114 protein-coding genes and 2 pseudogenes (1 of these 116 cut by a window edge) are annotated in these 110,809 nt (G+C 62.6%); 70 read left to right on the plus strand and 46 right to left on the minus strand.

The features are described from left to right. Together carB and ACODR6_RS15325 are read left to right on the plus strand one after the other, a co-directional pair. Positions 1 to 3,212: the 3' portion of a carbamoyl-phosphate synthase large subunit gene (gene carB, locus ACODR6_RS15320; RefSeq protein WP_489022836.1), read on the plus strand. It extends 277 nt beyond the left edge of the window; 3,212 of the gene's 3,489 nt are visible here — the last part of the coding sequence; its start codon lies off the left edge, out of view; it ends in the stop codon at positions 3,210 to 3,212. A gap of 75 nt (positions 3,213 to 3,287) precedes the next feature. After that, positions 3,288 to 4,298, plus strand: a complete 1,011-nt coding sequence (locus ACODR6_RS15325; protein WP_489022837.1) for an alpha/beta fold hydrolase — start codon at positions 3,288 to 3,290, stop codon at positions 4,296 to 4,298. 12 nt (positions 4,299 to 4,310) lie between these two features. On the opposite strand, the gene ACODR6_RS15330 is transcribed toward ACODR6_RS15325, so the two are convergent. The 3 genes from ACODR6_RS15330 to ACODR6_RS15340 form a co-directional block, all read right to left on the minus strand. Further along, the gene (locus ACODR6_RS15330) at positions 4,311 to 4,748 is read right to left on the minus strand and encodes a VOC family protein (protein ID WP_203428472.1); all 438 of its coding nucleotides are present in this window, start codon (positions 4,746 to 4,748) and stop codon (positions 4,311 to 4,313) included. A gap of 134 nt (positions 4,749 to 4,882) precedes the next feature. Beyond that, complete coding sequence (locus tag ACODR6_RS15335) at positions 4,883 to 6,358, minus strand: UdgX family uracil-DNA binding protein (protein WP_489022838.1); 1,476 nt, start codon at positions 6,356 to 6,358, stop codon at positions 4,883 to 4,885. Continuing rightward, the gene (locus ACODR6_RS15340; protein WP_203428470.1) at positions 6,358 to 7,590 is read right to left on the minus strand and encodes a putative DNA modification/repair radical SAM protein; all 1,233 of its coding nucleotides are present in this window, start codon (positions 7,588 to 7,590) and stop codon (positions 6,358 to 6,360) included. The genes ACODR6_RS15335 and ACODR6_RS15340 overlap by 1 nt, the downstream gene beginning before the upstream one ends. A gap of 243 nt (positions 7,591 to 7,833) precedes the next feature. Here ACODR6_RS15340 and greA point away from each other — a divergent pair, with 243 nt between their 5' ends. The 4 genes from greA (at position 7,834) to ACODR6_RS15360 (ending at position 11,566) form a co-directional block, all read left to right on the plus strand. After that, entirely contained in the window at positions 7,834 to 8,310 is a 477-nt protein-coding gene (gene greA / locus ACODR6_RS15345) for a transcription elongation factor GreA (protein WP_112715701.1), read from the plus strand. Positions 8,311 to 8,316: 6 nt separating this feature from the next. Beyond that, positions 8,317 to 9,402: a glycosyltransferase family 4 protein gene (locus ACODR6_RS15350; RefSeq protein WP_489022839.1), complete on the plus strand. Its 1,086-nt coding sequence runs from the start codon at positions 8,317 to 8,319 to the stop codon at positions 9,400 to 9,402. A 113-nt stretch (positions 9,403 to 9,515) separates the two neighbouring features. Then, complete coding sequence (locus tag ACODR6_RS15355) at positions 9,516 to 10,496, plus strand: glycosyltransferase family 2 protein (RefSeq protein WP_489022840.1); 981 nt, start codon at positions 9,516 to 9,518, stop codon at positions 10,494 to 10,496. Positions 10,497 to 10,576: 80 nt separating this feature from the next. Next, positions 10,577 to 11,566: a glycosyltransferase gene (locus tag ACODR6_RS15360; RefSeq protein WP_489022841.1), complete on the plus strand. Its 990-nt coding sequence runs from the start codon at positions 10,577 to 10,579 to the stop codon at positions 11,564 to 11,566. Between the two features lie 121 nt (positions 11,567 to 11,687). Here ACODR6_RS15360 and ACODR6_RS15365 read toward each other — a convergent pair whose 3' ends face one another. After that, on the minus strand, positions 11,688 to 12,155 hold the full coding sequence (locus tag ACODR6_RS15365) for an Lrp/AsnC family transcriptional regulator (protein ID WP_112715709.1): 468 nt from the start codon (positions 12,153 to 12,155) through the stop codon (positions 11,688 to 11,690). A 235-nt stretch (positions 12,156 to 12,390) separates the two neighbouring features. Here ACODR6_RS15365 and trxB point away from each other — a divergent pair, with 235 nt between their 5' ends. The 6 genes and pseudogenes from trxB (at position 12,391) to ACODR6_RS15395 (ending at position 18,470) form a co-directional block, all read left to right on the plus strand. Further along, complete coding sequence (gene trxB / locus ACODR6_RS15370; RefSeq protein ID WP_489022842.1) at positions 12,391 to 13,365, plus strand: thioredoxin-disulfide reductase; 975 nt, start codon at positions 12,391 to 12,393, stop codon at positions 13,363 to 13,365. A 23-nt stretch (positions 13,366 to 13,388) separates the two neighbouring features. After that, on the plus strand, positions 13,389 to 14,285 hold the full coding sequence (locus ACODR6_RS15375) for a LysR family transcriptional regulator VtlR (protein WP_112386304.1): 897 nt from the start codon (positions 13,389 to 13,391) through the stop codon (positions 14,283 to 14,285). 561 nt (positions 14,286 to 14,846) lie between these two features. Further along, positions 14,847 to 15,140, plus strand: a complete 294-nt coding sequence (locus tag ACODR6_RS15380) for an ArsR/SmtB family transcription factor (protein ID WP_112715713.1) — start codon at positions 14,847 to 14,849, stop codon at positions 15,138 to 15,140. A gap of 1 nt (position 15,141) precedes the next feature. Next, positions 15,142 to 16,306: pseudogene (locus ACODR6_RS15385) on the plus strand (MFS transporter). A 24-nt stretch (positions 16,307 to 16,330) separates the two neighbouring features. Continuing rightward, on the plus strand, positions 16,331 to 17,455 hold the full coding sequence (locus ACODR6_RS15390; protein WP_413709889.1) for an alkene reductase: 1,125 nt from the start codon (positions 16,331 to 16,333) through the stop codon (positions 17,453 to 17,455). A gap of 217 nt (positions 17,456 to 17,672) precedes the next feature. Continuing rightward, entirely contained in the window at positions 17,673 to 18,470 is a 798-nt protein-coding gene (locus ACODR6_RS15395) for an aminoglycoside phosphotransferase family protein (RefSeq protein WP_489022843.1), read from the plus strand. On the opposite strand, the gene ACODR6_RS15400 is transcribed toward ACODR6_RS15395, so the two are convergent. Next, positions 18,467 to 19,468 (minus strand): SDR family NAD(P)-dependent oxidoreductase, encoded by a 1,002-nt coding sequence (locus ACODR6_RS15400; RefSeq protein WP_489022844.1) that lies wholly within the window; start codon positions 19,466 to 19,468, stop codon positions 18,467 to 18,469. The genes ACODR6_RS15395 and ACODR6_RS15400 overlap by 4 nt on opposite strands. An 88-nt stretch (positions 19,469 to 19,556) precedes the next feature. Between ACODR6_RS15400 and ACODR6_RS15405 the strand changes: the two genes are divergently transcribed. After that, positions 19,557 to 20,468, plus strand: coding sequence for a LysR family transcriptional regulator (locus tag ACODR6_RS15405; protein ID WP_489022845.1), 912 nt, complete (start codon positions 19,557 to 19,559; stop codon positions 20,466 to 20,468). A 30-nt stretch (positions 20,469 to 20,498) separates the two neighbouring features. Here ACODR6_RS15405 and ACODR6_RS15410 read toward each other — a convergent pair whose 3' ends face one another. Continuing rightward, positions 20,499 to 20,783, minus strand: coding sequence for a DUF2188 domain-containing protein (locus tag ACODR6_RS15410; RefSeq protein WP_112719298.1), 285 nt, complete (start codon positions 20,781 to 20,783; stop codon positions 20,499 to 20,501). A 233-nt stretch (positions 20,784 to 21,016) separates the two neighbouring features. Here ACODR6_RS15410 and ACODR6_RS15415 point away from each other — a divergent pair, with 233 nt between their 5' ends. Further along, entirely contained in the window at positions 21,017 to 22,114 is a 1,098-nt protein-coding gene (locus ACODR6_RS15415) for a calcium:cation antiporter (RefSeq protein WP_489022846.1), read from the plus strand. A gap of 2 nt (positions 22,115 to 22,116) precedes the next feature. On the opposite strand, the gene ACODR6_RS15420 is transcribed toward ACODR6_RS15415, so the two are convergent. The 3 genes from ACODR6_RS15420 to ACODR6_RS15430 all read right to left on the minus strand — a co-directional run bounded on the left by ACODR6_RS15420 (position 22,117) and on the right by ACODR6_RS15430 (position 24,064). After that, positions 22,117 to 22,461 (minus strand): HepT-like ribonuclease domain-containing protein, encoded by a 345-nt coding sequence (locus ACODR6_RS15420; RefSeq protein ID WP_489022847.1) that lies wholly within the window; start codon positions 22,459 to 22,461, stop codon positions 22,117 to 22,119. Next, positions 22,461 to 22,757, minus strand: a complete 297-nt coding sequence (locus ACODR6_RS15425) for a nucleotidyltransferase family protein (protein WP_489022848.1) — start codon at positions 22,755 to 22,757, stop codon at positions 22,461 to 22,463. The genes ACODR6_RS15420 and ACODR6_RS15425 overlap by 1 nt, the downstream gene beginning before the upstream one ends. A gap of 104 nt (positions 22,758 to 22,861) precedes the next feature. Next, positions 22,862 to 24,064 (minus strand): pyridoxal phosphate-dependent aminotransferase, encoded by a 1,203-nt coding sequence (locus ACODR6_RS15430; RefSeq protein WP_112719302.1) that lies wholly within the window; start codon positions 24,062 to 24,064, stop codon positions 22,862 to 22,864. A 63-nt stretch (positions 24,065 to 24,127) separates the two neighbouring features. Between ACODR6_RS15430 and ACODR6_RS15435 the strand changes: the two genes are divergently transcribed. From ACODR6_RS15435 to ACODR6_RS15465, 7 genes are all read left to right on the plus strand, one after another. Then, complete coding sequence (locus ACODR6_RS15435) at positions 24,128 to 24,379, plus strand: hypothetical protein (RefSeq protein WP_489022849.1); 252 nt, start codon at positions 24,128 to 24,130, stop codon at positions 24,377 to 24,379. 60 nt (positions 24,380 to 24,439) lie between these two features. Beyond that, complete coding sequence (locus tag ACODR6_RS15440) at positions 24,440 to 26,776, plus strand: marine proteobacterial sortase target protein (protein WP_489022850.1); 2,337 nt, start codon at positions 24,440 to 24,442, stop codon at positions 26,774 to 26,776. Then, positions 26,776 to 27,543, plus strand: a complete 768-nt coding sequence (locus ACODR6_RS15445; protein WP_489022851.1) for a class GN sortase — start codon at positions 26,776 to 26,778, stop codon at positions 27,541 to 27,543. Before ACODR6_RS15440 ends, ACODR6_RS15445 begins: the two co-directional genes overlap by 1 nt. Positions 27,544 to 27,611: 68 nt before the next feature. Further along, on the plus strand, positions 27,612 to 28,754 hold the full coding sequence (locus tag ACODR6_RS15450; RefSeq protein WP_489023140.1) for a PQQ-dependent sugar dehydrogenase: 1,143 nt from the start codon (positions 27,612 to 27,614) through the stop codon (positions 28,752 to 28,754). 125 nt (positions 28,755 to 28,879) lie between these two features. Beyond that, positions 28,880 to 29,770: a DMT family transporter gene (locus ACODR6_RS15455; RefSeq protein WP_489022852.1), complete on the plus strand. Its 891-nt coding sequence runs from the start codon at positions 28,880 to 28,882 to the stop codon at positions 29,768 to 29,770. Between the two features lie 481 nt (positions 29,771 to 30,251). After that, complete coding sequence (locus ACODR6_RS15460) at positions 30,252 to 30,467, plus strand: cold-shock protein (RefSeq protein ID WP_007534130.1); 216 nt, start codon at positions 30,252 to 30,254, stop codon at positions 30,465 to 30,467. Between the two features lie 178 nt (positions 30,468 to 30,645). Further along, complete coding sequence (locus tag ACODR6_RS15465; RefSeq protein WP_112719306.1) at positions 30,646 to 31,062, plus strand: BA14K family protein; 417 nt, start codon at positions 30,646 to 30,648, stop codon at positions 31,060 to 31,062. 57 nt (positions 31,063 to 31,119) lie between these two features. On the opposite strand, the gene ACODR6_RS15470 is transcribed toward ACODR6_RS15465, so the two are convergent. Further along, on the minus strand, positions 31,120 to 31,764 hold the full coding sequence (locus tag ACODR6_RS15470; RefSeq protein ID WP_489022853.1) for an MBL fold metallo-hydrolase: 645 nt from the start codon (positions 31,762 to 31,764) through the stop codon (positions 31,120 to 31,122). A gap of 260 nt (positions 31,765 to 32,024) precedes the next feature. Between ACODR6_RS15470 and ACODR6_RS15475 the strand changes: the two genes are divergently transcribed. From ACODR6_RS15475 to ACODR6_RS15495, 5 genes are all read left to right on the plus strand, one after another. Then, complete coding sequence (locus tag ACODR6_RS15475) at positions 32,025 to 32,642, plus strand: DUF1236 domain-containing protein (protein WP_112719308.1); 618 nt, start codon at positions 32,025 to 32,027, stop codon at positions 32,640 to 32,642. 278 nt (positions 32,643 to 32,920) lie between these two features. After that, positions 32,921 to 33,439 (plus strand): MarR family winged helix-turn-helix transcriptional regulator, encoded by a 519-nt coding sequence (locus tag ACODR6_RS15480; protein ID WP_112719309.1) that lies wholly within the window; start codon positions 32,921 to 32,923, stop codon positions 33,437 to 33,439. Further along, positions 33,440 to 34,138 (plus strand): response regulator, encoded by a 699-nt coding sequence (locus ACODR6_RS15485; RefSeq protein ID WP_199627055.1) that lies wholly within the window; start codon positions 33,440 to 33,442, stop codon positions 34,136 to 34,138. Between the two features lie 28 nt (positions 34,139 to 34,166). Then, complete coding sequence (locus tag ACODR6_RS15490; protein ID WP_489022854.1) at positions 34,167 to 35,543, plus strand: ATP-binding protein; 1,377 nt, start codon at positions 34,167 to 34,169, stop codon at positions 35,541 to 35,543. A gap of 7 nt (positions 35,544 to 35,550) precedes the next feature. Further along, positions 35,551 to 36,129 carry a DUF1349 domain-containing protein gene (locus ACODR6_RS15495; RefSeq protein ID WP_489022855.1) on the plus strand — a complete coding sequence of 193 codons (579 nt, stop codon included), beginning with the start codon at positions 35,551 to 35,553 and terminating at the stop codon, positions 36,127 to 36,129. Here ACODR6_RS15495 and ACODR6_RS15500 read toward each other — a convergent pair whose 3' ends face one another. The 4 genes from ACODR6_RS15500 to ACODR6_RS15515 all read right to left on the minus strand — a co-directional run bounded on the left by ACODR6_RS15500 (position 36,130) and on the right by ACODR6_RS15515 (position 38,461). After that, a complete protein-coding gene (locus ACODR6_RS15500; protein ID WP_112537855.1) occupies positions 36,130 to 36,471 on the minus strand; it encodes a tRNA-binding protein in 342 nt (113 codons plus the stop codon). A gap of 8 nt (positions 36,472 to 36,479) precedes the next feature. After that, positions 36,480 to 37,298 carry a pyrroline-5-carboxylate reductase gene (gene proC / locus ACODR6_RS15505; protein ID WP_489022856.1) on the minus strand — a complete coding sequence of 273 codons (819 nt, stop codon included), beginning with the start codon at positions 37,296 to 37,298 and terminating at the stop codon, positions 36,480 to 36,482. A 5-nt stretch (positions 37,299 to 37,303) separates the two neighbouring features. Continuing rightward, on the minus strand, positions 37,304 to 37,804 hold the full coding sequence (locus tag ACODR6_RS15510; protein WP_112719315.1) for a type III secretion system chaperone family protein: 501 nt from the start codon (positions 37,802 to 37,804) through the stop codon (positions 37,304 to 37,306). A 396-nt stretch (positions 37,805 to 38,200) separates the two neighbouring features. Next, positions 38,201 to 38,461: an accessory factor UbiK family protein gene (locus ACODR6_RS15515; protein WP_112719316.1), complete on the minus strand. Its 261-nt coding sequence runs from the start codon at positions 38,459 to 38,461 to the stop codon at positions 38,201 to 38,203. Between the two features lie 192 nt (positions 38,462 to 38,653). On the opposite strand from ACODR6_RS15515, the gene lgt reads away from it, so the two are divergent. The 7 genes from lgt to ACODR6_RS15550 all read left to right on the plus strand — a co-directional run bounded on the left by lgt (position 38,654) and on the right by ACODR6_RS15550 (position 45,278). Next, positions 38,654 to 39,502, plus strand: coding sequence for a prolipoprotein diacylglyceryl transferase (gene lgt / locus ACODR6_RS15520; protein WP_199627063.1), 849 nt, complete (start codon positions 38,654 to 38,656; stop codon positions 39,500 to 39,502). Positions 39,503 to 39,523: 21 nt separating this feature from the next. Next, the gene (locus tag ACODR6_RS15525; protein WP_449098802.1) at positions 39,524 to 40,624 is read left to right on the plus strand and encodes a class I SAM-dependent methyltransferase; all 1,101 of its coding nucleotides are present in this window, start codon (positions 39,524 to 39,526) and stop codon (positions 40,622 to 40,624) included. A gap of 100 nt (positions 40,625 to 40,724) precedes the next feature. Then, on the plus strand, positions 40,725 to 41,519 hold the full coding sequence (pgeF, locus tag ACODR6_RS15530) for a peptidoglycan editing factor PgeF (protein ID WP_489022857.1): 795 nt from the start codon (positions 40,725 to 40,727) through the stop codon (positions 41,517 to 41,519). 4 nt (positions 41,520 to 41,523) lie between these two features. Then, positions 41,524 to 42,675, plus strand: a complete 1,152-nt coding sequence (locus ACODR6_RS15535; RefSeq protein ID WP_489022858.1) for a M24 family metallopeptidase — start codon at positions 41,524 to 41,526, stop codon at positions 42,673 to 42,675. Positions 42,676 to 42,769: 94 nt separating this feature from the next. After that, positions 42,770 to 43,609 carry a hypothetical protein gene (locus ACODR6_RS15540; protein ID WP_489022859.1) on the plus strand — a complete coding sequence of 280 codons (840 nt, stop codon included), beginning with the start codon at positions 42,770 to 42,772 and terminating at the stop codon, positions 43,607 to 43,609. Between the two features lie 105 nt (positions 43,610 to 43,714). Beyond that, positions 43,715 to 44,647 (plus strand): ribose-phosphate pyrophosphokinase, encoded by a 933-nt coding sequence (locus ACODR6_RS15545; protein WP_130277841.1) that lies wholly within the window; start codon positions 43,715 to 43,717, stop codon positions 44,645 to 44,647. A 124-nt stretch (positions 44,648 to 44,771) separates the two neighbouring features. Continuing rightward, a complete protein-coding gene (locus tag ACODR6_RS15550) occupies positions 44,772 to 45,278 on the plus strand; it encodes a Kazal-type serine protease inhibitor family protein (protein WP_354541077.1) in 507 nt (168 codons plus the stop codon). 53 nt (positions 45,279 to 45,331) lie between these two features. Here ACODR6_RS15550 and ACODR6_RS15555 read toward each other — a convergent pair whose 3' ends face one another. Both ACODR6_RS15555 and ACODR6_RS15560 read right to left on the minus strand, forming a co-directional pair. After that, complete coding sequence (locus tag ACODR6_RS15555) at positions 45,332 to 46,927, minus strand: hypothetical protein (protein ID WP_489022860.1); 1,596 nt, start codon at positions 46,925 to 46,927, stop codon at positions 45,332 to 45,334. 95 nt (positions 46,928 to 47,022) lie between these two features. Further along, entirely contained in the window at positions 47,023 to 49,119 is a 2,097-nt protein-coding gene (locus tag ACODR6_RS15560; RefSeq protein WP_489022861.1) for a putative bifunctional diguanylate cyclase/phosphodiesterase, read from the minus strand. A 316-nt stretch (positions 49,120 to 49,435) separates the two neighbouring features. Here ACODR6_RS15560 and ACODR6_RS15565 point away from each other — a divergent pair, with 316 nt between their 5' ends. The 5 genes from ACODR6_RS15565 (at position 49,436) to ACODR6_RS15585 (ending at position 54,596) form a co-directional block, all read left to right on the plus strand. Next, positions 49,436 to 50,044: a 50S ribosomal protein L25/general stress protein Ctc gene (locus tag ACODR6_RS15565; protein ID WP_112719325.1), complete on the plus strand. Its 609-nt coding sequence runs from the start codon at positions 49,436 to 49,438 to the stop codon at positions 50,042 to 50,044. A 192-nt stretch (positions 50,045 to 50,236) separates the two neighbouring features. Then, positions 50,237 to 52,594: an EAL domain-containing protein gene (locus tag ACODR6_RS15570; protein WP_130277838.1), complete on the plus strand. Its 2,358-nt coding sequence runs from the start codon at positions 50,237 to 50,239 to the stop codon at positions 52,592 to 52,594. 21 nt (positions 52,595 to 52,615) lie between these two features. After that, positions 52,616 to 53,329: a substrate-binding periplasmic protein gene (locus tag ACODR6_RS15575; RefSeq protein WP_112719326.1), complete on the plus strand. Its 714-nt coding sequence runs from the start codon at positions 52,616 to 52,618 to the stop codon at positions 53,327 to 53,329. Between the two features lie 84 nt (positions 53,330 to 53,413). Next, positions 53,414 to 54,133: an aminoacyl-tRNA hydrolase gene (gene pth / locus ACODR6_RS15580; protein WP_489022862.1), complete on the plus strand. Its 720-nt coding sequence runs from the start codon at positions 53,414 to 53,416 to the stop codon at positions 54,131 to 54,133. A 4-nt stretch (positions 54,134 to 54,137) separates the two neighbouring features. Further along, the gene (locus ACODR6_RS15585; RefSeq protein ID WP_489022863.1) at positions 54,138 to 54,596 is read left to right on the plus strand and encodes a GNAT family N-acetyltransferase; all 459 of its coding nucleotides are present in this window, start codon (positions 54,138 to 54,140) and stop codon (positions 54,594 to 54,596) included. Between the two features lie 3 nt (positions 54,597 to 54,599). Here the strand turns inward: ACODR6_RS15585 and ACODR6_RS15590 are convergent, their stop codons facing one another. Further along, positions 54,600 to 54,983, minus strand: coding sequence for a hypothetical protein (locus ACODR6_RS15590; protein WP_489022864.1), 384 nt, complete (start codon positions 54,981 to 54,983; stop codon positions 54,600 to 54,602). Positions 54,984 to 55,060: 77 nt separating this feature from the next. Beyond that, positions 55,061 to 55,372 carry an ATP-dependent Clp protease adapter ClpS gene (clpS, locus tag ACODR6_RS15595; protein ID WP_489022865.1) on the minus strand — a complete coding sequence of 104 codons (312 nt, stop codon included), beginning with the start codon at positions 55,370 to 55,372 and terminating at the stop codon, positions 55,061 to 55,063. 181 nt (positions 55,373 to 55,553) lie between these two features. On the opposite strand from clpS, the gene ychF reads away from it, so the two are divergent. The 3 genes from ychF to ACODR6_RS15610 are packed head-to-tail and all read left to right on the plus strand — an operon-like array spanning position 55,554 to position 57,634. Beyond that, complete coding sequence (gene ychF / locus ACODR6_RS15600; RefSeq protein WP_489022867.1) at positions 55,554 to 56,657, plus strand: redox-regulated ATPase YchF; 1,104 nt, start codon at positions 55,554 to 55,556, stop codon at positions 56,655 to 56,657. A gap of 51 nt (positions 56,658 to 56,708) precedes the next feature. Beyond that, on the plus strand, positions 56,709 to 57,170 hold the full coding sequence (locus tag ACODR6_RS15605; protein WP_489022869.1) for a MaoC family dehydratase: 462 nt from the start codon (positions 56,709 to 56,711) through the stop codon (positions 57,168 to 57,170). After that, positions 57,167 to 57,634 (plus strand): MaoC family dehydratase, encoded by a 468-nt coding sequence (locus tag ACODR6_RS15610; RefSeq protein WP_130277832.1) that lies wholly within the window; start codon positions 57,167 to 57,169, stop codon positions 57,632 to 57,634. Before ACODR6_RS15605 ends, ACODR6_RS15610 begins: the two co-directional genes overlap by 4 nt. Positions 57,635 to 57,648: 14 nt before the next feature. Here the strand turns inward: ACODR6_RS15610 and ACODR6_RS15615 are convergent, their stop codons facing one another. The 5 genes from ACODR6_RS15615 to ACODR6_RS15635 form a co-directional block, all read right to left on the minus strand. Beyond that, on the minus strand, positions 57,649 to 58,191 hold the full coding sequence (locus ACODR6_RS15615; protein ID WP_112719336.1) for an adenine phosphoribosyltransferase: 543 nt from the start codon (positions 58,189 to 58,191) through the stop codon (positions 57,649 to 57,651). 116 nt (positions 58,192 to 58,307) lie between these two features. Then, positions 58,308 to 59,192, minus strand: coding sequence for a cytochrome c1 (locus ACODR6_RS15620; protein WP_112719337.1), 885 nt, complete (start codon positions 59,190 to 59,192; stop codon positions 58,308 to 58,310). Positions 59,193 to 59,217: 25 nt separating this feature from the next. After that, on the minus strand, positions 59,218 to 60,483 hold the full coding sequence (locus ACODR6_RS15625; protein WP_112719338.1) for a cytochrome b: 1,266 nt from the start codon (positions 60,481 to 60,483) through the stop codon (positions 59,218 to 59,220). 14 nt (positions 60,484 to 60,497) lie between these two features. Next, entirely contained in the window at positions 60,498 to 61,076 is a 579-nt protein-coding gene (gene petA, locus ACODR6_RS15630) for a ubiquinol-cytochrome c reductase iron-sulfur subunit (RefSeq protein ID WP_112719339.1), read from the minus strand. Between the two features lie 239 nt (positions 61,077 to 61,315). Continuing rightward, on the minus strand, positions 61,316 to 63,217 hold the full coding sequence (locus ACODR6_RS15635) for an ABC transporter ATP-binding protein (RefSeq protein ID WP_489022872.1): 1,902 nt from the start codon (positions 63,215 to 63,217) through the stop codon (positions 61,316 to 61,318). 163 nt (positions 63,218 to 63,380) lie between these two features. Here ACODR6_RS15635 and ACODR6_RS15640 point away from each other — a divergent pair, with 163 nt between their 5' ends. Then, positions 63,381 to 63,611, plus strand: coding sequence for a CopG family transcriptional regulator (locus ACODR6_RS15640; protein ID WP_130277828.1), 231 nt, complete (start codon positions 63,381 to 63,383; stop codon positions 63,609 to 63,611). A gap of 6 nt (positions 63,612 to 63,617) precedes the next feature. On the opposite strand, the gene ACODR6_RS15645 is transcribed toward ACODR6_RS15640, so the two are convergent. From ACODR6_RS15645 to ACODR6_RS15655, 3 genes are all read right to left on the minus strand, one after another. Beyond that, entirely contained in the window at positions 63,618 to 63,932 is a 315-nt protein-coding gene (locus tag ACODR6_RS15645) for a type II toxin-antitoxin system RelE/ParE family toxin (RefSeq protein WP_489022874.1), read from the minus strand. After that, positions 63,929 to 64,198 (minus strand): ribbon-helix-helix domain-containing protein, encoded by a 270-nt coding sequence (locus ACODR6_RS15650; protein ID WP_203428441.1) that lies wholly within the window; start codon positions 64,196 to 64,198, stop codon positions 63,929 to 63,931. The genes ACODR6_RS15645 and ACODR6_RS15650 overlap by 4 nt, the downstream gene beginning before the upstream one ends. Before the next feature lie 100 nt (positions 64,199 to 64,298). Then, a complete protein-coding gene (locus ACODR6_RS15655) occupies positions 64,299 to 66,155 on the minus strand; it encodes an ABC transporter ATP-binding protein (RefSeq protein WP_489022876.1) in 1,857 nt (618 codons plus the stop codon). 376 nt (positions 66,156 to 66,531) lie between these two features. Between ACODR6_RS15655 and ACODR6_RS15660 the strand changes: the two genes are divergently transcribed. Then, the gene (locus tag ACODR6_RS15660) at positions 66,532 to 66,993 is read left to right on the plus strand and encodes a tRNA (cytidine(34)-2'-O)-methyltransferase (RefSeq protein ID WP_489022878.1); all 462 of its coding nucleotides are present in this window, start codon (positions 66,532 to 66,534) and stop codon (positions 66,991 to 66,993) included. A 6-nt stretch (positions 66,994 to 66,999) separates the two neighbouring features. Here ACODR6_RS15660 and ACODR6_RS15665 read toward each other — a convergent pair whose 3' ends face one another. Beyond that, positions 67,000 to 67,902 carry an alpha/beta fold hydrolase gene (locus ACODR6_RS15665; protein ID WP_203428438.1) on the minus strand — a complete coding sequence of 301 codons (903 nt, stop codon included), beginning with the start codon at positions 67,900 to 67,902 and terminating at the stop codon, positions 67,000 to 67,002. Positions 67,903 to 67,975: 73 nt separating this feature from the next. On the opposite strand from ACODR6_RS15665, the gene ACODR6_RS15670 reads away from it, so the two are divergent. The 4 genes from ACODR6_RS15670 (at position 67,976) to ACODR6_RS15685 (ending at position 71,988) form a co-directional block, all read left to right on the plus strand. After that, entirely contained in the window at positions 67,976 to 68,614 is a 639-nt protein-coding gene (locus ACODR6_RS15670) for a TetR/AcrR family transcriptional regulator C-terminal domain-containing protein (protein WP_489022880.1), read from the plus strand. 97 nt (positions 68,615 to 68,711) lie between these two features. After that, positions 68,712 to 69,401, plus strand: coding sequence for a L,D-transpeptidase (locus ACODR6_RS15675; protein ID WP_489022882.1), 690 nt, complete (start codon positions 68,712 to 68,714; stop codon positions 69,399 to 69,401). Positions 69,402 to 69,414: 13 nt separating this feature from the next. Next, a complete protein-coding gene (locus ACODR6_RS15680; protein ID WP_489022884.1) occupies positions 69,415 to 69,957 on the plus strand; it encodes an OmpA family protein in 543 nt (180 codons plus the stop codon). A gap of 99 nt (positions 69,958 to 70,056) precedes the next feature. Then, on the plus strand, positions 70,057 to 71,988 hold the full coding sequence (locus ACODR6_RS15685) for an adenylate/guanylate cyclase domain-containing protein (RefSeq protein ID WP_489022885.1): 1,932 nt from the start codon (positions 70,057 to 70,059) through the stop codon (positions 71,986 to 71,988). Here ACODR6_RS15685 and ACODR6_RS15690 read toward each other — a convergent pair. Next, positions 71,963 to 72,604, minus strand: a complete 642-nt coding sequence (locus ACODR6_RS15690; protein ID WP_489022886.1) for a dihydrofolate reductase family protein — start codon at positions 72,602 to 72,604, stop codon at positions 71,963 to 71,965. The genes ACODR6_RS15685 and ACODR6_RS15690 overlap by 26 nt on opposite strands. 145 nt (positions 72,605 to 72,749) lie before the next feature. Between ACODR6_RS15690 and ACODR6_RS15695 the strand changes: the two genes are divergently transcribed. The 5 genes from ACODR6_RS15695 to ACODR6_RS15715 all read left to right on the plus strand — a co-directional run bounded on the left by ACODR6_RS15695 (position 72,750) and on the right by ACODR6_RS15715 (position 77,292). Continuing rightward, positions 72,750 to 73,103: a metalloregulator ArsR/SmtB family transcription factor gene (locus ACODR6_RS15695; RefSeq protein ID WP_130277819.1), complete on the plus strand. Its 354-nt coding sequence runs from the start codon at positions 72,750 to 72,752 to the stop codon at positions 73,101 to 73,103. Beyond that, positions 73,078 to 73,566, plus strand: coding sequence for an SRPBCC family protein (locus ACODR6_RS15700; protein WP_199627122.1), 489 nt, complete (start codon positions 73,078 to 73,080; stop codon positions 73,564 to 73,566). Before ACODR6_RS15695 ends, ACODR6_RS15700 begins: the two co-directional genes overlap by 26 nt. Before the next feature lie 96 nt (positions 73,567 to 73,662). Then, positions 73,663 to 74,646 (plus strand): phosphotransferase enzyme family protein, encoded by a 984-nt coding sequence (locus ACODR6_RS15705; RefSeq protein ID WP_489023143.1) that lies wholly within the window; start codon positions 73,663 to 73,665, stop codon positions 74,644 to 74,646. Between the two features lie 84 nt (positions 74,647 to 74,730). Next, complete coding sequence (locus ACODR6_RS15710) at positions 74,731 to 75,381, plus strand: glutathione S-transferase family protein (protein WP_489022889.1); 651 nt, start codon at positions 74,731 to 74,733, stop codon at positions 75,379 to 75,381. Between the two features lie 264 nt (positions 75,382 to 75,645). Next, positions 75,646 to 77,292, plus strand: a complete 1,647-nt coding sequence (locus tag ACODR6_RS15715; protein WP_489022891.1) for a Na/Pi cotransporter family protein — start codon at positions 75,646 to 75,648, stop codon at positions 77,290 to 77,292. Positions 77,293 to 77,298: 6 nt separating this feature from the next. Here ACODR6_RS15715 and ACODR6_RS15720 read toward each other — a convergent pair whose 3' ends face one another. Further along, entirely contained in the window at positions 77,299 to 77,562 is a 264-nt protein-coding gene (locus ACODR6_RS15720) for a hypothetical protein (RefSeq protein WP_112719355.1), read from the minus strand. A 165-nt stretch (positions 77,563 to 77,727) separates the two neighbouring features. Between ACODR6_RS15720 and hemF the strand changes: the two genes are divergently transcribed. From hemF to ACODR6_RS15735, 3 genes are all read left to right on the plus strand, one after another. Next, positions 77,728 to 78,642 (plus strand): oxygen-dependent coproporphyrinogen oxidase, encoded by a 915-nt coding sequence (gene hemF, locus ACODR6_RS15725; protein WP_112719356.1) that lies wholly within the window; start codon positions 77,728 to 77,730, stop codon positions 78,640 to 78,642. A gap of 112 nt (positions 78,643 to 78,754) precedes the next feature. Then, positions 78,755 to 79,021: a hypothetical protein gene (locus tag ACODR6_RS15730; protein ID WP_112719357.1), complete on the plus strand. Its 267-nt coding sequence runs from the start codon at positions 78,755 to 78,757 to the stop codon at positions 79,019 to 79,021. Positions 79,022 to 79,139: 118 nt separating this feature from the next. Beyond that, positions 79,140 to 79,325, plus strand: a complete 186-nt coding sequence (locus ACODR6_RS15735; RefSeq protein WP_112386239.1) for a DUF1059 domain-containing protein — start codon at positions 79,140 to 79,142, stop codon at positions 79,323 to 79,325. On the opposite strand, the gene ACODR6_RS15740 is transcribed toward ACODR6_RS15735, so the two are convergent. The 3 genes from ACODR6_RS15740 to ACODR6_RS15750 are packed head-to-tail and all read right to left on the minus strand — an operon-like array spanning position 79,326 to position 81,846. Then, positions 79,326 to 80,579 (minus strand): CCA tRNA nucleotidyltransferase, encoded by a 1,254-nt coding sequence (locus tag ACODR6_RS15740; protein ID WP_489022894.1) that lies wholly within the window; start codon positions 80,577 to 80,579, stop codon positions 79,326 to 79,328. Continuing rightward, positions 80,576 to 81,226 carry a CoA pyrophosphatase gene (locus ACODR6_RS15745; protein WP_199627130.1) on the minus strand — a complete coding sequence of 217 codons (651 nt, stop codon included), beginning with the start codon at positions 81,224 to 81,226 and terminating at the stop codon, positions 80,576 to 80,578. The genes ACODR6_RS15740 and ACODR6_RS15745 overlap by 4 nt, the downstream gene beginning before the upstream one ends. Continuing rightward, on the minus strand, positions 81,223 to 81,846 hold the full coding sequence (locus tag ACODR6_RS15750) for a DUF1285 domain-containing protein (protein ID WP_489022896.1): 624 nt from the start codon (positions 81,844 to 81,846) through the stop codon (positions 81,223 to 81,225). The genes ACODR6_RS15745 and ACODR6_RS15750 overlap by 4 nt, the downstream gene beginning before the upstream one ends. Before the next feature lie 158 nt (positions 81,847 to 82,004). On the opposite strand from ACODR6_RS15750, the gene ACODR6_RS15755 reads away from it, so the two are divergent. The 5 genes from ACODR6_RS15755 to ACODR6_RS15775 all read left to right on the plus strand — a co-directional run bounded on the left by ACODR6_RS15755 (position 82,005) and on the right by ACODR6_RS15775 (position 89,342). Continuing rightward, positions 82,005 to 83,015, plus strand: a complete 1,011-nt coding sequence (locus ACODR6_RS15755) for an AAA family ATPase (RefSeq protein WP_112719361.1) — start codon at positions 82,005 to 82,007, stop codon at positions 83,013 to 83,015. Positions 83,016 to 83,035: 20 nt separating this feature from the next. Beyond that, on the plus strand, positions 83,036 to 83,956 hold the full coding sequence (locus ACODR6_RS15760; protein WP_112719362.1) for a DUF58 domain-containing protein: 921 nt from the start codon (positions 83,036 to 83,038) through the stop codon (positions 83,954 to 83,956). Beyond that, positions 83,953 to 86,766, plus strand: a complete 2,814-nt coding sequence (locus tag ACODR6_RS15765) for a DUF4159 domain-containing protein (RefSeq protein ID WP_489022898.1) — start codon at positions 83,953 to 83,955, stop codon at positions 86,764 to 86,766. Before ACODR6_RS15760 ends, ACODR6_RS15765 begins: the two co-directional genes overlap by 4 nt. Position 86,767: 1 nt before the next feature. Further along, positions 86,768 to 88,837 carry a hypothetical protein gene (locus ACODR6_RS15770; protein ID WP_489022900.1) on the plus strand — a complete coding sequence of 690 codons (2,070 nt, stop codon included), beginning with the start codon at positions 86,768 to 86,770 and terminating at the stop codon, positions 88,835 to 88,837. Between the two features lie 67 nt (positions 88,838 to 88,904). Beyond that, entirely contained in the window at positions 88,905 to 89,342 is a 438-nt protein-coding gene (locus ACODR6_RS15775; protein WP_203428426.1) for a GNAT family N-acetyltransferase, read from the plus strand. Here ACODR6_RS15775 and ACODR6_RS15780 read toward each other — a convergent pair. Together ACODR6_RS15780 and ACODR6_RS15785 are read right to left on the minus strand one after the other, a co-directional pair. Further along, the gene (locus ACODR6_RS15780) at positions 89,324 to 90,637 is read right to left on the minus strand and encodes an MFS transporter (protein WP_489022902.1); all 1,314 of its coding nucleotides are present in this window, start codon (positions 90,635 to 90,637) and stop codon (positions 89,324 to 89,326) included. The genes ACODR6_RS15775 and ACODR6_RS15780 overlap by 19 nt on opposite strands. Positions 90,638 to 90,704: 67 nt before the next feature. After that, on the minus strand, positions 90,705 to 91,205 hold the full coding sequence (locus ACODR6_RS15785; protein ID WP_130277806.1) for a GNAT family N-acetyltransferase: 501 nt from the start codon (positions 91,203 to 91,205) through the stop codon (positions 90,705 to 90,707). 280 nt (positions 91,206 to 91,485) lie between these two features. Between ACODR6_RS15785 and ACODR6_RS15790 the strand changes: the two genes are divergently transcribed. Then, entirely contained in the window at positions 91,486 to 92,475 is a 990-nt protein-coding gene (locus ACODR6_RS15790) for a glutathione S-transferase family protein (RefSeq protein ID WP_489022904.1), read from the plus strand. A gap of 3 nt (positions 92,476 to 92,478) precedes the next feature. On the opposite strand, the gene ACODR6_RS15795 is transcribed toward ACODR6_RS15790, so the two are convergent. Then, positions 92,479 to 92,958, minus strand: a complete 480-nt coding sequence (locus ACODR6_RS15795) for an NUDIX domain-containing protein (protein WP_489022906.1) — start codon at positions 92,956 to 92,958, stop codon at positions 92,479 to 92,481. A 71-nt stretch (positions 92,959 to 93,029) separates the two neighbouring features. On the opposite strand from ACODR6_RS15795, the gene ACODR6_RS15800 reads away from it, so the two are divergent. The 4 genes from ACODR6_RS15800 (at position 93,030) to ACODR6_RS15815 (ending at position 96,157) form a co-directional block, all read left to right on the plus strand. Beyond that, on the plus strand, positions 93,030 to 93,938 hold the full coding sequence (locus ACODR6_RS15800) for a metallophosphoesterase family protein (RefSeq protein ID WP_112719369.1): 909 nt from the start codon (positions 93,030 to 93,032) through the stop codon (positions 93,936 to 93,938). 133 nt (positions 93,939 to 94,071) lie between these two features. Beyond that, complete coding sequence (locus ACODR6_RS15805) at positions 94,072 to 94,632, plus strand: tetratricopeptide repeat protein (protein ID WP_130277803.1); 561 nt, start codon at positions 94,072 to 94,074, stop codon at positions 94,630 to 94,632. Between the two features lie 166 nt (positions 94,633 to 94,798). Continuing rightward, positions 94,799 to 95,308, plus strand: a complete 510-nt coding sequence (locus tag ACODR6_RS15810) for an RNA polymerase sigma factor (RefSeq protein ID WP_112719371.1) — start codon at positions 94,799 to 94,801, stop codon at positions 95,306 to 95,308. A gap of 3 nt (positions 95,309 to 95,311) precedes the next feature. Next, positions 95,312 to 96,157, plus strand: a complete 846-nt coding sequence (locus ACODR6_RS15815; RefSeq protein ID WP_112719372.1) for an anti-sigma factor family protein — start codon at positions 95,312 to 95,314, stop codon at positions 96,155 to 96,157. 63 nt (positions 96,158 to 96,220) lie between these two features. Here ACODR6_RS15815 and leuA read toward each other — a convergent pair whose 3' ends face one another. The 3 genes from leuA to ACODR6_RS15830 all read right to left on the minus strand — a co-directional run bounded on the left by leuA (position 96,221) and on the right by ACODR6_RS15830 (position 100,712). Beyond that, positions 96,221 to 97,936 (minus strand): 2-isopropylmalate synthase, encoded by a 1,716-nt coding sequence (gene leuA / locus ACODR6_RS15820; RefSeq protein ID WP_203428421.1) that lies wholly within the window; start codon positions 97,934 to 97,936, stop codon positions 96,221 to 96,223. Positions 97,937 to 98,276: 340 nt separating this feature from the next. Further along, positions 98,277 to 99,461: a benzoate/H(+) symporter BenE family transporter gene (locus ACODR6_RS15825; RefSeq protein ID WP_203428420.1), complete on the minus strand. Its 1,185-nt coding sequence runs from the start codon at positions 99,459 to 99,461 to the stop codon at positions 98,277 to 98,279. Between the two features lie 93 nt (positions 99,462 to 99,554). Next, positions 99,555 to 100,712 (minus strand): calcium-binding protein, encoded by a 1,158-nt coding sequence (locus ACODR6_RS15830; protein WP_489022909.1) that lies wholly within the window; start codon positions 100,710 to 100,712, stop codon positions 99,555 to 99,557. A gap of 232 nt (positions 100,713 to 100,944) precedes the next feature. Between ACODR6_RS15830 and ACODR6_RS15835 the strand changes: the two genes are divergently transcribed. Further along, positions 100,945 to 101,178 (plus strand): hypothetical protein, encoded by a 234-nt coding sequence (locus ACODR6_RS15835; RefSeq protein ID WP_112719378.1) that lies wholly within the window; start codon positions 100,945 to 100,947, stop codon positions 101,176 to 101,178. Between the two features lie 45 nt (positions 101,179 to 101,223). On the opposite strand, the gene ACODR6_RS15840 is transcribed toward ACODR6_RS15835, so the two are convergent. Next, a complete protein-coding gene (locus tag ACODR6_RS15840; RefSeq protein WP_112719379.1) occupies positions 101,224 to 101,808 on the minus strand; it encodes an ATP-dependent Clp protease proteolytic subunit in 585 nt (194 codons plus the stop codon). Between the two features lie 160 nt (positions 101,809 to 101,968). Between ACODR6_RS15840 and ACODR6_RS15845 the strand changes: the two genes are divergently transcribed. Both ACODR6_RS15845 and ACODR6_RS15850 read left to right on the plus strand, forming a co-directional pair. Beyond that, positions 101,969 to 102,688 carry a hypothetical protein gene (locus ACODR6_RS15845; protein ID WP_489022911.1) on the plus strand — a complete coding sequence of 240 codons (720 nt, stop codon included), beginning with the start codon at positions 101,969 to 101,971 and terminating at the stop codon, positions 102,686 to 102,688. Between the two features lie 99 nt (positions 102,689 to 102,787). Next, on the plus strand, positions 102,788 to 103,573 hold the full coding sequence (locus ACODR6_RS15850; protein ID WP_489022913.1) for a DUF2076 domain-containing protein: 786 nt from the start codon (positions 102,788 to 102,790) through the stop codon (positions 103,571 to 103,573). A 48-nt stretch (positions 103,574 to 103,621) separates the two neighbouring features. On the opposite strand, the gene queF is transcribed toward ACODR6_RS15850, so the two are convergent. Together queF and emfA are read right to left on the minus strand one after the other, a co-directional pair. Further along, positions 103,622 to 104,086, minus strand: a complete 465-nt coding sequence (gene queF, locus ACODR6_RS15855; protein WP_112719382.1) for a preQ(1) synthase — start codon at positions 104,084 to 104,086, stop codon at positions 103,622 to 103,624. Beyond that, positions 104,086 to 105,000, minus strand: a complete 915-nt coding sequence (emfA, locus tag ACODR6_RS15860; protein WP_112719383.1) for a CDF family cation efflux transporter EmfA — start codon at positions 104,998 to 105,000, stop codon at positions 104,086 to 104,088. Before emfA ends, queF begins: the two co-directional genes overlap by 1 nt. Before the next feature lie 202 nt (positions 105,001 to 105,202). Here emfA and ACODR6_RS15865 point away from each other — a divergent pair, with 202 nt between their 5' ends. Both ACODR6_RS15865 and ACODR6_RS15870 read left to right on the plus strand, forming a co-directional pair. Continuing rightward, positions 105,203 to 105,691: a MarR family winged helix-turn-helix transcriptional regulator gene (locus tag ACODR6_RS15865; protein ID WP_489022915.1), complete on the plus strand. Its 489-nt coding sequence runs from the start codon at positions 105,203 to 105,205 to the stop codon at positions 105,689 to 105,691. Further along, complete coding sequence (locus ACODR6_RS15870) at positions 105,691 to 106,371, plus strand: GNAT family N-acetyltransferase (protein ID WP_489022917.1); 681 nt, start codon at positions 105,691 to 105,693, stop codon at positions 106,369 to 106,371. Before ACODR6_RS15865 ends, ACODR6_RS15870 begins: the two co-directional genes overlap by 1 nt. Positions 106,372 to 106,392: 21 nt before the next feature. Here ACODR6_RS15870 and ACODR6_RS15875 read toward each other — a convergent pair whose 3' ends face one another. The 5 genes and pseudogenes from ACODR6_RS15875 to ACODR6_RS15895 form a co-directional block, all read right to left on the minus strand. Next, positions 106,393 to 107,046: an Isoquinoline 1-oxidoreductase subunit gene (locus ACODR6_RS15875; RefSeq protein WP_489022918.1), complete on the minus strand. Its 654-nt coding sequence runs from the start codon at positions 107,044 to 107,046 to the stop codon at positions 106,393 to 106,395. A gap of 11 nt (positions 107,047 to 107,057) precedes the next feature. After that, positions 107,058 to 109,216 (minus strand): annotated as a pseudogene (locus tag ACODR6_RS15880) (xanthine dehydrogenase family protein molybdopterin-binding subunit). Positions 109,217 to 109,219: 3 nt separating this feature from the next. Next, positions 109,220 to 109,678: a (2Fe-2S)-binding protein gene (locus ACODR6_RS15885; RefSeq protein ID WP_112719387.1), complete on the minus strand. Its 459-nt coding sequence runs from the start codon at positions 109,676 to 109,678 to the stop codon at positions 109,220 to 109,222. Positions 109,679 to 109,820: 142 nt separating this feature from the next. After that, on the minus strand, positions 109,821 to 110,516 hold the full coding sequence (locus tag ACODR6_RS15890; RefSeq protein WP_489022920.1) for a DUF2161 domain-containing phosphodiesterase: 696 nt from the start codon (positions 110,514 to 110,516) through the stop codon (positions 109,821 to 109,823). 3 nt (positions 110,517 to 110,519) lie between these two features. Further along, on the minus strand, positions 110,520 to 110,759 hold the full coding sequence (locus ACODR6_RS15895) for a hypothetical protein (protein ID WP_199627201.1): 240 nt from the start codon (positions 110,757 to 110,759) through the stop codon (positions 110,520 to 110,522). Between the last annotated feature and the right edge of the window lie 50 nt (positions 110,760 to 110,809).

Genomic DNA, 110,809 nt, shown 5'->3' on the forward strand with positions numbered 1-110,809 from the left:
AGACGGCGCTCAACACCGCGCTTTCCCTGAAGCGCATGGGCGTTCTCGACCGCTACAATGTCGAGATGATCGGCGCCAAGCCGGCCGCCATCGACAAGGCCGAAGACCGCGCCCTTTTCCGCGAAGCCATGGAGAAGATCGGCCTCGAAACCCCGCGCTCGATGCTGGCAAACGCCACCGACATCAAGGATGCCGACCGCAAGACGCATGAAGCCGAGCGCGCCAAGCTGCGCGAGAGCCTTTCCGGCCCCGATCTCGACAAGGCGCTCGACGAGCTGGAAAACCATTGGAACCTCGGCGAGACCGACCGCAAGCAGCGCTACATCAGCCACGCCATGGCGATTGCCGCCCAGGCGATCGACGTCGTCGGCCTGCCCGCCATCATCCGCCCGTCCTTCACCATGGGCGGCACCGGCGGCGGCATTGCCTATAACCGCTCGGAATTCTTCGAAATCATCGGCGGCGGCCTCGATGCCTCGCCAACCACCGAAGTGCTGATCGAGGAATCGGTTCTCGGCTGGAAGGAATATGAAATGGAAGTCGTCCGCGACAAGGCGGACAACTGCATCATCATCTGCTCGATCGAAAACATCGACCCGATGGGCGTCCACACCGGCGATTCAATCACCGTCGCACCGGCCCTGACGCTGACCGACAAAGAATACCAGATGATGCGCAACGCCTCGATCGCGGTTCTCCGCGAGATCGGCGTCGAAACCGGGGGCTCGAACGTTCAGTTCGCCGTCAACCCGAAGGACGGCCGCCTCGTCGTCATCGAAATGAACCCGCGCGTCTCGCGCTCCTCCGCTCTTGCTTCCAAGGCCACCGGCTTCCCGATCGCCAAGGTCGCCGCCAAGCTCGCCGTCGGCTACACGCTTGACGAACTCGACAACGACATCACCGGCGGCGCGACGCCGGCCTCCTTCGAACCGTCGATCGACTATGTCGTCACCAAGATCCCGCGCTTTGCCTTCGAAAAGTTCCCGGGCGCCTCGCCGATCCTGACGACGGCGATGAAGTCGGTCGGTGAAGTCATGGCGATCGGCCGCACCTTCGCGGAATCGCTGCAGAAGGCGCTGCGTGGCCTCGAGACCGGCCTGACTGGCCTCGACGAGATCGAGATCCCCGGCGTAGAGGAAGGCGAATCGAGCCAGAACGCCGTGCGCGCCGCCATCGGCACGCCGACGCCGGACCGCCTGCGCATGGTCGCCCAGGCGCTGCGCCAGGGCATGAGCCCGGAAGACGTCCACGAAGGCTGCAAGATCGATCCGTGGTTCATCGCTCAGTTCAAGGCGATCGTCGACACCGAAGCCCGCATCCGCGAGCACGGCCTGCCGCAGGATGCCGCAAACCTGCGCAGCCTGAAGGCCATGGGCTTCTCCGATGCCCGCCTCGCAACGCTATCAGGCAAGCGCCCGAAGGAAGTTGCCGAACTGCGCAACAGCCTGAACGTCCGCTCGGTCTTCAAGCGCATCGACACCTGCGCCGCAGAGTTCGCCTCACCGACCGCCTACATGTATTCGAGCTACGAGACGCCCTTCGTCGGCGCCGCGCGCTCCGAAGCCGAAGTCTCCGACCGCAAGAAGGTCGTCATCCTCGGCGGCGGTCCGAACCGTATCGGCCAGGGCATCGAGTTCGACTACTGCTGCTGCCATGCCGCCTTTGCTCTGCGCGACGCCGGCTATGAAGCGATCATGATCAACTGCAACCCGGAAACCGTGTCGACCGACTACGATACCTCCGATCGCCTCTACTTCGAGCCGCTGACGGCCGAAGACGTGATCGAGATCCTGCGCGCAGAACAGGAAAAGGGCGAAGTCGTCGGCGTTATCGTCCAGTTCGGCGGCCAGACCCCGCTGAAACTCGCCGAAGCGCTTGAGAAGAACGGCATTCCGATCCTCGGCACCGCGCCCGATATGATCGACCTCGCCGAAGACCGCGACCGCTTCCAGAAGCTGCTGATGAAGCTCGACCTCAACCAGCCGAACAACGGCATCGCTTACTCCGTCGAGCAGGCCCGCCTGGTCGCCACCGAAATCGGCTTCCCGCTGGTCGTGCGCCCGTCCTACGTTCTCGGCGGCCGCGCGATGCAGATCATCCACGCCGAAAGCCAGCTGCAGACCTACCTGCTGGACACCGTGCCGGAACTGGTCCCTGAAGACATCAAGCAGCGTTACCCGAACGACAAGACCGGCCAGATCAACACCCTGCTCGGCAAGAACCCGCTGCTCTTCGACAGCTATCTGTCGAACGCCATCGAGGTCGACGTCGATTGCCTCTCCGACGGCACCGACGCCTATGTCGCCGGCATCATGGAGCATATCGAGGAAGCCGGCATCCACTCCGGCGACTCTGCCTGCTCGCTGCCGCCGCGCACGCTGTCGGCGGAAATGCTCGACGAGCTCGAGCGTCAGGCAAAGGCGATGGCCAAGGCGCTCAACGTCGTCGGCCTGATGAACGTGCAGTTCGCCATCAAGGACGGCACCGTCTACGTGCTCGAAGTCAACCCGCGCGCCTCGCGCACGGTTCCCTTCGTCGCCAAGACCATCGGCGCGCCAATCGCCAAGATCGCCGCCCGCGCCATGGCCGGTGAAAAGCTCGACGCGACCTTCGCCGCCTACGGCGAAAAGCCGGATCCGCGCAACCTGAAGCACATCGCCGTCAAGGAAGCCGTCTTCCCCTTCGCCCGCTTCCCGGGCGTCGATACGCTTCTCGGCCCGGAAATGCGCTCGACCGGCGAAGTCATCGGCCTCGACACTGATTTCGCGCTGGCCTTCGCCAAGTCGCAGCTCGGCGCCAGTGTCGAACTGCCGCGTGACGGCACGGTCTTCGTCTCGGTGCGCGATGCCGACAAGCAGCGCGTCCTGCCGGCGATCCGCATTCTGGTCGGTGAAGGCTTCAAGGTTCTGGCAACCGGCGGCACCGCCCGCTTCCTCGGCGAAAACGGCATCGAGGCGACGAAGATCAACAAGGTTCTTGAGGGCCGTCCGCATATCGAGGACGCCATCCGCAACCGCCAGGTCCAGCTCGTCATCAACACCACCGACGGCAACAAGGCGATCTCGGACTCGAAGTCGCTCCGCCGCGCCACGCTGATGCAGAAGGTGCCCTACTACACGACGATGGCCGGCGCCGAAGCCGCCGCCCTCGCCATCAAGGCGCTCCGCGCCGGCAACCTCGAAGTCCGCCCGCTGCAGAGCTATTTCGCATAAGCATCACGGCCCGAAATTCTTAACGGGCTGTCTGCTATTCCTCGCCGCATGAAACATTGCGGCGGGGGAGCGCGCATGAGAAGCATAGCCATCCGGATCGTCAAAATCCTCGCCGGCATCGCCGGTGCGCTGATCGGCGTCGCACTTCTCGTGTTTGCCGGTTTCTACGCCGCATCGATCTGGCGCGAGAGCCTGCCGCCGGGCCGCAATGGCGAGCCCGGGCAATATCTTCAGGCCGATGGCCTCGACCTCCACTACAAGCAATGGGGACCACAGAGCGGTCAAGCGATCCTGCTGATCCCCGGCGCCATGGCATGGTCCGAAACCTGGGCGCCGATCGCCGAGCGACTGGGCGCGAATGGTTTTCGCGTCATCGCCCCCGACCTGCCGCCTTTCGGCTATTCCGAGCGCCCCGCTTCCGGCGACTATTCCCGGCAGGCGCAGGCACGCCGTATCCTCGCTTTCGCCGATGCTGCAGGCCTCCAGCAATTCGTGCTGCTCGGCCATTCCTTCGGCGGTGGCGCGACGATGGAGACCGCGCTGATCGCGCCGGATCGCATCGCCGGTCTCGTTCTCCTGGATGTTGCCCTCGGCCTTGGCCGCCCGCCCTCCAAGCCGCCGCTGGCACCGCTCTTTGCCGCCCCCGGACTGCCGGAAGCGATCATGGCCGCGACCTTCACCAATCCGCTGATGATCGGCAAAGGGCTGCGCGATTTCGTGGCCGATGACGATGCTGTCGCGACGCCGGAGCGCATCGAGGTCTACCGCCGCCCGCTCGTCGTCAAAGGCACGAGCCACGCCATTGCCGACTGGTTCGTCACCGGCCTCTTCGGCAACGAGGAAGCCTCCCGCGCCTTCAAGCCGGAAAGCTATCGAAGCTTCCAGAAACCGGCCTTGCTCGTCTGGGGCAAGGGAGACAGCGTCACCCCGCTGGCGCAGGGCGAAGAGATCGCCCGCCTGCTCCCCAATGCGCAACTCTCCGTCCTCGACGGCGTCAATCACATCCCGCAGATCGAGGCACCGGAAAAGACCGCCAGCCTGATTGCCGCCTTCGTCTCCTCGCTACAGGCACCGGGCAGCAACTAAGCGCGCTTCAGCTCAGCCAAGCTCTTCGGCGAGCCCGATCAGCAGGCCTTCCGGTCCTCTGATATAGCAGAGCTTGTAGACGTCCTGATAGCGAACCACCGCGCCCACCAGCTCGACGCCGCACCTGTGCAACCGCGTAAGCGTGTCATCGATATCATCGACGGTGAACATGGCGCGCAGATAGCCGAGCGCATTGACGGGCGCATTCCGGTGATCGGCGATCACCGCGGGCCGGATGAAGCGGGAAAGCTCGAGCCGGCTATGGCCGTCAGGCGTGCGCATCATGGCAATCTCGACATGCTGATCGCCGAGCCCGGTGACGCGCCCCGCCCATTCGCCTTCGATCGTCGCGCGCCCTTCGAGATCGAGCCCGAGTTCGCGAAAGAAATCGATCGCCACATCGAGGTCCTCGACGACGATCCCGATATTGTCCATCCGCTTGAGCACCATGCTTCCCGTCTCCTGATATGGTTCATCGAGAGGATATCCCTCACCGGCCAAAGGACGTTTCAGATGCCCCTTAGCCGACAGCGGCAGCAACTTTTTCGCCACCCATCGATCGGGGCTACCATTGAATCAGAAATTCAAGCAGCAGAATCACTTTGCGAAATCCGGCGCATAAGCGACTGAATCTCCACCATATCCTGCTGGAAAAGCGCCAGCTGCTCAGCCCTATCCCGCTCGTCCGGAAGCCGCAGCAGATAGGACGGATGCACGGTGACGAAGAGCAGCCGTCCATTGGGCATCCGCATCGCCTGCCCCCTGATGTCGGTCAGCCGGTGTTTCGTCTCGGTCAGCGCCGCCAGCGCCGTCGCCCCCATCGCCACCATGATCTTCGGCTTTATGAGATCGAGCTCCAGCTTCAGCCACCAGCGGCAATGCTGGACCTCGCCCATATTCGGGCGCTGATGGATGCGCCGCTTGCCGCGCGGCTCGTATTTGAAATGCTTGACGGCATTGGTGACATAGAGGCTCGAACGGTCGATCCCCGCGGCTTCGATCGCCTGATCGAAAACCTTGCCCGCCGGGCCGACGAACGGGCGTCCTGCCAGATCCTCCTGATCGCCCGGCTGCTCGCCGACGAAGACGATATCGGCATTCTCCGGTCCCTCGCCGAAGACCGTCTGCGTCGCCTTCTCGTGCAGCGGACAGCGGGTGCAGACGGCCGCCTGCTCCCGCAACGCCTCCAGCGTGCCGGCAGGTGCGGGCTCGGGTAGAGGCTGGCTTCTCGCCGCCTGCTGCAGCCGGTCGTGGAAAGGCTGCGGTGTCGTCGCCTGGCGCTTCGCCATCTCGATCACCCGGCTTTCGGCATTGGCGACCAGCCCCGGAATGAGCTCGGCTTCCGGCAGGTTCTTCCAGTATTTCTTCGGCATCTCGGCCTGCATCGCCTTCACCTTCAGCCGCGCCGGGTTGAAGATATTGGCGTAATAGGTCCGCCAGAGCATATCGGCATCATCGGTCAGATCCGGCTTTTCGCAGGGCTCGTGGCTGGTCGTCAGCTTCACCCCGTCCCAGCCGGCAGATCCCTTCGGCGTCAGGATGATCCAGTCCATGTCGTTGAACCGCCGCTGGAAGAACGGCGCCTTGCGCACGACGATATGGTGATCCGGCTCGAACCAGGCGAGGAACTTGCGCCGCCCGTTCATCGAGATGCCGCTGCCGACCTCCTTGAAGCGCACGAAGGCGGTCATTTTGTGTGCGTCGCGGCGCACGCTTTTTTCCATCAGCCGCGCCCGCGAAACATCCTCGTCCGAGACGATATCGAGCAGCTTCCTGTCCGATTGCAGCCGCCACAAGAGCGTATAGAGCAGCGTGAAACGAACGGGATCGGTGTGGCAGATGACGGCAGAGGCAAGGTCGATGAAGGCCTGCGGCACCGTCAACTGTGATTTGCCCGATGGCTGCGGCGGCAGAACATCCTCTTCCCAGAACAGCTGCTTGTCGCCGCCCTTCTCCCGCCACTCGATATCCCCGGGCGCAATACCGGCAGCGGCGAGCGAACGAGCGGCATCGCGCCACTCGGTAAAATCGCCCCTGCCCTGCAGCGCCACCTTCAGCATCAGAGCAACTGCAGCTGTTCGGGCTTCGGTTCGAACATGGCGCGCAGGTCCGGCCGGTCGATCAGCCGCTTCGGCGTCCAGCCCTCCGCCGTCACGAAGGCCTGCACCTTCTTGATCGACACGCCGAGCCGCGACAGGTCCTCGATGCGCAGCTTGCGGAACCGGCGACCGGACAGGATGCCCTTCACCGCCTTGGTTCCGAGGCCGGGCACGCGCAGCAGCAGCTCCTTGGCAGCATTGTTGATATCGACGGGAAACTGGTCGCGATGGCCGAGTGCCCAGGCAAGCTTCGGATCGAGATCGAGATCCAGCATGCCGCCCTCCTGCGTCGCGGTGATCTCGTCGATACCGAAGCCATAGAAACGATAGAGCCAGTCTGCCTGATAAAGCCGGTGCTCGCGCATCAGCGGCGGTTTGATCAGCGGCAGGTTCTTCGACGAATCCGGGATCGGGCTGAAGGCGGAATAATAGACACGCCGCAGCCCGTAGCTGCCGTAGAGCCGCGCGCTGGTACCGAGGATCGTCGCATCATTGGCGCCATCGGCCCCGACGATCATCTGCGTGCTCTGCCCCGCCGGCACGAAGCGCTTGCGCCGCTTGGTCTGCAGCGTCGGCTCGCCGGCCTCCTCGATCTTCAGCCGGAGATCGCCCATCGAGCGGCGAATGCTCGACGGCTTCTTCTCCGGCGCCAGCTGGGTAATGCCGCTGTCGGTCGGCAGCTCGATGTTCAGCGACAACCGGTCGGCATAAAGCCCCGCCTCCTCGATCAGATGCGCAGACGCCTCCGGGATCGATTTCAGATGGATGTAGCCGCGGAAATTATGGGTGACGCGCAGCTCGCGCACCACCCGCACCATCTCCTCCATCGTATGGTCGGAAGAGCGGATGATGCCGGAGGATAAAAACAGCCCCTCGATGTAATTGCGCCGGTAGAATTCCAGCGTCAGCCAGACCACCTCCTCTGGCGTGAAGCGGGCGCGCTCGACATTGCTCGACGAGCGGTTGATGCAGAAAGCACAATCATAGATGCAGAAATTGGTGAGCAGGATCTTCAGCAGAGAGATGCACCGTCCATCCGGCGCATAGGCATGGCAGATGCCGGATCCCTCGGTCGAGCCCAACCCGCCGCTGGCGCCCGAATCGCGCTTCGTCGTACCGCTGGAAGCGCAGGAAGCATCGTATTTCGCGGCATCCGAAAGGATGGCCAATCGTTCATTCAGCGACTTCTTCATAGGTTTGTTCACTATATGTTCTTTTGCTAAAAGTCAATGAAAGCCAGCGGATTTCTGCGCTAGATATCGCAACCATGAGCCGGGTCAGGAGCGCTGATACGAATTTTATGGAAATCGCCGGTAGCGATCTGCTATAAGCGAAGCAACTAGGATTGTTGGCACGGTTCCGAAGTTCTCTTCGGGACCTGTTTTCTTTTGTGTCACTGCCTACCTGTAGCGACACGAAGAATAAAGGACGGGAAAATGGTAGATAAGGTTCCGATGACGCAGGGTGGTTTCGTCAAGCTGCAGGAAGAACTGCGCTGGCGCCAGCAGGAAGAGCGTCCCCGCATCATCGAGGCGATCGCCGAAGCGCGCGCCCATGGCGACCTGTCGGAAAATGCAGAATACCATGCTGCCAAGGAAGCCCAGAGCCTCAACGAAGGCCGCATTGCCGAGCTCGAAGACCTGACGGCGCGCGCTGAAGTCATCGACCTCTCGAAGATGTCCGGCGACAAGATCAAGTTCGGCGCCAAGGTGAAGCTCGTCGACGAGGACACCGAGGAAGAAAAGACCTATCAGATCGTTGGCGACCAGGAAGCCGACGTGAAGGCCGGCCGCATCTCCATCTCTTCCCCGATCGCCCGCGCGCTGATCGGCAAGGAAGTCGGCGAATCCATCGAAGTCAACGCGCCCGGTGGTTCCAAGGCCTACGAAATCCTCCAGATTTCCTGGGGCTGATCATCCGTGGCGCCAGACAGCCGCCCCGCCCGCATCGATATCCGTGACGTCGAGATCATCGCGCCGAATTTCAAGCGGCGCCTCTCCGGCGTGACGTCGACGATCATCCAGCTGATTCCGGTTCAGCGGGCGCTCGGTCAGAAGATCGCAGCGCTCGGCCCCGGCCTGCCGGCAACTCTTCCGCATATCCGCTTCCGCGATCTCATCCATCTCTGGACGCCGCCGGTGGGCAAGAAGCACCGCGTCTGGCATGCGCGGCGCAATGTCGAGATGCTGCCGGCGATCCTCATGCGCGACATCCTGCGCATGAAGCTGAAAATCGTCTTCACCTCGGCCTCGCAGCGCAAGCATACCGGCTGGACCAAGTGGCTGATCTCGAAGATGGACGCCGTCATCGCCACCAGCAGCAAGACAGCCGCCTATCTGGATGTACCGAGCACCGTCATCCTGCACGGCATCGACACCGTCCGCTTCTCGCCGCCTGCAGATAAGGCGGCAGCAAAGGCGGCGGTCGGTCTCGATCCCACGAAGAACATCGCGGGCTGCTTCGGCCGCGTCCGCCATCAGAAGGGTACCGATCTCTTCGTCGACACGATGATCCGCCTCCTCCCGGACCGTCCGGACTGGATCGCCATCATCGCCGGCCGCGCCACCGCCAAGCACATCGATTTCGAAAACGGCCTGAAAGCCCGCGTCACCGCCGCCGGCCTGGCAGACCGCATCCTCTTCGTCGGCGAGCACACCAACATCAACGACTGGTACCGCGCCCTCGACCTCTTCATCGCCCCCCAGCGCTGGGAAGGCTTCGGCCTGACGCCGCTGGAAGCGATGTCAACGGGCGTACCCGTCATCGCGACGGATGTCGGGGCGTTTCCGGAATTGCTGGTGGATGACGGCAATGGCCCGCAGGGCATGATCGCCCGCGACAGTCTGGATGCGATGGCAGAAATGGCCGCCCGCTACATGGACGACACGACCGGCCGCGACACACTCGCCGACGCCGGTCTGGCGCATATCCTGGAAGACTTCCAGATCGACATGGAAGCAAAGCGGATCGCCGCGGTTTACCGCTCATGCAAGCATCCGCGTTGAACTTGTTGTCCAAGTCTGTATAGCAGCGGGATATTGTTTACCGCGCTTCCGAAATCACCTAAAAAGCGTGCATCAAGAACTCATAGTAGTACGCGCAGTTTGAAAGCGGATCGATGTCGAGGACCGAGCAGAATCTGAAGGTATATGTATCGGCGCTGACCCGCCAGCGGCCGGAAATGGTCAACGCCCTGCTCCGCTCCTGGGCCCAGATGCGGTTGCCTGAGCGCTGCGCCGTCACGTTTCTGATCGTCGAGAACGACAGCCGGCCGCTAACCCAAAACGTCGTTGAATCACACCGCCAGCACTTCACGCAAAGCGAACTGCACTACGTGCTTGAAACAGAGCCCGGCATCCCCTTCGGCAGAAACCGCGCCGCCAAGGAAGCGATTGCAGCCGACGCGCACCTTCTCCTCTTCGTCGATGATGACGAAGAAGTTGCCGAAGACTGGCTCGTCAAAATGATCGACGGCTATCGCAAGAGCAATGCCGTTCTGCTCGGCGCCCCACTCCGCGCACGGCCGCCGGCCGGCCATCTGACGTCCCTGCAACAGACGATGTACAAGAACGTCGAAGCGCGCTATGCGACCAAAGAGAGGCGCGCCGCCCGTCTGACGACCCTGAACTCCACCGAACGCGTTACCATTGTCACCAATAACTGGCTGGCGGAGCTTGCCGTTTTCAAGGACCATAATATCTGGTTCGATGAAGCCATGCGCTATACCGGCGGCACGGATTCGAAGCTCTACGCCGACGTGCGCAAGGCAGGCCTGACAACCGGCTGGGTAACAGACGCCTTCGTCTATGAGACGATCCCGCCGGAAAGGCTGAGTTTCTGGTACCAATACCGCCGGGCGCGGGATCAGTCGAATACCCATATCCGCCGCAAGAGCCAGACACTGGGCCGGTCTGCGATATTGGCGCTCGCCCCCGTGCCGATCAAGTCACTGTTTTTGGTGGGGCAGATCGTGGCTATCCCGGTTACCGCCGGGAAAACCATGCTGGATGCCGCGCGGACGATGGGGTGGATTTCCGGACGCATTGGATTCGTCGTTGGAAAAAAATCATCGCTCTATAGTAACGTGACAGGAGGCTGATTCAAAGCAAAGCACGTCAATCTCGTTTAATTACTTAATATTTTAAACCCAATTATTTATATTTCAAAGGGAGTCTGCGGGTGGTAGCTTCTCGCAACCCAAAGCCAATTCTCAGCGTTTTATTGACCAGTCATAACGGCGCCGACAAGTTGGCTACAACTTTGCCTGCACTAATTCGAGCTCTCGTCAAAATAGACAGCTACGAACTCATAATCATAGACAATGCTAGCTCAGACAACACCGCTAAGGTCGCGTCTGAAGCGGCTGACTGCGTTAATCCGATTGTTATTTCAGAGCCACGAAAAGGTAAATCGTATGCTTTAAACCGGGGCTTGGAGGCAGCGCGCGGCGGCCTCATTATATTCGTCGATGATGATATTCGGCCCGATGAAAACTGGCTGACCGCATTCTGTGAAGCGGCAACAAAATATCCTAAAAACAACTTGTTCGCAGGCCAGATTCGTCCGGACTGGCAAGCTCCACCGCCCGCTTGGCTACAGCATCTGACTGACACTGGTCGATCATTTGGTTGTACACCCATCGAGCATCTCGAAGGCCCCTGCGATTATACATTGGCGAAAGGTGCTAACCTTATGCTTCGAAGGTCGCCCGTGCTTGAGAACATGCGCTTCGATGAGGGGCCACAGAACTACGGGACACACTCGAATAAAGGAGCGCATGGAGGGGAAGACACAAAATTTGCATATGACATTTTAGGCAGCGATGACAATGAACTAATTTATATCCCCTCAGCAGTCGTATTTCATGCGATCAACAAAAAGGAAATGAGGCTTAGTTCGGTTCTAACAAGATACAAAAAAATAGGAAAATCCAGAGCTTACAGGCTCCACCTAATTGGGAAATCGGGAGATATTTCCGGATTAGGCAAAGTTTTGAGAAGATCTATTAAAGCGCTATTTTACGCATTGACAATGAATTCGAAAAAAGCAGCTCAAAACGGCGTTATGTCTGCGCGATTTCTTGGAGAATGGCTTGCCGATCGTCAAATAAGAAAAACAAAGAGATCCGGTGAGTTGACGAGCCCAATGTGCTTAGGGTTGCAAAAATAACATCGAGCTTCCGATCATTCATGCGGCGACGGACGGACACTCCACCCAAAACGCCAATCGCTGGGCGCTGCCTCGGCGGGCCGCACATCTGCAGCCGCTTAACTGGCGCGTACTACCCCCGTCAAACCTCAACCAGCCCCAGCCGCTTCACCTGGCGGATAGTCAGCATGGTCCTCACCGTATCGACATGCTCGTTCGCCGTCAGCACCTCGATCACGAAGTCCTGAAAGCGCGTCAGGTTCTCGGCGACGCAATGCAGCAGGAAGTCGCTGTCGCCGGAGACCATCCAGGCCTGGCGCACGAGCGGCCAGTTGGAGGTGGCGGCGGCGAAGGCCTTCAGGTTGGCTTCGGACTGGTGCTTGAGGCCGACCATGCAGAAGGCCACCAAGTCGAAGCCGAGCTTCGGGCTGTTCAGCATCGCGTGGTAGCCCTCGATGATGCCGGCTTCCTCGAGCTTGCGCACACGGCGCAGGCAGGGCGGCGCCGAGATGCCGACGCGGTCGGCGAGCTCGACATTGGTCATGCGGCCGTCCGCCTGCAGTTCCCGGAGGATCTTTATGTCGATGACATCGAGTTCGGCGCGCACCAAAGCCTTCGGCCTTTCTTTAATTCCGTCGCGCCAGCTTCTATATAAAGTGCGGCAATAGGCAAGAATGTTTCGCCCCTGCGATGGATTCTTGCACAGCCAAGCGCAATGCCTTGTTGGTAATGCAAGGCTGCCCTTGAATAAAAGCACTGGACGTTCATAAATGTGCGGGGAACGCCAAACGGCCTCATTCGCTCTTTAGTCGCTGCGTCCCGCCAGTCGAAAGGAAATTAAAGACATGTCCGCCCGCCACACGAAGGTGCTCATCATCGGCTCCGGTCCTGCCGGCTATACGGCTGCCGTCTATGCGGCGCGCGCGATGCTGAAGCCGGTGCTGATCGCAGGCATGGAGCAAGGCGGCCAGCTGATGATCACGACCGATGTCGAGAACTATCCGGGCTTTGCCGATCCGATTCAGGGCCCGTGGCTGATGGACCAGATGCTGCAGCAGGCAAAGCATGTCGGTGCCGAAATCGTCAACGACCTCGTCACCGAAGTCGAGATGAACCAGCGCCCCTTCGTGGCGCGCACCGATAGCGGCCAGGTGTGGACCGCCGATACGCTGATCATCGCCACCGGCGCCAAGGCGAAGTGGCTCGGCATCGAGAGCGAGCAGCATTTCCAGGGCTTCGGCGTTTCGGCCTGCGCCACCTGCGACGGCTTCTTCTATCGCAACAAGGACGTCATCGTCGTCGGCGGTGGCAACAGCGCCGTCGAGGAAGCGCTTTACCTCTCGAATATCGCCAAGTCGGTGACGGTCGTGCACCGCCGCGACAGCTTCCGTTCGGAAAAGATCCTGCAGGAACGCCTGTTCGCCAAGGAAAACGTCAAGATCCTCTGGAACACCGAGATTGCCGAAATCACCGGCACGCCGGCAAAGCCGCCGATGCCGCCGTCCGTCTCGGGCGTGCGTCTGCGCGACACCCGCACCGGCGCCATCTGCGAAAACACCATCGACGGCGTCTTCGTGGCCATCGGCCATGCGCCGGCCACCGAACTCTTCAAGGGCAAGCTGAAGCTCAAGGACAACGGCTATCTCTGGACCGCTCCCGACTCCACCGCCACAAGCGTAGAGGGTGTCTATGCTGCCGGTGACGTGACGGACGATACCTTCCGCCAGGCGATCACCGCCGCCGGCATGGGATGCATGGCCGCTCTCGAAGCCGAGCGTTATCTGACGGGCCACATGCCCGTCGCCGTGGCCGCGGAGTAAGCATGGCTATGAGGGGTGGGGGAATGCCATTGGATTGGGACAAGCTGCGTATCTTCCACGCAGCTGCCGAAGCGGGTTCGTTCACGCATGCGGCCGACAAGTTGCATCTGTCTCAATCCGCCATCAGCCGCCAGGTCAGCGCGCTGGAGCAGGATGTCGGCACCAAGCTGTTCCACCGCCATGCGCGCGGCCTGATCCTGACGGAACAGGGCGAACTGCTCTACCGCACCGCCCATGATGTGCTGCTGAAGCTCGAAACCGTGAAGATGCAGCTGACCGAGACGACGGAAACGCCGTCCGGCAAGCTGCGCGTCACGACGACGGTCGGTCTCGGCCAGGGCTGGCTGACGGACAAGATCCAGGAGTTCATGCAGCTCTACCCGGATGTGCAGATCCAGCTGATCCTCGACAACGAGGAAGTCGATGTGAACATGCGTCACGCCGATTGCGCCATCCGCCTGCGCCAGCCGCAGCAGTCCGACCTCATCCAGCGCAAGCTCTTCACCGTGCATATGCACGTCTATGCCGCGCCCTCCTATATCAACCGCTACGGCGAGCCGCAGACGGTGGAGGATCTCGACAATCACCGGATCATCACCTTCGGTGAGCCGGCGCCGAACTACCTGCTCGACGTCAACTGGCTGGAGATTGCCGGCCGCTCGTCGGACAACAAGCGCATTCCGCATCTGCAGATCAACAGCCAGACCTCGATCAAGCGCGCCTGCCTCCTCGGCATGGGCGTCGCCTGCATGCCGGACTATATCGTCGGCCGCGACCCGGGTCTGATCCAGCTGGCGATCAATGCCGATGTCCCCTCTTTCGATACTTATTTCTGCTATCCGGACGAGATCAAGAATGCCGCGAAGCTGAAGGCTTTCCGCGATTTCATCGTCACCAAGGCCAGAAACTGGAACTTCTGAGCGGGCTCGACAGACGCGAATTGTGGAATGAATTGCAGACTATGCAACCACTGCATGACTGACATGCACAAAAGAGGGGTTGCCGTTTGCACATTAAAACACCATATCGCACTTAGCTGATGCACATGGTGGCTTTTCCTCCCAGTTCCACCGCATTAGCTGTTCCCCTCTGGAGGTTTTTGACCTTCACACCTTAAAAGGGCCCCGAGCTTTCGGCGGCCCTCTTTTTTTGCCCAAATTCGCTGCGGCGCAGCATAATTTGTGCAGTGCATAGCAGGCATGCACAAAAATGCATTGCAACCTGCCCAATAAACCACCATATCGCACATAGCTGATGCATTTCGTGGTTCTCTCCCAGTGCCACCGCGTTAGCTGTTCCCCTCTGGAGGTTTATTGACCTTCACACCTTTAAAGGGCCCCGGCTTTCCGGTGGCCCTCTTTTTTTTGCTTAAAATTTAATCAGAGAAATATCGTGCAACGGCTCACACCGTCGCCTCTTGCATATCGACACGCAGCGATCCATATATCGAGAAAGTTCGATTTAAGGATCGAGAGCAGGCGATGGACAAGGACGAAATCCTCAAGGCACTTTCACATCCGACCCGGATGGAAATCCTCAACTGGCTGAAAAATCCGGAGGCGCATTTCGCCTCTCAGGAGCATCCGCTGGATATGGGCGTCTGCGCCAGCCAGTTCGAGCGCTGCGGACTGTCGCAGTCGACGGTCTCCTCGCATCTCGGCACGCTGCACCGCGCCGGTCTCGTCACCACGCGCCGTGTCGGCCAGTGGATTTTCTACAAGCGAAACGAAGAAACCATCGCTGCCTTCCTGAAGCAGCTCTCCCAGGATCTTTGATATGCCCCTCGCCCTCCTCGTTCTCGCCTTGAGCTCCTTTGCAATAGGCACCACGGAATTCGTCATCATGGGTCTGCTGCCGGAAGTGGCCGCCGACCTCTCCGTCACCATTCCGCAGGCCGGCTGGCTCGTCACCGGCTATGCGCTGGCCGTCGCGATCGGCGCGCCGGTCATGGCGGTCTCCACCGCCAAGCTGAAGCGGCGCACGGCGCTGATCGCGCTGATGGCCTTCTTCATCGCCGGCAACCTGCTCTGCGCCATCGCCCCGAATTACTGGGTGCTGATGTTTGCCCGCGTCGTCACCGCCCTTTGCCACGGCGCCTTCTTCGGCATCGGCTCGGTGGTTGCAGCCGGTCTCGTCAGTGAGGACCGCAAGGCCCGCGCCGTCGCTTTGATGTTCACCGGCCTGACGCTGGCAAACGTTCTCGGCGTCCCGCTCGGCACCGCGATCGGCCAGGCTTATGGCTGGCGCTCCACCTTCGCCGTCGTCACCGTTATCGGTATCGTCACCATCCTCGGCCTGATTGCCATCCTGCCGAAAGACAAGAACGAAACGCAGGGCAGCCTGCTTGCCGAAATCTCGGCGCTGCGCAACGGCCGCCTGTGGCTGGCGCTGTCGACCCGTCTTCTTCTCGGCCTCGATGTTCGCGCTCTTCACCTATATCGCGCCGCTGCTGCGCGATGTCACCGGCCTGTCGCCGAAGGGTGTCACCTGGACGCTGTTCCTGATCGGCCTCGGCCTCACCATCGGCAATCTGCTCGGCGGCAAGCTCGCCGACTGGAAGCTTGGCGTCACGCTGGCCGGCGTCTTTGCCGCGATCGCCGTCACCTCGGTGGTCTTCAGCTTCACCAGCCGCTTCTTCATCCCAGCGGAAATCACCCTGCTCGTCTGGGCGATCGCCACCTTTGCCGCCGTTCCCGCCCTGCAGGTCGGCGTCGTCAGCTTCGGCAAGGATGCACCGAACCTGGTCTCGACGATCAATATCGGCGCCTTCAACACCGGCAACGCGCTCGGCGCCTGGGCCGGAGGCATGGTGATCGCATCAGGCTTCGAGCTCACCCGCGTACCCCTGGCAGCCGCCCTCATGGCCATCATCGGCCTCGGCGCGACCGCCCTCACCTATCTTTCGGCCCGGGGCAAGACAGCCCCCGCCCCGGCCGCGTGATCCCCGCCAGAAAAGGAAAGACTTATGACCAAGCTTTTTGAACCGACACAGGTTGGCGACATCGCCGTCAAGAACCGCATCGTCATGGCCCCGCTGACCCGCAACCGCTCGCCGGGCGCCGTGCCGAACGACCTGAACGTCGAATATTACCGCCAGCGCGCCAGCGCCGGCCTGATCATCACCGAGGCAACCCCGATCACCCATCAGGGCCAGGGTTATGCCGACGTGCCTGGCCTCTACACGAAGGAAGCGCTCGATGGCTGGAAGCGCGTCACCGACGCCGTCCATGCCGGCGGCGGCAAGATCGTCGTCCAGATGTGGCATGTCGGCCGTATCTCGCACACCACGCTGCAGCCAAACGGCGGCAAGCCGGTCTCCTCGACCAACCGCGCCGCCAAGGGCAAGACCTACCTCGTCAATCCTGACGGCACCGGCACCTTCGCCGAGACTTCCGAGCCCCGCGCTCTGGAAACGTCCGAAATCCCCGGCATCATCGAGGACTATCGCAAGGCTGCCCGCGCTGCCATCGACGCCGGCTTCGACGGCGTGGAGATCCACGGCGCCAATGGCTACTTGCTCGACCAGTTCATGCGCGACGGCATCAACGACCGCACTGACCAGTATGGCGGCTCGATCGAAAACCGCACCCGCCTGACCTTCGAAGTCGTGGAAGCCGTCACCAGGGAAATCGGCGCCGGCCGCACCGCCATCCGCCTGTCGCCGGTCACGCCGTCGAACGACAGCTACGATTCGAACCCGCAGGCCGTCTTCACCCACGTGGTCGAGGGACTGGCGAAATACGATCTCGCCTATATCCATATCGTCGAAGGCCAGACCGGCGGCGAACGCGACTACAAGGGCGGCACCAACCCCTCCTTCGACTATGCAGCGCTGCGCGCCGCTTATGAAAAGGCCGGCGGCAAGGCAAGCTGGATGGTCAATAACGGCTACGACCGCGACATGGCGATCGCCGCCGCCGAAACCGGCCGCGCCGACCTCGTCGCCTTCGGCAAGCCCTTCATCGCCAACCCCGATCTCGTCGAGCGCCTGCAGAAGAACCTGCCCCTCAACGCCGGCGACCAGGCCACCTTCTACGGCGGCGGCGCCAAGGGCTACACGGACTACCCGCTGATCGACAAGGTCGCGTAAGGACTGAGTGGAAACTGAGAAATCCCGCCCAAGAGGCGGGATTTCTTTTTGGGGCAGTCCCACCACTTCCCTCAGTCATCCTCGGCCTCGTGCCGAGGATCTAACGACCCCCTACATCAACCGTTGCAGATGCTCGGGACAGGCCGGAGCATGGCGGCGGTCTATTCGAAGGCTCACCCCCTTCAAACCGACCCTCCCGCCCCCTACCTTCCACCCCATGTTCGAACCCTACCTCTCCCGCTGGTCCCTCACGCCCGACGGCCGCCCAATCGTCACCCATAGCAGCAAGCTTCTGCCCGTCCTCTGGCGCAGCAAGCCGGCCATGCTGAAGATGTCGGAGGACGAGGCGGAGCGGGCCGGTGGCGCGGTGCTGGATTGGTGGGATGGCAAGGGTGCGGCGCGCGTCTATGCCCATGACAGCCACGCCGTTCTGATGGAACGTTCGCTCAGTCCGCAGTCGCTGCTCAGGATGGCCCATGAGGGGCAGGACGACGCGGCGACGCGGATCATCTGCCGTACCGTCAACGCTCTCCACGACCCGCGTCAAAAGCCGCTGCCTGCGCTCATCCCGCTCGAACGATGGTTCCGCGAACTGGCGCCCGCGGCCGCGGCCCATGGCGGCACGCTTGCCGATTGCGATCGCGTCGCCAGGACGTTGCTGGCCGAGCCGCAGGCTACGGCCGTCCTCCACGGCGACATCCATCACAGCAATATCCTCGATTTCGGCGAGGACGGCTGGCTGGCGATCGATCCCAAGGGGCTCTACGGCGAGCGCGGCTTCGACTTCGCCAACACCTTTGCCAACGAGGACCTGGCGACGATCGCCGCCCCCGGCCGCCTGCAGCGGCAACTGCCGATCGTCTCGGCGGAAACCGGACTTGAGCCTCGGCGTCTGCTGCAATGGATCGTCGCCTATTCCGGCCTGTCGGCCGCCTGGTTTATGGGCGACGGCTCGACGGAGAGCGCCGATCTGCAGCTGGCGGTCGCCCGCATCGCGCTTGGCGAACTCGGCTAGCCCACGATCGCCTCGCGATTGGTGAGCAGTCCCGCGGTCTTCGGCAGGCAGCCGAGCGCCACCAGCGAAGCACGCACGGCTTCATCGATCGGCGTCTGCGGCTCGCGACCGAGCTCGGCCGCCAGCTTGGTATTGGACATGCGCAGCGGCTCCTTCCAGAGATAGCGCATCTCCTTGACCTCCCGCATGACGGTGATGAAGGGTGCCGCCAGCGGCACGATCCACCAGGGAAAGGCGCCGATCTTTGCCCGGCCGCCCGAAACCCTACGGATCGCCTCGGCCATCTGGCGGCCGTCGCGATCCCAGAAGCCATCCATGTGATAGACGGCGAAGTCCGGCAGCGAGGAAGCCCGCTCGATGAGCTCGGCCATCGTCTCGGCCACATCGGGAAGATAGGCCCATTGATGACCAATGCCATCGCGTGCCGGGTTCTTCAGCGTCCGGACCGGCTTGCCCGACGTGACGATCTGCGAGAACCAGCTGTTGCCGGTCGTGCCCGGGCCGAAGAAATCACCGGCGCGGACGATGATCACACCGGTCCCCTGCTCCGCCGCCCGCTTCAGCCGCTTCTCCATCTCCACGCGGATCGCTCCCTTCTTCGTCACCGGTTTCTGCGGGCTGTCTTCGCGGAGGACAGGAAAGGCATCCGGCCCGAAATTATAGACCGTCCCCGGCAGGACGATGCGGGCGCCAACCGAGCACGCCGCCGCGATCGTATTGTCGAGCATCGGCAGCACCAGCTTTTCCCAGTCGCGATAACCCGGCGGGTTCACCGCATGTACGATCAGCGCCGTGCCCTCCGCCGCCGCGCGGACATCGCCCGCATCCATCGCATCGCCTTGCACCCATCCGATTTCAGGCATGCGCTGCGATGCAGCCTTCGCATTGCGGTTCAGCGCCCGCACCTGCCATCCGCGCTGCATCAGCTTGCGGGCAACGGCGCCGCCGATACCGCCCGTGGCGCCAAGAACGAGAGCTGTCTTCCGATCCTCTGTCATCTCAATCTCCTTGATGATGACGCGATCATGCGCCCGTCGCGCGATAAACGAAATTGACGAAATACGTGCATCATCTATACATAAATCAATGAGCAACGAACCAAGCTGGGATCTCTACCGCACCTTTCTGACCGTGCTGGCGCATGGCTCGCTTTCGGCCGCCGCGCGTGAGCTCGGCCTGACCCAGCCGACCATCGGCCGCCATATCGACGCGCTCGAACAAGCCGTCGGCGCCGAGCTCTTCACACGCTCGCAAAGCGGCCTGCTGCCGACGGACGCCGCACAATTGCTCGCGCCCTTCGCGCAGACCATGGCCGCAAGCTCCTCGGCCCTCTTGCGCGCCGCCTCCGGCCATCGCGACCGGATCGACGGAACGGTGAGGATCAGCGCCAGCGAAGTGATCGCCGTCGAGGTCCTGCCGCCGATCCTCGCCGCGCTTCAGGACCACCACCCCGCGCTCGAGATCGAGCTCTCGGCCTCCGATACTGTCGAGGACCTGCTCAATCGCGAGGCCGATATCGCCGTACGGATGATGGAGCCGCAGCAGGACGCGCTCGTCGTCAGGCGGATCGGCGACATCCCGATCGGCTGCTACGCCCATCACGCCTATCTGGAAAAGCACGGCACGCCGCAGACGCTGGAAGATATCGAGACGCATCGCCTGATCGGCTTCGACCGGCAGACCGCCTATGTGCGCACGATGGTGAAACGCTTCCCGGTGGCCGAAGGCATCGCCTTCTCGCTGCGCACCGACAGCTATCTCGCGCAGCTCGCCGCCATCCGCGCCGGCGCCGGCATCGGCATGTGTCAGACGGGTCTTGGGGATGCCGATCCGAACCTCAGGCGTGTTCTTCCCGGCGTCATGGACATGCATATCGGCACATGGGTGGCCATGCATGAAAATCTGAAGACGTCGCCGCGCTGCCGCGTGGCCTTTGATGCCTTGGTCGAGGGTTTGAAGCTTTATCTGGACAGCTGTTCCAGCACGCGCGCCCGGTGACGCGCGGTCAGATATTGGATCGGAGCGAACTCAGGCGCCGGGCGATGCCTCGGCCCCAGGGCTTTTTCTGAACAGGCCGTCGACCACTTCGGTCTCCGGACGATCGCCGCCCTCGGCATATTCCTCGTGCCACTTGCCCTTGTCGTCCTGCCAGCTGATCTCGGCGGAATCGCCGCCGACCTGCTGCTCGGCAGCAACGATGCGCGCAGCTTCCAGCGCTTCTGCATGTGACGGGAAGGCCTCGGAATAGACATTGCCCAGGCGGTACGCCCAGCCTCCGTCATGCGGCACAACCTCATAAACCACCTTGACCATGCACCTCTCCTCTTTGTTTTCTTGGACGCGGCGAAAAGCTTCCGGAGATCAATCCGGCGGATCGCGGGCGATGAAACAAGATACGAGGCACGCCGCGATGTCTGTCCGGCTGACCGATTTGGGCAGTATTCCATTAAATCGGGCATAGCGCAAATTTGGCGTGCAATGGCCCCGGCTTGATTAGCGATATCATCGGCTTAGATTGTTCTGGTGAATCAATTCTGGAGCGTAGCGTGACCCTCGCCGCACGACTGAGAGACGAAAAATTCCTGGTCATCGCGGTGATCGTAGCGGCAGTGGCCTATGGCTTGGAGCACAGCATCCTGGAAATGGGCCGCGGTGCGGCGCTGATCGCCGCGGCAGCCCTCGTCGGCACCATCGTGCTCGCCTCCATCCGCGTCGCTCACCACGCCGAGATCCTTGCCGTCAAGGTCGGCGATCCCTATGGCACGATGATCCTGACGCTGTCTGCCGTCCTCGTCGAGGTCATCATCCTCGCGATCATGATGGCCGGCGAAAGCTCGCCGACGCTGGTGCGTGACACGATCTATTCGGCGCTGATGCTGGATATCAACGGCATTCTCGGCCTCGCCGCCCTGCTCGGCGGCCTCAAGCACGGCGAGCAACCCTATAACGACAATTCCGGTAAGACCTATGGCGTCATGATCCTGACGGCGATCGGCATTTCGATGATCGTTCCCGAATTCGTGCCCGACGACAAATGGCACTATTATTCCGGCTTCACGATCATCGCCATGATCGCGCTCTACGGCCTCTTCCTGCGCATGCAGGTCGGCCAGCACAGCTATTTCTTCAGCTACAGTTATCCGCGCACCGAACGGAAGACGGCAACGCCCGACGAGCCCCACGCCGACGAACCGGCCTCCGCCTCGATCGCGACAATCCTGATCGGCGTCGTCATCATTGGCGCGCTCGCCGAATTCATGTCGGCCTTCATGACAGAGGGCCTGCGCGATACCGGCGCCCCGATCGCGCTCACCGCCATCGTCGTTGCCGCGATCTCCGCCGCCCCCGAAATTCTGACGGCATTGCGCGCTGCCCTGAAGAACCGCATGCAGGCAACGGTTAACATCGCCATGGGCGCCTCGCTGTCGACGGTGATCCTGACGGTCCCCGTCATGGAGGCCATCGCCCTCTACACTGGCCAGCCCTTCGTCATGGCCATGACCCCGGTCCAGACAGTGATGGTCGCTATCACCCTCATCGCCGCCGCCATCAACCTCAACGACGGCGAAACCAACGCCATAGAGGGGATGACACATTTCATTCTGTTCGCAACGTTCCTGATGCTGTCGGCGCTGGGGCTATAAACTCACTCGTCGATGCGATCGGACAACCTGACCGCAGCATCTCGCAGTGAAGGAAGATGCTGAGCAACCACAGCCCAGATTATATCATCAGCTATCCGGTGGTATTCGTGCCGCAGAATGTTTCCGATGCCCCGGATCTGCTTCCACGGAATATCCCGCTCGCTCGCGATCAAATCATCCGGCAGATGACGGCTGGCTTCCGAGATAATTTCCAGCGCCCGTTGCGTCGCCAGTCGCAATAGCCAATCGGCCTTGAAATCATCGAGCGACTTGCCGTCCGTGGCAGCCTTCACCCCGTCTATGGTTTCGATGATCTCGGCGAGAACCGGCTTCAGCTTCCTCGCCATCAAAAGACCCGGATGGCGTTCTGCTCGATATCAGCCTTCAGCATCGGATGCAGGCTGTCGCGGGTCGTGACGTCGACCTCCACGTCGAGCTTGTCCTCGAGAAACTGCTTGATGGCGACCAAATCGAGAAGCGAGAAATGCGAGCCGGCTTCATGGTCGATGAAAATATCGAGGTCGCTATCGGGAGTCGGCTCATCGCGGGCCACCGAGCCGAAAAGATAAAGCCCCGTCGCGCCCATGCCGCGAACGGCATCGGAATGCTCCTTCAAGCTTTCGAGCGCTTCTCTTCTATCCATGAGCGAAAAGCTAACACATGCGCTCGCCGATCTCCACAGCCGCCCACCCAAACAAAAAGCCCGCCGTCTCCGGCGGGCTTCGATATTCCAACTAAAACTATCGCTTACTTGCAAGCGCCGCAGAAGCGCTGGATGCGGCGGCAAGCTTCTTCCAGCAGGTCTTCGGAGGTTGCATAGGAGATGCGGAAGTTCGGGCCGAGGCCGAAGGCCGAGCCGTGGACGACGGCAACGCCTTCGCTTTCCAGCAACTCGGTGACAAAGTCTTCGTCGGTTTCGATGACCTTGCCGGACGGTGCGGTCTTGCCGATCAGGCCCTTGCAGGACGGATAGACGTAGAAGGCGCCTTCAGGAACCGGGCAGGAAATGCCCTTGGCCTGGTTGAGCATCGAGACGACGAGATCGCGGCGTCCTTCGAAGATTTTCTTGTTGGCCGGGATGAAGTCCTGCGGGCCGTTCAGTGCTTCGACGGCGGCCCACTGGGCAATCGAGGTCGTGCCCGAGGTCTGCTGGCCCTGGATCATGTCCATCGCCTTGATCAGCTGCAGCGGGCCGGCTGCGTAGCCGATACGCCAGCCGGTCATGGCATAGGCCTTGGAGACGCCGTTCATCGTCAGCGTACGGTCGTAGAGCGACGGCTCGACTTCGACAGGCGTCGCGAACTTGAAGTCGCCATAGGTCAGATGCTCGTACATGTCGTCGGTCAGAACCCAGACATGTGGATGCTTGACGAGAACGTCGGTCAGCGCCTTGAGTTCGTCATGCGTATAGGCAGCGCCCGACGGGTTAGACGGCGAGTTGAACATGAACCACTTGGTCTTCGGCGTGATTGCCTTTTCGAGGTCGGCGGCCTGGAGCTTGAAGTTGTTCTCCTGGGTCGTCGCGACGAAGACGGGCGTGCCGCCGCAAAGCGCTACGATCTCGGGATAGGACACCCAGTAAGGCGTCGGGATGACGACTTCGTCGCCGGCGTTCAGCGTCGCCATGAAGGCGTTGAAGAGGATGTGCTTGCCGCCGGTGCCGACGATCGTCTGCTCCCACGTATAGTCGAGATTGTTCTCGCGCTTGAACTTCGCGGCAATCGCCTTGCGCAGTTCCGGGATACCGGAGATCGGCGTGTACTTCGTCTCGCCGCGGCGGATCGCGTCGATCGCCGCTTCCTTGATATTGTCAGGCGTATCGAAATCCGGTTCGCCAGCGCCGAGGCCGATCACGTCGCGTCCTTTGGCTTTCAGCTCGCGCGCTTTCTGAGCGACTGCGATGGTGGCTGAAGGCTTCACACGGGAAAGAGCATCGGCAAGGAAGGCCATGATATCGGTCCTATACGGTTGAAAGGGGCAGAAAGCCGGGACCGGAATTCTGCGCTAAGGTCTATGTCCAATGTAGACAGGCATTTCAAGGGCAAAGGCGCGATGGCGCCGATGATTCTTATTGATCAATTGCCGCACCTGAAAGCCGTGCCGGAATCGTCTTTGCAGCGATGCACTGAATCACTTTGCGAAGAACTTGAATCGATTTCTGAAGAGATCCGGATTTACCCCTTAAAATCAGAAACTTCCACGTTTCGGGCCTTTGCCGCAAATAAGCCGCAACAAATGCCGCGGCACGCCGCAATTCGGTCGTGAGCCCGCCGGGATCGAAGCCTCAATCTGGATCATCCGAAATTGGTTATTGAGGGTATGCCAATGTTTCTGGAAGACGAGTTTGCCACAGAGCGGCTCCGCGCCAGCCGTGTGTCCTTTTCATTCCTGATTGCGTTCACGACATTTTTCGCATCGCTGATGATGGCCGCAGGCCTGGTCTCCGCCGCCCGCGCCGAAGAAGCGCAGCCGCAGAAGGTCGAGCAGCTCGCAGGCCTCGTTCGCCCGAACGACGTCAACAGCGGCTCGCTGCTCTTTCCGTCGAAGGAACCGGGCTTCTTCATCGAGGCGCCGCGGCTGAAGACCGATGTGCAGATGGACGTCTCCGGCCCCGTCGCCCGCGTCAAGGTCACCCAGCGCTTCCAGAACCCGAGCAAGGGCTGGGTCGAGGGCACCTATGTCTTCCCGCTGCCAGAAAATTCCGCCGTCGACGAACTGAAGATGCAGATCGGCGATCGCTTCATCGAGGGCCAGATCAAACCGCGTCAGGAAGCCCGCGAGATCTACGAACAGGCCAAGGCAGAAGGCAAGAAGGCCGCTCTTCTCGAACAGCAGCGCCCGAACATCTTCACCAACCAGGTCGCCAATATCGGCCCGGGCGAAACCATCGTCGTGCAGATCGAATATCAGCAGGCCGTGCACCAATCGGGCGGCGAGTTCTCGCTGCGCTTTCCGATGGTCGTCGCGCCTCGCTACAATCCGGCCCCCGTCGTCCAGACCGTCGAGTTCAACAACGGCGCCGGCTTCGCGGTGCCGTCCGATCCGGTGCCGAACCGCGAGAAGATCGAGGCACCGGTGCTCGATCCGCGCGAAAACGCCAGGATCAATCCGGTGGCGCTGACCGTGAACCTCAAGGCAGGCTTCCCGCTCGGCGACGTCAAATCCGCCTTCCACGATGTCGACATCAAGCAGGACGGCGACCAGAACCGCGTCATCAGCCTGAAGGGTGACTCCGTTCCCGCCGACAAGGATTTCGAGCTCACCTGGAAGGCAACTCCCGGCAAGACGCCGAGCGCCGGCCTCTTCCGCGAGGTGCTCAACGGCAAGACCTATCTTCTCGCCTTCGTCACCCCGCCCGCAACACCGGATGCCTCCACGGCACCGCCGAAGCGCGAGGTCATCTTCGTCATCGACAATTCCGGCTCGATGTCCGGCGAGTCGATCGCGCAGGCCAAGGAAAGCCTGGCGCTGGCGATCTCCAGGCTCGGCCCCGACGACCGCTTCAACGTCATCCGTTTCGACGATACGATGACCGACTATTTCGGCGGCCTTGTCGGCGCGACACCAGACAATCGCGAAAAGGCGATCGCCTATGTGCGCGGCCTCACCGCCGATGGCGGCACCGAGATGCTGCCGGCGCTCGAAGATGCGCTGCGCAACCAGGGCGCCGTCGCCAATGGCGCGCTCCGCCAGGTGGTCTTCCTGACGGATGGCGCGATCGGCAACGAGCAGCAGCTGTTCATGGAGATCACCAACAACCGCAGCGATGCTCGCGTCTTCACAGTCGGCATCGGCTCGGCTCCGAACTCCTACTTCATGACCAAGGCCGCCGAGCTCGGCCGCGGCACCTTCACCCATATCGGCTCGACCGATCAGGTGGCCTCGCGCATGGGCGAGCTCTTCGCCAAGCTGCAGAACCCTGCGATGACCGATATCGCCGCCACTTTCGACGGCGTGCAGGCAAGCGACATCACGCCGAACCCGATGCCCGACCTCTATACCGGCGAGCCCGTCGTCCTGACCGCCGAACTGCCGACGGACAAGCCATCAGGCAAGCTGCAGATATCAGGCAAGACCGGCGCCCAGCCCTGGCGCGTCGAGATGGATATCGCCAATGCCGCCGATGGCAAAGGGCTCTCCAAGCTTTGGGCGCGCCGCAAGATCGACGATCTCGAAGCCCGCTCCTACGAGCGCCAGGATCCGGCAGCGCTCGACAAGGATGTCGAGACGATCGCCATGGCTCACCATCTCGTCTCCCGCGTCACCAGCCTCGTTGCCGTCGACGTCACGCCGTCGCGCGCCGATGGCCAGCCGGTCACCTCGACCAAGCTGCCACTCAACCTGCCCGACGGATGGGACTTCGATAAGGTGATGGGCGAACCCGCCCCTGCCCCTGCCGGCAGCGCACCGGATCACGCCATGGCAAAGCCGCAGATGGAATTTGCCGCCGTCGCCAACCAGATGGCCGCCGCCCCGACACCGGGTGCCGCAAACCTGATCGCCCAGCGCTCGGCATCGGTAAAGCTGCCGCAGACGGCAACCCTTGCCGACCGGCAGATCATGCAGGGCCTGACCATGTTGCTCGCAGCCCTGGCCGCTGCCGGCGGCTTTGCGATCTGGCGCCGCCGCATCCGCGGCGCCTTCCTCACAGGAGGCCGTTGATGCCCGGCGCACAACGCGGAAGCTGGAACGAGGAAGCGGGCGAGTTCGACCCGCTTCCGAGCTATCTGGAGCTGATGATGGCGAATGCCGCGGCGACGGCGTTTGAGATCGACGCGCCCCGGAAAAGCCTCCTAGCCCGCCTGTCGGCGATGGAGAAGGTGATCGCCGTCGCCATCCTCGGCCTCGGGCTCTACGGCACGGCGCTGATGACCAGCGGCTTCTACATGAAGGGCAAGGCAGAACTCTCGCAGGTGCTGCTGAAACGCGCCTTCGCCGCCGAGCTGCGCGGCGAGGATGCCAAGCCCTGGCCCTGGGCAGATTTCACCACAGAAGCCGAAGTCAGCGCCCCACGCCTCGGCAAGACGGCGATCGTGCTCTCCGGCGCCACGGGCGAAGCCCTCGCCTTCGGCCCGGCCTGGCTCAGCAACACGCCGCAGCCCGGAGAAGAAGGCACCTCCGTCATCGCCGCCCACCGCGACACGCATTTCCGCTGGCTGAAGGATGTGCGCGCCGGAGACGATATCGAGATCACCCGCCGCGACGGCTCCGTCCTGACCTTCAAGGCAACAGATGCCCGTGTCGCCCGCTGGGATGAAAGCGGCATCGACGCCGCGTCAGAGGGCCGCCACCTCGTGCTGACGACCTGCTGGCCCTTCGACGCCACCGAGCGCGGCCCGATGCGCTACATCGTCGAAGCCGAACTGGTCGACAGGATCCAGACCGGCACCGTTCAACCCGGCAACACAAAGCCGTTATCCGGGACCTGATGAGGTTGAAGCGATCGCCCACGCGCGCCACCTACCCGCCTGGATGGTAGAACGGGGAGATCATGAACATGCTCAGGGGATTGCGCATCGCTTTGGCGGCAGGCGCCGCATTTGCAACAGCCGGCGCGGCATTCGCCGCCGACCGGGTGCAAACCAAGGAAGTGACGGTCAGCGTCGATACGCTGGCAACCGGGCTCGATCATCCCTGGGCGGTCGAGGTCATGCCCGACGGCGCCTATCTCATCACCGAACGCCCCGGCAATATCAGGATCATCCGCGACGGGAAGGCATCAGAGCCGCTCGGCGGCGTGCCCGAGGTCAGCGCCCGCGGCCAGGGCGGCCTGATGGACGTGGCGCTCGCCCCGGATTTCGCCCAAAGCCGCATCCTCTATTTCACCGCCGCGATTGCCAATGCCAAGGGATCGGGCACGGAAGCCTTTTCTGCAAAGCTCTCGGCCGACGAGAGCAGGCTTGAGGACGTGAAGCCGATCTTCACCATGGCGAAGTTCACCGGCGGCAACATCCAGTACGGCTCGCGGATCGCCATCGCCAAAGACGGCAGCCTGTTCATCAGCGTCGGCGACCGCGGCAGCCGCGACCGCTCGCAGGATTTCAAGGACGACGCCGGCTCGATCATCCATGTCAACGCCGATGGCAGCATCCCCGCCGACAACCCCTTCCGCGACGGCGCAAAGGCGCTCCCCGAAATCTGGTCTAAGGGCCACCGCAACCCGCAGGGCATCACCTTCGACAGCTCCGACGGCAAGCTCTACACCGTCGAGCATGGCGCCCGCGGCGGCGACGAGATCAATCTCATCCAACCCGGCAAGAATTACGGCTGGCCTGTCATCACCTATGGCCGCGACTATTCCGGCGCCAAGATCGGCGAAGGGACGGAAAAGGCCGGATTGGAGCAACCCCTCCACTACTGGGATCCCTCGATCGCCCCTGGCGCCATCGCCGTCTATCGCGGCAAGATGTTCCCGGAATGGGACGGCGACATGCTGGTGGCCGCGCTGAAGTTCCAGCTGCTGTCGCGCATGCAGCGTGACGAAAGCGGCAAGTTCACCGCCGAGGAACGTCTGTTCGAGGGCAATTACGGCCGCATCCGCGACGTGACCGTGGCCCCCGACGGCGCCTTGCTGATGGTCACCGACGAAAGCGACGGCGCGCTGCTGCGCGTCTCCCGCGCCGCCAATCAGGACGGCTGATCGCAGATCACGAATTTCAGTCCACAGCGCCAGCCCCGGCTGATGCGTTCATTCACGCTTGCTGAAACAAAACCCAGCTGCTAACCACGGCCATCACACCGTGCTCCCCGCAATCGAGGAATGACATGACTCGCGTTCAGGCGAACCTGTTGCTGTTGCTTGCTGCTGCCATCTGGGGCGGCGGCTTCGTGGCGCAGTCGACAGCGATGAAGGAACTCAGCCCGTTCTGGTTCATCGGCCTGCGTTTCGCCGTTGCGACGGCCGCCGTCCTGCCCTTCGTTCTGCTCGAGCGCCGCAAGGCTGCCGTCAAGACCAGCAGGCGCCATCTCGGCCTCTACCTGGCAATCGGCCTTGCCCTCTTCGGTGGCGCCGCGACCCAGCAGGTCGGCCTGCAGACGACGTCGGTCACCAATTCGAGCTTCATCACCGGCCTCTACGTGGTCTTCGTACCCGTCATCGCCGTGCTCTTCCTGCGCCGCCCGCCGCACTGGATCATCTGGCCGGGTGCCGTGATGGCAATCGCCGGCATCTACCTTCTGTCGGGCAGACATTTGTCGGCTCTGACGGTCGGCGATGGCCTGACCGTCATCTGCGCCGGCTTCTGGGCGATCCAGATCACGCTGGCAGGAACGACCGTCAAGGAAACCGGCCGCCCCCTGGCCCTGTCGGCCACGCAGTTTGCCATCACCTCCCTGCTCGCTCTCATCGTCGCCGCGATCTTCGAACCCGTCAGTCTCGACGCCATCATGGGCGCAGCACCCGAGATCCTCTATGTCGGCGTTTTCTCCTCTGGCGTCGCCTTCGTGCTGCAGATCATCGGCCAGCGATATACGACACCCTCGCAGGCGGCGATCTTCCTGTCGTCGGAAGCCCTGTTCGGTTCCTCGCTCGCCGCATTGATCCTTGGCGAGACAATTCCCCCAGTCGGCTATATCGGCTGCGCGCTGATGTTTAGCGCTATGCTTGTAGTCGAGGTGGTGCCCGAACTGTCGCGACGCCGCGCCCAGGCGGTCTGAAACCGCATCCACGGCACATCGCCGGAATGATTCGGAATTTTTTTTGGGTGGGTCCGAAGACCCGCTCACGTTGTGTTTTTGGGAAAATCTGCTCACAAATTATATTGCAGACGATACAAAACGTTAATCATGCACCCGCGCGGAGCGATTTTTTGCGTTTTGGCGCAAATAGGACACCCGCGGCGACTGTGCTCCTGAGGACACGTTAAAAAACTTTTGCTTGCCAATTCCCAATAATCACAGCAATCTCGCGGCGTTCGGGCATTTTGCGAGCATGGGAAGTCCTTAAGAAAGTGCGCGCCGGAAACGCTAATATTCCGGTCAGCCGGTCTCACAAGATGGGGAATAATCCCACCAAGAGACAGGCCGAGGTAGAGGGGACCTTTTTCTCGAAATTCAAGAACTGCCTGCTAGCGCTCCGGAAGGGGCATAATTGATGCTGCCCGTGTGGATGGCGGGCAGAGAGAAAAGGACCTGACGCATGGCCGAGACTGGCACTGTAAAATTCTTCAATACCGACAAAGGCTTCGGCTTTATCAAGCCGGACAAGGGTGGCGCCGATATCTTTGTACACATTTCTGCCGTTCAGGCTTCCGGCCTCGCCGGACTGACGGAAAACCAGAAGGTAAGCTTCGACACGGAGCCGGATCGCCGCGGCAAGGGACCGAAGGCCGTCAATCTTCAGATTGCTGGCTGAGCCCAAACAAGGCCGTCGAATTCGAGTTGAAGCCCGGCAGAAATGCCGGGTTTTGTTATTCAGCATCCGTTCAGATAGCCGCCACTATCGTCTCAACATCACGGCGCAGGAACCCGCAGCCGTCCTGAAGAGTTTTAAAGGCAGCACTTCCCGCTGTCTTGGAGAGTAGGACAAGATCATGAACACGATCGCAAAGACACTTCTTCTGACGGCCGCAGCCGCCGCTCTCAGCCTTTCCGCTGTCAGCGAAGCTTCCGCCGACAGCTGGCGCCATCACCACAATAACGACGCCTGGGTCGGCGGTGCCGTTGGCCTCGCAACCGGCCTCGTTGTCGGCTCGGCAATCGCCAACGCCAACCAGCCGCGCTACTATTATGATGAGCCGCGCTACGCAGAACCGGTTTACGAGCCGGAATACGAAGCCGTGCCGGTCTACCGCGCTCCCCCGCGTTATTACGCACCGGTCCGCGCCGGCATCGAGCCCTGGACGCCGCAGTGGCAGCGTTACTGCTCGTACCGCTACCGGACCTTCGATCCGGGCACGGGCACCTTCATCGGCAACGATGGCCGCGAGCACTTCTGCACCGCCGGCTGATCGCCGCCCGATCGGATATTAAGAAAGCGCCGCTCATCGAGCGGCGCTTTTCGTTTGTCAGATGCCCTGCAGGAACGGGTTGTTGCGCCGCTCGTCGCCGATCCGGCTCCCCGGCCCATGGCCGCAGATGAAGCCGACATCGTCCCCCAGCGGCAGCACCTTGTCGCGGATCGACGCCATCAGCTGGTCGTGGTCCCCGCCCGGCAGATCGGTGCGCCCGATCGAACCGTTGAACAGCACGTCGCCGAGATGCGCGAAATTCTGCGCGCGATTGACATAGATCACATGCCCGGGCGCATGACCCGGCGTGTGATAGACCTCGAACTCGTGATTGCCGAACGATACCTTGTCGCGGTCTTCCAGCCAGCGGTCCGGCTCGACATTCTTGAGACCGGTGATCCCGTATTTCTGCTGCTGCGTCTCGATCCGCTGCAGCAGCGGCAGGTCGTCCTTGTGCGGACCGACGATATCGATCCCCAGCGCCGCCTTGAGATCCTTGGCGCCGCCGGCATGGTCGAGATGGCCATGTGTCAGCCAGATCTCCTTGATCTTGAAGCCGTTCTCCTCGACCACCTTGACGATCGTCTCGACGTCGCCGCCGGGATCGACCACCACCCCCTCCTTGGTGTCAGGATCGAAAAGCACGGTGCAATTCTGCTGAAACGGTGTCACCGGAATGATTCCGGCCTGTAGCATACCCATTGGCGCCTCTTATGTTCTCTACCCGCCCCTATAGTCTGAATGGCGAGTGACGAAAGCAAGTTTTTATCGGCGCCTCACACCTAAGAGACAGGCTGTAACAACAGTTTATGACGGCGAAAAGCGCCTTTCGCTCCTGTTTTTCCTTTGAAAATCAACAACCTGCAAGAACCTCCCGGCATGGTGGAAACAATAGGCTTACGCCTTTTGGAACCGGATGGTGAACGGTGCGTTTCCAGCCCGGTAAACAAGGAGAAATGCAAATGACCATGACGAGAAACATTTTCCTGGCAGGCGCCGTGCTTGTTGCAAGCGCGGGCTTTGCGCATGCGGAAATGGCCGCCACGGCCATCAACGATCTCAATGTCCGCGCCGGTCCCGGCCCGCAATACCCTTCCGTCGGCATCGCCACCCGCGGCTCGTCGGCCTATCTCGACGGCTGCATCCAGGGCAGCCGCTGGTGCCGCGTCGATGTCAACGGCGTCCGCGGCTGGGTCTATGCCGAATATCTGCAGGTCCAGCATGAAGGCGCCCCTGTCGTGGTCGAGCAGAACCAGACGAGCCTCGGCGTCCCCGTCGTGACCTACGAGACAACGGCGAGCGTCGTTCCCGCCGAGCCGCAGCCCGGCCCCGGTGACGAGCTGCTCGGCCCGGTCGGAGACGTCGATGCGATCACGCCGCCGGCCGAAGTCCGCACCTATATCGACACCACGCCGGCGCAGACCGTGCAGCTCGGCGGTGATGTCGTCGTCGGTGCAGAGGTTCCGGCTGACGTGACCTTCCAGGAAGTCCCGAATTACGAATATCGCTACACCCGCATCAACGACCGCCCGGTGCTGGTCGATCCCGGTACCCGCCGCATCGTCTACGTCTATAACTGAGGCGGATTAGCGATCCGGAATGAAACAGAAAAGGCGGCCGCCTGGCCGCCTTTTCGCATTTCTGTGGACAAGTTTACTGCGAGGCGACTGTCTATCCACCGGCTCCCCGCACACGCAGCCTGTTGATTGTTGTCCCGATTGCGTTTTATCCACTGACGCACTGGGGAAAAATATGCGTTGTATTGGCAAGCGGAGACTGGCCGGGTTCGGGCGAAGGCGAGCCTCGGCCCGAGCTCTGCAAGGTCCGGGAGCGCCGAGAGCGGCCCGGAACGCATGGGATGAGAAAGGGAAATGACGTGGCGCCACGACAGACCAGCGCGAAAGCGGCCAAGCCTGAGCCGCTGTCCACGCCGATGGAAAACAGCGGCATCATCGACTTCGAAATCATCGAGCTGTTCTTCTTCGCCTATCGCGATTTCGTCTCCGATCCGGACGCCATTCTCGAGAAAAGCGGCTTCGGACGCGCCCATCACCGGGTGGTACACTTTGTTAACCGTGAACCCGGCATGACCGTTGCTGATCTTCTGGATACATTGAAGATTACCAAACAGAGCCTCGCCCGAGTGCTCAAACAACTGATCGATTCAGGCTACATTAGACAAGTCGCGGGCCCGGAAGACCGGCGCCAGCGCAAGCTTTATCCGACAAAGACGGGGCGCGAACTGGCGCTTGCTCTGGCGGAGCCGCAATCGCGCCGCATTGAGAGGGCATTCGACAATGCTTCTCTTGAAACGCGCGAGAGCGTGAAGGCATTTCTGAGGGGCATGCGGGACAGGCAAACAGCGAAAGCGGACTGAATGGCGGGAAAGACAATCATTTCTGATGATGCGGCTCATCTGCTTGTCGTCGACGACGACACGCGCATCCGTGCACTGCTCAACCGTTACCTCACCGAAAACGGCTTCCGGGTGACCGTTGCCGCCGATGGCGCCGAGGCACAGCGCAAGCTCACCGGGCTCGATTTCGACCTGATCATCATGGACGTGATGATGCCCGGCGAATCCGGCATCGACGTGACGCGCGGATTGCGGGCGATCAAGAACGTTCCGATCATCATGCTGACAGCGCTGGCAGAGTCGGACAATCGCATCGCCGGCCTGGAAGCTGGCGCCGACGACTATCTGTCGAAGCCCTTCGATCCGCGCGAACTGGTGCTGCGCGTCAACAACATCCTGCGCCGCAACGCCTCGGATGCGCCGAAGATCGAGCAGATCATGTTCGGCCCCTACACCTTCTCGCTGACCCGCAAGGAGCTGAAGAAGGCGGCGGAAGTGATCCGGCTGACGGATCGCGAGCAGGAAATCATGCTGCTCTTTGCCCGGCGCGCCGGCGACACCATTCCTCGCCACGAGCTGATCGGCGACGACGTCGATGTCGGCGAACGCACGATCGACGTGCAGATCAACCGTCTGCGCCGCAAGATCGAGGATGATCCGGCAAATCCTGTCTGGCTCCAGACGGTTCGTGGTATAGGATACAGGCTGAGCATCGATTGATGCTCCGGACGTCAGGATCGCGACAGAGATGGTGACATTCGAAAGCCTGCGGCGCGAAGAGCGCTTGCCCGCCACCGGTTGGAAGTGGTTCACGCGCTTTCTGCGCCGCCGCCTGCCGACGGGCATCTATGTCCGCTCGCTGCTGATCATCATCATGCCGATGCTGCTTTTACAGTCGGTCGTCGCCGCCGTGTTCATGGAACGCCACTGGCAGATGGTCACGCAGCGCCTGTCGATGGCCGTCACGCAGGACATCGCCGCGATCATCCAGATCATCGATACCTATCCGCAGGATGCCGATTACACGGCGATCACCAAGATCGCCCGCGAGCAGATGAAGCTGCAGATCTCGATCGAGCCGGACGGCGACCTGCCGCCGCCGCGTGAAAAGCCGTTCTTCTCGATCCTCGACGGCATCCTCTCCGATGAAATCAACGACCAGATCAAGCGCCCCTTCTGGATCGATACGCTGGGTGACTCCAGTCTCGTCGAAATCCGCATCAAGCTGGACGACAAGATCCTGCGGGTGCTGACCAAGCGCAACCAGACTTACGCCTCCAACACCCATATCTTCATCGTCTGGATGGTCGGCGCCTCGCTGGTGCTGATCGGCGTCTCGATTCTCTTCCTGCGCGGCCAGATAAGGCCGATCCAAGCGCTGGCGGCTGCAGCCGAGAGCTTCGGCAAAGGACAGAAGGCCGAGAATTTCTATCCGCGCGGCGCCGACGAAGTCCGCCGCGCCGGCCTCGCCTTCATCCTGATGCGTGAACGCATCGAACGGCAGATCGAGCAGCGCACCGCGATGCTGACAGGCGTCAGCCACGATCTCAGAACCATCCTCACCCGCTTCAAGCTGCAATTGGCGCTGGCCGGCAACAATCCCGACCTGCAGGGCATGGCCGACGACGTCAACGACATGCAGTCGATGCTGGAAGCCTATATGGCCTTCGCCCGCAGCGAGATCGAAGAGGATGTCGGCGAACTGAAGATCAGCGAGATGCTCGCCAAGATCGAGACCGATTTCGCCCTGCACGAAAAGAGCTTCAGCTATTCGATCGAAGGCGATGACGAGATCGTCGTGCGCCCCAATGCCTTCACCCGGCTGGTCACCAATCTCGCATCGAACGCCCGCCGCTATGCCAACTCGCTGAATATCGAGGCCAAGCATGGCTCCAAATGGCTGACGCTGACCTTCGATGACGACGGCCCCGGCATTCCCGAAAAGAACCGTGAAGACGTCTTCAAGCCGTTCTTCCGCCTCGACGAGGCCCGCAACCTCGATGATTCAGGCACCGGCCTCGGCTTGGCCATCGCCCGCGACATCGCTCGCAGTCACGGCGGCAACGTCACGCTCTCCGACAGCCCGCTCGGCGGCCTGCGCGCCGTCATCCGCGTTCCCGCGTGAGTTTTCGATGAGCATTTTCGAGAAAATGACCTGGCTCAACCCGCCGCCCTCGGCGGAAGTCCGCGACGGCGCGCTGCACGCCCGCTCCGGCGAGAAGACCGATTTCTGGCAAGGCACCTATTACGGCTTCCACCGCGATGACGGCCATTTCCTGCATCAGCAGCGCAAGGGCGATTTCACCGCCGAAGTCACCTTCTCCGGCCGCTACGAAGCGCTCTACGATCAGGCCGGCCTGATGATCCGCGCCGACGAGCGCCGCTGGATGAAATGCGGGATCGAATATACCGACGGTGCCATGCATTTCAGCACCGTCGTCACCAACGGCAATTCCGACTGGTCCGCCTTCCGCATCGACCACGCCTTCGCGCAGATCTCGGCCCGCGTCACCCGCAACGGCGACGCCCTCTTCATCCAGTACCGCACCGATGTCATGAAAGATTGGCGCATGGCGCGCCTTGCCTGGTTCGATCCCGCGATCGAAACCTTGATGGTCGGCCCCGCCTTCTGCTCACCGCAACGCGCCGGCTTCGAGGCAACCTTCCATTCCTTCACGCTGACCGATCCGGTCTCGCGCGATATTCATTGATCACATCAACTTCTTGCCGTTGGGCACCGGCTTGTCCGTTGCCGCCAGCACGATCGCGCCGGCCTCGTCCTCGAAGCCGAGGGTCAGCACTTCCGAGCGGAAGGGGCCGATCTGGCGGGGCGGGAAGTTGACGACGCCGAGAACCTGGCGGCCGACGAGGTTGTCGAGATCGTAGTGCACGGTGATCTGTGCCGAGGACTTCTTGACGCCGATCTCGGGACCGAAGTCGATCAGCAGCTTGATCGCCGGCTTGCGCGCTTCCGGAAAGGGCGATGCCTCGATGACCGTGCCGACACGGATGTCGACGCGCTCGAAATCGGCATAGGTGATTTCGTCAGCCATGATCCGCCTCAGCCCGCCAGTTCCTGGGCGCGCGTGCGCGCGGCCTCAAGAGCCTCGTCGAACAGCGGCTGCATCCCCTTCTGGGCCATCAGCACGGCGAGTGCGGCAGCAGTCGTGCCGCCGGGAGAGGTGACGTTCTGGCGAAGCTTGGAAGCGTCGTCGGGGGACTGGTGGAGAAGTTCACCAGCCCCCGCGACCGTTTCCCGTGCAAGACGCATGGCGAGGTCCGCCTGCAGGCCAAGTTTACGGCCTGCCTCAGCCATGCACTCGACGAGATAAAACACGTAAGCAGGGCCGCTGCCCGACAGCGCAGTAACGGAATCGATGTCGGACTCGGCCGGAACCCACTCAACAGGACCGGATACGCGAAGAAGAGAATGAACGCGGTCGCGCTGTTCGGCGCTGACCTTGGCATTGGCGAAAGCACCGGTGACGCCGCGGCCGACCATGGCAGGCGTATTCGGCATGGCGCGAACCATGGCGGCTTCGCCGAGATGTTTCTCGAGGAAACCGAGCGTCTTGCCGGCGGCGACCGAAACCACGACAGTATTCGGCCCGACCGCATGCTTCACCAGCGGCAGCACCGCTTCCATCACCTGCGGCTTGACCGCGATGAACAGGACACCGGCCTTGAGGCCGGCAGGCGCCGCCGTCACATGCGTCGCACCTGCATCCTCGATCGTCTTCATCATTGCCGGCGACGGGCCGGGATCGACAACGACCACGGAGGAGCCGGGGACGCCGTTCTTCAGCCAGCCGGAGAGCATCGCGCCCCCCATATTGCCGGCACCGATGAGAACGATAGGATCTGCAGAGACGCTGGACATGAGAATTACGCTTCGCCGACGGTTTCGAAAAGAACGGCTTCCATCGCCTTGGCGGCATCGAGGCCGGACCAGATGACGAACTGGAATGCCTGATAATAGGCTTCGCAGGTATCGAGCGCGCTCGAAAGCAGCACTTCGACCTGACGGTTGGTGGGCTCGGCGCCGCCTGCGAGGAGCAGCGACTGGCGGAAGATGATCACGTCTTCCTGGCGCCACAGGTCGAAATGGCCCATCAGCACCTGGCCATTGATGGCAGCCAGAAGCTTGGTGACTTCGTTGACGCGATTTTCCGGCACCTTGATATCGAAGGCGCAACCGAGATGAAGAGCTTCAAACTCTTCCATCCAGGAAAAGGAGATGTGGTAATCGGCCCACTTCCCCTCGACCGTCATCGCGATCTCGTCCTCGCCTGACCGTTCAAATGCCCAGTCATTATTGGCGGCGACGTACTCGATCATATCGACCGGGTTCGACTGACGCTCGAATTCCAATTCCATCAGGCTCATGCAGCACCTTCTTGACCGGGAATGAATGCGACTGACTTGGGTCTACACAACACAAGAAAAGACACACGCAAATACCGGAACACCAATTCGATGACCCTTGAACCGCAACCCAGGCTTAACGCAGAAAACCTGCCTGGAGCTTACCGCCGTCCGGTTCGAATCATCATTTAAAATCAGTGTATAATCAGACCGGCGACAAGCCAGCCCCCGGTTGCCTTATTTCCCGAAAGGTACTGTGGACAGCTTCTCGAAATCGGATTCAGGAGGGGGATATAAATGACTCTGCCCATTGGCTTTTTTGGCAGTGTCCACAGGTGGATAAAGGCACCTGATTTTTTGGTCTGAGATGCGGCGTGTCGCAAATGCGCCACACCACATCTTGTAGCAAAACGGGAATTACTTCTTCTTGGCGGCTAGCTGCGCTTCGAGAGCGGCGACTCGTGCCAGCAGCGCATCGTTTTCGTCGCGCGCCTTGATCGCCATCTCGCGTACGGCCTCGAATTCCTCGCGCTTGACGACATCCATGCTGTTCAGCCAGCGCTCGGCCTGCGCGCTGAAGGCCGTCTCGACCTCCTTGCGCACGCCCTGGGCAGCACCGGCTGCATCGGTCATCAGCTTTGCGAATTCGTCCATGATGCGGTTTGCTCCAGTCGTCATGGCGGTTTTCTCCTTCGCACGACATGTTTCTTCAGGCTCGAAGCCTCTGAAATTGAGGTAGGGCTTCGCCGTTAAGGATGCAAGCGCTTTGCTCTGGATAAGAGCCCGCCTCGCCCTGCCCTGCCTCACAATCGACTTGACCGCCTCGTATCGCAACGCCATGGTCCGCGCACATCAACGGGTGGGAAAGCCTTGCCGACTGCAGCCAATCTCATGGCAATCATGCCATTTCCGGATATCGATCCGATCGCCTTTTCGATCGGGCCGCTCGCTATTCACTGGTATGGCCTGGCCTATGTCGTCGGCATCATGCTCGGCTGGTTCTATGCGCGCCGCCTCGCCGGCAATGACAGCCTCTGGCCGGCAAACGCCTCGCCGATCACCAAGACCCAGCTCGACGACTTCGTGGTCTGGGCTGCCCTTGGCATCGTGCTGGGCGGCCGCATCGGCTATATCCTCTTCTATGATATGCCGGCGGTGATTGAGAGCCCGATCCGCGCCATCCAGATCTGGAACGGCGGCATGTCCTTCCACGGCGGCATCACCGGCACGACGCTCGCCATGATCCTCTTTGCCCGCAAGAACAACATCCCGATCTGGAGCCTGTTCGACATCGTCGCCGGTGTCGTGCCGATCGGCCTGTTCTTCGGCCGCATCGCCAATTTCATCAATGGCGAACTCTGGGGCCGTCTCGCGGATGTGCCCTGGGCAGTTGTCTTCCCGAGTGGCGGTCCTTTTGCCCGTCATCCAAGCCAGCTCTACGAGGCCGGTCTCGAAGGCATCGTGCTGCTCTCGGTTCTGGCGCTTCTGATCTACGGCTTCCGCGCCCTGAAATCGCCGGGCCTCATTTCCGGCGTCTTCGTCTGCGGCTATGCGCTGTCGCGTATCTTCGTGGAATTCTTCCGCGAGCCGGATGCGCAGCTTGGCTATCTGCTCGGCACAGGCTGGCTGACCATGGGCATGGTTCTCTCCTTCCCGATGATCCTGCTCGGCCTCTGGGCGATCGTGCGCGCCCGCCGCCAGGTCGCGCTGCAGAACTAACGCAGACCGGACGTGACCACCATGACCACCGCACTCGGTGAAAAGATCAAGGCGATCATCCAGGCGAACGGCCCGATCAGCGTGACCGATTACTTCTCGCTGTGCCTCGCCGATCCCGAACACGGCTATTACCGTGTCCGCGAGCCCTTCGGCCGCTCCGGCGATTTCGTCACTGCCCCCGAGGTCAGCCAGCTCTTCGGTGAGATGATCGGCGTCTTCATCGTCCACGCCTGGCAGCAGCACGGCACACCGGCTGGTGTCCGCCTCGTCGAGATCGGCCCCGGCCGCGGCACGATGATGTCGGACATGCTGCGCGTCATCGCCCGCCTGGCGCCGCCGCTCTTCGAGAACATGAGCGTGCACTTGGTCGAGACCAGCGAGCGCCTGCGCGACGTCCAGAGCCAGACGCTGGAAGCCCATGAAGGCAAGATCGCCTGGCACAATGACTTTGACGAAGTACCGCCCGGTTTCACGCTGATCGCGGCCAACGAGCTTTTCGACGCCATCCCGATCCGCCAGTTCGTCAAGACGCAGACCGGCTTTCGCGAGCGCATGGTCGGCCTCGGCGCGGACGACGAGCTTGTCTTCGCGGCGGGTGTCGCCACCATCGACCCCGCCCTCCTCCCGGATGGCGCCCAGTCGATGCCGGCGGGTACGCTTTTCGAATTTTCGCCCGCGCGCCAGTCGGTGATGCTCGCCATCTGCGAGCGTCTCAAGGCTTTCGGCGGCACCGCGCTTGCGATCGACTACGGCCACCTCGTCAGCGGCTTCGGCGATACGCTGCAGGCCGTGCGCATGCACGAATTCGATCCGCCGCTCGCCAATCCCGGTGAGGCCGACCTGACGAGCCACGTGGATTTCGAGCACCTTGCCCGCACCGCCGTCGGCGCCGGACTGCATCTGAACGGCGCGCTGCATCAGGGCGACCTCCTCGTCGGCCTCGGCATTCTCGACCGCGCGGCAGCACTCGGCCGTGACCGCGAACCGCGCACGCAGCAGATCATCCAGAGCGCCGTGGACCGCCTTGCCGGCTCCGGCGAGGGCCGGATGGGCGAGCTTTTCAAGGCGATGGCGGTCTCCTATCCCGCCGTCGATCTCATGCCGTTCCGTCCGGTGGATTGACAGAGCGCGCCGCCCTGCGCCAACATCCGGCGCAATCAACAATGCTTCACCGGACGATCCGGTGAACAATGAACCCGTTCTAAACACCCCGGAATCACTGATGCAAAACGCGGCTTCACCCGCACCGATCGAAAGCGCGCTGCTGCAACAGGCGGCGGGCGACGCGATCCGTCATGGCTACTTCACCCGCGAAGGCGGCGTCTCGGAAGGCCTCTATCGCGGCCTCAATGTCGGCCTCGGCTCGAACGACGACCGAGACCGCGTCAACGAGAACCGCAGGCGGGTCGCCGCCTGGTTCGGCCAACCGCTCGAAAAGCTGGCGACCGTCCACCAGATCCATTCGCCCGATGCCGTCACCGTCGATGGCGACTACGACGGCGACCGCCCGCAGGCCGATGCGCTCGTCACCGCCACACCCGGCATCGTGCTCGGCGTGCTTGCCGCCGATTGCGGACCGATCCTGTTTGCCGACCCGGAAAACAGGGTCATCGGCGCCGCCCATGCCGGCTGGAAGGGCGCGCTGACAGGCGTGCTCGAAAACACGATCATCGCCATGGAGAAACTGGGCGCAAGGCGCGAGGCGATCGTCGCCTGCCTGGGACCATCGATCAGTCAGGCGAGCTACGAAGTCGGCGCGGAATTCGTCGAGCGCTTTGTCACACAGGATGCTGCCTACGCGCAGTATTTTATACCGTCAGAAAAGCCCGGACATTCGATGTTCGATCTTCCGGGCCTCACCGTCGCTCGGTTGACGAAGGCAGGCGTTCGCGCCGAGAGCGTCGGGCTCTGCACCTATCCGGATAGCGAGCGCTTCTTCTCATACCGCCGCACCACCCACAACAACGAGCCGGATTACGGCCGCCAGATTTCAGCGATAAGCATCAGGGAGATTTGAGACAATGGCACTGCACTTCGAACGGAGCGAATTCGCAAGCCGCCTCGCCCGCGTCACCGACCAGATGCGCGAGGAGAAGCTCGACGCCCTCCTCATCTTCGCGCAGGAAAGCATGTACTGGCTGACCGGCTACGACACCTTCGGCTACTGCTTTTTCCAGACGCTGGTCGTCAAGGCTGATGGCACGATGGCGCTGATCACCCGCTCGGCCGATCTTCGCCAGGCCAAGCACACCTCGATCCTCGAAAACGTCCATGTCTGGGTCGACCGCGTCAACGCCGACCCGACGCTCGACCTCAAGAACCTGCTGGTCGAGATGGACCTGCTCGGCGCCCGCATCGGCGTCGAATACGACACGCACGGCATGACCGGCCGCGTCGCCCGCCTGCTCGATGCCCAGCTTGCGAGCTTCGGCCAGATCAGCGACGCCTCCTACCTCGTCAGCCGCCTGCGCCTGATCAAGAGCCCGGCCGAAGTCGCCTATGTGGAACGTGCCGCCGCGCTCGCAGACGATGCGCTCGACCAGGCAATCCGCCTCACCAAGCCAGGCGCCGACGAAGCCGACATTCTGGCCGCGATGCAGGGCGCCGTCTTTAGCGGCGGCGGCGACTATCCGGCCAATGAATACATCATCGGCTCAGGCGCCGACGCCCTCCTCTGCCGCTACAAGGCAGGCCGCCGCAAGCTCGATGCCAACGATCAGCTGACGATCGAATGGGCGGGCACCTACGCCCACTATCACGTGGCGATGATGCGCACGATCGTCGTCGGCGAGCCGACGCACCGCCACCGCGAGCTCTACAGCGCCTGCCTGGAAAACCTGCAGGCGATCGAGACCGTGCTGAAGCCTGGCCATACCTTCGGCGATGTCTTCGACATGCATGCCAAAATCATGGACGAGCGCGGCCTTGCCCGCCACCGCCTGAACGCCTGCGGCTACTCGCTCGGCGCCCGCTTCTCGCCGTCCTGGATGGAGCACCAGATGTTCCATGTCGGCAATCCGCAGCCGATCGAGCCGAACATGTCGCTCTTCGTCCACATGATCATCGCCGATTCCGACAGCGGAACCGCCATGACGCTCGGCCAGACCTACCTGACGACAACAGAGGGTCCGCGCACCCTGTCGCGTCACTCGCTGGACTTCCTTAGCGCCTGAGAGACCGGCAAGAATCCGGAATTGACACAAGACCATCCCCGCCCGCATAAACCTGGGCGGGGCTGATGCAAATGACGGAAGGAAAGCTGGAAGGATGACGCGATCGTTGACTGCGCCAGCACTTCTTGCATGCCTCGCCAGCCTGCTCGCCGCCTGCAACACGACCGATGCGATGACGCCGCTCGTCGATATCGGCGATTCCTCGATGCCGCCGCGCTCTTCGCCGGTCACCCAGCGCGAAGTCGAGCGCATGGCCGGATCGCAATCCCGCCAGGCCTTTGCCGCCGAGCCGCAGGAAGGCTACCACCCCGCCTATAACCAGGCCTACCGCCCCGGCCCCGGCGCACCGCCGACCACGATGCAGGCGCAGGCCGACGCAATGTCGGCGCGGCCGCAGGCCTATCGCGCGCCAGAGGCCGTCGAGAGCGAGCCGCTCTCCAATGCCGAGGCCGAAGAACAGGATATGGGCGATCAGGCGCCACCGCCGCATCGTCAGCAACAGCAGCCGCAACAGCAAGAAGCACAACAGGTCGCCGCCATCGATCCGGTGGAGTCGGGCTCGACCCGCGGCAATACCGTGCGCTTCCTGCCGATCATCGGCGCACCTGTTCAGGCCGTCACGCCGCTCTCGCGCCAGCTCGGCTCCGAGGCCCGTTCGCACGGCCTGTCGATCAAGAGCTCCACCGACAACAGCAGCGACTATATTCTGAAGGGCTATCTCTCCGCCTTCACCGACGAAGGCAATGTGACGGTGACCTATGTCTGGGATGTGCTCGACAGCAGCGGCGGCCGCCTGCACCGCATTCAGGGCGAGGAGAAGGTTCCCTCCGCCGCTCAGGACCCCTGGGCCGGCGTCCCGGCCTCGGTCATGCAGCAGATCGGCACCAAAACCATCGCCGAATTCAACGCCTGGCGCCGATCGCAGGGCGGTTAGCAACAAGGTTTTTACAAATATCAAGCCCTGTGTCGCCTTTACGCTTGCATTCAGAAGCAAGCTGGCTAAAAAGCGCGGCTATCAGCAGACAATAGGCGGGCCAAAATGAAGGTTTTCGCAGGCAATTCGAACCGGCATCTCGCCGAAGCGATCTGCACCTATCTCAATGTGTCCTTGGGCAAGGCCAGCGTAAGAAGATTTGCCGACCAGGAAATCTTCGTCGAAGTTCAGGAGAACGTCCGCGGTGAGGACGTCTTCCTCGTCCAGTCGACGTCCTTCCCGACGAACGACCACCTGATGGAATTGCTGATCATGATCGACGCGATGCGCCGGTCCTCGGCACGCCGCATCACGGCCGTCCTTCCCTATTTCGGCTACGCCCGCCAGGATCGCCGCGCCTCCGGCCGCACACCGATCTCGGCAAAGCTCGTCGCCAACCTGATCACCGAAGCCGGCGCCGATCGCGTTCTGACGCTCGACCTGCATGCCGGCCAGATCCAGGGCTTCTTCGATATCCCGACCGACAACCTCTATGCGGTTCCGGTCCTGACGCGCGACATCAAGGCCAATTACGACACCAGCAACGTCACCGTCGTCTCGCCTGACGTCGGCGGCGTCGTGCGCGCCCGCGCGCTGGCAAAGCGCCTCGACTGTCTGCTGGCGATCGTGGACAAGCGCCGCGACCGCCCTGGCGAATCCGAAGTCATGAACATTATCGGCGAAGTCGAAGGCAAGGATTGCATCCTGATCGACGATATCGTCGATTCCGGCGGCACGCTCTGCAATGCCGCCGATGCCCTGCTCGCTCAGGGTGCCGCCAGCGTCACGGCCTATATCACCCACGGCGTCCTCTCGGGCGGTGCGGTCACCCGCATCACCTCGTCGAAGCTGCGCGAACTCGTGATCACCGACTCCATCCAGCCGACGACGGCTGTGCAGTCGGCCCACAATATCCGCGTCATCACGACCGCCAACCTGATCGGCGAAGCCATCAATCGCACCAGCCAGGAAGAGTCGGTTTCGAGCCTCTTCGACTGACGGTTCCATTCCCAATCAAGCTGAAGCGGTGAAGTTGCATTTTGCGGCTTCATCGCTTTTGCCGTTTCGGCTAGTTTCGCCCCGTTGTGATTTGTTTTCGCACGGGGGAGCAGTTTTGACGAAAATCCGAAATCATCTGAAGACTGGCAAGCGGCTGGCGCTGGTGGCGCTCATTCCGCTATTGGCGGCCTGCACCGTCGAGGTCGATCAGGGCTATTCACGGCCGCCACCGCGTCCGCGCCCGCCCGAGCCTCAGATGTGCACCATGGAATATGCGCCCGTCTGCGGTGAGCGCGGCGGCCGCACCCAGACCTTCGGCAATGCCTGCCAGGCCCGCAACAGCGGCTTCAGGATCGTCGGCCGCGGCGAATGCCGCCGCGAGCCCCCGCCCTTCCCGCGTCCGGAGCCCGATCGCCCCGGACGTCCCGATTGGCCCGGCGGCCCAGGCGGCCCGGGTGGCCCCGGCAGGCCCGACCGGCCGGATCGCCCCGAGCGTCCCGGCGGCATCTGCACACGCGAATACCGTCCGGTCTGCGGCGAACGCGGCCGCCAGCAGCAGACCTTCCCGAACGCCTGCGAGGCAGGCAATGCCGGCTTCCGCATCATCGGCGGCGGCGAGTGCCGCCGGTAAGTCATCCGATCTGAAAGAAGAAAGGCCCGCTCTGAAGCGGGCCTTTTGTTTGATCAGGGCTTGGTCTCTTCGGAGGGCGTTGCCTCATCCGAAGGCGCCGTCTCGTCAGACGGTGCCGCGTCATCGGAAGGAGCAGCGTCGTCTCCGGGAGCCGCTTCGTCGGAAGGCGCAGCGCCTTCGTCAGCCGCCGGCGCATCCGGTCCCTTGATCTGCTGGCCGTTGACGCTGACGGAGCCGTCGCTCGCGACATCGACATCCCAGCGCTGGGCGCCATCCGCATCCGGCTTGGCAAAGCCCTTGATCATCATCAGGCCGAAGGAGGCCTGGTTGAGATCCGGGTTGGTCTTTGCCAGTTCCTGAACTGCCGCGATGGTCTTGTCATAGTCGCGCGCCACGATCGAGGCGTGCAGCTTGTAATCCTTCTGCGTATCGACGCGGCCCTCGAGCTCGCCGGACATCTCGACGTCATAGACGCCCGACTTGGCGCTGATCTTCGGGAAATCGACCTTCAGGATGCCATCCGGGAACAGCTTCTCGGCGGCCTGCTGGCCGGCCTTCTCGGTGTCACCCGCAGCCTTGCTGAAATCGACCTTCATGAACTCGTCGCCGAAGGCTGCGAAATCCATGCCGGGAACGCCGAACTGGATATCGAGCGCCTGCGGCAGGAAGGCCGTGTAGCCGGGCGGGATCAGCGCGCTGTCGAGCTTGACGTCGGCCGCATCCATGGCGACGCCGATGCGCGTCGCATTGCTCGGGCCATCGACCGTAAAGTGGTAGCCGAAGGACTTCGCGCCACCGCTGCCGACGGCGCTGGTGACGGCGAGATTGTTGAGCGTGATCGTTTCCTCAAGCGAGGTCAGCAGCGGGAAGGCCTTGCCGAGCATCTCCTTGAGTTTGGTTTCGCTCTCCTTGCTCAGTTCCTTCTGATCGGCGTGATCGAGAACGAAGAGCACCGTCTCCTTCAGGTCCTTGGCAGCGATGCCATTGACCTTGGCGTTGAAATCCAGGCTGTCGGCCGAAAACTGGATCGGCGGCATATCCTTGCTGCTCACCTGCTGCGCGAAGGTGCCGAACCGGCCATTGGCGGCAAAGTCCAGGCGGCCGGCCATCGCGCTGTCGGCGGAGCTCAGCTTGTAGACCATGTCGGCGAAGCTGGCGTTGACGGATTCCGTATCGGTCGTGGAGCTGAACTTCAGATCCTTGGCGCTGAAATCACCCGAGCGCAGGTAGCTGATCGCCGGATCGAAGACGGAAGTGAAATCCATCTGGGCGATCGAATAGGTGAAATCCGAGCGCTTGTCGTCCGGACCCTTGAAATGGCCGGTGACGTTGAAGTTGTTGTTGCCTTCCAGGTTCCACAGGCCGCTGTCCTGCGGCGTCGCGAACATCGTGAACGGCGTCAGCCCCTTGATCTCGAAATCCTGCTTCTTGACCTTGTCCAGGAGCTTGGCGAAATCATAGGTGATCTCGTAGCGCGAGCCTGCCGGCTTGACGGTCACAGGCTGCTTCTTGGCGATATCGCCGGGCAGGAGATGGTTCAGATTGTCACGGATCGCATTGGCGCCGTCCTGGCTGATATCCGCCGCCGACGCCCCCGTAGCCAAAGCCAGAACAATGGCGCTCGTCGCCGTGATAAGCTTGTGACGCATCTCGATAAACTCCGGTTGCCGCATGAAGGCGCGCATGTGAGATTGCCGCAGGCAAGATGTCAAGCCAGCCTCATCTGCGGGTTGATATTTTCTGCTCAGGCGGCCGCTGCGGGCTTGATGTCATCCACAACAACAACCTCAGGCTGAGGTTCCGCGACCTTGGCGGGCGCTTCGGCGCCGACGATGGTCTCGATGCCGGCGCGCGGCACCGGCTCGCCGAACAGGAAGCCCTGCACCTGCAGGCACCCTTCCCGGCGCAGGAAGTCGATGTGATCTTCGTTCTCGACGCCTTCGGCAAGAACCGGAATGTCGAGACTTGCCGCCAGGATCAGCGTCGAGCGGACGATCGCCGCCGACTGCTTGTTGGTCACGACGCCATCGACGAAGGCCCGGTCGATCTTGATCTTGTCGAACGGGAAGCTCTGCAGCGTCGAAAGCGACGAATAGCCTGTGCCATAATCGTCCATTGCAACCTTGATGCCGAGCGCCTTCAGGCGGCGGATCGCGTGCAGCGCATGCTGGTGGTCGGCGATAATGCCGGATTCGGTGATCTCGATCTCCAGCCGCGATGCCGGCAGACCGGTCTGCAGCAGGATTTCATGGACGATCTGCGGCAGGCGGTGGTCGCTCAGCTGCTGCGGCGCGACGTTGACGGCGATCCGGAGCGGGTTGGTCCAGGTCGCAGCCTCGGCGCACGCGCTGCGCAGCACCCATTCGCCGAGCTCCAGAATGAAGCCGTTGCGCTCGGCGATCGGAATGAATTCCATCGGCGGAATATAGCCGCGCACCGGATGCTTCCAGCGCAGCAGCACCTCGAAGCCGACGACTTCGCGCGTCATCGTATCGTTCTGCTGTTGATAGAAGAGCTCGAACTCGCCGCGCTTCAGGCCATCGCGCATTTCCATCGCCAGCGCATTCCGCTCGCGCGAGATCTGGTCCATCGATGCATCGTAGAAGCAGATGCTGTTGCTCGAGGTCGATTTCGCCCGGTACATGGCGATATCGGCCTGCGACAGGAGATCATCGATCGTACCCGCCTGCCCCGGGAAAGTGGAGATGCCGATGCTGGTGCCGACGGAAAGCGTCTGCCCCTCCCAGGAAACCGGTTCGGCGATGACATCGATGATCCGCTGTGCCAGCGCGGTGGCATCGGCGCGGATGAAATACTTGCTCATGACCGCCACGAATTCGTCGCCGCCGACGCGGGCCACGAACAGCATGTCATTGCTCAGATGCATCAGCCGGTCCGCAACCGCGCGCAAGACGGCATCGCCGGCCGCATGGCCGTGAACGTCGTTGATTTCCTTGAAGCGGTCGAGATCGAAGGACAACACCGCAATATTCGCCGTCATGTCCTTCGGGCGCTTGGTCAGCGCCGTGACATGCTCGTTGAAGGCCGCACGGTTCGGCAGGTTGGTCAGCGGATCATGCAGCGACAGGTGACGGTAACGCTCGACGGCCGCCTGGCTGGTCTGCAGGTCGATGACATAGGTGGAGGCACCAAGCGCCAGGATGACCACCATGACGGCGAGAACCAGGCCGGTCATGATGCCGACCGAGATCAGCTCGCCGGTAACCGGGATGGCGCTGTCGGGAACGATCGTCAGCCCGGCCATGCCGGTGAAATGCGTCAGCACGATCGCCAGGATCAGCGCCAGCGCCGAACCATGCTTGCAGAAACGGGTGACCGGCCGGGCGACGCGATTGGTGGCGATCGCACCGAAGATCGCCGCCGCAATCAGCGACGCCACGACATAGGGCTCGCTCCAGACCATGTGGCCGGCAACCTTGTAACCGGCGATCCCGACATAATGCATGCAGGCGATGCCGAGACCGACGATCGCGCCGCCCGCTTCGATGAGCGCGCTCTTCGGCGTCAGCGCCGCGATCGAAAAGCCGATAACGCTGGCGGCAATACCGATAAACAGCGACAGCAGGGTCAGTTCCGGCTCATAGCCGTTGGTCGCCGGCGACTGATAGCCCAGCATGGCGACGAAATGCGTGGTCCAGATCGTCGAGCCGCCAACGAAGCCCGAGAGGAACAGCCAGTTATACTTCTGCAATCCCTCGGTCCGGCGTACCCGGCTGAAAAGCCGCATCGTCAGCACTGAGCCCAGCAGGCAGATCACCGTCGCAAAGACGAGATGCGGCAGGCTATGTTCGACTGTGATGCAGGAAATGATACGCAACATGGAAGTGACCGAGATTGAAACCGTGATCACCTATAGATATTCGCATGGTAGGATTCATTAATTGGCTTATGGAATGCGATTCCTTGGTTAAACAAACGTCAGATTTTACAACCACGCCAAAGAAAGCCACAACTACAAGGGCAAGAGGCTTCTGTGCCCTGCCCAGCTTGCGTTTCCGCCGCACATAGACTATAGCGCACGCGTCCGCACAGACACCCTTGGAGGCAATGCGGATGAGGCCGCCGAAAGGCACCTCCAGTTCCTGCCCGGCAGATGCCGGATTTGAACTCTCCATATAACCTCGAAAGGAAATGCCATGAGCCACGACACTTACGAGCTCAAGGCCGAGGCGCGCGAACGGGTTGGTAAGGGGTCCGCCCGTGAACTTCGCCGCAACGGTTTGATTCCCGCTGTCATCTACGGTGACAAGCAGGCCCCGATTTCTATTACGCTCAACACCAACGAGGTGACGAAGCGTATCCATGCCGGCGGTTTCATGACCACGGTTGCCACGATCGACGTCGGCGGCAAGAAGTACCAGGTTCTCCCGAAGGACTACCAGCTCGACCCGGTTCGTGACTTCACGATGCACGTGGACTTCCTCCGCGTTTCCGGCAACACGCAGGTTACCGTCGAGATCCCGGTTCACTTCATCAACGAAGAGAAGTCCCAGGGTCTCAAGATCGGTGGCGTTCTCAACATCGTTCGTCACGAAGTCGAAGTTCACTGCCCGGCAAACGCGATCCCGGAATTCTTCAATGTCGACCTGAGCGGCAAGAAGATCGGCGACAGCATCCACATCTCGGAAGTGACCCTGCCGAAGGGCGTTACCACGGTTATCGACCGTGACTTCACGATCGCCACCATCGTTGCTCCGGCAGCTGGCGTCGAAGAAGCCGCCGAAGAAGGCGACGCTGAAGCCTGATAAGCTTCCTATCAATTTGTAAAGCATAAGGCCCGCTTTCCACCCGGAAGGCGGGCCTTTTCATTTGCTGGCTACAACCGTTTCAGCAAGCTTTAACAAATTCATGGAAGCATTCTCCCCAAAGTTATTGCCATACCGCCGTATATTAGAAGAGACGGCCGAAGAAGAAGCGGCCCGGGAGAAAACGGAACAATGAATAATTCCGTTGAAAACAGGTTTTTTGCGATCGTTTGCGGCGCGCTACTTGTATTTGTAGCCCCACTCTTCGTGCTTTTCCTTTTCCTCTCCTCCGAACGCGCCGACAAGGAAATCCGCGACCATATTTCCGTGTTGCTGGTCGCCAATTCGCAGGCGCTCGCCAAGCCGCTTTGGGATCTCGACGAAGACAGCGTCACGCAGATTTCCGCGACGATCGTTTCCCAGGGCGCCATCGTCAAGGTCGAGGTCCGCGACCAGTCCGGCCAGCTCGACGTCACCCAGAGCACCATTCCGAAGTCCTTCACCGGCGAGCTCGAGCAGGTCTCGCGCGCCATCATCTACAACAATGTCGATGGCCCGAAGAACCTCGGCAGCATCTCGGTCTACTATCCGAAGCTCGGCCTTTTCGCCGGTCTGAAGCACGAGGAAGTGGTCTTCATCTCGATCTTCCTTTTCGCCGTGCTCGCCGTCTTCGGCAGCGCCCTGATCGGCAACCGCATCTTTGTCATCCAGCCGCTGATGCGCCTGATCGCCGCGATCGAAGCCACCAGCCAACTCGGCTCGCGCCACCATGTCGACTGGCAGTCGGGCGACGAGATGGGCCGTCTCGCCAGCAGCTTCAACGACATGCAGACCAAGCTGGAGCGCGAGGAAAAGGAGCTGAAGCTCGCCCACCGCCGCGCCACCGATATCTACGACCTGACGCCCGCCATGCTCTTCTCGCTCGACGAGGAAGACCGCATCACCGCCGTCAGCGACTACTGGCTGGTCGCCACCGGTTACAGCCGCACCGACGCCGTCGGCCGCAAGTTCGCCGAGCTCGTGACAGCCGATACCCGCGAGATCTTCCTGTCGCGCCGCAACACCGCCGAGGAAGGCGCGCTCGACGTCACCGTCAAGTTCAGATGCGCCGACGGCCGCGTCATCGACGTGCTGGTGCTGGAATCCAACGCCGCCACCGGCGGCACCGACAAGCTGTCGCTTTCCGTCATGACCGACGTGACCGAGCTCAAGGCCTCCGAAGACCGCAATCACCGCCAGGCGATCACCGATCACCTGACAGGCCTCCTGAACCGCCAGGGCTTCGAAGCCGTGCTCGACCGCAAGATTGCCGAAGCCGATGCAGCAGGCCAGGAACTTGCCTGCCTCTTCGTCGACCTCGACCGCTTCAAGTGGATCAACGACAATATGGGCCATGCCGAGGGCGACCGTGCGCTGCGCGAACTGGTCGACCGTTTCAAGACCCATCTGGCGCCGTCCGATGAGGCCGCCCGCCTCGGCGGTGACGAATTTGCCATCCTGCTGCCGGCCGCCGATGCCGAAAAGCGGGCGCGCGCCATGTGCGACCAGATCGCCACCATCTTCGACACGCCCTTCGGCCCCGACCTGCATCTCAGCGCCAGCGTCGGCGTCGCCATCTATCCGCGCCACGCCGCCAATGCCTCCGAGCTGCTGCAGAAGTCCGACATGGCCATGTATGCCAAGAAACGCGACGGCAAGAATGGCGCCCGCCTGTTCGATGCCAGCATGCTCGACAAGGCCCGCGGCCGCGCCGAGATCGAAAGCTGCATCGAGGCAGGCCTCGCCGAAGACTGGTTCGAAGCCTATCTGCAACCGATCGTCGGCCTGACGCATGGCAACATCGCCGGCTTCGAAGCGCTGATGCGCCTCAACCACCCGCAGAAGGGCCTGATGCCCCCTGCCGAGATCATCAACGTTGCCGAAGAGACCGCCAAGATCGTCCGCGTCGGCAATGTCATCATGGAAAAGGCAATCGCCAATCTCGCCCGCATCTCCCGCATCTCGGGCATGCAGGACACCTATCTGGCGATCAACTTCTCGCCGTTGCAGTTCGAGGCAGCCCTCCCCTCGCGGCTCGCCGGCCTGCTCGGCCGCCATGGCATCCGCCCGGAACGCATCGTCGTCGAAATCACCGAAGCCGTGCTGATGCACGACAATCCGCAGATCCGCATGATCGTGACGGAGCTGCGCCGCTTCGGCTGCCGCATCGCGCTCGACGATTTCGGCACAGGCTACTCGTCTTTGAGCTACCTCAATCGCTTCCCGGTTGATATCATCAAGATCGACCAGTCGTTCACCCGCGCGATCAACGACGCCAACGACAATGTCGGCCACAAGAGCCGCATGCTGATCGAGGCGATCACCACGCTGTCGCACAAGATGAACTGCACTGTGATTGCCGAAGGTATCGAGACCGAAGAGGAATGCCGCACGCTGCAGCAGATGGGGCTGGACTATGGACAGGGCTATCTCTTCCACAGGCCCCAGACAGCGGCGCAGCTGATCGAGAAACTGAGCGGTGTGATCCCCTTTGTGGCGCGTGCCTCATAAGCCAACGACGGAGCCATGCGAATGAAAAAGCTGCTGCTTCTCGCCTTTCTGATGTTGCCCACAGCAGCTGCCGCCGAGACGGTGTCCTTCTTCACGGAAGAATATGCGCCGTTCAACTACCGCGACGGCAAGGTGATCAAGGGCGCGACCGTCGAGCAGGTCGAAAAGGTGATGGCCGATATCGGCGTCGATTATACGCTGGAGCTGGTTCCCTGGGCGCGTGCCTATGGCATGGCGCAGACGACGCCGATGACCTGCGTCTTCGCCACCGCCCATAACAGCACCCGCGATCCGCTGTTCAAATGGATCGAGCCCCTGCTCGTCGACCGCAACATCCTGATCACCAAGACCGGTTCCGGCGTCAAGGCGGATACGCTCGACGAGGCCAAGCAATATACGGTCGGCACCCAGCGCGAGGATTATACGGAGACGACGCTGAAGGAGAAGGGCTTCACCAAGCTCGACGTCGCCAGCGACTTCAACGCCACGCTGCGCAAGCTGCTGGGCGGCCGTATCGACATGATGCCGATCTCCGAGCTCTATTTCGACAAGCTGAAGCAGGAACAGCCGCTGGAGATGGTGACGGTGCTGTCGACCCAGCCGATGGGTATCGCCTGCCAGAAGGATTTCCCCGACGATCTCAGGCGCAGGATGCAGGTCGCCCTCGACAAGCTGATCGCCGACGGCACGCAGCGGCAGATCTTCCAGAAATACGGCCTCACCCTGCTGCACTGAGCCGCATTCGCCCCTTAGCGCTTGACTTCGTGCCCGTTTCGCGGTGGTGAAACGGGCATCATCGTTTCAAGGAATGGATTGGCTATGCTGATCATCGCGGGTCTCGGCAATCCCGGCAGCAAATATGCCGGCAACCGGCACAATATCGGCTTCATGGCGCTCGATGCCATCTACCGCCGCCACAGCTTTTCGCCCTGGTCGAAGAAGTTCAAGGCTGAGATCGCCGAAGGCGAGCTCGAGGGCGAGAAGGTGCTGCTGATCAAGCCGCAGACCTACATGAACCTCTCGGGCGAATCCGTCGGCGAAGCCATGCGCTTCTACAAGCTGCAGCCTTCCGATCTCGTCGCCATCTATGACGAGCTCGACCTAGCGCCCGGCAAGGCGCGGCTGAAGACCGGCGGCGGCCATGGCGGCCATAACGGCATCAAGTCGCTCGACGCCCATTGCGGCCGCGAATACCGCCGCCTGCGCCTCGGCATCGGTCATCCCGGCGTCAAGGAAATGGTGCAGCATCATGTTCTCGGCGACTTCGCCAAGGCCGACCAGAGCTGGCTGGAGCCGCTTCTCGACGCCCTGGCCGATAATGCCGGCATGCTGGTGCGCAATGAGGATTCACAGCTGATGAACAAGCTGGCGCTCGCCGTCGGCGGCAAGGCGGAAGAGGAAAAGCCGAAGGCCGAGAAGAAGCCGGTGGCGAAATCCCATATCCATCGGGCCCGCAACCACAATCAGCCGAAGGTCCTGCCGGCCACCGGCCCGATGGCCGAGATGCTGAAGAAGCTACTCGGCAACAAGGGCGACTGACCCCATGAGCGAAACGCTGGCCATTCGCACCGCCGGTGCCGGCGACCTCGCCGCCCTGCTCGCACTCTATGCCGAACTGAACCCGTCCGATCCGCCGCTGGAACCAGCTGTCGCCGGGAAGCAGATGGATGCCATCCTCGCCCAGCCCGGCATGCAGATCTTCATCGGCTTTTCAGGTGAGGAAGCCGCAGCAACCGTCACCCTCTCGGTCATCCCCAATTTAACACGCGCAGGCGCACCCTACGCGCTGATCGAAAACGTCATCACGCTTTCGACGCATCGCAAGAAGGGTTACGCGGCCGCAATGATTGCGCATGCAGTCGAAACCGCGTGGCAGGCCGGCTGCTACAAGGTGATGCTGCTGACTGGCTCGAAAGTACCGGAAACCCTGCGCTTCTACGAGAACTGCGGTTTCGACCGGGAAAAGACCGCCTTTCAGGTCCGCCGCCCAGCAGGCCGTTGACGCCTATAACAGGCCAATATTGTGAAGCCGGTAGAGGAACAAGTCCCACAGCGCCGAAAACCCGCTGTCGATCATCCAAGCAATCGCCCCTGAGGCACCCGACGAAAACAGCATGACCAGCAGACCGCCGACCGTGCTCAGCATCACCGAGATCCGGAAATTCTTCAGGCTGTCGAGCCGGTAGTAGCCGTTGTCGTCATATTCGGTGCCGAACAGCAGGTCGGGAAGGTTGTAGCCGCTGGAGAGCGGCAGATCCATCAGCGGCCGGTCGGTGATGCGATCCGGCAGCACGTTGAACACCGCCCGGCACACATGGCCGATGGCGCCGAGCAGCGCAAAGATCGCCGCCGCCACGAAATAATGCCAGGTCGCCGCTTCAGCAGGCATGAGCGCCTCCTCGTTTCGCCCATCCTGCGGCAAAACAGCGGAGATCGGATGAAGAGGACTGGTTAAGAGATCGCCAACTATTCTTCCGGTTCGGCCGTCAGCATCAGCGGAAAACCCGCTTCCTTGGCATAGTCCATCGCCTCATTGACCTTGGTCTCGGCGATATCCTTCGCGCAGACCACGACGACGCTCGACCCCATCTTGTGGGCGGTCAGCATGATCCGGTAACCGGCCTCTTCGCTCATCCGGAACACGGCCTTCAGCACCATCGTCACGAATTCACGCGGCGTATAGTCGTCGTTGAACAGGATGACTTTATAGAGCTTCGGCCGGTCGAGCTTCGGCTTGGTCTTGGTTTTTGGCTTCAACGCAATATCGTTGTCACTCATCGGAAGTCCATCATCAATGACAGGGGGAAGCCTCGCGCTACCCCTATTATATTGCATCGCCACACACGGGTTCAAGGGAAAGACCCGCCAGAGGGGCCGAGTTTGGCGCGAAAAGCTTGACCGCGAGGCGCCATTCCCCCATAGGCAAGGCAACGATTTCAGCGAATACGGACATTCAGCCATGGGCTTCAAATGCGGTATCGTCGGTCTGCCGAATGTCGGCAAGTCGACCCTCTTCAACGCGCTCACCAAGACGGCAGCGGCGCAGGCGGCAAACTATCCTTTCTGCACGATCGAGCCGAACACCGGCGAAGTCGCCGTTCCCGATCCGCGCATGCAGAAGCTGGCGGCGATTGCCGGCTCCAAGGAAATTATCCCGACCCGCATCTCCTTCGTCGACATCGCCGGCCTCGTGCGCGGCGCCTCGAAGGGTGAAGGTCTCGGCAACAAGTTCCTCGCCAACATCCGCGAAGTCGATGCCGTGGTGCATGTGCTGCGCTGCTTCGAAGACGACGACATCACCCATGTCGAAGGCCGCATCAATCCGGTCGGAGATGCCGACACGATCGAGACGGAGCTGATGCTCGCCGACCTCGAAAGCCTGGAGCGCCGCGTCGAGCAGACCCGCAAGCGCGCCGCCAGCAAGGACAAGGATTCCGTGGCGCAGCTGCCGATCATGGAAGCCGTGGTCAAGCTCCTCAACGAGGGCAAGCCCGCCCGTCTTCTCCTGAAGACGCTGGCGCCTGAGGAAATCGAGATCCTCAAGGGTCTGAACCTCCTGACCTCGCACCCGGTCCTCTACGTCTGCAACGTCGCCGAGGCCGACGCCTCCACCGGCAACGAGCACACCAAGGCTGTCGCCGAAATGGCCGAGAAGCAGGGCGCCGAATGCGTCATCATCTCGGCCGCGATCGAATCCGAAGTGGCGCAGCTGCCGGAAGAAGAATCCAAGGAATTCCTCTCCGCGCTCGGCCTCGAGGAAGCCGGTCTCGACCGCCTGATCCGCGCCGGTTACCACCTGCTCGACCTGATCACCTATTTCACCGTCGGCCCGAAGGAAACGCGCGCCTGGACGATCGTGCGCGGCACCAAGGCCCCGCAGGCCGCCGGCGTCATCCACACCGATTTCGAACGCGGCTTCATCCGCGCCTTCACCATCGGCTACGACGACTACATCAACTTCAAGGGTGAAGTCGGCGCCAAGGAAGCCGGCAAGGGCCGCGACGAAGGCAAGGAATATATCGTTACCGACGGCGACGTGATCCACTTCCGCTTCAACACGTAAGCGTCCGCGCTTTAGCAGGCGTTCGCGCGGTCGCTGGGAGGGCGAAGCGAAATGAAGCTAGCATTTGAAGACTTCGAACCGGGCCGCAGCTTTCCGCTCGGCCCGATTCCGGTGACGGCCGAAGAGATCATCGAATTCGCCACCGAATTCGACCCGCAGCCGATGCATACGTCCGAGGCCGCCGGCAAGGCCAGCATCCTCGGCGGTCTCGCCGCCTCCGGCTGGCATACGTCGGCGCTGTTCATGCGGATGATGGCCGAGGGCTACCTGCTGAACTCCTACTCGCAGGGCGCTCCCGGCATCGATCTGATGGAATGGAAGAAGCCGGTGCTGGCGGGAGATACGCTCTCCGGCCGCTCGATCGTGCTGGAATCCCGGCTGATGCGCTCGCGCCCCGGCATCGGCATTGCCCGCTTCAAGCACCAGATCGAGAACCAGCGCGGCGAGCTCGTCTGCTACTCCGAAAACTGGATCATGTTCAGCACCCGCGAAGCGGGGGAGACGCGCGCATGAGGATGACCGAGCTCTACACCGTCGGCCAGAAGATCGAGATCGGCAGCTACACCTTCACCGAAGAGCGGATCGTCCATTTCGCCACCCGCTTCGATCCGCAGCGCTTCCATGTCGATCGTGAGGCCGCAAAGCACACGCTGTTCGGCGATCTCTGCGCCTCCGGCTGGCACAATTGCGCCGCCTGGATGCGGACTTTCTTGGATTACTGGATGGCGCAGAGCATGCGCCTTGCGAAGGAGGGGCTTGCGGCCCCGAAGCTCGGCCCCTCGCCCGGCTTCGAGAAGCTGCAATGGCTGAAGCCCGTCTTCGTCGATGAGACGATCACCTATTCGGTGACCTTCCTCTCCAGCCGCCCGCTCGCATCGCGCCCAGGCTGGCATCTGAACAAGATTCTCAACGAAGGCATCAACCAGGACGGCGTCCCGGTCATCCGCTTCGAAAGCAGCGTTCTCGAGTTCGAATAGGATAAGCCGGGTGATTAATGCCCGGCGAATTCTACCAGCGTATGAACATCGACGCCGAGCTCTTCGAGCTTCTTACGGCCGCCGAGATCCGGCAGGTCGATGACGAAGCAGGCACCGACGACTTCGGCGCCGATCTGGCGCAGGAGCTTGGTCGCACCGACAGCCGTGCCGCCGGTGGCGATCAGGTCGTCGACGAGAATGACCTTCTCGCCCGGCTGCACCGCATCGCGATGCATCTCCATTTCATCGACGCCATATTCCAGGCTGTAGGCGATGCGCACGGTCTCGTGCGGCAGCTTGCCCTTCTTGCGGATCGGCACGAAGCCGGCCGACAGCTGGTGCGCCACGGCACCGCCGAGAATGAAGCCACGCGCCTCCATGCCGGCGATCTTGTCGACCTTCAGGCCCGCATAGGGCTGCACCAGCTCGTCCACGGCGCGGCGGAAGGCGCGCGGATTGCCGAGCAGCGTGGTGATGTCGCGAAAGATGATGCCGGGCTTGGGATAGTCCGTAATGGAGCGGATGCTGGCGGCAAGCTCCGAGGCAATGGTGTTCATGGAAAGTCCGTCTGTCTGCGAGGGTACAAAGAGGCTGCACCCTATCAATTGCCCGAGGCGGAACCAACAAAAAAGGCGGCCCGGAGGCCGCCTTTTGCAATCGGTATCGAACCCGCTCAGTGGTCCTTGCTGGCGTAGACAGAACGCTTCGTCAGGAAGATGAGACCCGAGAAGATCAGCAGGAACACCATGACCATAAAGCCGGTGCGCTTGCGCTCTTCGAGATGCGGCTCTGCAGCCCACATCAGGAAGGCCGAAACGTCGCGCGAATACTGGTCGACGGTCTGCGGCGAACCATCGTCATAGGTGACCTGGTCGTCGGAGAGCGGCTTCGGCATCGCGAAGGCTGCAGCGGCATGGAAGTACGGGTTGTAGTGCGCACCAGCCGGAACCTGGAAGCCAGCCGGCGGATCCTGGTAGCCGGTCAGCAGCGAGTGGATGTAGTCCGGGCCGCTTTCCTGGTACTGGGTGAAGATGTCGAAGACGAACTGCGGGAAGCCGCGCTCGACTTCACGAGCCTTGGCGAGCAGCGACATGTCCGGCGGAGCCGCACCGTTGTTGGAGGCTGCAGCCGCTTCCGCATTCGGATAGGGCGACGGGAAGTGGTCGGACGGAACAGCCTTGCGGGTGAACATTTCACCGTTGGCGTCAGGACCGTCCTGGACTTCGTAATTTGCCGCGAATGCCTTCACCTGCGCATCCGAGTAGCCGAGGTTGCTCAGCATGCGGAACGGCACGAGGTTCATCGAGTGGCAGGCAGAACAGACTTCGGTGTAGACCTTCAGACCGCGCTGCAGCTGGCCCTTGTCATAGTGACCGAAGGGACCTGCGAAGCTCCACTTTTCCTCGGTCGGCTCCTTCAGAGGATAGTGCGGGGTCGCGCTTTCCTCGTGATGGGCCGGAGCTGCACCGGCGGCCGGTGCTGCATCCTCGGCGAAAGCAGCGCCGGCAAAAGCGGCGACGGCTGCGAGCGACAGAATGCTTGTAACAAGCTTTTTCATGTTTCTATTTCCTTCCGCCGCTCGATTATGCCTTGGCCGCAGACTTGGCACGCTTCTCAAGCACCGCTTCAGTGATCGAGTTCGGAATGCGGCGCGGCGTCTCGACGAGACCAAGCACCGGCATGGCGACCAGGAAGAAAGCGAAGTAGAGCAGAGTGCAGATCTGCGAGATGGTGGTGAACAGGCCTTCGGCAGGCTGGGAACCGAGCCAGCCCAGGATGATCGCGTTGATCACGAACAGCCAGTAGAACAGCTTGTACCACGGACGGTAAACGGCCGAACGGACCTTCGAGGTGTCGAGCCACGGCAGGAAGAACAGCACGATGATCGCGCCGAACATCACGAGGACGCCGCCGAGCTTGGAGTCGATCGGACCGACATTGAAGGTGATAGAGCGCAGCATCGCGTAGAACGGCAGGAAGTACCATTCCGGAACGATGTGAGCCGGGGTCTTCAACGGGTCAGCCGGGATGTAGTTGTCGGCGTGACCGAGGAAGTTCGGCAGGTAGAAGACGAAGTAGGCGTAGACGAGCAGGAAGATCGAAACGCCGAGCGCATCCTTGAGCGTTGCGTAAGGCGTGAAACGGACGGTGTCCGTCTTCGTCTTGACTTCGACGCCGGTCGGGTTCGTCTGGCCGGTGACGTGCAGCGCCCAGATGTGCAGGATAACAACGCCTGCGATCATGAAGGGCAGCAGGTAGTGCAGCGAGAAGAAGCGGTTCAGCGTCGGCTGATCGACGGCAAAGCCGCCGAGCAGGAACTGCTGGATCCACTCACCCACCAGCGGGAAGGCCGAGAAGAAGCCGGTGATAACGGTCGCGCCCCAGAAGGACATCTGACCCCAGGGCAGAACGTAGCCCATGAAGCCCGTCGCCATCATCAGGAGGTAGATGACAACGCCGAGGATCCAGAGGATTTCGCGCGGTGCCTTGTACGAGCCGTAGTAGAGGCCGCGGGCAATGTGCAGGTAGACGGCAACGAAGAAGAACGATGCGCCGTTGGCGTGCATGTAGCGCAGCAGCCAGCCGTGGTTGACGTCACGCATGATCTTTTCAACCGAGTTGAAAGCGATCGACGTGTCGGCGGCGTAGTGCATGGCAAGCACGATACCGGTCAGGATCTGAACGACCAGCATGACCGAAAGCATGGCACCGAAGGTGTAGGCATAGTTCAGGTTACGCGGAACCGGGTATGCAACGAAGCTGTCATAGATCATACGCGGCAGCGGAAGGCGCGCGTCGATCCATTTTTCCAAGCCGGTTGATGGCTCGTAGCTGGAATGGCCACTCATGTATCAGTCTCCCCTCAACCGATCTTGATCTTAGTGTCGGACACGAACGAAAAGGTCGGAATCGCCAGGTTCTGCGGCGCCGGACCCTTACGGATGCGGCCGGCCGTGTCGTAGACCGAACCATGGCAGGGACAGAACCAACCGTTATATTCGCCGGCCTGACCAAGCGGCACGCAGCCGAGATGGGTGCAGGTACCGATCATGACGATCCAGTTTTCCTTGCCCTTGCCGCCCGAGCGGTCGATGCCGGTCGCCTGAGCGTCTGCAGGAAGGTTTGCGTTGCGTGCAACCGGATCCTTGAGGTCTGCCATCGGCGTATCGTCGGCAGCCTTGATTTCTTCCGGCGTACGGTTGCGGATGAAGATCGGCTTGCCGCGCCACTTGACCGTCAGCGACATGCCGGGCGTCAAGCTTGTAACGTCGACTTCGATCGACGCCAGTGCCAGCGTCGATGCATCCGGGCGCATCTGATCGATGAACGGCCATGCGACCGAAACAGCGCCGACTGCACCCGCCATACCTGTGGTGAGATAAAGGAAATCACGGCGAGTGGGCTCTGCTGAAGCCCCGCTTGTCGTATCGTGTTCGCTCACGGCTAAACCATCCTCTGCGAATTTTTGCGGAATTCCGCCCTGCCCCTCTCGACGGCGAATCAGTCAAAGACACAATTCGGCCATAGATTCCCCGCCAATCCGGCGCGTTCTATGCTTGATCGCAAATTATGTCCAGCCTTGACAAGGGGCTGACGGCACAATGTCGCGGGAATTTTCAGATGAAATTTTCAAGTCAATCCGCAGGCTTCGCGGGTTTGCAAGGCGTTTGCGCCTAAGGTCTAGACCACGCTCGCCTCACGCCCGCTTTGCGCCCCGGCGTCCCCATCATCCGACGCGAGGAACCCGCCCGACTGGCGCGCCCATAGCTCGGCATAGAGCCCGCCCCTGGCAATCAGCGCCTCATGCGTGCCTTCCTCGATGATTTTGCCCTGATCGACGACGATCAGCCGGTCGAGGGCCGCAATGGTCGAGAGCCGGTGAGCGATGGCAAGCACCGTCTTGCCGTCCATGATCCGGTTGAGGTTCGACTGGATCGCCTCTTCCACTTCCGAATCCAGCGCGGACGTCGCTTCGTCGAGCACCAGGATCGGCGCGTCCTTCAGCATCACGCGGGCAATAGCGATGCGCTGGCGCTGGCCGCCGGAGAGTTTGACGCCGCGCTCGCCGACATGGGCGTCAAAGCCCTTGCGGCCGTTCTGATCCTGCAGCCGGTCGATGAAGCCCATCGCCTCGGCGCGGGTCGCCGCCTCGATCAGCTTGCCCTCACCCGCATCCGGACGGCCGAAGAGGATGTTGTCGCGCACCGAGCGGTGCAGCAGCGAGGTATCCTGGCTGACGACGCCGATCTGCATGCGCAGCGTCTCCTGGCGCACTGCAGAAATATCCTGACCATCGACGAGGATCCGCCCGCCCTCGACGTCGTACATCCTGAGCAGCAGGCTGACGAGCGTCGACTTGCCGGCGCCCGAGCGGCCGACGATGCCGACCTTTTCGCCCGGCGCGATCGTCAGCGAGAAATTGTCGATGACGCCTTTGCCCTTGCCATAGTGGAACGAGACATTGTCGAAGCGGATGCTGGGCTCGCGGATCACCAGTTCCTTCGCGTCCGGCTTGTCGACCAGACCCAGCGGCTGCGAGATCAGTTCGGCGGCGTTCTGGATCGTACCGAGATTGCGCATGATGCCGTTGAACTGCGTCATCAGGCGTCCGAGCAGGAAGTTGAGGCGCAGCACCAGCGCCAGCGAGAAGGCGACGGCACCGGAGCTCACGAGACCGCGCAGCCAGAGATCGACGCTGAGCCCCGCCATGGTCACGATCATCAGGCCCGACAGCAGCGCCATGGAGGCACGCACTCCGGTGATGAAGCGCGTGAAGCGCAGCACCGTTTCCTGGTACATGTCGAAGCCCTGCCGCATGTAGCGGTCGCTTTCCTCATCACGGGCAAAGAGCTTCAGCGTCTGGATATTGCTGTAGGAATCGACCATGCGGCCGTTCAGCATCGAGGCGGCCTCGGCCGTTTCGCGGGAGTGATAGCGGATGCGCGGCACGAAATAGCGCGCCAGCACGCCGAAGGCGATGAGCCAGAAAAGGACGACCGCAGCGAGCGAGAAATCCAGCCGCGCGACGAGGAACAGCGTCGTCGCCGCATAGATGCCGACGAACCAGACGCTCTCCATCAGCGACGTCACGAGGTCGCCGACCGCCTGCCCCGCCGACCAGACCTTGGTGACGATGCGGCCTGAAAAATCGCTTTGGAAGAAATGCAGCGATTGACGCGAGACATGCAGATAGGACTGCCAGCGCGCCAGATTGTAGAAGCCCGGCGTGATCACCTGCTGATCGACCAGCGCCGTTAGGAAGGCGACGACGAAGCGCACGATGCCGATCAGCGCCAGCATGCCGAAGATCTCGCCGCCATGATCGGCGAGCAATCCGCTCCAGCCGACACCCGGTTTGATCGTGCTCAGAATATCGACCAGCCGGCCGACGAACCAGAACAGCGCCGCCTCGATCGCCGCCGAAATGCCGCCGAGGATAAGCATGGCGACGAAGGGCCAACGCGCCTGGCCGATATAGAACCAGATGAAACCCAGCGTCGAACGCGGCGGCTGGATCTTGTCGCGCGGACGGAAGGGATCGACCCAGTTTTCGAACAGGCTGAGGATGGGGCGCAAGAACATATCGCCGATATAGGCTGAAACCCAAAAGCGGCAAAGAGCATCGCCTCTCGCCACAACCTTATATTTTGGTAATATTCGATAATATCGGCGTGAGCGCCGTTGAATGCCGCTGACCTCAACACAATCTCGGAGTACAATCGCCGCTCAACGGAGATACCCCGGCATGGAAACGAAAATGCTGAAAGCGCATATTCCGCTTCCGCTTGCGGAACGACTTCAGGACGTAGCAAATCATCTCGGCATCGAACCATCGGCCATCGTCGGCGAGGCGATCGCCGCATGGCTGGAACGCGAGGAAGAACGTCGCCTCCTCGACCTGCGCTCGCTCGCCAGCGCCAACGCCATGTTCGTGGTCGAAACCCACCGCGTCACGGATTGGGCGGATAGTTTGTAGGCAGGCTCAGAGTGCGTCGAGAATGGATGGCAGGTCCCGTTTGCCATGCAGGACGCGCAGCACGATAATCTGACTATTGCCCGTCAGATAATAGGCGCGGATATCCTCGAAATCGCCGACTGGCCAGGCCCGTAGTCCCGCGAGCGCGGGATTGGTGAAATGCCGGGGTGCGCCGGAATTCGGCTGCTCGGCAAGACGGCCGAACGAGCGCTCCACCGAAACGATGAAACGATCGGCGACCGCTTCGCCGGCATTCTCCAGAAGATATGAAAACTGCGCGAGAATATCGCGCCGGGCAGCCGGTTTGACAACAAGCTTCAAGGCGCCCTCTTTCCCCGCTGCGCTGCCAGCAGATGCGCCGCCTCTTTCTTCAGGTCGCTCCAGAACTCGGCATTTGCCTCGGCGCCGTCGCCGGAAGCTAGGCCCTCAAGAAGCAGAGCCTCAAGCCGCGCATCATTCTCGCGCGCCTGTGCGTCACGGATCAGCGTGCGAAAATACTCGCTGACATTGCCATAGCCCTTGCTCGCCATCTGGCTCTCGACAAAAGCCTTGAGATTGTCGGGAAGAGAAATCGTCACCGTAGCCATTCCGGTCTCCTTGCAATGCTGAAGAGAGGATAGCTGCCTTCTTAACAGTTCTCAATAGTTAAGAAGCCCTCCCCGCTTTCGCCGGGAGGGCTTCTTCTTGTCACTCCGCTGCTTCTTCCGGCTCCGCCTCGTGATCGGCGAGGAAGCCGCCGGACTGGCGCATCCAGAGGTCGGCATAGATGCCGCCGTGGCCGACGAGTTCGCCGTGCGAGCCGGATTCGATGATCTTGCCCTTGTCGAGCACGATCAAGCGGTCCATCTCGGTCAGCGTCGACAGGCGGTGGGCAATGGCGATCACCGTCTTGCCCTGCATCAGCGCGAAGAGGTTTTCCTGGATCGCCGCTTCCACTTCGGAATCGAGCGCCGAGGTTGCCTCGTCGAGCACCAGGATCGGCGCATCCTTGAGGAAGACACGGGCGATGGCGATACGCTGGCGCTGGCCGCCGGAGAGCTTGACGCCGCGTTCGCCGACCTGCGCATCGAGACCCTTGCGGCCATGCATGTCGGAGAGCCCTTCGATGAACTCCCAGGCATTCGCCCGCTTCGCCGCCTCGATCACCTCCGCGTCCGTCGCCTCAGGACGTCCATAGGCGATGTTGTCGCGGATCGAGCGGTGCAGCAGCGAGGTATCCTGCGTCACGACCCCGATCAGCGCCCGCAGGCTTTCCTGTGAGACCGCCGAGATATCCTGTCCGTCGATGGTGATCCGCCCGGCTTCCAGATCATAGAAGCGTAGGAGCAGGTTCATCAGCGTCGTCTTGCCGGCGCCCGAACGGCCGACCAGACCGACCTTCTCGCCGGCCTTGATGTCGAGCGAAAGATTTTCGATGATCCCCTTGCCCTTGCCGTAGTGGAAACCGATCCGCTCGTAGTGGATCGCGCCGCGCTTGGCCTGCATCAGCGGCGCGCCCGGCTTGTCGGTGATGTCGTGGCTCTTCGTCATCATCTCCATGCCGTCATAGACGGTGCCGATGTTCTCGAAGAGCGCCGAAACTTCCCACATGATCCATTGCGACATGCCGTTGACGCGCATTGCGAGACCAATGGCAATGGCGATCGCGCCGACCGAGATCTGGCCGTTCAGCCAGAACCAGATCGACAGGCCGGAGATCACGAACAGCGCCACGCAGTTGTTGAGATAGACGGACATGTGGAACAGCGTCACTCGCCGCATCTGGCGGTAGACCGTCTGCAGGAACTCGTCCATGCCTTCCTTGGCGTAGCTTTCCTCGCGTCCGGCATGCGAAAACAGCTTCACCGTCGCGATATTCGTATAGCTGTCGACCACGCGCCCGGTCATCATCGAGCGCGCATCGGCCTGCTGTGCCGCGATCTTGCGCAGCCGCGGCACGAAATAGGAAACAATGCCGACATAGATGCCGAGCCAGACGAGGATCGGGATCATCAGCCGCCAGTCTGCCGCCGCGATCACCACGATCATCGAGATGAAATAGGTGACGACGTAGACGAAGACGTCGAGGATCTTCATCACCGTTTCGCGCACCGCCAGCGACGTCTGCATCACCTTGGTCGCAACGCGTCCGGCGAACTCGTTGGCAAAGAAGGTCATGCTGTGACGAAGCAGAAAGCGGTGCATCTGCCAGCGGGCAATCATCGGGTAATTGCCGAGCAGCACCTGGTGCATGATCAGCGAATCCAGACCCGCCGCCAGCGGCAGGCCGATCAGGATCAGGGCGCCCATCATCGCCAGCCGCGGCCACTCGGTTTCGAGGAAGGTCGCCTTGTCGGCATTGGTCAGCCAGTCGACGATATCGCCGAGGAACTGGAAGAGCGCCACTTCGCCGATGGCAATCAGCGCGGTCAGCACTGCCATGGCGGTCAGCCAGGGCGCTGCCGGCTTCGTATAATGCCAGCAGAAGGCAAAGAGCCCCCGCGGAGGCGCAATGGGCTCCTCGACGGGAAAGGGTTTCAACCGCTGTTCGAACCAGCCAAACATGAAAATGCTCCGGAACTTATCGTTCCGCCTCCCGGCTCGCGCAAATCCGCGCATGAGCTCATATGGGAGCGGGACGCTTTGGGAACGAGGCCATAACAGCCGCGCAATGGATCAAAATGGGGGATTTTGAGAAAACGATGCGCCTTAAGCGCGCCGTGTCACCAGTGGTCGTTCGACGACTGGAAGGCGCATAAGCAGCACAATATTCATGTCGGCCCTCCCTGCTGGCGATTGAAGATGTGCACCGATAACGCGAAAATCGCGTAATTTCCAGCCGAAAATCGGCGGAAATTGAACATTTCGGGGTCAAAATGCGCTTTGTTGCACCCGAAACACACATGTTCTAGGACCGATCGACATTCTTCTGGAGACTGCGATGACCGACCTCAGACTGGCGCTGTACCAGCCGGACATTCCCGGCAACACGGGAACGATCCTGCGATTGGCCGCCTGCCTCGGTTTCGGCGTCGACCTGATCGAGCCCGCCGGCTTCGACATCTCCGATCGCAATCTGAAGCGCTCGGGCATGGATTATCTCGCCATGGCGGCACTCACCCGCCATGTCAGTTTCGACCGTTTCGAGGAATGGCGCGCAACCACAGGGCGCCGTCTCATCCTGGCATCGACCAAGGCCTCTAACCCCTATACCAGCTTCGCCTTCCGCCCCGATGACATCCTGCTCTTCGGCCGCGAAAGCGCCGGCGTGCCCGACCACGTCCACGACAAGGCAGACAGCCGCATCCTGATCCCGATGGTCGAAGGCCAACGCTCGATCAACGTCGCGGTGTCCGCCGCGATGATCACCGGCGAAGCGATGCGGCAGACGGTCTGGAGCTGATCCCTTCTACGAGGCCTGCCGCACGAAGGCCGCGATGCGCGAGGCGACCGGCTCGATAAAGGCCGGATCGAGCGCATGCCCCATATGCGGGATAACAGAGAGTTCAGGCCGCGGCAGCATGTCCGCTGCCCATTCGGCATGGGCAGGCGGGAAGATCGGGTCCATGCTGCCGTGAATGACGAGGCAAGGCAGATCGAGGCGGGCTAGATCCGCAGCCGTCAAAGCCGTCGTCGCGATCTGCGCCTTGCTGTGATTGCTGTGGTTTGCCATTTTCGCCAGCTCGGCATGGCGGCGCGCGACGACCGCCCGCCCCATCGCCAGCCAGAAGCCCTCGTCGAACGGCGACTTCGGCCCAGCCGCCAAGCGGAAATTCTCGACAAAGCGGATGGCCGCCTCCTCGTCCGATTGGGTCGGAGTGCTGTTCAGCGCAATCACCGCCCGGACGTAATCGGCCGCCGGTCTCGCCAGCTGCCCCGGACTTTCAGGTTTGCCCGTGAAGGCATCGTTCTTGGGTCCGAGATCGGGAGACGACATCAGTGTCGTGATGCTGGCAACGCGCTCCGGATGTTTCAGCCCCGCCATCAATGCGGTCACCCCGCCCTGCGACAGACCGGCAATATGGCATCGTCCAATGCCGAGACAATCGAGCAGCCCGCAGGCATCGCCGACGAGATCGTCGAGCGTATAGGGCCGCTCCTCGAAATCGACATAGGTCGAAAGCCCGGTATCGCGCTGGTCGTAACGGATGACCCGAAGCTCCGCATCCGCAAGGACCTCGCAGAAACGATCGGGCCAGACGATCCCCGGCGCACTGTTTCCCATCATCAGCAGGATAACAGGATCGCCATCGCGGCCGAACTGGTCGAAAGCCAGCTCGATACCACCAACATTCACAACACCGCTTTCCATGCTCGCTCAATCAAATTTATCATCGATAAATTCACTTATCGATGATAAATTCCGCCGTCAAGTTGGAGCCGCCATGAAGATCACCCAGACAGATATCGTCCGCGAAGCCCTCATCCTCCTGAACGAGGTGGGCCTCGACAAACTTTCGACCCGGATGGTCGCCGCCCGCCTGGGCGTGCAGCAACCGGCCATTTACTGGCATTTCAAGGGCAAGCGCGAACTGATGGACGCGATGAACGCAGCAATCATGCGCTCGTCCCACCCGGCCCGCCTTCCCGATGACGACGACGACGCCAGATCCTTTCTCGTCAAAAGCCATCGGAGCTTCCGGCGCGCGCTTCTGAGCGTCCGCGACGGCGCTCGCATCCATGCCGGCTCAAGGTCCGAAGCATCGGACAACGACGCGGCCGAACGGCAGCTCGCCTTCCTGGTGGCTCGGGGCCTCACCGCCAATCTCGCGCTCCGCATCCTGATCACGCTGTCGCGTTTCACCGTCGGCTTCGTCATGGAAGAGCAATCGGAAGCCGAGCACCCGCCGCAGCTGTCGCCCGACGAAAGCGGTACGCACCCGCTGCTGACGGCCGCCTTCGCGGACTACGCCAGCCTGTCGCAGGATCAGCTTTTCCTCGATGGCCTCGATGCCATTCTCGACGGCTTCCTGGCGCAGAGCGGCAATATCGGCATCGGCGGCGCGAGTAATGCGACGGCCTGAAACTGAGATTTCAGCAGCTCCATCCAAGATTCCATCTTGAGACATAGAGAAAATCTGATTTACTGCGCCCAACTGCTTGGCTTGGGGGAAATGGCCGATGGAGTTCAAGCGCAGGGATATTATCCGCGGGGGCGTTGCGTTACTTGGTGCCGGTGCATTTCAGCATCCGGCATTTGCCGCGCCGGCCTCCTACTTTGCCGGACCCGCCGTCGATAATGGCGTGACCTATCAAAGCACGAATTTCGCCAAGATCGACAAGCGCTGGCGCCGCCAGGTCGTCAAATATTTCAGCACCGAGCCGATCGGCACCGTCGTCGTCGATACGCGCCACCACTTTCTCTATGTGATCATGGAGAACAAGACGGCGATCCGCTATGGCGTCGGCGTCGGCCGCGAGGGTTTCCAGTGGTTCGGCCGCGCCACTATTGACGCCAAGTCGCTCTGGCCGCGCTGGACACCACCGCCGGAAATGCGCAAGCGCCATCCGGAGCTGCCGGAATTCGTCGCCGGCGGCTCGCCGAAGAACCCGCTCGGGCCGCGCGCCATGTATCTGCACCGCGACGGCGTCGATACCGGCTACCGTTTCCACGGCACGCTCGAGCCCTGGAGCATCGGCAAGGACGCCTCCAGCGGCTGTATCCGCATGTTCAACGAGGACGCGATCGACCTCTACCAGCGCTGCCCGATCGGCACCGCCGTGCAGGTTCTGCCTCATATCGCCGATCAGGCTGAAACGGCGGCGCAGGTTGCCCAGCCTGCAACGGCTGCCCAGCCGCCGGTTCAATGAGGAAAGCGCCCCGATGATCGCAACGACCGGATATCTCAGCCGCTTTGCCTGCATGGCGGCCATCCTGCTCTCGCTCTCCGCCTGCACCACCAGCAATCTCACCGCCTCCGTGGAAGAGCCGCCCGCCACACCGATGACCGGCGAGACCAACGACCCCGCCCCCGGCTTCGAGAATGTCAGCGCCGGAAGCGAGGAAGACTTCATCCTCAATGTCGGCCGCCGCACCTATTTCACGCAGGATTCCGCCGCTCTCGATTCGGTCGCCAAGGCGACGCTCGACAATCAGGCGGCCTGGCTGGCGCGCAACCCGACCTGGCTGATCAAGCTGCAGGGCTTTGCCGACGATTCCGGCTCGCCAGCGGCGATGCAGTCGCTATCGCAGAAGCGCGCCGATGCCGCCATGGCCTATCTCGTGTCGAAGGGTGTGGACCCGAAGCGCATGTGGGCCAAGGGCTATGGCAACGACCGCGAAGTGCGCGATTGCACCGACCGCTCCTGCAAGGTGCAGAACCGCCGCGTCGTCACCAACCTCAGAACCACGCCCGACGCCGTCTAGCCGTAAGCCCGCGTGAAAGCGATGCCGGCCAGAAGCCCCTCCGCCGGCATCGAAACGATATGAAAAACTGAGACATGTCCGCATTGCGAGGGACATCGCGTGCATTGGTCCAAACCCCTGCGACTGCATCTCGGCGTCCTCGTCGTGGGATCGCTGCTCTGCACCTCGACGCCGATCATCTGGCTGGCCTTCAGCCACGGCAAGCAAGCCGCCGTCAGCGCCGGGGCGCAGCAGATGCGCGAGATGAGCCTGCGGCTGATCGAGGGCTATCGCAACACGCTTCAGGGCGGCACCGAGACCGTAGCGCTGGCCTCGACGCTACCGCAGCTCGCCTCCCCGCCGCTGCAGGATCTGCAGGCCAAGCAGGATTTCTTCCTGGAGGTCCTGCGCAACATCCCGAACGCCACCAGCATCTATACCGGCTATCCTGACGGCTCCTATCTGCAGGTGATCAGCACCACGCGGCGCGACGTCCGCCAGACGCTGGCCGCCCCTGACGGCGCCGCCTTCGCGATCCGCACGATCGCCGGGCGGCAGACCGGCAGCGTCACCTCGACGCTCCGCTTTCTCGACAATCACTCCGCCTCGCTGGGTGAACGGGCCATCGACTACACCTCCTTCGATCCGCGCGAGCGGCCCTGGTACCGTTCCGCAATAGAGGGCCGCGCGGCAATCTCGGTCGGCCCCTATGTCGCGGGAACGCTGGGTGTCCCGACGCTGACGGTCGCCGCCCCGATGCGCGACGATCCCACCGTCGTGGTCGGCATCAACATCCACCTCCAGACGGTCAGCCGCCTGCTTCATGCGGAAGGCATATCGCCGAATGCGCGCGCCTATATCGTCAATGGCAGTGACGCGCTCATCGCCCATTCCGATCCGGGCGTCATGGAGAAGCTGCTGCGGGCATGGACGAAAAGCCCGGGCACCGGCGATGCGACCGCCGACAGTCTCGACACCAGCCTGCAGACCGTCGCGCGGCTGCGCCATGATCCGGCCTTTGCCACCGGCGGCCTGGCGCGGCTGCAGATCGATGGCGCCCCGCACCTGATCCAGATCGCTCCGGTCGAAGTCTCCGGCCTGTTCAAGGGCGATGTCGCCGCGATCATCGTTCCGCTCGACGATCTCGTCTCGCAGGCCGATAGGCTGCTCGTCCATAACCTTTTGATCGCCGCTGCCTTCCTGATCGCCGGCGTCGTGGCGTCGATTGGGCTATCGCGCATGGTCAGCCGCTCACTGAACCGGCTGGCGGACGAGGCGCGCCTGATCGGCGATCTCGACATGCGCGAAAAGCCCGTCTCGCATTCCTGGATCACCGAGATCAACACGCTGGCAATGGCGCTGGCCGCCAGCCGCCACGCGATCCGCCAGTTCGCGCTCTACGTTCCCCGCGAAGTCGTCCGGCGCATCGTCAATTCCGACGGGCGAGCGCTCGCCGAAGCCAAGCGGCAGGAGGTGACGGCGCTCTTCACCGATATCCAGGACTTCACGACCATCTCCGAGCGGCACTCCCCCGAAGATGTCGTCGATACGCTCTCGGCCTATTTCGAGCTGCTGAACGCGATCGCCGAACGCCACGGCGGCACCGTCGTGCAGTATCTTGGCGATTCCATCTTCGTCATGTGGAATGCGCCGGTGCCGGACGAGGATCATGCCGAACACGGCTGCCGCTGCGCGCTCGCCATGCAGCAGGCGATCGGCGCCCTGAACGAGAAGAACCGCAGGAGCGGCCGCCCGGAACTCTTCACCCGCTTCGGCCTCCACACCGGCCCCGCCGTCGTCGGCAGCTTCGGCGCCATCTCGCGGCAGCAGTACACGGCGATGGGCGACACGATCAATGTCGCCTCCCGCCTCGAAGGGCTGAATAAGCAGTTCGGCACCTCGATCCTTGTCAGCGCCGCAACCCGCGACGCCGTCGTCGACAGCTTCGAATTCCGCCCGCTCGGCCTCGTCGAGGTGAAGGGACGCGCCGAGAAGGTCGATATCTGGGAGCTCGCCGGCGTCGCGACTAGCGATGGAAGGTCAGGTGGATGACGCCGCTCGGCGCCGTTTCCGACTTGACCGTATAGCCGGCCTCCAGCCCGCGCAGATCCTCCCACAGGCATATGCCGCGCCCGAGCAGGATCGGCGTGATCGCCACATGCAGGCGGTCGACCAGCCCAGCCTTGAGAAACTCGCGAACGACGGTCGGGCCGCCGCCGACCCGCACATCCCGGCCGTTGGCCACCGCTGTGGCCTGCTTCAGCGCATCCTGCGGCGTCATGCTGATGAAATGGAACGTGGTGCCACCCGCCATCTCCAGCGACGGGCGGGCCTTGTGGGTGAGCACGAAAACCGGAACCTGGAACGGCGGCTGGTCACCCCACCAGCCCTGCCAGTCGGGATCGTCAGGGTGATTATGAAGGCCGAACATGCCGGCACCCATGATCTCGGCGCCGATATTCTCGAAATATTCCCGGGCATAGTCGTCGTCGACCCCCGTCGTCCCCGCCCCGCTCGTATCCTTGAAGACGCGCTCGCGAAACGTCCGCGTCGCCATATAGGCGCCGACGAGACGCGGCCAGTCTTCACCGAACGGAACTTCAGGCGTCTGGTCCGTCGTCGTTGCGAAACCATCGAGCGAGACCATGAGGTCGACACGTACTGCCACTGGAACTCTCCTTGCGAAGTTGCACCTAGCCGCCCCAATCATTGGAGCGCGAATACTAAGGTAAGTGCCTTTATATAGATCCGAAACACTAAGGCAAGTACCTTATGGTTGTTGACTGCCGGGCGAACTCGTTTTACTGATTCACATGCCTTACCATTCGACCCCACTCGACCTCGCCTTCCACGCCCTCAGCGACCCGACGCGGCGCGCCGTCGTCTCGCGACTGATCGAGGGCGAAGTACCGGTCACCGTGCTCGCCGAGCCTTTCGACATGACGCTCCCCTCCTTCGCCCAGCATCTGAAGGTGCTCGAGGACTGCGGCCTGATCGCCAGCGAAAAGCGCGGCCGCAGCCGCTGGTGCCGCCTGGTGCAGGCCCGTTTCGACGAGGCGGCCGACTGGATGATATCGGAACGCAAGCGCTGGACCGGCCGGCTCGACCGGCTGGAAGCCTATCTCGACAGCCAAGAGGATGATGAAAGACATGGCAAATCCGTTTGATACTTGGTCGCTCGACCGGGAAATCGTGCTGGTCAAGGTGCTGAACCATCCGCGCCACAAGGTCTTCGCCGCCTGGATGGACCCGGCTGCGCTGGCGCAATGGTATGGCCCCAAGGATCTCTCGATCGAGAACCATGAAGCAGACATCCGCGAGGGCGGCATCTGGCGCTTCGATATGGTCGGCTTGTTCGAAGGCAAGCAGCAGCGCTTTGCGAATTTGATCCGTTTCCTCGAGATCGTGCCGGACGAGCGCATCGTGATGGAGCACGGAGCGGAGGATTCGGATGATCCCAATCGTTTCCGCGTCACCGTCACCTTCGACGAGCAATCCGACGGCAAGACGGTGCTGACCATGCGCCAGCTCCACCCAACCCCCGAACGCCGCCGCTTCGTCATCGGCTTCGGCGCCGTCGAATACGGCCTGCAGACGCTGGATGGTCTCGCGGCCTGGCTGGACAGGTAAACGCACGAACATGCAACCGCTGATCGGTGCTTGACTTTCGCCCGGCTCGCGCAATCCTCCACATCAACGTGAGGACGCAGCCGGGGAGCATCGGTCATACCCAATTTTCCGCCGCTATATTCGACGGCGCGCTGTGACGCGATCGCCAGGCTTGTCGAGGACAATTATCCGATCGAAACGCCCGTCTCCTGCCAGATGCTGGAGCGCGGGCTGAACGATGTCTATCGCGTCACCGGCCAGAACGCGGAGCGTTACATATTCCGCCTGTCGCAGCACCGGGCACGCGGCCCCGCCGATGTCAGAAGCGAGACCGCATTCCTGACGCACCTTGCCCGATCCGGCGTCCCCGTCGCCGCCCCGATCGAGACGCGGGACGGCCGCTTCTTCGTCGAAACCGATGCGCCCGAGGGTCCCCGCTCCGGCGTTCTCTTCCAGGCGCTGGATGGCCGCGAGCCTGATACGGCCGGCCTTGACGACGCACGCGCCCACGGCAAGACGCTGGCAATGCTGCACAATGCGGCCGAAAGCTTCTCTCCCGAAGAGGCGCGCTACCGGCTCGACCTAGACTACCTGCTGTGGCAGCCGCTTGCCCGGATAGGTCAGAGCGGCCTCGTCGAAGACCCCGATGTCTTCAAGGAGTTCGAGCGCCTGGCGGAGGAGACCAGCAACGCAATCAAAGCCTTCGGCGAGCTGACATGGACCTATTGCCATGGAGACTGCCACGGCTTCAACGCCCGCATCGATGACACCGGCGAAGCCGTGTTCTTCGATTTCGACGACAGCGGACCCGGCTACCTTGCCTACGACCTCTCCGTTTTCCTATGGGCGAACGTCTCCTTCGGCCGGAGCTCGACGCGCAGATGGACTGCCTTCATAGAAGCCTATCGCGCCGTCCGGCCGATCAAGGCTGACGATTTCGAGGCCGCGCTGCACTTCGTCATCGTCCGCCATTTCTGGCTGATGGGAGAATACGCCTCCCGCGCCGATGAATGGGGACGCAACACCGTCCGCTGGGTGGCACGGGAAGCGGAGTTTCTCAAGGCATGGAAGGCTTCACATCTCAGCGGCCGCCTGCTCTAGCGCCGCTCGCCGCCGAATGTCATTCGATGTCGGAACCTGGATTGCTCGCACGTCTTCAAGACAGACAATCCACTGGAGGCAGCCATGACGATCACCATCACCGCCTTTGAATGCTCCCCCGATCGTGGCCGGGGCCTGGCGCGGGACATGCGGGTGCGATGGGCGCTCGAAGAGACCGGCCGGGCCTATGACGTCCGCCTCGTCACCTTCGAGACGATGAAAGAGCCCGCCCACCTGGCGCTCCAGCCCTTCGGCCAGATCCCGACCTATCAGGACGGCGCGCTGGCGATCTTCGAATCCGGCGCCATCGTGCTCCATATCGCCGAACAGTTTCCGGGCCTGCTGCCCGCCGATCAGATTGGCCGCGCCCGCGCCATCGCCTGGCTCTTTGCCGCCGTCAGCACCGTCGAGCCTGTCATCGTCGAGCGCGAGGCGACCGGCTATGCGGAGCGCAACGAGAGCTGGTACGAGCAGCGCCTGCCCCTTCTCACCGATCGCATCCGCAACCGGCTGACGGAGCTCTCGAACTGCCTCGGCACTGCCGACTGGCTGGATGGCGATTTCAGCGTCGGCGACCTGCAGATGGTCTCGGTGCTGCTGCGGCTGAAAAGCTCCGGCCTGCTCGAAGAATTTCCAAGCCTCGCGGCCTATGTCGCCCGCGGCGAAGCCCGCCCGGCCTACCAGCGCGCCTTCGAGGCCCAGCGCGCCGTTTTTCTCGCCTCGCAGGCGCGTTGATCTTCACGTTTCGGCCGCAAATCATCTGCAGCCGATGAGCGTAACAGACTACCAATACCATTGATTTCCAGCGGCTCCGCCGTAGATGACGGAGCATCCCCGCAATATGTCGCAAACGGCGTTGTGTTGCGGTCAAATCGGCCTATTATTATTAGCCGGGCAAACAAAAATCCGTCACTGCGCAACAATTTCAACGAATTGGCAATGACGTGATTCTAGGATGCACAGCATTGCAAACACCAGTGAAGAAGAAGACTGCTGATAATGGAATCCACGATCGTCATGATAAATCTGTTCGGTGCCGTAGCCTTGCTGCTGTTCGGCCTCGCGCAGGTGAAGGACGGCGTGTCGCGGGCCTTCGGCACCAAGCTCAGAACCGGCCTGGCAACAGGCACCCGCAGCGGACTGCGCTCCTTCGTTTCCGGCTTCGTCGCCACCATCGCGCTGCAGAGCTCGACGGCAACCGCGCTGATGGTCGCCTCCTTCGTCGAGCGTGAGCTGGTCAAGCCGCGCATGGCGCAGATCGTGCTCCTCGGCGCCAATGTCGGCACCGCCGTCACCGCCTGGATCGTCGCGACCGGTATCGAGTGGCTGTCGCCGCTCGTCATCCTCGCCGGTATCGTGCTCTATCGCAGCGGCTCGACCTCCCGCCAGGGCGGCGGCACGGCGCTGATCGGCATCGGCCTGATGCTGCTGTCGCTGCACCTTCTCAGCAGCGCCACCGAGCCGATGCGCCAGTCGCCGGCGCTTGCCGCCTTCATCGGCCTGCTAGACAATGCCTGGCCGGTGGCGCTGGCCTTCTCCGCCGGCATCGCCTTCATTTCCTCCTCCAGCCTTGCCGCCGTCGTGCTGATCCTGTCGCTCGCCTCGACCGGCATCCTCTCGGCAGGCCTGATCATCGTGCTGGTGCTCGGCGCCAATCTCGGTGGCGCAATTCCGCCCGTCGTCGCCTCGCTCTCCGGCCCGCCTTCGGCAAAGCGCGTCACGCTCGGCAATCTGATCGTGCGCGCCATCGGCTGCGCTGTCGCGCTGCCGCTCGCAGGCTACGGCGCCGATATTCTGGAAATGCTGCCGCTCTCGCCCGCCAAGCTTCCGGTCGACGCCCATCTCGGCTTCAACCTGATCCTCGCCGCACTCGCCTGGCCCTTCTCGCGCCTGCTGTCGAAGCTGATGCTGCGGCTGGTCCCGGAAGAAGCGCAGCCCGACAACGCGCCGAAATATCTCGATCAGGGCGAACTCTCGACGCCGGTCGTGGCGCTCGCCAGCGCCACCCGCGAAACGCTCGGCGTCGGCGATCTCATCGAGCGCATGCTGATGCGCGCCTCCGACGCCTTCGAGAAGGATGATCTCGCCAAGCTCAAGGAAATCCCCTCGCTGGAAAAGCGCGTCGACAGCCTGCAGCAGGAAGTGAAGATCTATCTCTCCAAGCTCGGCCGCGAGGGCCTGAGCGAGGAAAACGGCCGCCGCTCGATCGTCATCATCGATTACGCGATCAACCTCGAGCATATCGGCGACATCATCGAGAAGGGACTGCTGCCGCAGGTCACCAAGAAGGCTTCGCTCGGGCTGAAATTCTCCGAGGACGGCTACGAAGAGCTGAAGAAGCTCTTCCATCTGACGATCGACAACCTGCGCATCGCCCAGACCATCTTCGTCACCCGCGACTTCAAGCTCGCCAAGCAGATGATGGAAGTGAAGGTCGAGGTGCGCCGCATGGAGAAGCAATCCTCCGAGCGCCATCTGGAACGCCTGCGCGACGGCCGCGCCGACAGCCTGCAGACGAGCTCGCTGCATCTCGACATGCTGCGCGACCTGAAGCGCATCAACGCCCATATCGTCTCAGTCGCCCACCCGATCATGGACGAGCACGGCCTTCTCATCGAAAGCCGCCTCAAGGATGCTGCTGAGTAAAGACGATCAATCCGCCGATGGCAGCCGCCGCATGGTGAACTCGATCTGGTCGTTGTCTAGCTGACGCCAGCTTTCGACCTCGGTCCAGTAAGCCGCCTTCGGATATTCGGCAAACCACTCGCGGGCCTTCGCCCGCGCGTCGAGGAGCGCCAGTCTGTATGTTTCGCGCACGAACCGGTCGCCGCCCGTCCGGGGCGTCCCCTCGGCGCGGTGCCGCTCTATCCTACGCTTCAAGCCGTCGAATGACGGAGGTCCCGGAATTTTATTCATGAAACCTACCTCTGCCGGAAAAAGGTAGTATCGAACCCGCTAATTTGCGAGTCGAATCTTGGCTGCGGCCTTCCGCCCGCTGGCGACTGGCGCTCCTAGCTGATAGGAGGCGTCGCAATCAGGAATGACGGGTCGCGGCTTTGGCTGCGGCCTATGGGGGTAAGTATGGAAAGACCAGTATTGCCGGCAGGCCTTCCCGCCGACATCGAAGACAAGAAGCTCGCGGCGCAGACCTGGTTCCGGCAGCTGCGCGATACGATCTGTTCCACCTTCGAGACGCTGGAAGATGAACTCGCCGGACCGATGTCCGATCGCGAGCCGGGCCGCTTCGTCGGCAAGGACTGGTCGCGCGACAATGGCGCGGGCGGCGGCGGGCGCATGTCGATGATGCACGGCCGCGTCTTCGAGAAGGTCGGCGTCCACACCTCCACCGTCTATGGCGAATTCGCACCCGATTTCCGCGCCCAGATCCCCGGTGCCAACGAGGACCCGCGCTTCTGGGCTTCCGGCATCTCGCTGATCGCCCATCCCGTCAATCCGAACGTGCCCGCCGTGCACATGAACACCCGCATGGTCGTCACCTCCACCCGCTGGTTCGGCGGCGGTGCCGACCTGACGCCAGTTCTCGACCGGCGCCGCACGCAGGAGGACGCGGATACGCAGCTCTTCCACAAGGCGCTCGAGCTCGCCTGTCGCCAGCATCAGGGCATCGCCGATTACGATGCCTACAAGAAATGGTGCGACGAATACTTCTTCCTGAAGCACCGCAACGAGCCCCGCGGCACCGGCGGCATCTTCTATGACTGGCTGCATTCCAGCCCCGAAGCCGGCGGCTGGGATGCCGATTTCGCCTTCACGCAGGATGTCGGCAGGGCCTTTGCCGCAGTTTATCCACAGATTGTTCGCGCCAATTTCAACAAACAGTGGACGGAACAGGATCGTGAGGAACAATTGATTCGTCGCGGTCGATATGTGGAGTTTAATCTCCTCTATGATCGCGGTACCATCTTCGGGCTGAAGACGGGTGGCAACATCGAGTCGATTCTGTCGTCCATGCCGCCGACAGTAAAATGGCCGTAACCGGAACACTGTACGATAACGTACGGGTAAAAACCCGGTGACTGGCCTTCAAGAAGTGTGAACGCGTTCTAAATCAATTTGTATGTGCATAACAATCGGAGGAGGATTGTCGATGACGATACAAAGCGGTTCATCCGCGGATGCAGAGCAATCATCCCGCATAATCGAAGCCCCGGAATTCCTGAACCGTCTTGCCGAAGACATGCGCGCAAAGAGCGGTTCAGACCTGCCTCTCTCCTGCTATATCGAGCAGGTGAAGCTGCAGCTTGCAGGCGGCAAATCGCCGGAAGAGCTGCAGGGCCAGACCCGTGAAAGCGCCAATTCCAACACGCCCTACCAGTCTTCGGACTGCTACCGTTTCTGGGCGATGCCGGAATAACGCCAAGTCCATGCCGGCCGGTCCTGTCAGATCGGCCGGAACCTTCTCCCCTCTTTGCACATTCAAGCTACGCGTGAGTTTGCGCGATCCTGTCATGTTCCGGATCAAGGAGGATAAAATGCGACTTTTCGAATGTGGTACGCTCGTTCCAGGCTGTGACTGGCACACCCGCGCCAATGACGACGCCGAAGTCGTCCGCCGCGCGGTCGAGCATATGAAAACCGCTCACGGCGAAACCACCATCCGCGAAAACATGGTCGACAATATCAAGGCCCGCATCCGCAACGAAGCGAACGCGGCCTGATCATTTGACGATGCCATCCAGCCGGGCGAGCAGCGCCGCCCGGTCGGCAGCGAAATTCTCGTCCACCCACTGGTTCTCCAGCGTCTGCAGTATCTCGCCGACGCGCGGCCCCGCCGTGACGCCGGCCGCCATCACGTCGCCGCCGCTCAGCGGAAACTTCGGCTTGGTCCAGGCCTCCGCCTGTTCCAGGAGCTTAGAGAGCCGTGCCGAACGGCTCATCTCCTTCATGTCACCTTCCGCCTTGCCGCGCGCAATCGCCAGCGCCAGCTTCAGCCGCGCAATCACGCCCTCAGGCGCGCTGCGATAAAGTACGCGGTCGAAGGCCGCCGCCGACATCTCGTCATTGACCGGAACGGTCAGCGCCCAGGTCTTCAGCCAGGCGGCTTCCGCATTGGCAAGCTTCAGACGCCCCGCCATCTCCGAGAGCCGCGGCACGTCGGGCGGCACGATCGAGGCCAGCCTCAGCAACGGATCGGGCTTCCAGCCCAGCGCCTGCTCGGTCGCGACCAGCGCCGGGACCGCGTCGATGCCCCACTTCTCCGTCTCCGGCAGGATTTCGTTCAGCACCGAAACCGTCCGCATCCAGAGCAGCGCCCGGCCCGGATCCTCGGCGGACAGCAGCTTGCGCATTTCCGACCAGACGCGCTCGGCAGACAGCGTCGAGAGCTTTGAGCGCGCCGCCGAAGAGGCCTTCAGCCCCGCAGCATCCGGTCGGCCCGAGCCGTAATAGGCGAAGAAGCGGAAGAAGCGCAGGATGCGCAGGTAATCCTCGGCGATCCGCGTCGCCGCCGTCCCGATGAACCGGATGTTGCGTTTCTCGATATCGGCCAGACCGTCGACGAGATCGATCACCTCGCCCGCCGCATTGGCATAGAGCGCATTGATCGTCAGGTCGCGGCGCTCGGCATCGGCCTGCCAATCGGTGCTGAAAGCGACCTTGGCATGGCGCCCGTCAGTCTCGACATCGGTTCTGAGCGTCGTCACCTCGAAGGGCTTGCCCTCGAGCACCAGCGTCACCGTGCCATGCGCGATCCCGGTCGGAACCGCCTTGATGCCGGCGGCCTTCGCCCGCTCGATGACGGAGTCAGGCGTCAGCGTCGTCGCCATGTCGATATCGCTGACCGCAATGCCCATCAGGCTGTTGCGCACCGCGCCGCCAACGACGCGGCCCTCACCGCCATCGGCATTCAGCAGCGAAAAGACGCGGGAAAGGCGCGGATCCTGAAACCAGGCTTCGTGAGCCACAGTGGTCATGCATACATTCTTTCGTAAATCGTGCGGATGATGCCGGCGGTAATGCCCCAGATCATCCATTGCTCATAGGGCATGCGGTAAAACTGGCGCTGCACGCCGTTCCAGGGGCGGCTGTCGAGCGTGTGATTGCCGGGATCCATCAGGAACGACAGCGGCACCTCGAAAACGCTCTCCACCTCATCCGGGCTCGGCGTCAGCGTGAAACCGGGGCGGACGACGGCAAGGATCGGCGTGATCCGGAAACCGGTCGCCGCCAGATAATCCGGCAGGCGGCTGACGGGCTCGATGAACATGTCGGCAAGCCCGATTTCCTCGCCCGCCTCGCGGATCGCCGCCATTTCCAGCGACTCGTCGGTCGGATCCCTGGAGCCGCCGGGAAAGGCGATCTGGCCCGAATGTTTGCGCAGCGTCTCCGTTCGCTTCGTCAGGATCACCCGCGCATCGTCACCGTCATCGATAACGGGCACGAGGACCGCCGCATCCCGCAGCTTGATGTTCTCGACATAGGGCAGCAGGTCCTGATTGATCAGGTGATCGCCGTGATCGCGCCAGGCGAGATCGATCGGCCCGCCCTTCTGGTTGAGGGCGCGTCGGCGGAATTCATCGGCCGAATAGAGCGGATAGCGGGAGGCAATGGGATCGGTCATCGGGAAAGCGCATCCAGTTCATCTGCCGGCATGACGGGGAAGATGCGGCCGCCGGAGCGGAGGCAGAACATGTCCCGCCCCTCGACCTCGATCACCTCGCCAAGCTCCACCAGCTCGTACATCACAGGACGCGCCACCAGCGCCTCCAGCCGTCCGCGCACATGCAGATAGGGCTTGAGCTCGCTGTTGTCGCCATGGATCACGAAGCGCAGCGCATGCTCCTCGCCCGCCTCGACGACATCGCCGGTATTGGTGCGGAAGGTCAGCAGCGAATTTCCGTCGCGCTCCGTCACGCTCATCTCGACCGCCAGGAACGGCGCATCGACGACCCGGATGCCGACTTTTTCCACAGGAGTCACGAGGTAGGTCTTGCCGTCCTCGTCCTTGCGCAAAACCGTCGAGAACAGCCGCACCAGCGGCGCGCGGCCGATCGGCGTGCCCATGTAGAACCATGTGCCGTCGGCGCGGATTTCTATGTCGACATCGCCGCAGAAAGGCGGATTCCACTTGTCCACGGGCGGAAGACCGCGGCTCTTGCCACCGGTTTCGCCGGCCGCGCGCGAAATCAGTGCGGCCAGCCCCGCGGCATCTTCGCTCGCCCTGATCTCTTCGCCTGCCATTCTTCTGTCCCGGTTTGCTCTTAACGAGAAGGAAGTCACGAGATAGTCATTCGAAACGAACTTGTCAGCCCGCAACATCTTCATAACTCTATCGGGTATGAGGCAGAGGTGTAAGTCCGCCGATTCGCGACGAATGATTTAGCCGTTGGAGATGCCTGATGGGTATGATGAAGACCGAAGACAGCCTCGATGAAAAGGCGATCATCGCCGCCGCCGAAAAGGCGCTTGCCGATATCGCCCTTGTCCGTGAAGAAGTCTCGAAGGTGATCTTTGGTCAGGAAAGCGTGGTCGAGAACACGCTTCTCGCCGTGCTCTCGGGCGGCCACGCGCTGCTCGTCGGCGTTCCCGGCCTCGCCAAGACCAAGCTCGTCACCACGCTCGGCGAGGTTCTCGGCCTCGGCGCCAACCGCATCCAGTTCACGCCAGACCTGATGCCCTCCGATATTCTCGGTTCCGAAGTGATGGACCAGGACGAGAGCGGCCGCCGCTCCTTCCGCTTTGTCAAGGGACCGGTCTTCGCCCAGCTCTTGATGGCCGACGAAATCAACCGCGCCTCGCCGCGCACGCAGTCGGCGCTGCTGCAGTCGATGCAGGAATATCACATCACCGTCGCCGGCCAGCGCTACGACCTGCCGACGCCGTTCCACGTTCTCGCCACCCAGAACCCGCTGGAGCAGGAAGGCACCTATCCGCTTCCCGAAGCCCAGCTCGACCGCTTCCTGATGCAGGTCGACGTCAACTATCCCGAACTCGCCGCCGAACGGCAGATCCTGCTCGAGACCACGGGCCTTTCCGAGACAAAGCCGCAGGCGGTGCTGAATGCCGAGCGGCTGATGCAGATCCAGAGCCTCATCCGCCAGATGCCGGTCAGCGACAAGGTCGTCGATGCCATCCTCGGTCTCGTGCGCTCGGCCCGTCCCGGCCAGGGCCATGCCTCCACCGACAAGCATGTCGCCTGGGGCCCCGGCCCGCGCGCCGGCCAGGCGATGATGCTCTGCGCCCGCGCCCGCGCCCTCTACGAAGGCCGCCTCGCGCCGTCGCTCGACGACGTCTATGCTCTCGCCGAGCCCGTGCTTGAACACCGCATGGCGCTGACATTCGCCGCCCGTGCCGAAGGCATGTCGGTGCGCGATGTCATTGCCGGTCTGGTCAAGCAGGCCCGTGGATAAGAGACAGGGATAAGCAACGCGTGGCCTCTATCGGACAGATCGTCAATCCGACACCCGGCAGCGATGCGCTTGCACGAGCAAGGCAGCGCGCCTCGCTGGTGCCGGATTGCCTGGTCGAAGCCAAGCGGATCGCCAACACCGTGATTGCCGGCTGGCACGGCCGCCGCAAGCGCGGCATCGGCGAGAATTTCTGGCAGTTCCGCCCCTATACCGAAGGCGAAAGCCTCTCGCGCATCGACTGGCGCCGTTCCGCCCGCGACGACCACACCTATATCCGCGAACGCGAATGGGAAGCGGCCCACACGATATGGCTCTGGGCCGACATGTCGCCGTCGATGATGTACAAGTCGACGCTCGGCAACGTCTCCAAGGAAAGCCGTGCGCTCGTCATCATGCTGGCGCTCGCCGAAATCCTCGCACGCTCCGGCGAACGCATCGGCTGCCCCGGCGTCATGGAACCCGTTTCGGCCCGCAATGCCGCCGAGCGCCTGGCAACGGCACTGATGCATTCACAGCTGACCGGCGGCCTGCCCGAAGTGGCGATGATCCGCGGCTGGAGCGATCTGGTGCTGATCGGCGATTTCCTCGATGAGGCCGATGCCGTGATGGCGCGCCTGACGCCGCTTGCCCGCCGCGGCTTGCGCGGCCATGTCGTCGAGGTGGCCGATCCCGCCGAAGAGGTCTTCCCCTATAGCGGCCGAACCGAATTCAGCGATCCCGAGACCGGCTCGAAGCTCGTTTCCGGCCGCGCCGAGAATATCCGCGAGGCCTATACCCGCGCCTATCTCGCCCGCCGCGACAATCTTGGCCAGTCGCTGCGCCATCTCGGCTGGACCTTCGTGACGCACAGAACCGACCATCTGGCCTCCGAAGCCCTCGTCGCGGTTCACATGTATCTCTCCGGCATGCCGGCCAAGGCGACGCATGGAGGGCAGCTGTGAACGCCCTTCCCTTCGCTTTCGCCTATCCCGCAATCCTCGGCGCCCTCGTCGCCCTTCCCGTCATCTGGTGGCTGCTGCGGCTGACCCCGCCGCGCCCGAAGACCGAGGTCTTCCCGCCGCTGAAGATCCTCGCCAGCGTCCTGAAGCGCGAGGAAACCCCGGCGCAGAGCCCCTGGTGGCTGACGCTGCTGCGCATGCTGCTCGCCGCCGCCGTTATCCTGGCGATCGCCGACCCGGTCTTCAATCCGCGCACCAATTCGCTGGTCGCTGGTGGCCCGCTCGTCCTCTTCGTCGACAATGGATGGGCGACCGCACCCGACTGGGAACGACGCGTCCAGACCGCCGAAGCGCTGATCGACGATGCCGATGCTGCCGGCAGCCCCGTCGCCATCGCCTTCACCGCCGATCCGACCAATGACGCCGTTCCCGGCAGTGCCGCCGCCGCCCGTGACAAGCTGCAGGCCGCCGAACCGAAGCCGCTGGTGCCCGATCGCCAGCGCGCCTTCGAGGCTCTCCGCGCGGCGCTGAACGGCACCAAGCCCGGCACGCTCGCCTTCCTCGCCGATGGCGCTGCCGCCAGGGACAATGAAACGACCGTCCGCGATCTCGCCAACCTGCAGCCCGCCGAACTGCGCCTGATCGAAGGCGATGCCGAACAGACGATCGCCATCACCGGCGCCAGCAACGCCGCCGACGCAATGACTGTCACCGCCACGCGCCTCGACACGTCAAGCGCCGCGCAACTGCCGCTGACGGCGCAGGATGCACAGGGCCGCGCCATCGCCGCCGGCTCCGTCTCCTTCCAGCCGGGACAGTCGACCTCGATCGGCTCGATCGCCGCACCCTTCGAAATGCGCAACGATTTCGCCCGCGTCAGCATCGATGCTCATGCGACCGCAGGCTCCGTCCATCTGCTCGACGATGGCTTCAAGCGCCGCCGCGTCGTGCTGCTCTCGGGCGAGGCCCGCGACGAGTTCCAGCCGCTCCTGTCGCCGCTCTATTACATCCAGCGCGCCCTGCAGCCCTATGCCGACCTGATCGAGCCGAACTCGCCCGATCTCGCCACCTCGATCCCCGATCTCCTGTCGCAGAACCCGTCGGTGATCATCATGGCCGATATCGGCCGACTGCCGCAGGAGACCTACGAGCCGCTGCAGCGCTGGATCGCCAATGGCGGCACGCTGATCCGTTTCGCCGGCCCGCGCCTTGCCGCTGCCCCGGCCGACGACCCGCTTGTTCCGGTGATCCTGCGCCAGGGCGAACGAGCCCTCGGCGGTGCCCTCTCCTGGGCCGAGCCTCAGCCGCTTGCCGATTTCCCGAATTTCGGCCCCTTCGCCGGAATGGCGAAGCCGACCGATGTGACGATCAAGCGGCAGGTTCTCGCCGAGCCGACGCCTGACCTTGCCGAACGAACCTGGGCAAGCCTTGCAGACGGCACGCCGCTCGTCACCACCAAGCCGATCAATGCCGGCCGCATCGTGCTCTTCCATGTCAGCGCCGAAGCCACTTGGTCGAACCTGCCGATCTCAGGCAATTTCGTCGAGATGCTGCGCCGTATCGTCCAGCTCTCGCGCTCCGGCGGCGTCACCTCTGAAGCCGGTGCGGCATCGACAGCCGAAGCACTGCCGCCCTTCCGGCTGCTGACGGCCAAGGGCGTGCTGACGACCGAAACCGGCACCGCCCGCCCGCTGATCCCGAATGCCAAGGCAGCCCCGGTCTCGAATTTCGACAATCCGCCCGGACTCTATGGTTCAGAAGATGGCTTTACCGCGTTGAATGTATTGCCTGATAATGCCGAGCTGAAGCCGCTCGATACCGCCGGTGTCACCGTCGTGCGCGCCGGTCTGATCGGCGGCGAGACCTGGTCCGCCAAGCCCGCGCTCTTCCTGATCGCCTTCCTGCTGCTGCTCGCCGACAGCCTGATCGTCATGTTCATGAGCGGCGCCTTCTCGCGCCTTCGCCCGGCAGCGCGCAGCGCCGCCCTGATCGCGGTCGCCATCGCCGCCGGCCTGTTCCTCGCCCCGCACGACCTGCGCGCCGACGATTCCAAGCCCGGCGACGATCAGATCCTCCAGCGGCTCGACAACACCCACCTCGCCTATGTCGTCACCGGCGAACAGGATGTCGACAATATCTCCGAGCGCGGCCTCGAGGGCCTCACCGAGTTCCTGACCTACCGCACGACGCTGGAGCCGGCCCCGCCCGTCGGCCTCGACATCACCAAGGACGAGCTCGCCTTCTACCCGATCATCTACTGGCCGATCTCGGCATCGGCACCGATGCCGTCGACCGCAGCGATCAACCGCATCGACGCCTATATGCGCGCCGGCGGCACCGTGCTTTTCGATACCCGCGACCAGTTCTCGGCACTCGACAATTCCGGTGGCGCCCAGAGCGCCAATGGCGAACGTCTGCAACAGATCCTCGCCAATCTCGACATTCCGCCGCTGGAACCCGTCCCCTCGGATCACGTCCTGACGAAGTCCTTCTATCTCTTGTCGAGCTTCCCCGGCCGCTATGCCGGCAGCCCGCTCTGGATCGAGGCACGCCAGGACAATCGCGCCAGCGACCCGAAATCCGCAGCTTCTGCCGACGGCGTCTCGCCGATCCTGATCACCGGCAACGACTTTGCCGGCGCCTGGGCGGTCGACGAGAACGGCACGCCGATGCTGCCGACCGTGCCGCCGGATGAGGCGCAGCGCGAATATGCCTACCGCGCCGGGGTCAACATCATGATGTATATGCTGACCGGCAACTACAAGACCGACCAGGTCCACGTCCCCGCCCTCCTCGAACGTCTGGGGCAGTGACATGACGCTGGATTTCGCACCCTTCATTCCCTGGCCGATCCTTGCGGCGCTGGCCGTCGTCGTCGCCATCGTCGCCGTCTTCGCCATCTGGCGCGGCGTGCGCGGCGCCTGGATCCGCACGGTCGCTGCGATCGCCCTGCTTGCCGCTCTCGCCAATCCGCTGCTGATGCAGGAGGACCGCGAGCCGCTGTCGACTGTTGTCCCCGTCATCGTCGACCGCAGCCAGAGCCAGCAGACACCCGAGCGCATCAAGATGACCGACGATGCGCTGGCCCAGCTGAAGGACCGGCTGTCGCGCTTCCCGAATATCGAGCCGCGTTATGTCGAGGCGACCGAGCCGGAGGATTCCGACGCCCCCTCGACCCGCCTCTTCAACGCCCTCTCCGCCGCCGTCGCCGACGTGCCGCCTGCCCGCATCGGCGGCGCGATCATGCTGACGGACGGCGAGGTTCACGACGTTCCCGGCGTCAATCAGGCGCTCGGCTTCGACGCGCCGATCCATGGCCTGATCACCGGCAAGCCGAACGAATTCGACCGCCGCATCGAGGTCATCAAGGCGCCGCGCTTCGGCATCGTCAATGAAGAGCAGCAGCTCGTCTTGCGCGTCTTCGACGACGGCCCGAGCCCGGGTGGCACGGCGACCGTGACCGTCAAGCTCAATGGCGACGAGATCGCCACGCTGCAGGCAACGCCCGGCCAGGATACGCCCTTCTCCTTCCGCGTCCCGCGCGGCGGCAGCAACGTGCTGGAATTTGCAGTCGCGGCGCTGCCCGGCGAAGTGACGGAAGCCAATAACCGCGCCGTCCACGTCATCGACGGCATCCGCGAGAACCTGCGCGTCCTTCTCGTCTCCGGCGAGCCGCACGCGGGCGAGCGCGCCTGGCGTAACCTGTTGAAGTCGGACGCCTCGGTCGATCTGGTGCATTTCACCATTCTGCGCCCGCCGGAAAAGCAGGACGGCACGCCGATCAACGAGCTGTCGCTGATCGCCTTCCCGACCCGCGAGCTCTTCGTCGACAAGATCAAGGATTTCGACCTGATCATCTTCGATCGCTACCAGCACCGCGGCGTGCTGCCGATCCTCTATTACGATTACATCGCCCAATATGTCGAAAACGGCGGTGCGCTGCTGATCGCTGCCGGCCCCGAACATGCCGGTCAGGATTCGATCGCGCTGACGCCGCTGCAGTCGGTTCTGCCGGCCGCGCCCACCGGCCAGATGATCGAGAAGGCATTCTATCCGCGCCTCTCCGACGAGGGCCGCAAGCATCCGGTCACCCGTGGCCTCGACGGTTCCGCCGACGAGCCGCCGCATTGGGGACGCTGGTTCCGTTCCGTTGGCGTCGAGCAGCCGCAGGGCCAGACGGTCATGGTCGGCGCCGATAACAACCCGCTGCTGGTGCTGAACCGCGCCGGCCAGGGCCGCGTCGCCATGCTGCTTTCCGATCAGGGCTGGCTCTGGGCCCGCGGCTTCGAGGGCGGCGGCCCGCACGTCTCACTCTATCGCCGCATCGCCCACTGGCTGATGAAGGAACCGGCGCTCGAGGAAGAGGCGCTGACCGCCCGCGCCCAGGGCCGCACGCTGGAGATCACCCGCCAGACGATCGGCGGCGATCCGGGCGCGGCCACCGTGCGCTACCCCTCCGGCAAGACCGAAGACCTGCCGCTCGCCCAGACCGAACCAGGCCTCTACAAGGCCGAGAAGCGTATGGACGAGATCGGCCTCTTCGAGATCCGCAACGGCGACCTCACCACCCTCGTCCATGTCGGCGCCGTCGATGCGCCAGAGTTCAAGGCGATGGTCTCGACCACCGATGTGCTCAAGCCGATCACCGACAAGACCCGCGGTCTCGTCGCCCGCGTTTCGGATGCCAATGGCGCAATTGAAGTGCCGCCGGTTCTCCCCGTTCGCGGCCAGATCCGTGTTGCCGACAACGAGCGCATGCAGATCAAGCTCACCAACGAGACGGTTCTGAAGGGCATCAACACGTTGCCGCTCTTTGCCGGCTTCGCCGGTGTCGGCGTGCTGCTGCTCGCCTTCGGCGCCATGTGGTGGCGCGAAGGGCGCTGAGCCATTTTGTCGAACTGACGACTCTGATATCGGCAGGCGATAGAGATCGCCGCCGAAAGGTTCAGCCATGGCTCCGCAGAAGCTGAAGGTCACCAAGGTCCTCTCCAAGAAGGACCGCAAGAAGATCGCCGACCCGTTGATCGCCTATAACATCGCCCGCTTCGGCGAGAGCGGCCGCGAAAAGCTGGCGATCCGGCTGCGCGGCGACGACGGCGAGATCAATGGCGGCCTTGTCGGTTATACAGCACGCGACTGGCTCTATATCGAGATGCTATTCATTCCGGAGGAGATGCGCGGCAAGGGTCTGGCCGGAACGCTGCTGCAGATGGCGGAAGACGAAGCCAGGCGCCGCGGCTGCATCGGCGCCTTCATCGATACGATGAGCCCTGATGCCCTCGGCGTCTACCGGCGCTGCGGTTATGAGACGATCGGCTCACTTGGCGAATTCGCCGGCGGCCACACCTTCACCTGGCTGAAGAAGCGCTTTCAGCCAAGCGAGGCCTGACGCGTCTCCGCGTCGATGGCGAGCGCCGCAATGGCGGCAATGACCAGCAATCCGGCAAAGAGCCCGATCGCCACGCCGAGCCCCAGCGACACCACAAAGGTCATCACCGACGGCGCCACCAGTCCGCCGAGACGAGCCATCGCACCCGCCGCCCCCATGCCGGTCGCGCGCGATCCGGTCGGGTAAAGCTCCGGCGTATAGGCATAAAGCGCACCCCAGGTGCCGAGCAGCGCAAAACTCATCAGCAGCAGCGAAGCGCCGATCAGCACGTCGTCAGGCGACAACACGAACAGCAGGCATCCCGCCGCCGACAACAGGCAGAATCCAACAAGCGTCGGCCGCCTGCCCCAGGCCTCGACGCCATAGGCGGCGAGCGCATAGCCGGGGATCTGTGCCAGCGCCACGAAGACCAGGAAGCCATAGCCGCGCACGAAGCCGAAGCCATCGCCCGCCAGCCGCGCCGGCATCCAAGTGAAGACGCCGTAATAGGAAACGGAGACGAGGAACCAGATAGCGAGAATCATCAGGCTGCGGCGGCGAAGCGGCGGTGAGAACAACCCTTCGGAATCGGCATGCGGCGCGGCGACGATCTCCTCGCCGGCGGCCAGCGGCGGCTTGCCGTGGGCTTCCAGCATCCGGTTGACGATTGCCTTGGCATCGGCCGCCCGGCCGGATCGCAGCAGGTAAAGCGGCGATTCCGGCACGAAGAAGCGCAGCGCCACGCCGAGGATCGCCGGCACCGCCGTCACGGCGAAGATATAGCGCCAGGCATCGGCCACGCCTGCGACGCTTGCCGCCCAGGCCGCGAGCGCCACGATCAGCGTGCCCACCGCCCAGAAGCCTTCGAGCATGACCAGCCAGCGCCCGCGGTTCTTCGATGGCAGGAATTCGGCCATCATCGCGTAGTCGACCGGCAGCGTGCCGCCGACCGCCATGCCGGTCAGGAAGCGCAGGATCAGCAGGCTGGTAAAATCGGGCGCAAAAATCGACAGCAGACCGAACAGCGCGTCGCAGGCGACGGTCAGGATCAGCACATAGCGCCGCCCCCAGCGATCGGCCAGCCGGCCGAACAGCATGGCGCCGATCAGCATGCCCAGAAAGAAGAGCGTTCCCGTCTGCAGCGCCTGCGCCACGGTCAGCTGGAATGTCGCGGCAATCGATGCGGCGGTAAAACCGACGGCGAGCACCTGCATGGCATCGGCAGCCCAGACGAGACCGAATATGCCCATCAGCCGCTTCTGGAACGCCCCCGTTCCGGCGCGGTCGAGCGCCTCGTCCATCGAAATGCCGCTCATTCGCCGTCCCCCGTCGCGCAGCCCTGGTGAGTCCCAAGGAAATCAGGGGTTTGATAGACGATAAGCTCTATTTACGCCAGCTAATTGAACCCTTGAGACGCTGATGAGCGTCGTCGCTGACCGGCACGACGAGAACACGCGCCGGATCGACCGGACCCGGGAAGTTGAGCGCGTTGTGGGCGACCCGTTCGAACCCGAGTTGGCAGTAATAGGGCGGGTCGCCAACCAGAATGATCGCCTCCGACCCCCTGCGCTTGGCGGCTTCCACCGCGATCCGTACCAGTTCACGCCCGATACCCCGGCTCTTGTGCGACGGCCGCACGGCGAGCGGCCCGAGCAGATGCGCCTTGACGCTGCCCGCCTGCACCGGCGTCATCCGCACCGAGGCGATGGTCTCGCCGTCGTCGGCGCAGATGAAGGAAAGCGAACGGTCATGCGGCCCCTGCTCGCGGATGCGCGCGGCAGCACGGGTATGGCGGCCCGGACCGAATGCTTCTTCGTTGATGAGTTCGATAGCGGCGTCGTGAGACGCATCCTCAGTGAGGTAGACCAGATCGTGCTTGTGCATGATGAGACAGAAACCGGATAGACAGACAGCATGGGTTCTCGAACACGCCCTTCAGGCGTTCGGGAGCTTCAGCGTCGTCGCAGGCTTCTGATTGCGTACATCAAATCGGGTTCCGCAGAAAAATGTGAAATGGCCGATAGCAGGAAAAATTTCCGCCGTCCAACGCAAAATGCGGCGGGGCGAAAATCACTGTGACGCACTGTTCAATCTTTGCCCACTGCAAAGCGCGCGCGGCTGCGATATCTTTGCGCCAACGAGACCAATTCGAAGGAAACGCACAATGGGCATGCTGGTGGAAGGCGTCTGGCATGACGTCTGGTACGATACGAAAGAAACCAAGGGGCATTTCAAGCGCGCCGCCTCGCAGTTCCGCAACTGGGTGACGAAGGATGGCGAGGCCGGCCCTTCCGGCACCGGCGGCTTCAAGGCCGAGGCCGGGCGCTATCATCTCTATGTGTCGCTCGCCTGTCCCTGGGCGCACCGCACGCTGATCTTCCGCAAGCTGAAGAAGCTCGAAGACCTGATCTCCGTCTCCGTCGTCGATCCGCTGATGGTCGAGAACGGCTGGGAGTTCAAGATCAGCGACGGCGCCACCGGCGACCATCTGTTCGGCGCCAGGGCGCTCTGGGAAATCTACGTGAAGGCCGATCCGAACTATTCGGGCCGCGTCACCGTTCCCGTCCTCTGGGACAAGCAGACCGGCACGATCGTCAACAACGAATCGTCCGAAATCATCCGCATGTTCAACAGCGCCTTCGACCACCTGACTGGCTCGACGCAGGATTTCTATCCTGAAAACCTCGCTCCCGGGATCGATGAAATCAACGCGCTGGTCTACGACACCGTCAACAACGGCGTCTACAAGGCGGGCTTTGCGACGACGCAGGAAGCCTACGAGCAGAATGTCGTCAAGCTGTTCGGCACGCTGGACGCCCTGGAAGAGCGCCTCGGCAAGGGCCGCTATCTCCTTGGCGACCGGGTGACCGAAGCCGACTGGCGGCTGTTCACGACGCTGGTGCGCTTCGACCCCGTCTATGTCGGCCACTTCAAGTGCAACACCCGCCGCATCGACGACTACCCGAACCTGTCGGCCTACCTGCGCGATCTCTACCAGACGCCGGGCGTCAAGGAGACGGTGAACATGCGCCATATCAAGGAGCATTATTACCGCAGCCACAAGACGATCAACCCGACCGGCATCGTGCCCGTCGGTCCCGATCTTGATCTCGACCGGCCGCATGGCCGCGCCAAGCTGGCGGCTGCCGCCTGAGGATCACCAGTAATGAGCGGCGGGTTCCTCGCCGCTCAGCTCCCGGAGGCGGCGTTTCGTCGCCTCGGTCGTGCCCTCGGGCAATGCGTCGAGCGCAAAGAAGCCACTCTCGACGATCTCCGCATCCGGCTTGCGCGGCGCCGTCTGCTCGACATCGGCGCGGTAGAAGACCACATGGTCGCGGCGGCTCGCCGACGTATTCAGGTAGACTTGAAAGAGCTGCGGCTCGCCGATGATCCTCAGGTTCCCCTCTTCCCGCAGTTCCTTGACCAGCGCATCGTGCGACGTCTCCCGCCGCTCGATGCCGCCGCCCGGCATATGCCAGCCCGGCACATAGCTGTGGCGCACCAGGAAGACGCGGCCCGACGGATCGAAGCACGCAGCCCTCACGCCCATCGTCATTCCCCGCGTCGCGGCGAAATAGACGTGGACGACCCGCATCAGAATTTTCGATTGCCAGGACCTGATCTCGTTATTCGCCATCGTTCCGTTTTCACTATTTCGTTCAAGCGGATGTGTTTGAATTGTAAATATCCTGGTCTATGTGTCGTAGCATGTTCAAGCTCGCGCATATCTCCGATATTCACCTCGGCCCACTTCCCCGTCTTTCGATCCGCGAGCTCTTCTCGAAGCGCATCACCGGCTTTGTGAACTGGCACCGCAACCGGCGCAAGCATCTTTTCGGCGGAACGCTCGACCTGCTTCTGGATGATATCCGCGCCCGCGAGGCCGATCATCTCGCCGTCACCGGCGACCTCGTCAATCTCGCAAGCGGCCTCGAGATCCGCTCGGCCGCCGCCTGGCTGCGCGAGCTCGGCGATCCCGAGGAAACCTCGATCGTCCCCGGCAATCACGATGCCTATGTGCCCGGTGCCTACGAGAAATCGATGCGCGCCTGGTACGACTACGTCCGCGGCGATCTGGCGCCGCCGCAATGGGAGGAAGATCGCCACATCTTTCCCTATCTGCGCATCCGCGGCAAAGTCGCGATCGTCGGCTGCTCGACGGCCGTTGCCACTCCCCCCTTCGCCGCCAGCGGTTTCTTCGGCCAGCGCCAGGCCCGCGAGGCGGTCAACATGCTACGCGCCGCCGGTGAGGCCGGCCTCTTCCGCGTGGTGATGATCCACCACCCGCCGATCCGTGGCGCCACCTCCTTCCACAAGCGAATGATCGGCATCCGCCGCTTTGCCGCCGTCGTCACCAGCGGCGGCGCCGAGCTCGTGCTGCACGGCCACACCCATCTGAACACGCTCTACTGGCTGAAGGGCCAGACCGGCCCCGTGCCCGTCGTCGGCATCGCGTCCGCCTCACAGGGACCCGGCGGCATGAAGCCGCGCGCCGCCTACAATCTCTTCTCGATCGACGGCTCGCCCGGCGCCTGGGAGCTCAAGGGCGAGCGCTTCAGCCTCAATGATCGCGGCGATGGCGTATCGCCCGAAAGCGTCGATATTTTCAAGCTTTAGCGGCAAGAGCGGAATCAGTTTCGCCGCTTGTTGAATCGCTTTCTGAGGATTTTGCCGATCCGGCGATCCTGCCCTTGGTATTTCCAAATCGAGGCGTACAATCCCGCCATCGACGCCGACCAGGGAGCCCGCCATGCGCATCGCCGCCAATCGTATCTGCCGCCTCACCCTCGCCTTCGGCCTTGCCGCCGCGCTTGCCGCACCGGCCTTCGCGGTCGGCGACGAGAGCGACGAAACCAAGCCGCCGCCGAAGACCGAGACGACGACCAAATGCGCCGACGGCAAGGTCTGGGACAAGCAGAAGAAGGAATGCGTCGACGCCAAGAAGCAGAGCTTCAACGACGACGAGCTCTACCAGTTCGCCCGCGAATTCGCCTATGCCGGCCAGTATGAGAATGCCATCAACATCCTCAACCTCGCCAGGAACCAGAACGATCCGCGCATCCTCAACTATCTCGGCTATTCCAACCGCAAGGCCGGCCGCTTCGAACTCGGCATGTCCTACTATCGCAAGGCGCTGCAGGCCGACGAGAATTATATTCTCGCCCGGTCATACATGGGCCAGGCTTTGGTGGAACAAGGAGACGTGCAGGGCGCCAAGGTTCAGCTCGTCGAGATTCGCGATCGCGGCGGCGAAAACACCTGGGCCTACCGCGCTCTGCTGCAAAGCCTGAACGGTTACCGGACCTATTGAAAACAACTGAACGTGATGAGCGGCAGAAAACCTTTGGGAAACTGCCGCTTAGCCGCTCTTCCTGTTGCGGAGCGCGTCAAACTTGTTTCATAAAGGTCACATACGCGATATAAAAATACGACCCGCACCGGATGCTTCGCTCCGGACATGTTCATGAAATGAGATTATGCGTCAGCCCGTAACGACCATCGACATCAGACGCGACCTTGTAGGCCTGCTGCCTCGGTTGCGCCGCTTTGCGATTGCGCTGACGGGCGATACGGCGAGCGCCGACGAACTGGTCCAGACCGTCTGCCAGCGCGCCGTCGCCAAGAGCCATCAGTGGAACGGCGAAGGCAGGCTGGAAAGCTGGGTCTACACCCTCGCCCGCCAGCTGTGGAACGAGGACGGCCGCAAGCGGCGCGCCCGCACGGCAGCCCCCAAGGGCAACGTCACCGATATCCGTGAAGCCGCCCGCGAGCGCGCCACGGTCACCGATACCGATCTGATCCACCGCATGCTGGCCGAGATGCCGGAGGGCCTGGCGAGCATCTTCCTGCTGACCGTGGTCGAAGGCCACAGCTACGAGCAGACCGCCGATATCATGGGCATTCCGGCAACCGGCGTTTCGGCGCAGCTTGCCGCCGCCAGGCTGCATTTCGCCAGCCTCGCCGACGATTTTCACCACAGGTACTGAACCTTGCCGGATTTCAAGAAACTGCCGCTCGATGCCCAGCTGACTGCCCTCCTCGACGGCGAGACGACGCCGGAAGAGAAGCATGAGCTGGAAGAGCGTATCGCCAGTGACGAAGGCGCCCGCAGGCTTTACGACAAGCTGCGTCACGGCGCCGATTTCGGCCGCCGCCGCCTCGACGACGTGCTGAAGGAACCCGTGCCGCTGGCGCTCGTGCGCTCGATCAAGAGCGTGCAGCCTCCGAAGGCGCCCCTCGCCCCGCGCGCCACCCGTCCGGCCTTCAAGTTCGCGCCGTCGGGGCGCAAGTCGCTGGCCGCCGCCATTCTCCTGTTCGTTGCCGGTTGCGGCATCGGTTATCTGGTCGGCATCGGCCCCGGCGATCCGACACCTTCGGACGACCAGCACATTGCCGACGACAGCGGCCGCAGCAAGGATTGGCTGGCCGACATCGCCGGCTACCAGCGCATGATCATCCGCCAGCCTCGCCATCTGGTCGAAGTGCCGGCGTCGCAGGCCGAAGAGATTTCCAGCTGGCTCACCTCAACCGTCGGCGTCGCCTTCCGCGTTCCCGATCTCAGCAATGACGGCTGGACCTTCCAGGGCGCCCGCGTCGTGCTCGGCGACGGCAAGCCGACGGGGCAGCTCGTCTATTCCAGCGCCGATGGCGACCTGATCACCATCTACTTCCGCAAGGACACGCAGCAGCCGGAAACCGAAGATTTCAAGGAAACGATCAAGGACGAGATCGGTCTGGTAACCTGGCACAATGCCGGCACCGCCTACGTCCTGGTCGGCCCATCGGCCGAAGCATCGCTCAGCCAGATCGCCATGGAAATCGCCGCCACGATCTGATCGTCACGATCGGCCTAGACATCAATGGCGCAGCGGATCTCTCCGCCGCGCCCTTTGCTTTGTTCAGTGCTTTCCGGCCTTCACTTCGAGCACGCGGTTCGCCGCCGAGACGATCGCTTCGAGCGAGGCGCCGACGATATTGGTGCTGATGCCGGCGCCGAACAGCTTGCCACCCGGATAGGCCGTCTCGACATAGGAGATCGCGGCGGCGTTCGAGCCGTTCTGCAGCGAGTGCTCGGAATAGTCCTGCACCGACATTTCGATGCCGAGATAGGCCGAGAGCGCGTTGATGAAGCCGTCGATCGGACCGTTGCCGTGGCCTTCGATATGCTTGGTCACGCCGTTATCGGTGATCTCGGCCGCCACGACGCGCACGCCCTTGCGGTCGATATGCGCGAAAGTGTGGTGATCGACGAACTTGATGCGGCCGGTCGGCTGCGTCACGTAGCGTTCGATGAAGCGCTCGTAGATGCGCTTCGAGGGGAGTTCCTTGCCCTCTTCATCGGTGATCCGCTGGATGTCTTCGCGGAACTCGACCTGCAGGTTGCGCGGCAGGTTGATGCCGTAGTCCTGCTGCAGGATATAGGCGATACCGCCCTTCCCCGACTGCGAGTTGATGCGGATGATCGCCTCGTAGGAACGGCCGACATCCTGCGGGTCGATCGGCAGGTACGGCACTTCCCAGACCGGGTGATTGGCAACCTTGATCGCCTTCATGCCCTTGTTGATCGCATCCTGGTGCGAGCCGGAGAAGGCCGTGTAGACCAGTTCGCCGACGTAGGGATGACGCTCGCCGATCGGCATCTGGTTCGAATATTCGAAGACGTCCTTCATGCGCACGATATCCGAGCAGTCGAGCTCGGGATCGATGCCCTGCGTGAACATGTTCAGTGCCATCGTCACGACGTCGACATTGCCGGTCCGCTCGCCATTGCCGAACAGCGTGCCTTCGACACGGTCTGCGCCGGCCAGCAACGCCAGCTCGGCAGCGGCAATACCGGTGCCGCGGTCGTTATGCGGATGCAGCGAGATGATCAGGTTTTCGCGGTTGTCGAGGTTGCGGCACATCCACTCGATCTGGTCGGCATAGATGTTCGGCGTCGCCATCTCGACGGTCGACGGCAGGTTGATGATCAGCTTGTTGTCAGGCGTCGGCTTCATCTCGGCGATGACGGCGTTGCAGATTTCCAGCGCCACGTCGAGCTCCGTGCCGGTGAAGCTCTCCGGCGAATATTCGAAGCGGTAGCCGCCACCGGCCTTGGCCGCCATGTCGGAAATCATCTTGGCGGCATCGACGGCGATCTGCTTGATGCCGTGGACATCCTTGGCAAACACCACGCGGCGCTGCAGCTCGCTGGTGGAATTGTAGAAATGCACGATCGGCCTGTTGGCGCCCTGCAGCGCTTCGAAGGTGCGGGTGATCAATTCGGGGCGGCATTGGACGAGAACCTGCAGCGACACGTCGTCAGGCACATTGCCCTCTTCGACGCACCAGCGGGCAAAGTCGAAGTCGGTCTGCGAGGCTGAGGGGAAACCGATCTCGATTTCCTTGAAGCCCATGTCCAGCAACAGCTGGAACATGCGGGCCTTGCGGTCGTGGCCCATCGGGTCGACCAGCGCCTGGTTGCCGTCGCGCAAGTCGACGGAGCACCAGATCGGCGCCTTGGTGAGCGTCTTCGTCGGCCAGGTACGATCGGGAATATTCACCTGCGGATAGGGGCGATACTTCACGCCGGCCGACTGCATGCCTTTTGCGGGAGTTTGAGTCTTAGAGTCCATCGTCTTCTCTCCTCAGCCCGGCAATTTGCGTCTTAGACCATCACGAATGGATTGGCGACAGCAACCGCGGACCTCATTTCGGTCAATCTTAGTTCTTTGGGATTAGTCGCGAGGAGCGTTGGCCTGCGGGGCTTTTCGGCCGCCGGGCGCTCCTCAACGGACCCGGCAACCGCGCGTAAGGCCGAGGAGAAGAAGCGAGGTGAGCGCGCGCGTATTGTCGCGCAGGGCGATACGCCCGCGTGCAATCGTGCCAGAAATCATTGCGCCTGTCGTCTTCATGCTCGGGCTTATATCCGCGGGACCAAAAACTGGCAACCCCCTCTCCAATGCTTTCCGGCTTCTATCGCTTCGACGCCTTCACCAGATGCTGCAGCGCCATCATCAATCCACCGGCAAGCAGCCCCCAGAAGGCGCCGGAAATGCCGCCGAAGGAAACGCCAGACGCCGTGACCAGGAAGGTGATCGCCGCAGCTTCCCGCGTCTCGGGCGCCTGGAAGGCAGACATGGCCGAGCTCGAGAAGGCGCCGACCAGCGCCAGACCGGCCACCGCTTGGATCAGGATCGGTGGCGCCAGCGCCACCGCGGTCGTCACCGCACCAGCGAGCGGCCCGAGAATGAGGTAGCAGATGCCGCAGACCAGCACCGCCCAGTAGCGGCGCGCTGGATCCGGATGCGCATCCGGCCCGGCGCACATCGCCGCCGTAATCGCCGCCAGATTGACCGCATGGCCGCCGAACGGCGCCGCGAACAGCGAAAAGACGCCTGATACTGCAAACAGCGGCCCGGGCTTCGGCTCATAGCCGTTGACCTTCATGACCGCGATACCGGGAATGTTCTGCGACGCCATGGTGACGATGAAGAGCGGCAGCGCGATCGAAATGAAGGCCGGCAGATTGAAGACAGGGGTGACGAACTCGACGGTCGGCAGCAGCGCTCGGCCGACGGCGGCCCCTGCCCCGTCGGGAATATCGACACCGAAGGCCACGACCATCCCGAAGGCCACAAGTGCCGCCGGCACCGCCAGGAGCCGCTTGAAGGCGCCGACCACCATCCAGGTCAGCACGATCGGCAGCCCCAGCCACGGATTGAAACCCACAGCCTTCACCGGCGCAAAGCAGAGCCCGATCAGCACGCCCGAAAGCATCGCATTGGCAAGCGGCGCCGGAATGGCGGCGACTGCCCGACCAAGCGGCTTGAACAGGCCGGCAACGACGATCAGCAGCGCGCAGACGATAAAGGCGCCGACAGCCGCATTGAAGCCGCCCTCGACGATCCCGGTGCTGGCGAGCAGCGCCGCCCCCGGCGTCGACCAGGCCATGCTGACCGGCAGCCGCGTCGTGAAGCTGAGCACGATGGCGCAGATCCCAAGCCCGAGCGAAAGCGCCATCAATCCCGAAGCCGCCTGCGCCTCCGTGGCGCCCACCGCCTGCAACCCGTGCAACACGACGGCGAACGAACTGGCAAAGCCCGCGAAAGCCGCGAGCACGCCCATGAACAGGCTTTGAACGGAGAAATCTTTGAGCATCGCGGGACTCGGGGGCGTGAAACGAATACCGCATGGAGCATGGAGAACGGGCCGCAGGCAAGTGCATGCGGCCCGGCAGCCGTTCGCCCGCCGCTATCTGGTCGCGAATGACGGAAGCGGCTTGTCCTTGTTCGCGTTGAACCGCGCGATGAGCGCCGCCTGGGCTTCAAGATCGACGGGCTGCTCGATCTGCTGCGACGAGCCATCGGCGAAGCTGATGGTGGCGGTCTTGTACAAGCCCTGGATCGTCACGCTGTCATCCGGATGACCGTCGAAGGATATAACGGTTTTGCCATCCTTGTGCTCGACGCGCATCTTGTCGGCGCTCAGTCCTTTCCCGAACTCGATGCTGGCGCTGCCTACCGCCCAAACAGTGTCTTGGCCATCACCGGCGGCGAACCGCACTGTTGCATCACCTCCAACGGCAATCGTATCATTTCCTTTGCCGCCGACAGCGACACTGCCGGAATGAACTACAATCGTGTCGTCCCCCAAGCCACCATCGACGTAGCTGTCCGACCACGCGTCGATTACATCGTCGCCCTCCCCGCCATCGACGCGTCCGTCGGAGAAAACACTGATGACGTCATTGCCATTTCCGCCGCTGACGGTTCCGGACAACGCCCGAATATCATCATTGCCATCACCACCATCGACATAGCTGCCACCACCTCCTGCTTCGATCATGTCGTCACCCGCGCCACCGGACACGCGGCTGTCGCTCCATGCCTTGATCGTGTCGTTGCCAGCGCCACCGTCGATCTCGCTGCCGCTCCAGGCATCAATCTCGTCATCGCCCTCTCCGCCATAGATGACGCTGTCGGACCATGCGCCGATCGTGTCGTCACCGGCGCCGCCATCGACGAAGCTCTTCTCTCCAACAGTCACCGCGTCGTCGCCTGCCCCAGCATCGACGACGCTATTGGCTGCGGCCGAAATCGAGTCATCCGTCACCCCGCCGATCAGGATGCGGATCGCGGTCGCCTGCCAGCGATCCGCCGCATTGCGAAGGTCTGCCGATGTCACCTTGGTTTCGTCTGCGGATTTGGCACTCGACGATCCAGTCGCTGCTGAGTGCATCTTGTCGAAGTCCGGCGGCTGCGGCACCCTGTCCGGCATGCGCCACAGAAGCGCGAAACCTGTCGTAACACTGCTCGTATTCGTCATGGAATCTTCCCCCGAAAATTCGTCTGCCGGTGACCGGCCCAAAACCTCACGCTGAAATGCATACACGGGCAATACGGCAATCATGCCGCGCCAAGCATGCGTAAAACTTGCGCTCAGGTTGCGCAGTCGGGGATGGAATGTGGTGTGGGATTGGTTTTGCCGCAGCGGGATGCGCGACCATCCCCCGAAGAGGCGATTTGCCGTTTGCCGCCAACGAACACGCCCGGTCGAGCAAGGATGTGGCAAATGCTTGCTATGCGAGCAAAAAAGCCTAATTTAGTTGCGGTGGGAAGAACACAAAAATCCAGGTGAATGAATGTCGGACGATCCCGATGATATCAGCAGAGCAGCAGTGGGCCTTTCTTCGGCCGCCATTCTCGCATCGCTGATCAAGACTTTGAACGAAAAGAAACTCATTTCGGACGACGAGGAGAACGCCGTCTACGACGCAGCGATCGCGCTGCTCGGCGACAATGCCGGAGATGACGAGGAAGGCATCTTCGAGCTGGCGCAGGAAATCATCGAAGAGCGCTGGAAGCCGGCGAACTGACCGCCCGGCGGAAAGGAAAACGGGGCGCGAACGCCCCGTTGAAAGTCAGATCTCGCTCTGCGAGGTGATGATGCGCGACACCAGGCCGTAATCCTTGGCCTCTTCGGCCGAGAGCCAGTAATCGCGATCCGTATCCTTGGCGATCTTGTCGACCGGCTGGCCGGTGGCGACGGAGAAGATCTTGTTCAGGCGCTCGTTCATCTTGATGATTTCGCGAGCCTGGATCTCGATATCGGACGCCATGCCGCGCGTGCCGCCGGAGGGCTGGTGCAGCAGGAAGCGGGTGTTCGGCAGGCAAAGGCGCTGTTCCTTCGGAGCCGCGACATAGATGAGCGCGCCGGCCGAAGCGACCCAGCCCGTACCGATCATCCAGACCTTCGGCTTGATGAACTTGATCATGTCGTGGATCGAATCGCCCGACTCGACGTGGCCGCCAGGCGAGCTGACGTAGATGCGGATGTCTTCGTCGCTGGCTGCGGCAAGCGCCACGAGCTGCGAGCAGACCTTCTGGCCGAGCTCCATGGTGATCGGGCCGTAGATGAAGATCGAACGCGATTTGAAGAGGTTAGCCTCTGCGTCCTTCCCCAAAGACAGTTCCTTGGTCTTGTCTTCTTGTTCTTCGTCGTTCATTCGAACCTCTCTCGGCTTCATTCGGGTTTCCCGGACATAGTGTGACTCAATGCGTAAAACAATGCGGGAAAAAGACAAGCCACGGAACGGGTGAAGATATTCTTATGACAAACGCCGGATCTGTCAGCATTATGCTGCTATCCCCAGGCGGGAGGAAAAGATGACATCGCTTTTGCTTCATAGGGCGGTCAAAAACAACGCGCTCTGGTGCGACGCCGTCTGCGCCGCGCAGGGTCAGCGCGGCGAATTCACCCGCACCCTCTGGCTCCACCGCCAGGGCACCCCGCCCTTCTATCCCGATGCCATCACGCTGACCGGTACCGAGAGTGCCGCCGAACAGGAAGAGGCGATCGCCGTACTTACCCGCTCGCGGCCGGGCGGCTGGGGCATCAAGGACAGCTATTGCACCCTCGATCTCGCGCCGCAGGGTTTCACCGTGCTGTTCGAGGCCGAGTGGATCGGTCTCGATGCTGATGACGATTTCGATGAGGAAGACGGCGGCCTGAAATGGAAGCGGATCGAAACCGCCGAGGAACTCGCCGACTGGGAGAAAGCCTGGACAGGCGGTGAAACTCAGGCCGCGCCCGTCTTCAGCGAGCCGCTGCTCCACGCCCCTCAGATTGCCTTCCTCGCCGCCTATTCCGGCAAGGCGCTGCAAGGCGGCGCGATCCTCAATCATCAGGCAGATGTCATCGGTCATTCCAATGTCTTTGCCGCAAGCGGAAAGCATGGCCCCGTCCTGGCGGGGCTGGTGCGCGAGGCGCGGCGACTTTTCCCCGGCGAGCCGATCGTCGGCTATGAGAGTGGCGACAATCTCGAGAATGCGCTGGCATCGGGCTTTGCGGCGCTCGGCCCCCTGCGCATCTGGGTCCGCGACTAGCTTACCGAAATGTAAGTTGCCAAGGCTTTGAAAAGCCTGAATCACTTCCTACCTCATCCTCACGCAGGCACGAATGCCACAGGAGCAAGGGAGACAGTCATGTCACCGGAAGAACGCCAACTGCTGACCACCCTTTTTGACCGGGTACGCACCGCATCCGCCACTCCGCGCGACCGCGATGCCGAAGCCCTCATCGAACAGGGCGTGCGCGAGCAGCCCTACACGACCTATTACCTCGCCCAGGCCGTCATCGTGCAGGAAAAGGGCCTGGAGGCCGCCTCGAAACATATCCAGGAACTCGAAGAGCGCGTCCGCCAGCTGGAAGCCGGCGAGAGCGAGCACCGCCAGGCCGAACAGGGCGGCGGCTTCCTGAGCTCGATCTTCGGCAGCGGCCAGACCCAGCAGGCCGCCCAGCCCTCCGGCCCCTGGGGCAACGCGCCGCGCCAGAGCTATCAGGACCGCGACTATGACGACAACGTCCGCCCGATGCGTCCGCAACAGCAGCAGCCGTCCGGCCCGTGGAACCCGCAGCCGTCGGGCCCATCGGCAGGCGGCAGCTTTCTGCGCGGCGCGCTCGGCACGGCGGCAGGCGTGGCAGGCGGCGTGCTGCTTGCCAATTCGCTAAGCGGCATTTTCGGCAATCACATGTCGTCGCTTGGCTGGGGCTCCCCCTTCGGCGCCAGCCCGTTCGGCAACACGCCGGCACCGACGGAAGAAACCGTCATCAACAACTACTACGGCGACCAGAATCCGCAGAACGATACGGCGGCCGACCGCGATGACGACAACAACAACGTCCAGCAGGCCGACTACAGCAATGACGACGACGACAACGATTATGACGACGGAAACGACCAGTCCGGCGACGGCAGCTTCGACGTCTAGCCGCTAACAAAAAAGCGAGGGCGTCACCGCCCTCGCCTCACCTTCTCATCAGCCGCGGCCGCGATAGGTCGCCACACCCTGATCCGGCAGCCAGACATTCTCCGGCGGCTTGCCGGTCTGCCAGAAGACGTCGATCGGGATGCCGCCGCGCGGATACCAGTAGGCGCCGATGCGCAGCCACTTGGGGTCGAGCAGTTCGACGATCCGCTTGGCGATATAGATCGAGCAATCCTCGTGAAATGCCCCGTGATTGCGGAAGGAATGCAGGAAGAGCTTCAGCGACTTCGATTCCACCAGCCACTCATTGGGGATGTAATCGATGACGATATGGGCGAAATCCGGCTGGCCGGTCATCGGGCAGAGCGAGGTGAATTCCGGCGCGGTGAAACGCACAACGAAATCGGTGCCCGCCTGGTTGGACGGCACCTTTTCGAGAACGGCTTCCTCGGGAGACTTCGCTGTCTCCGTCTGGTGACCCAGCATGGACAGGCTGGAGACATCGGTTTCAGGCATCATGCTTCCTTTATGACTTTGACGCGCAGCCCATGGGCCTTTTCGCCCTCCGGCTCGACGTGAATGGCAATGCTGGCGCCCGGATGCACCGCGCGGATGGCATCTTCAAGGCGGTCGCAGATATCGTGGGCTTCGCGCACCGACATAGCAGCCGGAACGACCATGTGAAAGTCCACGAAGGTCACAGCGCCGGCCCGGCGCGTCTTCAGGTCGTGCACGCCGAGAGAGCCCTGCGCATGCGTGGCGATCGCCTGCTTGATCGCTTCTTCCTCCTCGGGCTCCGCCGCATGGTCCATCAGGCCGCCGATCGAATGCGAGATCACCTTGTAGCCCTGATAGAGAATGTTGATGGCGACGAGGATGGCGAGCACCGGGTCGAAGATCGGATAGCCGGTCGCCAGCGCCAGAAGCAGGCCGGCGAGCACGCCGACCGAAGTCACCACATCCGACATGATATGCTGGCCATCGGCCGTCAGCGCCGCCGAGCGATACTGCCGGCCGACGCGGATCAACAGCCGCGCCCAGACGAAATTGATGACGCCCGCCGCGAAGTTGATGGCCAGACCCAGCGCCGGCGCTTCCAGCATCTTCGGCTCGGCGAGATAGCCGACGGATTCCTTGACGATCAAAAGGGCGGCGACGACGATCAGCACGCCCTCCGTGACCGCCGAGAGATATTCGGCCTTGTGGTGGCCGAACGGGTGGTCGTGGTCGGCCGGCTTCTGCGCATAGCGGATGACGAAGAAGGCGATGAAGGCCGCCACGACGTTGACGAAGGATTCCAGTCCATCGGAGAGCAGCGCCACGGAGCCCGTCACCCACCAGGCGACCAGCTTCAATCCCATGACCCCGAGCGACATCGGAATGCCCCAGAATGCCAGCCGGCGGACGGTCAGGTTACCTTGTTCGTTCATCGCTTATCCCTCTGCGGATGCGAATGAATTGCAGCACATAGCCCATTCAAACGCAAAACCGCCCGCGCGAAAATCGCGCAGGCGGCCAATGCGGTCCATATGGTTCAAGCCGGCCGGTTTGTCAAAGGTCAAAAGCCGCAAATCCCGTTTGACCGAATTTACATAACACGTTATATAACTTCGCATACAAATGGAGCTGACAGTGATCGAAGACATCGTGCGGACCTCAGGCTTCCTGACGCTCGGCAGCAGGCTGCGCCGTATCGGCGAGCGGCTGCAGGCCGATACCCAGCAGTTCATCGACGAGGCGGGCCTCGGCATCCAGGCCGGGCAATATCCCTTCCTCGCCGCGATCGACCGCGCCGGGCCGTTGACGATCGGCGAGCTCGCCCAATCGGTCGGCATCACCCAGCCGGGCGCCACGCGCACCGTCGGCCAGCTGCTGGAACTCGAGCTCGTCGCCATTGAACCTTCGGCCAGCGACCAGCGCCGCAAGCTCGTCTCGCTGACGCCACGCGGCCAACAACTCATCGATCTCTCGCGCGCCGAAATCTGGCCGCGCATCGCCGCCGCCGTCACCGATCTCTGCGGCGGCCTCGACGGCCCGATCCTCGATCAACTCTCTGCCATTGAAGACGGCCTCGCCGCGGCCCCCCTCATCCGCCGCGCTCCGGCCAAGGAGACGAAATAATGCCCCATATCCTTGATCGCCCGATCTGGAACGCGCTGCAGACCGAGCATGCCGGGCTTGCCGAAGGCGGCGCGCTCGCGCGGCGCTACCTGCCATCGATCGTGCCTTTCGCCGCCGCCAGCGACAGCAGCCGCGAGAGCCTGGAAGCCTTGACCAAGCTTGCCGCCGCCGGCGAGGTCATGGCACTGGTCGAGCCCGAGACGATCATCATCCCCGAGGGTTTCGACATCGTCGGCGAAGCCACGCTCGTGCAGATGATAGGCAGCACGCCGCATGCGGCAATCTCCGATCCGCGCATCGTCAGGCTGACCGAAGCCGATGCTGCCGAGATGCTGGCGCTCGCCCAGCTGACGAAACCCGGCCCCTTCACGCTCGGCGCACAGAAGCTCGGCGCCTTCTGGGGCATCAAGGAAGACGGCAGGCTGATCGCCATGGGCGGCCAGCGGCTGCGCCAGACCGGTTTCACCGAACTCAGCGGCCTCTGCACCCACCCGGACTTTCAGGGCAAGGGCCTGGGCAAGCTGATGTTCCGCTATGTCGCCGGCCAGATCGCCGCGAGCGGCGCAACGACCTATCTCCACGTCAACGCCATCAACAGCGGCGCGATCGCCCTCTACAAGGCGCTCGGCTTCGAACAGCGCTGGGAGCTGCATCTGAGGATCATCAAGCGCCGGCCATGACCGGCGCCTGAAGGCTCGCGCTCAGCCAGCCGGACAGGCCGCCCCGGTATCGACCCAGGCCTTGATCAGCTCGCCGAACTCGGCTTGCGTTCCCGGTGCCGGCTCACGCCCGTCGCCCGGGTTCCAGCCCCAGCCGACGAGGCTGTCATGGGACATGTGCTCGACGATCTTCGAAAGATCGCGGCCGCCATTGCGCTTCGGGTCCTTCAGCTGCTGGCAGATCTCGCCGAGCGACTTGCCGACCCAGGCCATCTCGATCGGCGCCAGATGCCAGGCGGGATTGCCGGGAATGCTCTTCAGTGTCGGCGACTGGCCGACGATCGCTGCATTCTCCTGTCCGTGGCAGGTGTTGCACATCATGCCCGGAACGCCCATGCCGCCATCACCGCGCGTCACCGGCGGCTGGTGCGGATGCATCGCCATCGTCTGCAGCGGCCTGTCGCCCGCCGGATGGCAGTTCAGACATCGCGGATGCTCGATCACCTTGCCCGCCTCTTCGAACAGCGCCACCGACCGCGCCTTCTGATCGGCGATCGATGCGAAGGAGGCGACCGGCTTGAGGGTCGTCTTGTCGGTTTCAGGCGCCGTTTGCGCCAGCGCCATGAACGATACGGGCAAGGCCGCAAGAAGGGAGAGACCACCTGCCATGCAGGCGAGTGCCAGTCTGTTTGTCATACCGGCCTCCCTCAGCTCGTCGCCACGGCAACGATCGGCAGGCTGCGCACCGGCGCACCGGTGAGCCGCCGCCAGGCATTGGCCGTCGCCGGCCCGACCGGTGGCACGCCCGGCTCTCCCACCCCCGTCGGTGGCTCGCCGGATTTGATGACGGCAACTTCCACATCCGGCATCTCGTTAATGCGGATCGAGCGGTAATCGTGGAAGTTCGACTGCATGATCGCGCCGCCCTCACCCAATGTCACCGCATCGAAGAGCACCGCACCGAGCCCATAGCCGATGCCGCCTTCCATCTGCGCCTTGATGACATTCGGATTGATCGCCACCCCGCAATCGACCGCGCACCAGACCTTGTGCACCCGCGGCGCCCCATCGGCACCGGCTGAAACCTCCACCACCTGGCCGACATAGGTGTTGAAGCTCTTGACCACGGCAACGCCGCGCTGCCGTCCCTCCGGGACCTTCCCGCCCCAATCGGCCAGCTCCGCCGCCTTCTTCAGCACACCGGCATAGCGCGGGTCCTCCGTCAGCTGCTCGAGCCGCCCTTCCACCGGATCCTTGCCGACCATCTGGAAGAGCTCGTCGAGGAAGGTCTCGACGGCAAAACCGGTATGCGTGTGACCGACCGACCGCCACCAGAGCGGCGGGATCGCCAGCTTCACATTATGCGAGACCACCCTGAGGTTCGGCACGTCATAAGGCAGGTCCGAAGCGCCCTCGACCGAGGTGCTGTCGAGATCGGCCTTGCCCATGATCGACTGCCCGACGATCGCCTGGTCCCATGCAACGATCCGGCCATCGGCATTGATGGCGCCGCGCATCTTGTGGAGATACATCGGCCGGTAATAGCCGCCGCGAATATCGTCCTCGCGCGTCCACATATGCTTGACCGGCCGCGACTGGTCGGTCGCCGCGAAGACCGACGCCGCCTCCTGCATATAGGGCGAGCCGAATTGCGCCTTGCGCCCGAAGCTGCCGCCGGTGATCTGCGTGTTCAGCCGCACCTTTGCCGGATCGATGCCGGTGATCTTCGCCGCTGTCGCCTTGTCCATGCCGGGAACTGCGCCCCGTTATAGACATCGAGACTGCCGTCCGCCGCCTTGATGAACACCGCGTCGAGCGGCTCCATCGGCGCATGCGCCAGGAACGGGAAGATGATCTGCGCCTCCAGCGTCTTCAACCCGGTATCGGTGAAGGCTTTTTCGACGTCGCCTTTCTCCGAAGCGGTGATCCCCTTCTCGCCGAGCGCCTTGGCATAATCGGCCGAGAGCTGGTCGCTGGAACGCGTCTCTGCCTTCGACAGGTCCCAATCGACCTTCAGCACGGAGCGGCCCTTCAGCGCCGCAAAGGTGTTGTCGGCATAGACGGCAACGCCCTGCGGCAGCTGCTTGACGTCGACGACACCTTTCACCTTGCGGGTCTCGCTATCGTCGAAGGATTTCACCGCCGCGCCGAAATGGTTCGGATGCGCGACGACGGCAACGAGCAGATTGTCCGGCACGATATCCAGCGTATAGACCGCCTGCCCGTTGGTCTTCGACACCGTATCGAGCTTCGGCAGCTCCTGGCCGATCAGCGTGAACTTCGAGGGATCCTTGAGCTTGACGTCTGCCGGCGGCTTGATGCCCGCGGCCTTCGTCGCCAGCGCGCCGAAGCCGCTGTCCTTGCCGGAGGCCGGATGCTTGACCCGGCCTTTCTCGACCGTAATCTCGCCAGCTGGAACCTTCCATTCGTCGGCAGCAGCGGCAACCAGCATGGCGCGCGCCGTCGCGCCTGCCTGCCGGAACTGTTCGTAGGAATTTGCGATCGATGACGATCCGCCCGTTCCCTGAAGGCCGAAGGCGAGGTTCGCATAGACCTTGTCGTCGGCCGGCGAATGCACCGCGCGCATCTGTCCCCAATCGGCATCGAGCTCTTCGGCAACCAGCGTCGCGAGACCCGTGAACGGCCCCTGCCCGAATTCGATATGCTTGGAGAGAATCGTCACCGTGTCGTCGGTCCCGATCCTGACGAAGGTGTTCAGTGTCACCAGCGCGTCGGCGCCGCCCGCCTGCACACCCTTTTCGGCGGCAAAGGCCGAGCTCTTCGGCATCAGCGCAAAGCCGATCACCAGGCCGCCGGTACCGGCAAGAAAGCCGCGGCGTGTCGTTGCAATCTCCTGAATGGTCATGGCTCAACCCTCCATCGACTGGGCGGCATTGTGAATGGCCGCGCGGATCCGGTGGTAGGTGGCGCATCGACAGATATTCCCGGCCATCGCGCCGTCGATATCCTCGTCGGTGGGTTTGGGGATGTTCTGCAGCAGCGAGACGGCCGACATGATCTGGCCGGATTGACAGTATCCGCATTGCGGCACGTCGATCTTCACCCAGGCGGCCTTCACCGCATCGGCCTCCTTGCCCTCGACACCCTCGATCGTGAAGATCTCCGATCCGTCGACGGTCGAGATCGGGGTGATGCAGGAACGGCGGGTGAAGCCATCCATATGCACGGTGCAGGCGCCGCATTGGGCAACACCGCAGCCATATTTCGTGCCTGTCAGCTTTTCGAAATCGCGGATGACCCACAGGAGCGGCGTATCCGGATCGCCGTCGAAAGTCTTCGTCTGTCCATTGAGCGTGAAAGTAACCATGGTCGAGCCTCGGGGAATTTGGCTGGACCCATTGCGGCCCCAGCGAGCATCGCAGCTTTGTTCACGACGGATAAGCTAGGGCGACGCAAATCCTCGGCCATGGCAAGAAATGATAAAAGCGCGGCGCCCGGGGCGCCTGAGGTCACGCGCCTTCCGAGGGCGCCTGACCACTATCGGCAGCAAAGACCACGGTCTGCGGCCAGCGCAGCAATGCCTCGGCACCCGACGGCGTCAGCGCATAGACGCCCTTGTCCAGCCTTTCGAACCAGCCATAGACATTGCCGAGCAGGATCTTCCCGGCATCCGGCGCCTGCGCCTTCATGTCCCGCGGCCGCGCCAGTCCCTGCCGCAGGGCTGCAGCGCAGATCAGCGCCTGCTGTCGATAGGCGGTCATCTGCGGCACGCGGGTGCTGCCGCCGAGAACCGGGTCGCCACGGCGGCGCTGATGCTCACGCACCAGCCGCGACCGCCGCTTCGGATTGGTCCGCGGCATCGGCGATATCGAGGAGACGATGACGCTGACCTCGCCGGTATCGGAAACGCCGAGCATGCCGATACCCAGCCTGCGGCAGAGATCGCGGTATCGCTTGTCCGCCTCGCGCCCCCGCCCCTTGGCGGAGACCCGCGCGGCAATCCACACCTCGTCGCTCATCGCCGCCCGGTCCACCGCCTGCAGCACGAGCTCCAGATTGAAGCTGAGCTTCAGCTCGCAGACGACAACCACCGTCGGATCGCCCTCGCTCAGCCCGACGAGATCACAGCCGCCGATCTCGCCCTTGACGGCATAGCCTGCCGCCTCGAGGAAGGCTTTGACCGGAAGATAGAGCGAGGTTTCCATCGGTTACGCGGGATTGAGATCGGCGATCTCGCCATGGCGCGCCAGCAGCCGCGGCGACGACATGTCACCGGATTCCTCATCGACGATCACGGCATAGGCCGCAACACCGACGAAACGCGACGCCATGGAGCTCGCGATCTTCTCCGCACTCACCGCATTCGACGCCTGCCGCATCTCGCCCGGCACCAGATTTCCCCGGTTCTTGCGATACGGGAGCACGATAAACTTCTCAGCATTGGCCACGGCGACATTCCTCATTTGTTGTTCGCGAAATGTTCCGATTTGCATGGAGA

Source organism: Rhizobium sp. FG96 (genome assembly GCF_057808655.1).

Excerpts from the sequence above, each read along its gene's own strand:
- ACODR6_RS15325 (WP_489022837.1), top strand. The coding sequence starts at position 3,288 with ATGAGAAGCATAGCCATCCGGATCGTCAAAATCCTCGCCGGCATCGCC.
- ACODR6_RS15330 (WP_203428472.1), bottom strand. The coding sequence starts at position 4,748 with ATGGTGCTCAAGCGGATGGACAATATCGGGATCGTCGTCGAGGACCTC.
- ACODR6_RS15335 (WP_489022838.1), bottom strand. The coding sequence starts at position 6,358 with ATGCTGAAGGTGGCGCTGCAGGGCAGGGGCGATTTTACCGAGTGGCGC.
- ACODR6_RS15340 (WP_203428470.1), bottom strand. The coding sequence starts at position 7,590 with ATGAAGAAGTCGCTGAATGAACGATTGGCCATCCTTTCGGATGCCGCG.
- greA (WP_112715701.1), top strand. The coding sequence starts at position 7,834 with ATGGTAGATAAGGTTCCGATGACGCAGGGTGGTTTCGTCAAGCTGCAG.
- ACODR6_RS15355 (WP_489022840.1), top strand. The coding sequence starts at position 9,516 with ATGTCGAGGACCGAGCAGAATCTGAAGGTATATGTATCGGCGCTGACC.
- trxB (WP_489022842.1), top strand. The coding sequence starts at position 12,391 with ATGTCCGCCCGCCACACGAAGGTGCTCATCATCGGCTCCGGTCCTGCC.
- ACODR6_RS15375 (WP_112386304.1), top strand. The coding sequence starts at position 13,389 with ATGCCATTGGATTGGGACAAGCTGCGTATCTTCCACGCAGCTGCCGAA.
- ACODR6_RS15380 (WP_112715713.1), top strand. The coding sequence starts at position 14,847 with ATGGACAAGGACGAAATCCTCAAGGCACTTTCACATCCGACCCGGATG.
- ACODR6_RS15390 (WP_413709889.1), top strand. The coding sequence starts at position 16,331 with ATGACCAAGCTTTTTGAACCGACACAGGTTGGCGACATCGCCGTCAAG.
- ACODR6_RS15395 (WP_489022843.1), top strand. The coding sequence starts at position 17,673 with ATGTTCGAACCCTACCTCTCCCGCTGGTCCCTCACGCCCGACGGCCGC.
- ACODR6_RS15400 (WP_489022844.1), bottom strand. The coding sequence starts at position 19,468 with ATGACAGAGGATCGGAAGACAGCTCTCGTTCTTGGCGCCACGGGCGGT.
- ACODR6_RS15405 (WP_489022845.1), top strand. The coding sequence starts at position 19,557 with ATGAGCAACGAACCAAGCTGGGATCTCTACCGCACCTTTCTGACCGTG.
- ACODR6_RS15410 (WP_112719298.1), bottom strand. The coding sequence starts at position 20,783 with ATGGTCAAGGTGGTTTATGAGGTTGTGCCGCATGACGGAGGCTGGGCG.
- ACODR6_RS15420 (WP_489022847.1), bottom strand. The coding sequence starts at position 22,461 with ATGGCGAGGAAGCTGAAGCCGGTTCTCGCCGAGATCATCGAAACCATA.
- ACODR6_RS15425 (WP_489022848.1), bottom strand. The coding sequence starts at position 22,757 with ATGGATAGAAGAGAAGCGCTCGAAAGCTTGAAGGAGCATTCCGATGCC.
- ACODR6_RS15430 (WP_112719302.1), bottom strand. The coding sequence starts at position 24,064 with ATGGCCTTCCTTGCCGATGCTCTTTCCCGTGTGAAGCCTTCAGCCACC.
- ACODR6_RS15435 (WP_489022849.1), top strand. The coding sequence starts at position 24,128 with ATGTCCAATGTAGACAGGCATTTCAAGGGCAAAGGCGCGATGGCGCCG.
- ACODR6_RS15440 (WP_489022850.1), top strand. The coding sequence starts at position 24,440 with ATGTTTCTGGAAGACGAGTTTGCCACAGAGCGGCTCCGCGCCAGCCGT.
- ACODR6_RS15445 (WP_489022851.1), top strand. The coding sequence starts at position 26,776 with ATGCCCGGCGCACAACGCGGAAGCTGGAACGAGGAAGCGGGCGAGTTC.
- ACODR6_RS15450 (WP_489023140.1), top strand. The coding sequence starts at position 27,612 with ATGCTCAGGGGATTGCGCATCGCTTTGGCGGCAGGCGCCGCATTTGCA.
- ACODR6_RS15455 (WP_489022852.1), top strand. The coding sequence starts at position 28,880 with ATGACTCGCGTTCAGGCGAACCTGTTGCTGTTGCTTGCTGCTGCCATC.
- ACODR6_RS15460 (WP_007534130.1), top strand. The coding sequence starts at position 30,252 with ATGGCCGAGACTGGCACTGTAAAATTCTTCAATACCGACAAAGGCTTC.
- ACODR6_RS15465 (WP_112719306.1), top strand. The coding sequence starts at position 30,646 with ATGAACACGATCGCAAAGACACTTCTTCTGACGGCCGCAGCCGCCGCT.
- ACODR6_RS15470 (WP_489022853.1), bottom strand. The coding sequence starts at position 31,764 with ATGGGTATGCTACAGGCCGGAATCATTCCGGTGACACCGTTTCAGCAG.
- ACODR6_RS15475 (WP_112719308.1), top strand. The coding sequence starts at position 32,025 with ATGACCATGACGAGAAACATTTTCCTGGCAGGCGCCGTGCTTGTTGCA.
- ACODR6_RS15480 (WP_112719309.1), top strand. The coding sequence starts at position 32,921 with ATGAGAAAGGGAAATGACGTGGCGCCACGACAGACCAGCGCGAAAGCG.
- ACODR6_RS15485 (WP_199627055.1), top strand. The coding sequence starts at position 33,440 with ATGGCGGGAAAGACAATCATTTCTGATGATGCGGCTCATCTGCTTGTC.
- ACODR6_RS15490 (WP_489022854.1), top strand. The coding sequence starts at position 34,167 with ATGGTGACATTCGAAAGCCTGCGGCGCGAAGAGCGCTTGCCCGCCACC.
- ACODR6_RS15495 (WP_489022855.1), top strand. The coding sequence starts at position 35,551 with ATGAGCATTTTCGAGAAAATGACCTGGCTCAACCCGCCGCCCTCGGCG.
- ACODR6_RS15500 (WP_112537855.1), bottom strand. The coding sequence starts at position 36,471 with ATGGCTGACGAAATCACCTATGCCGATTTCGAGCGCGTCGACATCCGT.
- proC (WP_489022856.1), bottom strand. The coding sequence starts at position 37,298 with ATGTCCAGCGTCTCTGCAGATCCTATCGTTCTCATCGGTGCCGGCAAT.
- ACODR6_RS15510 (WP_112719315.1), bottom strand. The coding sequence starts at position 37,804 with ATGAGCCTGATGGAATTGGAATTCGAGCGTCAGTCGAACCCGGTCGAT.
- ACODR6_RS15515 (WP_112719316.1), bottom strand. The coding sequence starts at position 38,461 with ATGACGACTGGAGCAAACCGCATCATGGACGAATTCGCAAAGCTGATG.
- ACODR6_RS15525 (WP_449098802.1), top strand. The coding sequence starts at position 39,524 with ATGACCACCGCACTCGGTGAAAAGATCAAGGCGATCATCCAGGCGAAC.
- pgeF (WP_489022857.1), top strand. The coding sequence starts at position 40,725 with ATGCAAAACGCGGCTTCACCCGCACCGATCGAAAGCGCGCTGCTGCAA.
- ACODR6_RS15535 (WP_489022858.1), top strand. The coding sequence starts at position 41,524 with ATGGCACTGCACTTCGAACGGAGCGAATTCGCAAGCCGCCTCGCCCGC.
- ACODR6_RS15540 (WP_489022859.1), top strand. The coding sequence starts at position 42,770 with ATGACGCGATCGTTGACTGCGCCAGCACTTCTTGCATGCCTCGCCAGC.
- ACODR6_RS15545 (WP_130277841.1), top strand. The coding sequence starts at position 43,715 with ATGAAGGTTTTCGCAGGCAATTCGAACCGGCATCTCGCCGAAGCGATC.
- ACODR6_RS15555 (WP_489022860.1), bottom strand. The coding sequence starts at position 46,927 with ATGCGTCACAAGCTTATCACGGCGACGAGCGCCATTGTTCTGGCTTTG.
- ACODR6_RS15560 (WP_489022861.1), bottom strand. The coding sequence starts at position 49,119 with ATGTTGCGTATCATTTCCTGCATCACAGTCGAACATAGCCTGCCGCAT.
- ACODR6_RS15565 (WP_112719325.1), top strand. The coding sequence starts at position 49,436 with ATGAGCCACGACACTTACGAGCTCAAGGCCGAGGCGCGCGAACGGGTT.
- ACODR6_RS15570 (WP_130277838.1), top strand. The coding sequence starts at position 50,237 with ATGAATAATTCCGTTGAAAACAGGTTTTTTGCGATCGTTTGCGGCGCG.
- ACODR6_RS15575 (WP_112719326.1), top strand. The coding sequence starts at position 52,616 with ATGAAAAAGCTGCTGCTTCTCGCCTTTCTGATGTTGCCCACAGCAGCT.
- pth (WP_489022862.1), top strand. The coding sequence starts at position 53,414 with ATGCTGATCATCGCGGGTCTCGGCAATCCCGGCAGCAAATATGCCGGC.
- ACODR6_RS15585 (WP_489022863.1), top strand. The coding sequence starts at position 54,138 with ATGAGCGAAACGCTGGCCATTCGCACCGCCGGTGCCGGCGACCTCGCC.
- ACODR6_RS15590 (WP_489022864.1), bottom strand. The coding sequence starts at position 54,983 with ATGCCTGCTGAAGCGGCGACCTGGCATTATTTCGTGGCGGCGGCGATC.
- clpS (WP_489022865.1), bottom strand. The coding sequence starts at position 55,372 with ATGAGTGACAACGATATTGCGTTGAAGCCAAAAACCAAGACCAAGCCG.
- ychF (WP_489022867.1), top strand. The coding sequence starts at position 55,554 with ATGGGCTTCAAATGCGGTATCGTCGGTCTGCCGAATGTCGGCAAGTCG.
- ACODR6_RS15605 (WP_489022869.1), top strand. The coding sequence starts at position 56,709 with ATGAAGCTAGCATTTGAAGACTTCGAACCGGGCCGCAGCTTTCCGCTC.
- ACODR6_RS15610 (WP_130277832.1), top strand. The coding sequence starts at position 57,167 with ATGAGGATGACCGAGCTCTACACCGTCGGCCAGAAGATCGAGATCGGC.
- ACODR6_RS15615 (WP_112719336.1), bottom strand. The coding sequence starts at position 58,191 with ATGAACACCATTGCCTCGGAGCTTGCCGCCAGCATCCGCTCCATTACG.
- ACODR6_RS15620 (WP_112719337.1), bottom strand. The coding sequence starts at position 59,192 with ATGAAAAAGCTTGTTACAAGCATTCTGTCGCTCGCAGCCGTCGCCGCT.
- ACODR6_RS15625 (WP_112719338.1), bottom strand. The coding sequence starts at position 60,483 with ATGAGTGGCCATTCCAGCTACGAGCCATCAACCGGCTTGGAAAAATGG.
- ACODR6_RS15635 (WP_489022872.1), bottom strand. The coding sequence starts at position 63,217 with ATGTTCTTGCGCCCCATCCTCAGCCTGTTCGAAAACTGGGTCGATCCC.
- ACODR6_RS15640 (WP_130277828.1), top strand. The coding sequence starts at position 63,381 with ATGGAAACGAAAATGCTGAAAGCGCATATTCCGCTTCCGCTTGCGGAA.
- ACODR6_RS15650 (WP_203428441.1), bottom strand. The coding sequence starts at position 64,198 with ATGGCTACGGTGACGATTTCTCTTCCCGACAATCTCAAGGCTTTTGTC.
- ACODR6_RS15655 (WP_489022876.1), bottom strand. The coding sequence starts at position 66,155 with ATGTTTGGCTGGTTCGAACAGCGGTTGAAACCCTTTCCCGTCGAGGAG.
- ACODR6_RS15660 (WP_489022878.1), top strand. The coding sequence starts at position 66,532 with ATGACCGACCTCAGACTGGCGCTGTACCAGCCGGACATTCCCGGCAAC.
- ACODR6_RS15665 (WP_203428438.1), bottom strand. The coding sequence starts at position 67,902 with ATGGAAAGCGGTGTTGTGAATGTTGGTGGTATCGAGCTGGCTTTCGAC.
- ACODR6_RS15670 (WP_489022880.1), top strand. The coding sequence starts at position 67,976 with ATGAAGATCACCCAGACAGATATCGTCCGCGAAGCCCTCATCCTCCTG.
- ACODR6_RS15675 (WP_489022882.1), top strand. The coding sequence starts at position 68,712 with ATGGAGTTCAAGCGCAGGGATATTATCCGCGGGGGCGTTGCGTTACTT.
- ACODR6_RS15680 (WP_489022884.1), top strand. The coding sequence starts at position 69,415 with ATGATCGCAACGACCGGATATCTCAGCCGCTTTGCCTGCATGGCGGCC.
- ACODR6_RS15695 (WP_130277819.1), top strand. The coding sequence starts at position 72,750 with ATGCCTTACCATTCGACCCCACTCGACCTCGCCTTCCACGCCCTCAGC.
- ACODR6_RS15700 (WP_199627122.1), top strand. The coding sequence starts at position 73,078 with ATGAAAGACATGGCAAATCCGTTTGATACTTGGTCGCTCGACCGGGAA.
- ACODR6_RS15710 (WP_489022889.1), top strand. The coding sequence starts at position 74,731 with ATGACGATCACCATCACCGCCTTTGAATGCTCCCCCGATCGTGGCCGG.
- ACODR6_RS15715 (WP_489022891.1), top strand. The coding sequence starts at position 75,646 with ATGGAATCCACGATCGTCATGATAAATCTGTTCGGTGCCGTAGCCTTG.
- ACODR6_RS15720 (WP_112719355.1), bottom strand. The coding sequence starts at position 77,562 with ATGAATAAAATTCCGGGACCTCCGTCATTCGACGGCTTGAAGCGTAGG.
- hemF (WP_112719356.1), top strand. The coding sequence starts at position 77,728 with ATGGAAAGACCAGTATTGCCGGCAGGCCTTCCCGCCGACATCGAAGAC.
- ACODR6_RS15730 (WP_112719357.1), top strand. The coding sequence starts at position 78,755 with ATGACGATACAAAGCGGTTCATCCGCGGATGCAGAGCAATCATCCCGC.
- ACODR6_RS15735 (WP_112386239.1), top strand. The coding sequence starts at position 79,140 with ATGCGACTTTTCGAATGTGGTACGCTCGTTCCAGGCTGTGACTGGCAC.
- ACODR6_RS15740 (WP_489022894.1), bottom strand. The coding sequence starts at position 80,579 with ATGACCACTGTGGCTCACGAAGCCTGGTTTCAGGATCCGCGCCTTTCC.
- ACODR6_RS15745 (WP_199627130.1), bottom strand. The coding sequence starts at position 81,226 with ATGACCGATCCCATTGCCTCCCGCTATCCGCTCTATTCGGCCGATGAA.
- ACODR6_RS15750 (WP_489022896.1), bottom strand. The coding sequence starts at position 81,846 with ATGGCAGGCGAAGAGATCAGGGCGAGCGAAGATGCCGCGGGGCTGGCC.
- ACODR6_RS15755 (WP_112719361.1), top strand. The coding sequence starts at position 82,005 with ATGGGTATGATGAAGACCGAAGACAGCCTCGATGAAAAGGCGATCATC.
- ACODR6_RS15770 (WP_489022900.1), top strand. The coding sequence starts at position 86,768 with ATGACGCTGGATTTCGCACCCTTCATTCCCTGGCCGATCCTTGCGGCG.
- ACODR6_RS15775 (WP_203428426.1), top strand. The coding sequence starts at position 88,905 with ATGGCTCCGCAGAAGCTGAAGGTCACCAAGGTCCTCTCCAAGAAGGAC.
- ACODR6_RS15780 (WP_489022902.1), bottom strand. The coding sequence starts at position 90,637 with ATGAGCGGCATTTCGATGGACGAGGCGCTCGACCGCGCCGGAACGGGG.
- ACODR6_RS15785 (WP_130277806.1), bottom strand. The coding sequence starts at position 91,205 with ATGCACAAGCACGATCTGGTCTACCTCACTGAGGATGCGTCTCACGAC.
- ACODR6_RS15790 (WP_489022904.1), top strand. The coding sequence starts at position 91,486 with ATGGGCATGCTGGTGGAAGGCGTCTGGCATGACGTCTGGTACGATACG.
- ACODR6_RS15795 (WP_489022906.1), bottom strand. The coding sequence starts at position 92,958 with ATGGCGAATAACGAGATCAGGTCCTGGCAATCGAAAATTCTGATGCGG.
- ACODR6_RS15800 (WP_112719369.1), top strand. The coding sequence starts at position 93,030 with ATGTTCAAGCTCGCGCATATCTCCGATATTCACCTCGGCCCACTTCCC.
- ACODR6_RS15805 (WP_130277803.1), top strand. The coding sequence starts at position 94,072 with ATGCGCATCGCCGCCAATCGTATCTGCCGCCTCACCCTCGCCTTCGGC.
- ACODR6_RS15810 (WP_112719371.1), top strand. The coding sequence starts at position 94,799 with ATGCGTCAGCCCGTAACGACCATCGACATCAGACGCGACCTTGTAGGC.
- leuA (WP_203428421.1), bottom strand. The coding sequence starts at position 97,936 with ATGGACTCTAAGACTCAAACTCCCGCAAAAGGCATGCAGTCGGCCGGC.
- ACODR6_RS15825 (WP_203428420.1), bottom strand. The coding sequence starts at position 99,461 with ATGCTCAAAGATTTCTCCGTTCAAAGCCTGTTCATGGGCGTGCTCGCG.
- ACODR6_RS15830 (WP_489022909.1), bottom strand. The coding sequence starts at position 100,712 with ATGATTGCCGTATTGCCCGTGTATGCATTTCAGCGTGAGGTTTTGGGC.
- ACODR6_RS15835 (WP_112719378.1), top strand. The coding sequence starts at position 100,945 with ATGTCGGACGATCCCGATGATATCAGCAGAGCAGCAGTGGGCCTTTCT.
- ACODR6_RS15840 (WP_112719379.1), bottom strand. The coding sequence starts at position 101,808 with ATGAACGACGAAGAACAAGAAGACAAGACCAAGGAACTGTCTTTGGGG.
- ACODR6_RS15845 (WP_489022911.1), top strand. The coding sequence starts at position 101,969 with ATGACATCGCTTTTGCTTCATAGGGCGGTCAAAAACAACGCGCTCTGG.
- ACODR6_RS15850 (WP_489022913.1), top strand. The coding sequence starts at position 102,788 with ATGTCACCGGAAGAACGCCAACTGCTGACCACCCTTTTTGACCGGGTA.
- queF (WP_112719382.1), bottom strand. The coding sequence starts at position 104,086 with ATGCCTGAAACCGATGTCTCCAGCCTGTCCATGCTGGGTCACCAGACG.
- emfA (WP_112719383.1), bottom strand. The coding sequence starts at position 105,000 with ATGAACGAACAAGGTAACCTGACCGTCCGCCGGCTGGCATTCTGGGGC.
- ACODR6_RS15870 (WP_489022917.1), top strand. The coding sequence starts at position 105,691 with ATGCCCCATATCCTTGATCGCCCGATCTGGAACGCGCTGCAGACCGAG.
- ACODR6_RS15875 (WP_489022918.1), bottom strand. The coding sequence starts at position 107,046 with ATGACAAACAGACTGGCACTCGCCTGCATGGCAGGTGGTCTCTCCCTT.
- ACODR6_RS15885 (WP_112719387.1), bottom strand. The coding sequence starts at position 109,678 with ATGGTTACTTTCACGCTCAATGGACAGACGAAGACTTTCGACGGCGAT.
- ACODR6_RS15890 (WP_489022920.1), bottom strand. The coding sequence starts at position 110,516 with ATGGAAACCTCGCTCTATCTTCCGGTCAAAGCCTTCCTCGAGGCGGCA.